Genomic DNA, 115343 nt, shown 5'->3' with positions numbered 1-115343 from the left:
CGACGCATTCTTAATTTCATCAAACCAAGAGGGCTCGTAGCTTTCCATATTTCACCAGTACATTCTCGCTTTAACATTGGCGTATCTTCCTTGATGTCACTTGGTTTCCCGCTACTACCAATTGCGAACCCATCCAAAGCGAATGTCGAAAAAGTACTACGCGAATATAAACCATACGTGCTTGAAACACATCCAAACCATTTTGTTCAATGGGCGTCCCTTGCTCGCGAAAAACCAGACGTATTCCAAAGTATCAAATTTTATCATTCTACTTTTGACGCAATCAATAAAGAAACAATGGCGGTTTTCCTTCGTACTTCTGAATATAAAAAACCAATTTTCTTACAAATTTATGGTCAAAGTGAATGTGGCCCAATGATTTTACGTGGTCATACATTGCAATCTATTGAAACGCTAAATGCCCGCGATATGGGAATTGGCGTACCTGGTTTAACAGAAGTTCGTATCGTCGATCAAGACGGAAACCCTGTCCCAGCTGGCGTTAGCGGCAACATCCAAATGCTCTCCAAAGGACGCGCTCTTACTTATTACAAAGAAGAAGCTCGTTTTGAAGAAAATGTATACGGACCTTGGTGGGACAGCGGCGACTACGGTATGAAAGATGAGCAAGGTCGCTTATTCTTGCAAGATCGCCAAGTTGATTTAGTTGAAACGATTGATAGCACACTTGCGATTGAAGATAAACTGCTTGATACGCTTACTTTCCTAGATGAAGTTGTTATCATCCGCGGCGAAAACGGTAGTCCGCAGCCAATTATCGCTGTTCATAATGACGGCGAAATGAACTGGGACGCATGGTGGAAAGCTGTTTCTGACTTACCACACATGAATGAGCCAATGGTAATGAAATACGACGAAATCCCTCGTACTGCGACAATGAAAGTACAACGTTTGCAGATGGAACGAGAATTGAAGAAATAACTTTTGAAAAAGGCAACTGCTTTGTTATGCAGTTGCCTTTTTGCTTTATTTTTTTCGTAGTGTGAGTAATGAGATTGCTGCAATAATTGCGCCAATCAGTGATGTTGCTAGCCATCCGCTATCACCAGTTCCAGGAAGTTTTTCGTTACTTAACTGCTGATTTCCGACACTTGGATCGCTATTACTCACCTGTTCATTTCCACCCGTTCCCGGGCCAGCCCCGCCTTGACTCGCATCCTTACTAAACTGCGCATATAAAGTAACATCATGCGCAGGCATTTTACTCAATGCAAAGTCCCATCGATTGCCTCCAGTTGGTGCATCATACCAACCTGTAAACGTATAACCAGCCTTTTTCGGCGTTGCTGGCTCTTGTATTAAGCCTTGGTATTCAACCATTTGCGTAGAAATCGTACTGTCCGCTTTCAATGTTGCTTTGTAGCTATTAATCTTGAATTGCGCATATAAAGTTAGATCATTCGCCGGCATTTTATCCGTTGCAAAGTCCCATTGATTGCCCCCATTTTCCGCGTCATACCAACCTGTAAACGTATATCCTTCTTTCGTCGGTGTTGCCGGTTCTGCTATAAGCGTCCCCGCTTCCACACGCATACTTGTTTCCACCCCATCAATATCAAAAATTGCCATAAAATGTTGCGTCAGCGGCTGTTCAACAGTTCCACTAAATGTATTCGTCGCATTCCCAACCGTATCCAACTCATTAAAATCATAACTCACCTTATCAATAAAACTCGGCAACGTCCAACTGATATTCGGATAATTAGTCACTCCATTATCGCTAATATTTTTTGGATCAATCGCTTGACCCGCAATGTTTTTAACCGTAATAGGAACCGTTAATGGCGTCTCAAAATCCAGCGCTTCATTCACAATTTGTTGATTTTCCATTTGAATAGCAGACAATTTTGTCAAACTGTTTAGGGGCTGAATATCACTAATTTTGTTTTGGCTAATATCTAGTAACACTAAATCCCCTAACCCCGCGAGCGCACTGACATCCGTGATTTGATTCCCCGCCAAAAATAGGCTTGCGAGACTCGTCAAATTAGAAAGTGGTGCAAGATTTCCAATTTGATTTCCAGTCAACTCGAGCCATGCTAATTTATTCAAATTCACAAGCGGACCAAGATCACTCACTTGATTATTCGCAACAGAAAAAGAGCTTAGATTCGTTACATAATTCATCCCAACTAATGAGTGAACACCTTTTGCTGTAACATCTAAGCTTGTTATCTTATCTAATTCCGTTTGCGTAACCGTATCCGCCGTGCTAGATTTCCCTAACGCGTTTTGAATCCCTTTCGCCAAAGCTTCATCAGGAAAAATCTGATCAATCGCAGCAGGTGGTGCCGCTGCCGCCTGTGCATCTATTTTAAAAAGTGCACTCGTCCCAACAATCAACAGTGATAAAATGACATACAAAAACAGCTTCCCCTTGTATTTCATCTCGCTCCTCCTGACAAAAAAAGTTTATTAATAGTTAATTCCCTTTTTTGGCTGGCGAAAAACTTGGGTGATTTTCCTTGCTTTACTCAGCGTCTTTAAGTTTAGATAAATCAGCAAGTAGCGGTTTTCCATCTGCACCCAAAAGCGGTGACATCCCACCCGCATAACCGACCAAATGGTATACATACTGTACGCCTGTTTCTTTATCAACCCAAATTTCCATGATATTGAGTTTTCCTTGTGTGTATATTTTTTCGAATCTTTCTTCCATTAGTTTTCGCCTCCTTATTTTGAGAATTACATGCTTTACCTAAATTTTGTTTTCAATCTAAATTAATTCAATTTCCGAATCAAAATATTGTTCGATAAAATGCACTTTCTCCCTAATTTCCTCTACGCTGAAATCCTCATTCGGAGGTGCGACTACCCATTTATCTTCCACATCATCATGCCGAGTAATCACCGCAATTAAATCACCCTCAAACGTTTCAATTGGCCCAGAAATTTCTCTCGATAAAATATAAACATCTTGCTCTTCCCCGTCACCACCCATGATGCCTTTCACAAATCCATAATTTAGCGGATAGACATTGCCGAATTTGTCGGTATAACCTATAGGGCGGTCTATAGTTACTTTTAGGGTTTGTTTTTTTGTTTTAGAAAGTTGGGTTTTATGGATTAATTGTTTACGTGAAACCATATGATTTTCTCCTTCCTAAGTTTTTTTATGCAAAACTTTAACTAACAATCTACGCTCGAAAAGAAGCTGCTATATAATCAATTATATCTACATTAAATTTCTTCGTCGGATAAATTAATTATGTACATACCTAAAATATTTAGAGAAAAAAGCTATTATTGAAAAGATTGTTCTGTTGTTAATTTTTTAGTTATTTCATTTATTAACATATAATCATTATAATGTTTTCAAATACTCTATTTCTTCATCAGACCATCTTTCCTTAAGTTGACTCTTCAATTCATCAGACCTTCTAAATATATCTAGCCACTCAGAACTTTGTCTTACACTATTAATATTCCACAAGTTTGTATTATCAATTTTTAATACTTTTTCTCTAAGAAGATAAGCATTTTTTTCCATATCCTCATCAATTATTTCATTTGCTTTCAGTTCATTCAAATTGTTTTTACTAAAAAAAGAGGTAACTCCAACTATGAAGTCTTCAAAAATGAACGTTTCTATTTCTTCATTAGATAATTCCAAAATGAACATACCACTTTTTTCTAAAGTATCTATGAACCAATCAAACTTTCCACCTATAGTTAACTTTTTCAAATTTTATTCACCACCAAATTTTATAATTGTTGCTTTATCTTTAGAAAAATCTATATAATCTTTTCCAACAATTTTTACTTTACCAGTGTCTCCTGATGAGAATCCATAATAGGAACCTTTGTGTATTCCTTCTCCAGGGTGGTAAAATACCATTACATCTCCTTCATTAGTAAATTTCCAACCATTACCTGCAGATCCATATGTTTCCTCTTTCCAGCCTTCTCCCAACATCTGTCTAACTTCTTTTTTTGTACTTCCATACAATCTTTCTGGATTTATTATAATATCCTCAAATGAGTTAGGCTTCCACTTAACATTTCCCGCACCATATTTTTCTTTAAAATAATTATTCCATTTCTCACCATTTACTGTTTGCTTCGTTTCGGGGGGATTTAATTTCTCTTTAATCACAGGCTTATTTCTTGCAGCTGCAATCCCAAACCCTAAACCTAATGCCATGTTTGTTAACCCAGCATCATCTGTCCAATCTTTCATGCTAGCTACATAAGCAGAAGACCTCAATACGGCGCCAGACAATCCAGAAACTTTTTGTCCATTTAAATAGTTGATACCATCTTTCCACGAATCATTCACTTTTCGCTCGAGTTCTTCTCCGGAAAGGTTTGTATAAAGAAGCGGGTCTAATTCTTGTCCATTTTTTTCTAAGAAATCTTGCAATTCCTTATTTTCTACCCGTTTTCCATCCCGCTCCAACAGCCACATCGTAACCGTTTCACCTTGATCATTGATATAAGTATAAGCCAAAACGGTGTAATCTTCAAAACCATCGGGAAATGGGTCTTTATCGTTTTCCTTCCGAGCTGTATCTAGTGCTTTTTTCATGAGTTGCAAGCTAGCTGTCGCACTTTTCGGCACGGAGTAACTACCTGTTTTCTCATTAAAAGTCACATGATGAAGCAACTCTTGCACCGCACGTCCAGTCGCTTGAATGAGTTCGGCTAATGCACTAAAAAACTGGTCATGACTTTGTTCGAAAGCCAAATATTTTTCTAGGATGTTCTCTTGTTCGATGGCTTTTAGCAATTGCGTGTGGACGCTTCTTGATTTTACTGCATAGACTTGTTGCATATCCGGCTTCGTATTGGTCGCGGTCAATTGCCGGTGCAAGTCTTCTTCTCTCCGCTGCAACTGGCTAACTTTCGCCATCGCTTCTTGTAAGATTTCTGCATCAATTCTGGCGGAAGGCGAGCTGTCTACTTGGCTTCCGAACTCGCGGATATACTGTGCCAGTCGCTCCTCGCTTTCATCCAGTGCTTCGATGATGCTCTGGCAAATACTTGTATACGTACTAGAAAAATACTGTTTGGATGTAGTGACAGCTTCCCCTTTTAAACTGCTATCTTGAGAATAGTTCGCCGCTGCTTCTTTGATTTTATTAATCATGGCTTTGGCTTCAGCGTTACTACTGCGCAAACCGTGAAGAAAATCGTTCAATTCCGCTATATCTATTCGGCTCACTTACTCCACTCCTTCTGCAAAGTGGCTTGTTTTGTTTCCAGCATGTGGAGCTGTGCCTTATTTTCTTGTAATTCTGTGTCTAAATCGGTTCTTTTATCTTGGAGGTCCTGTCTCCAAGCCTGCGATTCTTCATGTTGCTGCTCTTCTAAATAACGATGAAAACTGCTGGCTTCTTCTCCTTGCCAACCACCCCGCAAAAAGTCTATTAAAGCCAATTTTTCTTGTGTTAATTGGTTACTGTCCTCTTCTAGCCAATCTTGTTCATTTTGTTTTCTTCTCGTTTGGTCGACATTCGTTTCGGCCGTTAGCTTGGCTTGTTTGATTTGTTGAAGTTGTTGTTCTAGCTGGCTGTGTGCGCTATCCAATTAACGCACCTCCAACTGATTGATTTTTTGTCCCATCACTTGGTCTTGTTTAGCGTAGGCGATTCCCATTTTCTTTAATCGGTTCGCATCTTGTTTGATCACGTGTTGGAAACTTTCCACGACGTCCACCAACTCAATCAATGCCGACCGCAATTGATTAATGGAATTAGCTCTGGAATAAGCCATGTTCCCGTTCTTTAATGGCAAATAACTTCCGGTGCTTTTGCTTACCAATTTTGTTGCGTGTTGTTGCAAGGTTGCTTCATTGACTTTTATTTCTCTCATCCATATGCTTCCTCTCTATGTATAAATCCTTCTCCCTCATTATAGCACCGGTAGCGCGCTTCTTTTGTGAGCATTCTGTGAACCTATTCGTAAAAAATTAGCTTTAAATCGGTTTTTTAAGTGAATAATTTAACTTTTCATATTAGATGAATTTCATCTTACTTTTATTATGAATAAACGTACTTCTTTTCAAAACTATTTAATTTAACCAAAAAAATCGTGCCCGCCCTGATGAACTGACACGATTTTTTATATTTAACTCCAAAATGAATAAAGATTTTATTATTTGTTTTTTTCTCTTTTCTGATTCAGTAAATATTTCCCTACAACATTCAAAATGAAAAAAATGAGAAGAAAGGCTCTACCATCTTCTATGATTTTACCAATCGGGAGAAAATAAGATGCTATTAGCAAGAAAACAAACACCATACCAAAAACTAAAAATGTATCATCTACTATTTTTTTCATTATTCACCTCTTTTATCCATTTCCCATCTATTTTATTGAACATTTTTAATGACTATCCTTAAAGACCACTAACCTATCTTCGCCTCTTTGATAAACTGTCACAAAATAAAAATAACCATTAGTATAATTGCTTTGACTATCTTCCTCCAAAAAACTAACGTGATTGTGATAATGAGATTCCCATTCATCTGGAAAAGAAATATCTAACGGATTAAGACGATCGCGTTCTCGATTCACATATAATTCGGTTTGATTATTATTAATCATTTCGACTAAATTCTGTTCATTTTCAGGATTTTGTATCCTTTTAAAACCTGTATCAAATCCGTTCAAAAGAATGATACTTTCCTCCTCATCTAGCCATTTCAGTATAAATTCATCCATATTATGCCCCCCAAAGAAAATGTTCGTATTTTTAATATATATAAAAGAGAAGACAGAACCCCGCCTTCTCTTCTAATAATCACCTAATTTAAAATCTTATAACATCTCTTTAATCATTTTATAAAGCGCAAAGCCCATTTCCGTGTCATTTTTATGCACTTTTAAGGAAATTGGAGCGGAGAAAGAAGTGTTTTGCGTCACAACTGTGTTGCCGTCAACACCGATTTTTAAGTCAAAATCGCGGTCTAGAGTTCCAGCAGTCTCAATAGAAACATATTTTAGCGCCTTTTTCGGGAAGAATTTGTATTCTACTTTTTTCCCTGTAATACCTTGTGCGTCTACATTGAAAATCCCTTTAGTAGTGATAATTACTTCATCTCTTATAAACTTGAAGATTTGAATAATTTTTTCATCTTCTTCTAAAAATCTTTCAATTCCGTATGAAGATTCCGAAACAATAGCAGCTTTTCCCATCAATTTATCGAACATTTAAATCCATCCTTTTTTTGTTGTATATTCTTATTCGACAAAAATTCAAATTCCACTTCTATAGTTCAAAGATGAACATGTTTTATTATCAGACTTGGATTAATCCATTATGAATAAGTAAATTCATAATATCACACAGGATTGTTAGAGTATGTAGATATTATGTGAATAATAATACCAAAAACAACGAAAAAAATAGGCTACTAATTTCTTGTCTAAGAAAAAGTAACCTATTCCAATTTTTAAAATGCCTTGCTAATCACACTCAGACCGATAAATAAGAAAAGCACGGCCATAATCACGGAATTGTTTTGAATAAGCCATTTGCGTGTGCTATCCAATACGTTATTAAGTCGTTTTCCTGCTAATAAGAAAGCAATCGTCGGGATGTAAATCGAGCAACACGCGATAATTCCAAAAATAATCGTCGCTGTTGTTTCTTGGCCGCCGGATAAATTAAGCGCACCAACACTGACTCCCGCTGTAAGTGACAGCAACATATTTTTCGGGTTCACTGCCGAAAGCACAAACGCAAAAATCATCGCTCCGCCCGGTTTAATATTGCTCATTTTTTCAAACCATTTCGGTGTTGCGGCTGTTTCGCCATTTCTTGGTCGTTTTGTAAAATCGTGTGCGCCGAGTAAAATAAGTAACGCCCCCAGCACAATAAGTACCACTTTGACTAAGGTTGATTGATCTCCGGACGAACTGACCGCCGAACTCATTAAGAATAAACCAATAAAGAAAATAGCAATATTCCCGACAATCCAACCTACCGTATAAAAAATACTGTTAATCCGTGCCTTGTTACTAAGTAAAATCAAAATTAGACCTACAATTGGAAATGGGCTAATTAAAATCCCCACTGCCGGTGATAAAATAGCTGAAAAAGCTGATTCCACGTTGACTCCTCCTCTATCTATTTACTTCGAACGAGGACTTAATCCTCATTACACCATTCCATTTACCTATTTCCCCCTAATCCTCGCTAACAAACAATTCTTTTTTCCCAGGAGTTTTGGTTGGCTGTTTCCATTGACTAACCCGCTTATGTTTGCTATATTTTAACTATAAAGCGGAATGTTACCGACGCAAGCCGGGCATAACCAAATATTTTTCTAAGTACTATGTTTTTTTGCATGTATTTAGAAAAGTATTTGGTTTTTTTTATAGATACTTTAAAATGTAGAAAAGGAGTTTTTAACATGCATACAAATACAGGATTTCCAGCCGACTTTTTATGGGGTGGAGCTGCTGCTGCAAACCAATTCGAAGGCGCTTACAACGTTGATGGAAAAGGACTTTCCGTTCAAGATGTTACTCCAAAAGGCGGATTCGGTCACATTACTGACGGTCCAACATCAGATAACTTAAAATTAGAAGGAATCGACTTTTATCATCGCTACAAAGATGACGTGAAACTTTTTGCTGAAATGGGCTTCAAGGTTTTCCGTACTTCCATCGCTTGGTCCCGTATCTTCCCAAATGGTGACGAAACTGAGCCAAACGAAGCAGGACTACAATTTTACGATGATTTATTCGATGAACTTCTAGCACATAATATTGAACCACTTATTACTTTATCTCACTATGAAACACCACTTCACCTATCTAAAACTTACGACGGCTGGGTAAATAGAAAAATGATCGACTTCTATGAAAACTATGTCCGTACAGTATTTAATCGCTACAAAGGCAAAGTAAAATATTGGCTAACGTTCAATGAAATTAACTCAATTTTACATGCACCATTCATGAGTGGCGGTATTTCTACAAGCCCAGATAAATTATCTCAAAAAGACTTATACCAAGCTGTCCACCACGAACTTGTGGCGAGCGCACTGGCTACAAAAATCGGTCACGAAATCATGCCAGAAGCTCAAATCGGCTGCATGGTTTTAGCAATGCCAACGTATCCGCTAACTTCCAATCCAGACGATATTATCGCTGTTATGGAAGCTGAGCGCAAAAACTATTTCTTCTCCGATGTTCATGTCCGCGGAACTTATCCGGGCTACATGAAACGCTATTTCAGAGAAAATAATATTGAATTAGACGTAACAGAAGAAGACCTAGAAATCCTTAAAAACACAGTAGATTTCATTTCCTTCAGCTATTACATGAGCACAACCGAAACAGCTGACGAATCAAAACGCAAAGCTGGCGCAGGAAACATCCTAGGCGGCGTACAAAACCCTTACCTAGAAGCATCCGAATGGGGCTGGCAAATTGACCCTAAAGGCTTACGCGTTGTCCTAAACGAATTCTGGGATAGATACCAAAAACCACTTTTCATCGTAGAAAACGGTCTTGGCGCTATCGACCAACTAGAACAAGACGAAAACGGCAACTACACAGTAAATGATGACTACCGTATTAATTATTTGAGCGCCCATTTATCGCAAGTGAAAGAAGCGATTAAAGATGGCGTTGAGCTGATGGGTTACACTTCTTGGGGCTGTATCGACCTAGTTAGTGCATCCACTGCTGAAATGAAAAAACGTTATGGCTTTATTTATGTCGATCGCAACAACGACGGCACAGGTTCGCTAAATCGTTATAAGAAGAAAAGTTTTGATTGGTACAAGAACGTTATTGCGACCAATGGTGAAGATTTATAAAAATGAGAAAACCCAGGTTTGCCCTTTTAGGAGGGGGAACCTGGGTTTTTTAATTGCTTGATAACTGATTTGCAATCTTCCGACCGAGTAATCGCTGAGATAACCGATACTCCGTCCGCGCCTGCTGCGAGAACCTCGGCTGAATTGGTTTCATTAATCCCGCCAATTCCGACAATTGGTATTGTGATTCCAGCCCGGCGAATTTCTTCCAAAATTGCCGTTCCACTCACTGGCTCTGCATCCGCTTTTGATATCGTTGGAAAAATTGGTCCTACGCCGATGTAATCCACCGCGCCAAGTCGTTCAGCTTCTTTTGCTTCACTAACTGAATGAACGGAAAGTCCGATTTTCATTTTGCCGGAGCAACTCGCGATAACTTGGCGAATTGCTTCGTCGGTTTGCCCGACATGGATACCGTCCGCGCCGATTTCGAGGGCTAAGGCGACATCATCGTTAATAATGAAGGGAACTTGGTATTTTGCGCATAATTTTTGGCATTCTAGCGCCATTTCTTTTCTTTCGGAGGCAGTTTGGAGTGAGCCAGCTCCTTTTTCGCGATATTGGAAACACGTAATTCCGGCTTTTAGTGCTTCTTCTAACACGCTTGGTAACGTTCCGCGCACAATGTCTTGCGTTCCAGCGATAAAATATACAGCTAGTTCAGCTCTCATTTCCCATCCTCCATTCGGTATGCAAAATGGTTCGTCGGGCCATGACCGTGGCCAATGCCAAGCGGATATTTAATCGCGCTCGTGATGAATTCTTTCGCAACCACGACACTATCCAAAAGCGAATTTCCTTTCGCAAGCTCGGCCGCAATACATGCCGAAAAAGTACAACCAGTCCCGTGTGTATGCGGCGTATCAAAACGCTCGCTCGTAAGCCATTTCGCCGTTACCCCATCGAAATAGAAATCAGCTGCTTCTGTCATTTCGCTATGCCCACCTTTAATTACGACTGCTTTTACACCCATATCATAAATTTTCTTAGCTGCTCGTTCAATTTCAGCCTTCGTTGTGATTTTTTCTCCGAGAATTTCTTCGCCTTCTGGAATATTCGGCGTAATAATCGTACCAAGCGGTAAAAGTTCATCTTTCAAAACCTGTGTTGCTTCGTTTTCAAGCAAAGCCGTGCCGCCTTTCGCAATCATCACGGGATCAATGACGAGATTTGGGAAGTTATGCAAACGTATATCCCGCGCCACTTCCCAGATAATTTCTGCATCCGCCAGCATTCCAGTTTTCACGGCGCTCACTTGGAAATCCTCTGCAATCGCATCGCACTGTTCGCGAATCATTTCTACCGGGATTTTATGCACCGCTTTTACCCCTAGCGTGTTTTGCGCCGTAATTGCCGTGATGACGGACATTCCAAATGTTCTGCGCTCTTGGAATGTCTTGATATCCGCTTGTATCCCCGCACCGCCGCCTGAATCCGAACCAGCTATCGTTAACACTTGTGGGAAAGTCATTTGCGTTCACCACTTTCTTGGATTTTAGCTTTGGCACGAGTTTTCTCGACCGACCAACTAGCGAGAGCATCTAAAAACAGTGGTCTAAATGAACCGGGCAGTTTCCTTTCTAACTCCATTTCCGCATATTCAGAAGCCACTGCATAACTCGCGCACGCTTCAACACTAGCATGAAAAGCATCTTCCTGAACCGCGATAAAACTACCACAAACCGCACTCAGCAAACAACCAGAGCCCGTAATTCTTGGAAGCAACGCACTACCATTCGCCACTTTAGCAAAACGCGTTCCGTCCGAAATCACATCCACTTCGCCGCTAATAATAACAACCGTGCTCCATTCGTTCGCCACTTTTTCAGCAATAGTCAGCACATCCGCCGACCCAACGCCCGCATCCACGCCTTTCGCTTCCCAAGCTTCTCCAGCAATCGCCGCCAGTTCCCCCGCATTTCCACGAATCGCCGCAAACTGAATTTCTGCCAACAATTCTTGCACCACTTTACGACGATATGAAGTCGCACCAACACCGACCGGATCAAGCACAACCGGAGTTCCCGCAACATTTGCCGCACGCCCAGCAATTTTCATCGCTTCCACCAGCTCACCGTCCAGCGTACCGATATTAATCACAAGCACATCCGCCATTTTCGCCAGTTCGGCCATTTCTTCTTTCGCAGAGGCCATAATCGGTGATGCTCCAATCGCTAGCAACCCATTAGCGGAATCATTCGCAACCACGATATTCGTAATATTATGCACCAACGGCCCTTTTTCTTGCACCTTTTCCAACGTCATAAAATCAAACATAATTCACACTCCCACGCCAATTTTGTTTTTTATAAGCCATCTCAAAAAACGCCCATTCCATTTCCACACTAATTTGAAAAGCCTGTTTCATCAGGGCAAGTTCCCGCGCATCCGCCACGCTCGCCGCCTGTTCCACCAACCACTTCTGCTGCAACACCACTTTTTGATAATTTTCATCCACATAACTATCCAACAACTCTTGATAAAATGGCTCCGAACTCCGCGCCCCTTCGTACTTTTTCCCCATATCCGCATAAAGCGCATAACACGGCAAAAGCGCCGCAATCGTCACCCCAAAACTACCAAAATCCGCCATCCGATAAAGATGAGAAGTATAATTATAAGCAGTCGGCGCCGGTTTTCGCTCGGAAAAATCTCGCTCCGTTAGTCCAACCCGCGGATAAAACTGTTCGCGCATCAACAACTCCGACTGCCGAAGTCTCTCCTGTACTTGCCGCATCTCCCCAACAAGTTCCGCCGTCCCCGCCTGCGTCACACTTTTCTCAATCACCTTCTCAAAATGCGACAAATAATAATCATCCTGCAACAGATAAAAATGAAACGCCTCCTTCTCAAGCGTCCCATCCGCCAAACTCCTCACAAACGGATGCCGCAACGTTTCTTGCCATAAATCCCCAACTTCTTCCTGAAAACCGTGAACAAACACTCAAACTCCTCCTTTTGCACAATAAAAAAAGCGCCCACTGTCTCTTAGCATAAGCAAAGAAACAGCAGCCGCGATAAATTTTCCGGTCACTTTCACATTCACTTCCCTACGCTTGCACTAACAAACAGGTTCAAAGGGTCAGAAAGCATTACCTTCCAATCTCAGCCAGAATCGGCCCCCCCAGTTTTTCTTATTAAGTTGCGTTTATCATAACATAGAGTTTTAACGCTGTAAATCCCCAAAAGAAATGAGCTCAAACCCATTTTCACGAAGCCAATCCCGCACTCGAACGTCACAAATCGTCGCAAGTTCTCGGCACCGCATCAACGTGTAGGAGGAATTATCCAACACAAATTGATCCAAAAATCCAACATCAAAATGCATCTCTGCGATTTCGTTTGGTGCCAGTTTTAGTAATCCAAAATCATCATTAAGGAAGTTCTCAACCGAAACACCGCCATTTGTGTATGGAAGCGCGCCTGATTCCAGCAGTTTAGTGATTGGCAAATAACCTTCCTGATTTGGCCATTTTTTATCACCGCTGTATTTTAAAGTGGTGTGAATCCCGAACTCGCGCGCGATATCAAAGAAAGCTTGGTCAACCGTTTCATCACCGATTGAGTGGCAGTCGATGTGCTCTGGGTAGTGACCAGTTAGCGCTTTGAACCGTTCCATTTGAGCGATGGTTTCCGTGCGCACATCTTCGTATTGGAATTTCAGTTCTGGGTTAGACCGGTAGTATTTAGAACGATGGAATTCCCCGTTTTCGTCGACAAGTGACGGGATTTCCGCCGGGTCCGCGCACGGTTTTCCGAGTAGGAAGTTTGTGTGTTGACCGATGAATAGGTCTGGGTGATCTTTTGCGAGAGCGATTGCGTGCTCGGCAGTTTCCAGGTTCGGCATGAGTAAAGTGGATGTGGTGATGCCGGTTTTGTAGCTTTCGATGATGCCGTGGTTGATGGCTTTGGATAGACCAAAATCGTCTGCGTCGATGATTAGTTTTGGCATGGGGAACCTCCTTAATAGATATTACTGGTCAATTAATTTTGCATAATTTTGATACTCAACTTCACTTATGGAGTCTGAAATCCCTATAAACTTTTCTATATTTTGTATCCGATATGACGTATATGGATGTGTCGATGCCAAGAAAGCTAGCAAACCTTTCCTCACATCTCCATCCGCCTTTTCAAGCATATAAAAAAAACTCAAAAGTTCTTCACCGTAGCCAGCCTTTGCGGCGACTTCATCCGCTCTATATTCAAAATCACGGCTTCCTAAGTTTACAAAATAAAAGCCTAATTCATAATACTTTAAGTAGCTCCATCTTACAATTTTTGTAACAACACTTAATAAACTAGTAGAAATCGAGCTGTTTCCACTGAGCATCCCTTCCACGAAAGCAAATATGAAACCAAAGAAAAAGCTTATACCGTATAATGGTAATAATGCAATACTTAAAATTGTAAAGCTAGTATTAAGCAAAATAAAATTCAAGGTATCTCTATTCGCAAGATGTCCGTATTCATGTGCAATAACAGCCTTTAACTCGCCTATATTCAAAGAAACTAAAGCACCTTTAGTAATACCAATAGTCTTTTGTCCCAATGCATAAGCATTTATATCATTTTCTGCTATTACAAATATTTCAGCTTTTTTTACTTTCGGGTAGAAACTGCTAACTTTTTGAAATACCTCTTCGTTTATAGAATTTAAACCATTAACCTCGTTTAGAGTGGCTGGCTTCTTAAGACCAAGCCTAACTCTATTTCTCCAATCTCCAAATAGACCATAGTTCAAAACAAATACACCAACAAATAGAGTAGTAATGATCGTTATTGCTACTAGCAGTGGGATTGCTAATATTTTCTTAACAATCATTAGCGCAATAAGAACTGTTAGCGTCGTCCAAATGATATAGACGTAATTAAATTTACTTTTTCTGATTTCCATTTTCTCATTCCCTTTTTATAATATTTCTAGTCCTGCGTAACATAACTCCCTTCTATATATATTATAATGAATAAAACTTGTAACTTGGTGAACATTCAGTTACATTTACCTTTAAAAACGAGGATTAATATGTTAAGTAGATATCATTTTTAAAAATAGATGTTAAAAAACCCAATTTAACTGTTAACTGGATTTTAATTCTATAAAAAAGCCAGTAATTAAAATACTGGCTTGAAAAATCGTTTTTAATTCTATTTTACTGAATTTACAAGTTTACTGAATAAAAAATCCAAAACATCCACCGGTATCTCCGCAAACGCATCACCAACCGAAACCTCAAACGCACAAACATCCGCCGATTTCTCCTGCAAATACCCCGAAATCCCAACCCCAGTTTCATCCTGAACCTTCGTCAAAATCGCCCCAATTTCATCGGCCGACTTCTCAAAATAAACATGAAACATATTAGAAACCGGCACTTCCGGCACAGTCTTCACACCCGGGCAAGCATTAAACCGCTCCGCCAATCCTTGCGCCGCCTTAAAATATTCCGCCATCTTCCCAATCCGTTTTTCAAAATAATAATCTGCGGACAAAATATACGGATACAGACTAATCAAATCCCCGCCATACCGACGTTTCCAGATTTTCGCCTCTTGCACGAAATCATCATTTCCAGCCAAAATCGCCCCAGCAATTCCACCAATTCCTTTGTAAAACGACACATACACGCTATCAAACAGCGCACAAATTTCTTCCGCAGACTTCTGATAAAACGGCGTAATTTCCCATAACCGCGCCCCGTCCAGATGCAACGAAATACCCTGTTCACGGCAATACTCCGAAATCTCCTCAAGCTCTTCAAAAGAAGGCAACTGCCCACCAATTTCTCGTTGTGGAAGTTCGATAAGCACACTAGAAACTGGCTCGCGCAGGCTTTTAACATCGTCAATTGTCAAAAGTCGATTCGCCGTCCCAAGCAATATTGGCGTGATTTGTTGCAATTCTTTTAACCCATCCTGCTCATGAATCTCCAAATGCGAAAGCGGATGATATGCCACGCACCGATTCTCTTTCCGGTCAGCCCAAATCCTTAACGCGATTTGTTGAGCCATAGTACCACTTGGGAAAAATACCGCAGATTGTTTCCCGAGAATTTTCGCAATTTTTGTTTCAAAATTTTCAATAATTGCGCCATTTCCGTAAATATCACTTTCTAGGTTATCATCTATATTTTGAAGTGCTTCTGTAAGAACACCAATATTGCGCGGACCGTTTCCGCCTAGTTTATATGGTGTTTTTTGGTAGCTGGTTTTTAGTGTGTTTGTCATTTTGGTTCACTCCTTTTACGATATAATTGATTGGTTTTATTTCTAGGGTCTCATCGAATAAATTATCAATAATCTTCAGTTTTGGCGCTGTATTATAATCATATACCCGATAAATTTTATAAAGCTCACCTTTTATTCTCGCAACATTTAATTCATTATCTGATAAATAAAATGGAGCATCTCTATTCCCTGTCGTTGTTTTAACTTCGATATAAATCTCAATCACTTCATTTGGTGCATCTGGATTTATGTCATAGGAAATAATATCAAACCCATGCCCATCACCACTTTCAGCAACATGAGTAATTTTATCCGCATAGGATTTTGTAATAGGATTCTTTGTTAATCGCTCTCTTTCATAATTAATTACCAAATACTCCCCTTGCAATCCTTTTTCCGTATTTCTGATAGCTTCTTTCGCATAATCTTTTTTGGTGATGTAAGGTGCTTTTTCTTCCTTAACTACTGAATTTCTTGAATGCGTTTCTTCTTTACCTAAAACTAATTTGCGCTTTTTTTCTATTTCAACGATTTTCTCTGATTTTGTTTTTTCGCTTAATTCATTGAAAGTTCCATTATTAATTATGAAATCAATTGTAGCTTCTATACCTTTTTTGTCATCCAACATTAAATGACCTTTTAATTCTTTAAATACAGTAAGCATTTGCAGCAAATCTTGTGATAATAAATCATTATCAGTTTCTTCCAAATCCTTAATATCATAATATTTACTATAAATATTACAAGATTCATAACCTTTCACAAGATTAGTATAACGAGATTCCTCCCGGCCGAGGATAATTGGGTCAATTGTAAAACTATTTTCAGATTTTAACGTGGATAAATTTTCTTGCCAAAAACGAGCAATCTTCCCTAAAGATAATTTAGTATTTTTATAATTTTTATTTACATATGTATATCCTTGATTCAAAGATAAATAAACACCTTGGTAATCGTTTGTAAACAAATAAACTATATTAACTCCCTCTTGTACACTTGTGCTAATTTCTTTATCATGCACAGCTATCCAAGGTACATTTGCCCAACCGCCTGTACCAATGGATGCAGATATTTCGTAATCCTCTCCTAAAAAGGTGGTTTCAAAGGCTGCTTTAACACCTTGTTTAAATTTTTTTGCGACTTCATTCCCAGCCATTGGATAATTGGTTCTTTGCTCCCCATAGTTTTCCTGCATGTATTTTAATAATGCCACTAAGTTCATCACAAACATCCTTTTTATATAATGTATTTTCATCTTCTCGTATACATTATACCTAAGAATGTAGATTTGTTGTGAATTTAACTATAAAAAGTGCTTGTTCAACAAAAAAACTATCCTCTTGAGAAATCCTCAAAAGAATAGTCTTCATAAATAATATGCTAAAATAGGTGGTTACAACGGACTTCCGATTCCCGTTTCTTATAATTTAATTTTTCTTATAAGTTTCCTTAACCATAATGTTCTCTTTATCATCCACTTTTTTCAAAATCAAATTTTTACTTTCCAGTTCCATGGAAAGCACATAATCGCTTTCTTCCTTAGTATCTAAATGATATTCATTTCCTTTTGGTTCACTTTTCGTTATCTTGATATTATCCTTCGCTTTAACCATTTCAAGGACTTTTTGCACATTCTCTTTTTCACTTTCTGTCTCATAACTATACACTTTCTTACTAACTACTGGGCCATCATATTGATATTCATCGCCATCTTTTTGTTTTATTTTATAAGAATTAGTCATGGCAACTTCATCATCAATATACAATTCTTTTACGTTCCCGTCCGTATCAATTTCCAGATCAACACTAATCTTACCCGACTCATCCGTATCCTTGAAATTCACCCCATCACTAGCACCTACTCCAACCGATTCCAACTTCCACTTCCCAGTATACTTACTATCAACAACCTCTTTACCACAACCCACTAACAAAAGACAAATCCCTAAAAAAATAATACTTATTAACTTCTTGTTCATCTCGTTGCTCTCCTTTTTTGTATATAATTAACGGTTAATCCCGTTCCACCTCGATATTTCGTCTTCTATAACATCATATCCCAGTACATAAAAAATTCCAAACCTAAACCAATTTCCACTTCCAAAGTGGCAAATAATAATTTCACCTCCCCCATTTTTCCAGCTATAGTAAAGACAAATCAAAAGGAGGTCTTTACGTGACAGATAGCAACGAACTAACAACAGAACTCGATTCCATGGCGATCATCTTACACGCCGGGAATGCGAAAAGTTGTGCTTTTGAGGCACTGAAAGAAGTAAAACAGCAAAACAGCGACGCTTTCACGCAGAAAATTACTGAAGCGAAAGATGAGATTAAACTGGCGCACCGAGCGCACGCGGAACTTTTACGAAAACTATCTTCAGAGAACCGAATGAGAGAGGTGGATTTACTGCTTGTTCATGCGGAGGGTCACTTGTCTTCTACGGATATTGCCGTGGAAATGATTCGGGAACTGGGAGAAATTTATCAATGGAAATGGAGTTTATCTAATGAATAATAACTTTTTATGGGGAGGTGCAACGGCCTCTTATCAATGTGAAGGTGCTTGGAATGTGGATGGCAAGGCGGAATCGATGTGGGATTATTACTTGCATGAGGCTGGTCTTGAGAATGGCGATGTGGCAAGCGATCACTATCACCGCTATGAGGAAGACATTCGGATGATGAAAGAAGGCGGACAAAATTCGTATCGTTTTTCCTTATCTTGGCCGCGAATTATTAAAAATAGGCAAGGTGATATCAATTTAAAAGGAATCGAATTTTACCAAAACTTGCTAGATACGTGTAAAAAATATGATATTGAGCCATTTGCGACACTTTATCATTGGGATTTGCCGCAATATTGGGAAGAAACTGGTGGCTGGTTGGATCACGACGTTTGTGCTGCATTTGAGCATTATGCCAAGGTTTGTTATGACCATTTTGGCGATAAAATCACGAATTGGACCACTTTTAACGAACCAAAATGGTTTGTTGCTAACGGATATAAAATCGGCAACTACCCGCCCGGCTATCAAGATACACAAAAAACGATGATTGCCGCTTATAATGTGATGTACGCGAGTGCTTTAGGTGTGAGGGCTTTTAAAGAAGGCGGCTATCCTGGGCAAATTGGCATTGTTCACAGCTACACGCCAGTTAATGGTGTCGATGAAAGTATCGAAACAAAAATCGCAATGCGCTACGCTGATAACTATTGCAACAACTGGATTCTCGACACAGCCGCACTTGGCGAATTTCCAGTCGACCTCATTGCTGAACTAGCAAAATCGCACGATATCAGTTTTATGAAAACAGACGAACTACAAACAATTAAACAAAACACTGTCGACTTCATCGGCTTAAATTACTATTCGCGCACGCTTGTTAAACCATACACTGGTGGCGAAACCCAGCTACAATTTAACCACAGCGGTAAAAAAGGCGAAAGTAAAGTTCTTATCAAAAACTGGTTCGAACAAGTGAAAGATCCCGCCAACGAAACGACCGAATGGGACACAGAAATTTATCCAAAAGGCTTACAAGATGGCTTAATCGAGGCTTACGAACGCTATCAATTACCACTTTATGTGACGGAAAATGGCATTGGTGTTCGCGAAGACGTTTCGGTGCCACAAGTAGATGATGCCTACCGAATCGCCTTTATGAATGACCATATTAACGCTATTTTCAATGCAATCGATGCTGGTTGTGACGTTCGTGGCTACTACGCTTGGTCCCCGTTCGACCTTTATTCTTGGAAAAATGGTGTCGAAAAGCGTTACGGACTTGTTGCAGTTGATTTCGAAAACAACCAAATCAGAAAACCAAAAGCTTCCTATTACTGGTTCAAAGAAATGATTGAAAGTCAGGGAAAACTCATCAAACGAAGAGAATTTTAAAAAAAGGAGCAGGAAAATGAAAAATATCATGTTAGTTTGTAATGCTGGTATGTCTACAGGAATGCTTGCGAAAAAAATCGAAGCCGCTTCTGGCAACACATTAAACGTCACTGCTTATAGTGAATCCGAGTATACCGATTATTTGGACGGTGTCGACCTCGTTCTTATCGGCCCTCAAATCCGTTTCCTTATGCCACAAATTAAACAGGCCGTCAGCGTCCCAGTCCACGCCATTTCACCAGTAAAATACGGCATCATGGACGGAAAAGGGGTTTACGAAGACATCCAGAAATTAATAGGAGGATAAAAACATGCGATTTAATACCATTAGCGAAAAAATGGATCAATATATTTCCCCGCTGGCTAACAAACTTAGCCAGCAACGCCATTTGAAAGCAACCAGAGATGCCTTTATGTCCATGCTGCCAATTACCTTGTTTGGTTCAATTCCGATTATTTTGAAAGCGGCTCCAGTAACAGATGATACGAAAAACGGCTTCCTGCTTGGCTGGGCAAACTTTGCCGAAAAATATGATTTAATCCTAAACTGGATTAGCGGAATCACACTTGGCGCCATGTCGTTATATATTTGCGTCGGTATCACGTATTATTTATGCAAACACTACCACGAAGATTTCTTACGCCCACTCATGTTTTCTATAGCCGGTTTCTTTATGCTCGTACTTAATCCAATCAAAATGGGTTGGGACGGTAAAGAAGTTGACATTAGTTTCCTTGATGGACGCGGAATATTACTTTCGATATTCGTCGCCATCGTTACCGTAGAAGGTTATCATTGGATGCGCAAGAAAAACGTCGGCCGAATAACCATGCCCGATAGTGTCCCAGCCTCACTATCTGAGACATTCGCAGCCTTAGTTCCTGGTATTATTTTAATGACCTTTTTCTCGATTATCTTTATCATTTTCAACCTACTAGACACAACCGCCATCCAATTCTTATATGAAAAAATGGCGCCGAGTTTCAAAGCAGCCGATAGCTTACCATTCACGATTCTAAGTATTTTCCTAGTTCACCTATTCTGGTTCTTCGGTGTGCACGATGCCGCACTTGCCGGAATTCTAGGCCCAATTCGTGACGGAAACCTTTCAATCAACGCCGCTGAAAAAATGGCTGGTCAAGATTTGACGAATATTTTCACGACACCATTCTGGACGTATTTCGTTATCATTGGTGGTTCTGGTTCCGTTCTCGCACTTGCCTTTTTAATGATGCGATCCAAATCCAAACAACTAAGCACCGTCGGGAAAGTCGGCTTCTTACCTTCCATATTCGGAATTTCTGAACCGCTGATTTTCGGAACACCTCTAATGCTGAATCCGATTTTCTTCTTCCCGTTCATTTTCACATCCGTCTTCAATGGTGTCATCACCTATCTTTGTATGTATTTCGGGATTGTTGGAAAAACGTTCGCCGTCTTCTCCTGGCAAATGCCCGCGCCAATTGGAGCCTTCCTATCCACCATGGACTGGCGAGCCATCGTTCTCGTATTCATCCTGATTTTCTTAAATGGTCTGATGTACTACCCATTCCTAAAAGTTTATGAGAAAAATCTCGTTGCTTTAGAAAAAGAAGCCGAGGAAGAAAACATCGCTGCTAATTAATAGCCATTTAAATAGAGATTGGGACAAAAATACTCGTCTCTTTCTCTATTTGGTGTTGTATAATAACAATAGGTTAAGGGAGAATTAGGGGGGATATAATGACTATTTCAGAAAGGCAACGTTCATTGTTAGAAAAGCTTAACGACAGCCAAAAGACAGTAACAGCAAAAGCACTTTCAGAAATGTTAGGCGTTTCTTCCAAAACTGTGCGAAATGACATTATGCAAATTAACCAGTCATTTAGTTCCACGATTATTGCATCAAAAGCTGGAAAAGGCTATTTTCTAATGCCAAACGAGCAGCTTTCACAAATGAATCTAACCAAAAATAACGAAAATCTACATTTTGAATTATTACGCCATATTATCGAACAAGATCATACTAATTTCTATGATTTAGCGGATCAATTTTTTATTAGTGAATCGACGTTAGCTCGTATTATTAAAGAGCTTAACATCGTTATCGCTGAAAAAGATGAGTCGCTTTGTATTATTCGAAAAAACAACGAACTACTAACCGAGGGCGGTGAAGAAGAAAAACGACGCATCTTCAACCTGTTCCTCAATCAAGAAATCGAAAACCATCAATTAAGCCTTGATAAGTACGCCGATTATTTCGATTACTGCAATCTAAAACAACTTTCCGAGCTCATTATTGCCTACCACAAAAAGAACGAATTTTTCATGAATGATTTCTCGACGATTTCGTTCATTTTGCATATCGCCGTTTTAATTGAGCGGATTAGTATGGGCAGCTATATAGAGCGAACCGCTTTACTCGAGCAAGATAAAACTAGTCTTGAAATGGCAGAGCACCTAGCTGAAACATTAGAAAAAGAACTACAAATCAATATCCCAACCCAGGAACTAAGCTATATCGCCCGGCTATATTCCGGCAAACTAACGACAACTTCCACCATTGATGCAAAAGTTTTTGGCAGCGTTGTCACTCGGCTCCTTGAAGCAGTGGATCAAAACTTCCATATCGACTTTTCAGCTGACGAAAAAATAGCGACCTACCTAGTAGCCCACATATCAGCCCTTTACAAAAGAGCCAATCACAAACAATATTTAACCAATCCGCTCACCGAAGAATTAAAAAACAAGTTTCCATTTATATACAACGTCAGTGTTTATGCCTCTGCCTTTATCCAAAAAGAGCTCGCGATTACTTTCCCAGATGACGAAATCGCCTATATCGCGCTACATTTTTTGTCCGCTTCGGAAACGATTAATCACGGTAAAAAGCGAAAAATCCTCCTAGTTTCCCCGTACGGCGCAGGCAGCCAACGCTTAGTTCATAACCAACTAAAGAAAATACCAGATTTTTCGATTGATTTACTCGTTTCTCAGTCAATTTTCGACATCAAGCAATTCATCCTAGACAAAGAAATCCATTTAATTATCACCGCCGAACCATTAAACTTAACAACCGACATCCCGGTCTATCATTACGATTTACTTTTAACAGAAGCAGATTTACAGAAGATCAAGCACATTTTAGAAACTAAGCCCAAAGCCGATTCGATTTCCAGAAAATTTTTCAAAAAAGAACTGTTCTTTCCAAAACAAAACTTCAAATCAAAAGAAGAAACCATCACCTTTCTTTGCGAGCAATTAACTGCATTTGACTACTGCGACCCCGATTACGTAGCAAAAGTATTCGAGCGCGAACAATTATCGAGCACCTGTTACGGCAACTACTACGCCATCCCGCATGCCATCCAGCGAAGCGCGAAAAAAAATGCCGTCGCCGTATGCTCACTCGATAAACCAATTGACTGGAGTGGCAACCGCGTCAAACTCGTCCTTTTGCTCACCATGAAAGAAGAACGCGACAACTCTTTTGAAGAATTATTCGGCCAACTCGTCACTATTCTAAATGAACGCAGCTTCGTCAAAAAACTAGCCAAACAAGAAGATTTCCAACAATTTATCAAACTTTGCGAACAAAAAACCCTAGATTCCTGAAAATCTAGGGTTTTCTAATCCGATCAACACCAAAAACAACAATCGGCAAATAATTAAAAAAGAAACTAATCCGCTGACAAAATCCAATTTTATCCAAAACCGGCAAATCATTCACCGCCGGAATCCGCGCAAGCCCGTAAACACCTGCAGACAGCAAACTAACAATTAACAACACAAGATAAACATTGCTAAGCGCCTTCTCACCAGTTTTCCGATAAAGTATGACCAGAAACAACGGAAAAATCAAAAATCCTGCATAACCAAGCCCCGAGCCAATATTATGAACCCAAGTCGAAAACGTCCAACTCGCCTGCTCCGTATCAATACTAAACAATCCAGTAAAAATACAATCGCCAATCCCATACAAACCAATCGCAGAAGCAAGCAAAATCGCCAAAGTCCGCGAAGTTTTAACAACGCTCTGATAAATCGCCGGTAACGCAAGCACAAACAGCACCCCAGACACCACCGACCAAACCAAAAACGCCCCCCGAACCGGACTAGCCACATCCCCAAACACACTCATAACACGCGTCATTTGGTTTAATTCTGGGTAAAAGATTCCGAGTATGTAGGGTGTTAGGAAATCACTTAGGACAGCGAGTAGCAAGAAGTAAAAGCCGTGTTTTTTTAGAAAGACCATTTTCCACACTCCTAAAAATTAATTTTGTTTAGTCGGATGAAATAACCCATTCATCCGATTTACTTCACTTATGATAAGGCTCCCCCCGAACAATCCGAAATGCCCGGTAAACCTGCTCCACCAGCACCAACCTCATCAACTGGTGCGGCAACGTCAACCGTCCAAACGAAATCCGCTCATTACTCCGCTTCAACACCGCTTCACTAAGCCCCAGCGATCCACCAATCACAAACGTCACCTTACTTTTACCATACGTCGCCAACTTATCCAAATCCGCCGCAAATTCCTCACTCGACTTCATTTTCCCATCAATCGCCAGCGCTATCACATGGGCATCGTCCGGAATTTTCGCTAAAATCCGCACACCCTCTTTATCCTTCACTTGTTTCATTTCCGCGTCACTCAATACTTCTGGCGCTTTTTCATCCGGAACTTCAACAATTGTCACTTTCGCATAGGCGCTCAGTCGTTTTAAATATTCGGCTATTCCTTGTACTAAATATTTTTCTTTCAGTTTTCCCACCGTTACAATTTGGATATTCATTTGCGCCACCCTCATCTTTATTAATACTTTTATCATACCTCAAATGGCACTTACAACTCTACCAAAAATTATAATTCCAAACAAAAAACACTATTCCCGCGAAAGAATAGTGTTTTTAAATCATTTCATTTTATTAATTACTTGAATCAGCCAATCTTCTCGCTCCATTACTTCATTTTCATCAGCGCCAATCACGTCCAAATAATTTTCTGTGTTTGTAACGATAACGGGTGTAATGGTTTCATATCCCGCTTGCTTAATTTCCACTAAATCAAATGTCAACAGCAAATCTCCAGTCTTAACTTGATCGCCTTGTTTCACTTGAGGATGGAAATGAGTTCCGTTTAAATTAACCGTATCAATCCCTACGTGGATAAGCAATTCTACCCCTTCATCTGACCGCAAGCCAATCGCGTGTCCCGTTTTAAAGAAAGTAGCAATTTCTCCATTAAAGGGGGCGTGAATTTCTCCAACTGTTGGGTTCACAGCCATTCCTTTGCCCATAATTTCTTCTGCAAAGGTCGCATCTGGCACATCTTTTAAAGCAACTGTAGTTCCGATTACTGGGCTTAAAATGGTTGTGTGTTCAATAGAAGAAGCTTTATTTTGTTTCTTCGCTGTTCCTTTTGTATTTTTAGATGGTGCATCTTCAAATTTCATCAAGAATGTTAAAACGATTGTGATGGTGATTGTAAGTATCATCCCGATGATTAGATAAACAAATTTTGGTCCCATAAATACTGGTAAACTCATAATTCCTGGTAGAACAAATGCATTTCCTGTAACGCCAAAGCCTGTCACAAATGCACCACCGATACCTGACCCAATTAAAGCTGCGATAAATGGTTTTTTCAGTCTCAAGTTAACCCCGTACATTGCTGGCTCGGTAATTCCTAAAAATCCTGCAATTGTCGATGATCCCGCGATTGCTTTTAAATCTTTGTTTTTTGTTTTCAAAAATACGGCTAATGCTGCTGCCGCTTGGCCCATGTTTGCCATTAAGAAAACCGGTAATAAATAGTCATGTCCAAGTACAGCGATATTTTGAATCGCAATTGGCATTAAACCGTAGTGCATTCCGACAATAACTAGTAATGGTCTAGTTGCCCCGAGAAGTCCACCAGCTAAAATTCCACCGTGTGCAAATAACCACGTAACACCTTCTGCAAGCCAAATACCTAAATATGATCCAAGTGGTCCAATAACAATTAATTGAATTGGAATAATCAGCATTAATACAATAGTTGGTGTAAATACAATCCCCAAAGAATCCGGCATCCATCTATCTACCCAACGATAAAGATAACTTAAAATCCAAACGGCTAAAATAATCGGAATAACTGTGGAACTATAATTGATAAAAGGAACTGGGAGACCAAACAAATCTAAACCAGTTGGTCCACCATTCGCAATGGCTTTCGCTCCTTCCATAATAATTGGATACATCATTCCCCCAGCTACAGCGACAGCAATAAACTCATTCGTTTTAAAGATTCGAGCTGCTGAAACTGCTAAGAAAAACGGTAAGAAGTAAAATACACAATCTGATACAATTTGTAGCATCGTTACAACACTACTAGTTGGTTCGACCCAGCCAAGTACAGTAACTAATCCTAAAAGACCTTTTAACATCCCGGCCCCGGCAATCGCAGGAACTATTGGCGAGAATATCGTCGAAATTACTTCAAAGAAACGCCCAATGAGATTTCCTTTTTTCTTTTCATCAGTTATTTCTGTACTATCACCTTGTTTAAAATCGCCAAGTTTTATTAATTCCTTATAAACTTTAGAAACTTTATTACCAATCACTACTTGAAATTGTCCGCTTTGAATTTGAACATTAATAACTCCTGGTAATTCCTCAATTTTTTCTTTATCCGCTAAATCGATCTTTTTTAAATGAAATCTAAGTCTTGTGTAGCAATGCATGACATCGGTAATATTTTTTTCGCCACCAACAAGGGCAAGTATCTCTTTTGCTAATTCTTGATTATTCATGGTTTTCCTCCAGTTCATTTGTAATAAAAAAGACCCAAATAAAAGATACAACGACTTAAAATTAAGTGTCCTTATCTTTTATTTAGGTCACGCCTGCCGAACAGTAACGATCCTACAATAAATTATTTTGTTTTTTCTCTAGTAGTAACTCGGTGGATGTGCAGCGCAAGGTATAATACCTCATCATGATTGACTGTCCATCCCATTGTTTCTTCCAGTAATTTCTTCACTTTTAAGGCACATTCAAAAGCTTTTGGATATTTACTTTTTACTACATCATAAAGAATTGCTTCTTCCACTACATCTGATTCTTTTTTCATTTGTCGCAAAATGAAGTAACGCAAATGTGTAATTAAACGCGCATAATTTAATGAATCTTCATCTACTTGAATAAGGTAATGATAGTTAATAATATCTAAAATTTTCGCAACCAAAGTTGTCATTTCAAAAGCTTGTTCTACTTCTGCTGTGCCAAATCTAGCATTTACAAAATGCATCGCGATGGGAACAACTTCTTCTTTAGGCAATTCAATATTTGCGCTTTCTTTCATCCAAGCGATAACTGATTCGGCAAATGCTACTTCTTCCGGATACATATGGCGAATTTCCCATTTTAGCGGATAATCAATTTGAATTCCTTCTTTTACCCGAGTTATTGCGAAATTTATATGATCAGCAAGTGGAATAAGTAAATTATCCGTAATATGCGGGCCAAGTTCCTGCTTACCACTTTTCACCAAATGGCCGCACAGTTGAATAACCTCTAAAGGAACTTCGTCAAAAAAAGCATCCAATTTTCCTTCTGTCGCTTCATCATTCAACACAAATGTTTTTTCTACATTAGTTAAATCAACCGGGTCTCCTGGAAACTTTTGATAACCAATACCTTTTCCCATCAGAATTTTTTCTACTGTCGGATTTTCAATGACTAAAACAACATTATTATTAAAAACTTTTTTTATTATCATCTTTTATTCCTCTTCAATAGTTTAGTTTATATCTAGGAAAGTTAAGTTATGACAGGTTTTCTCCATTTGAAGTAATGACTTTTTGATACCAATAAAAACTTTGCTTTTTAATTCTGCGCATCTCTTTTAAATCAAAGTTTTCTCGGTCAATATATACAAGTCCATAGCGCTTATCCATGCCATTTCGACCACTGACAACATCCATAAAGCTCCACGAACAGTAACCAAGCACAGTTACACCATCATTAAACGCCAATTTCACTTGTTTTATGTGTTCTTTTAAATACATAATTCGGTAATCGTCATTTATTATATCTCCTGCTTCTAGTTTATCATATGCGCCCATTCCATTTTCTGTAATTATTAAAGGCAAGTGATATCGTTCATGCAATTCTCGTAACGTTAAACGTAAGCCAACCGGATCAATTTCCCAGCCCCAATCTGTCGACGTAAGTTGTTGATTTTTTATTACTTGGAAAACGCCAGCCTCGGCTTCTGGTAATAAAGACTCTTTTTGATAACCAATAGGAAATTCTTCTGTTGCCGGAAATGCCTTAACCGCCTCGGAAAAATAATAGTTCACACCAATCATCGTTGGCGGATTTTCTTTCATTAGTTGCATATCTCCCGCTTCTATTTCTGGCACAAAGTCCCGGTCAAGCAAATACTGCCAAAATGGGACACGGTACTCACCATTACAATGTAAATCCAGTAAGTAATTATGTTTAACGAGCATCGCATCTTGACTTGCAAGCACATCTTCTGGATTTGAACTCGCTGGGTGAATCATTGAAAATGAAACTGCTGGCCCGATTTTCCCTGTTATTCCGAGCTCGTGGAATGTTTTAATCGTTGCAGCTGTTGCAAGGCACATGTGATGGTTTGCCTGATATCCAAGTTTCAACTGTTCATGTTTCGTCTTCCCAGTAAGACCCAAACGACTTGGAATCCGCACTACATGATCCTGCTCATTGATCGTCAGCCAATATTTAACACGATCGCCGTATGTTTTAAATAAAAATTCTGCATACGCGCGGTAATCTTCCACACTGTTACGCGATACCCAACCACCATATTCTTCTACTAGCCCTTGCGGATAATCAAAGTGATAAATAGTCACAAGCGGTTCAATTCCATACTTACAAAGTTCATCAATTAAGTCGTTATAAAAATCGACCCCTTTTTGGTTAACGTTTCCCCGTCCAGTTGGAAAAATCCGCGTCCAAGCAATAGAGAAACGATACACTTTAAGGCCTAACTCTGCCATCAAGGCCACGTCTTCTTTCATTCGATGATAATGATCCACCGCAATCGTAAAATCAGTTATTTCCGGGTTTTTCACCATTACATCAATAACAGATAACCCTTTTCCATCTTCCTGCCAAGCACCTTCCACTTGAAAAGAAGACGTCGAAGCTCCCCACAAAAAATCATTTGGGAATGCTTTATTTTTTCTGAATTCCATATGTACATGCCTCCTAGTCTTTTTTTGCACAAAAAAATGACCCGAAACTAGACAAAAGCTCACGAGATTTCTCTCGATAAGTTTCTATCTTATTCCGGGTCATGCCTGATCGAATCAGTAACAATCCTTTAATTAACCATTATGATACAAGATAAAGCGCTTTCTGTCAATGATGATTTTTCTCAACCTGTTTAACTACTTTTTTATTTCATTAATTCGGAAAAGCGACTAAATCATTTTCCACCCCAAAAAAATTATTCCACAGGTTATCCCGTCCTTATACACAAGTTATCCCCAAAAACTATCCACATATCCACAGGTCGATTCTCTATTTTGTGTCCGAACATATATTCTCCACAATATATATGATACCCGATTTTCACTATCCACAGCTTATCCACAAGCAAAACTGTCATCTAAACAGCCTGAATCCAAATCCACCCAAACAATGAAACCCCTTCTCTTGCAATCATCCCCGCCATCCACATTCCCGCGTAAAGTTATTTTCCTTGTCACATATTCAACTTACAAAAACAGAAAATGTGGATAAATGGCTTTCTATCCACATTTTTCTTTTTTGACCTATATTTTCGCAAAAAATGCGTTTTTTTCAAAAATAAATCTGTGTTTATTGATTAAATTATCAAAATTGTTCTTTTCCACAAGATATTCACTGCTTACACACAGGTTATCCACAGAAGTTATCCACATATCCACAAACCGCTCCTATATTTAGTAGCAGAATCCTTGTTCTCTACCATATCTATATCCGAAAAAAATCACTATCCACAAGTTTTCCACAGAAAAAAAGCCACTCTCTTTTTTTAGAGAATGGCTTTTTATTATCATGTCGTTGTTTTTGCTGCTTCTAGTTTAATATCTGTGGATTGTTCTTTACCGTCGCGGTAGTATTTCACTTTGACTTTGTCGCCGATTTTCACATCATTACCATATAGGATTTTACGTAATGTCATCGAGTTTGTTACTTTTTGGCCGTCTAGTTCAACAATAACATCGTATTGTTTCAAGCCCGCTTTAGCTGCCGGGGAACCGGATACTACTTGTTGTACCATTGCGCCGTAATCTACGCTATCAGGTAATTTCAAGATGCTTTTTTGTTGTGTTTCTGGAATTGTATCTACATCACGTAAGGACACACCTAGAGAAGGACGTTCTACTTCGCCTTTTGTTTCTAGTTGTTCGATGATTGGCTCTACCGTATTACTTGGAATTGCAAAGCTAATACCTTCTACGTTTTCCATCGAAATTTTCATTGAATTGATACCGATTACTTGGCCTTCAATGTTAATTAAAGCTCCACCACTGTTACCTGGGTTAATCGCTGCATCTGTTTGGATAACATCTGCTTCCCAGTCTTCTGTTCCATCGCCATTTGTATCAACTGGTACGGCACGGTTTAAACCGGAAATAATACCTTGCGTTACAGAACCGGAAAATTCAGTTCCAAGTGGGCTACCAATTGCAATTGCTGGTTCGCCAAGTTTTAATGAATCAGAATCGCCGAATGCAGCTACTGTGCTGACATTTTTGTCGTCAATTTCAAGGACAGCTAAATCGTTCCATTCATCTGTTCCAAGTAATTTAGCTTCTGATTTTTTACCATTTGTAAATGTTACTTCTAATTTATTTGCATCAGCTACAACGTGATTGTTCGTTACGATGTATGCTTTACCGTTTGCTTTTTTATAAATGACACCGGATCCTGATGAAGCTTCTTGTTCAGAAGAAGTTGTTCCATCAAGCGAAGATGATGATTGGTAATTCAGTACGCTGACTACCGCATCTTGTACTTTATCCACTGCCTTAGTTACGTCTGAAGTTGTATCTACGGAAACTTTTTCTACTTTGGTAGCTTTATTGTTTGAATTGGAAGTTGTATCTGCATTGTCGCCATTATCCCATGCTACGAAGAAAATAATAAGTCCTCCAATGATAACACCAATAAGTGCTGTTAAAAAGTAGCCAATAAAGTGTTTGCCACGTTTTGGTGGTTCCCCGTTGCCGTTACCACTTCCGCCGCCGTTATTCACTCTATTAGGTGGGACTGCGCCGCCTCCAGTTGTACTTGTTCGTCTTGGTCCTGGAGCTGGTCTAGCAGGTTCTGGTTCTTTGTTACTTGCTTCTTCAAAAAATGCATTTGTAGAACTTGCCTCGGCTGCATCTTCTGTTGCTCCGGCAAATTTCTCGCCCTCTGGGGTCACGCCTTCTACAATAGGGGTTTCTTGGACTGGTTGCGAGTTCTCCGGTGTATGTAAAGTCTCCTCGACCTCTCTTTTTGGCGTGCTTTCGTTCTCGCTGTTTTCATTTAAATTCTTTTCTTTCTCGTCCATGTCTTCCTTCCTCTCTGCAAATTTCGCATTTATATACTTCCATAGTAAACGCCAAATATGAAAAAACGATGAAAAAGCTTTAAAAAAATGGTGAAACTTAAATCGTAAAGATAGATGTAGCGTTATCAGGGTCGGTATCAAAGATTTCTACTTTGCCGCCAACATCAATTCCTTCTGAAATAAGTGTTTGAGTTACGCTCATTCTCGCTAGTTCTTTCATATTATTGTCTTTACTAAGGTGGCCTAAATAAATTCGTTTCGTTTGGTCGGTAATTACTTCGCTCATTGCTATTGCTGCATCTTCATTGCTCACGTGTCCTTCATCGCCAAGAATTCTGCGCTTGACATTCCACGGATAGCGTCCCATTCGAAGCATTTCTACATCATGATTACTTTCAAAAAGATACGCATCAGCCCCCGCAATATGACCTTTCATCCGGTCGCTTACATATCCCGTGTCGGTTATCATTACAAATTTTTTATTCCCTTTATGAAATATGTAAAACATCGGCTCAATCGCATCATGAGATACACCAAAGGATTCTACTTGCATACTGCCGAAAGATTTTACTGTTTCCATATCAAATTGGAACTTTTGATCAGAAGAAACTTCGCCAATCATATTATCCATTGCTTTCCAAGTTTTAGCATTCGCGTAAATAGGAAGCTTGTATTTACGAGCAAGCACACCTAGCCCTTTAATATGATCTGAGTGTTCATGGGTAATTAAAATAGCGTCTAAATCATTCATATCACGGCCAACTTGCGCGAATAGCCCTTCCATTTTCTTACCGCTCAAGCCACAATCAATCAGAATTTTTTGGTCTCCTGTTTCGACCAGTGTGGCATTACCTGAACTTCCGCTGGCTAATATACTAAATCGGATTTGATCCGTGTCTTTTTCGGTTAAAATTTTATTTGCGAACATTTTTTTATCCCCCTAAAGGCTTATATATCTTTCATTGTAACGCTAATCCGGCAAAATTGCATGCCCCATCGTTTGAAAAAGCCAACCTAATTTTTCATGATAATTAGGTTGACTCTTCTTTTATTTCGCTTTTTGGCGACTTGATAATTCTGTGCCTGGTTCGGTTGTTGATTTATTTTCTGATTGGTTAATTACTTGTTCGTCTTTGGCATTAACGAGGACATAATTCGTTTCGCCGGAATGTTTTACTTCAAAGCACCAAACCGGGAAGTAAACATTTCCAGACGGCAGCTGTACGGTTGTGTAGTAGCCGAATGTTGCAGAAACCACGTCGCTATCTTGCTTCAACTCGCCGTGCTGATAAACCGCTTCTAATGCATCTGTTGCGGACATTAAATTGGTCTTATCTTTTAAATCATCTTGCTTAGACATCCACGTTTGCTCATAGGAAATTACGCGATCATCGCGGTCTAAATAGAAAGTGATCTGGCCCGCTTCATCAAAAAGGACCATATTATTATTGATTAATTGGTTAAAAGTCAGCGTCCGGGCATCTTTGTCATAATTCCAAAATTGATAGGACTCTCCGCGATAAACGCCAGACTCCATAAATTTTTGGAATTCCGGATTGTTGCCTTTTTTGCCAGCTTTTACTGGATTTTGTAAGACGGAATAAATTTGTTTGTTGTTGTCTTTCAGTGTAATTGCTTGTCCAGTCAGCTCACTAACATCTTTTGGTGTAAAAGCAGCTCGTTCTGTTGTAAAAATGGAGCCGCTCGTTGGTTTCGTTGATAAGTCAGGATGGGAAATATTATCTGCTTTTAAGCGTTCTTCTAGCGTTTCATTTCCTAGTGTATCCGGATCATCCGATAGTTGTTTATTGAAAAATATGACTGCTAAAAAGACATTTAAAATCAGGAGTGTCACAATAAAAATCATTTGAGTTTTACGCCAATCCATTTTTATTCACCCGCCTTTGCTGCATCTGCTTGGAAGATAAACCATTTGTCATGATACTTGTATAACCATGTTGGTTCTAAAGTGACAAGCCGGTTCATACCTGAAGATTCGCTTCTCGTCATATGGTACCCAGGAACGATATCTTCAACTTCTTCTGCATTTACATTAGGGTTTTGAGCAAGGGCACTATAAACAGAATAAGACGACTGCAGCGTTACTTCTTTTTTCTCTCCCGGAACATCTGTATCTAGTCGGAAGAACGGTCTCATGTATTTATAAACTGCTTCCAGCCCCTCTGTTACGGAAATATCAGCCATGCCATTTTCATTATAAACTTGTAAATTATCAATGAATAAACTGAAATTGGTTGTCGCGCTTTCGCCTGCATAACCCGTGAAATAATATGCCCCGTCGCCAGTCCAGCCAGCATGGTCATTCACAAAGTTAAAGCTGTCTTGAATTAGTCCCGCACGTTTCACACTGCTAAGATCTTCTGGATTTGTTCGCTCTTGTGACGGATTAACATATTCCAATACTTTATTATCTGTGTCCATTTCGATAACACTTGAACCATCCGTATACGTATTTCCTTCACTTTTCACTGTACCAGAATCTTGGAATAATGCGGACGTGAATAAATTAATTTCAAGTGAGTCAATAATATATTTTTTACGATCTAGTTTTGTTTTTTCCGTGCTTAAGAACAGATTGCGTTTGTTAGAAAGCAGCTTGTCGTTTTGCGTCAGCTTACCTTCATTCTTTTTAACAATTTTTTCGATTTTATCAATGTCTTTATTTTGCAATGAGCTTTGGTAAATGTTCTCTTGATCGTCATTTGCGAAATACACCGAATGTAGGCCAGTGTCTGTATTATTAATATCAAACACAATCCGGTTAAAGAAAGCAGATTCAAGCCCTTCTCCTTCTACTTGGAAAATTTGCGCGAAAATAGAGAACGGAATATCATTTGGGAAAATTATCTCGATAGTGCCATTTTTATGGATTAATTTCTCGTAATCTTCACTGCTTTTTTTGTTAGCTAAAACTACTTCTGAGAAACTGAATGCTTTTCCTTGAGCCATTAATTCGTTTAATAAGTCTGCGTCTAAACTTTGGTAATTATTGTCGTTTGAATTGACAGCTAATTTGTATGGTTTGAATACTTGTGAAGTCGTCATTGTTTTATCAATCGTTGTTTTTTCGATTTCTTTGACATTGATGGCTTCGTAGTCAGGTTGTCCCTTCCAAATAAAGTAGCTTAGGACGATGCTGAGTACGACTAAAATGGTTAGTACAAATGAGCGAAATCCTGTTTTTTTCATCATTCCCAATCATCCTCCGGTAAGTCACTATATGGCAGGGTGAATTTAATTATGGTTCCTTTGTTCTTATTGCGTTCGGCCCAAATTCGACCGCCATGTGCTTCGATAACTTCTCGAGCAATGGCAAGCCCTAACCCTGTTCCTCCCATTTCCCGCGAACGAGCTTTGTCTACGCGGAAGAATCGGTCGAATACATTTGCTAAATCTTCGTCTGGTACGCCTAAACCTTCATCGGCAATGCTGACTTCAATTTCATCTTCAAATTTTTTCAGATAGAACGAAATGCGGCCGCCATCTGGTGAATATTTATTGGCGTTAGAAATAATATTATCGAGCACTTGCATTACTTTATCTTCATCGATTTCGATAATGACTGGTTCTCTTGGAATATGACGTTTGAACATGATTGTTTCTTTTTTCATCATTTCAAAACGGTCAATAATATGGTTAAAGAAGTCCGTAAAGTTCACGAAACTTTTTTCTAGTTGTTCCCTACCGCCGTCCATTCTGGAAAGTTTAAGAAGGTCGTTAACAAGGCGAATCATTCGTTCGGTTTCGTTTTGCGTTACTTCAAGGAAGCGTGGGGCAATTTCTTTGTCTTCCCATGCGCCGTCGCTTAATGCTTCTAAATAACTGTGCATACTTGTAAGTGGCGTTCTTAATTCGTGCGATACGTTGGATACAAAGTCGCGGCGTTCTTGGTCGACTTTTTCTTGATCGGTAATATCGTGAAGTACCGCGATTACGCCATTATTAAAGCCTGTTTCTCTTTGAATAACGGAGAAATTGGCACGAAGAACATATGGTTTGTCAAAAGTACTGCGGTCCATCGTTAACGAACCATCCACTTCCATTAAATCTTCAAATTGGTATGTGTCTCCAATGTCTAAAACATCAATAATAGAACGACCATTAGCACTTTCATGTTTCACGCGGAGCATTTTTTCAGCTGGCGTATTAATAAGAATTACTTTACCGCGGCGGTCTGTTGCGATTACGCCATCAGTCATATACGCGAGTACCGAGGAAAGCTTGCGGCGTTCCCCTTCTGTCATCGCTTGGGCTTCTTGGACTCGTTTTGTTAACGTGTTGAAAGAATCCGCTAATTCACCAATCTCATCGACGCCGTATACTTTTACTTTGCGGCTATAATTCCCTCTTGCCATCGCATAGGCTTGGCGTTTCATTTCAACAATTGGCTTGGTGATGGTTCTTGATAGCAAGATTCCGAGTACCGCAGTAATAATCATCGCGATTAACGTACCGGTGATGAAAATATTGGTGATATCATCGACTTGTTTATAGACACTTTCAATATCGGCGACAAGATAAATAGCCCCTATCACTTTTCCTTTGTTTTTGATGGAGGATACGTTCACCCAGACACGGTTATTTTTATTCGATTCGTCTTTATAGATTTTGTCCTCAGAAGTTGTTCCAAGTGACAGCGTTCGTTTTACAAGGGGATCGTTGCTTTTTTGGCCAACAATACCTTGGTTATTTAAATTCGATGTGCCGAGAATTTTTCCTTTGTCATCCACTATTCTTACTTCGATTAAATTGCTACTTGCACGCGAAAAGTCGACTAAGAGTTCTCTAATATCATTTTGTAATTTCACTGAGTTATCACTGTTTTTAATGATTTCTTCTCTAGCGTTATAATCCAGCAAAGTAATACTATTTGTAATAGAATCTTGAAAGTTTTTCTCCAGTTGTCCTTCCAGCTCACGGACAAAATATGCGCCGATTACTTGCATTGCAACGATAATTAGTAGCAAATACATAATAACTAACTTAAATTGTACGGACTGAAAAAATCTCATTTTATGCATAAGTCGTTCTACTCCTATTCGGGGTAATATATTTAAATTAGTATACCATATGTTGCGGGGTAGACGTATTGTTTTTCCTATTAATTGGGTCGATTTGTTTATAAAAATAACGAGGAACTATGCGGATATACCCAAAAAAAGTGGTCAACCAAGTTTTTTCAGTTTGGCGACCACTTCTCATTATTTATTCTTGTTCTGGATTGCGTAAATAATAGCCGACTCCGCGTCTTGTTACTAACCACGCTGGGTGACTTGGGTTATCTTCAATTTTTTCACGTAAACGACGAACGGTAACGTCAACTGTACGAACGTCTCCGAAGTAATCATAGCCCCAAACTGTTTGAAGTAAATGTTCACGTGTCATTACTTGTCCCATATGTTTTGCTAAATAGTGCAGTAATTCGAATTCACGATGCGTAAGTTCGATTGTTTCTCCACGTTTAGAAGCAACATATGCGTCTGGATGGATGATTAACGAGCCAATTTCTAGTTCGCTGTTTTCTTCTTCCTCGGCTGCGCTTGAGCTTACTTGGCTGTGACGGCGCAAGTTGGCTTTCACACGAGCAATTAATTCGCGGTTACTAAATGGTTTCGTTACATAATCATCGGCACCAAGTTCTAGTCCGATAACCTTATCAATTTCGGAATCTTTCGCTGTTACCATAATTATTGGCATATCATATTTTTTACGAACTTCACGACATACCTCGATACCATCACGACCTGGAAGCATAATATCGAGTAAAATCAAATCTGGCTGAACTTCTTCTACAAGTTCTAACGCTTCATCGCCATCATAGGCGCAGTATACATCAAAGCCTTCTTTATTTAGATTAAACTTAACTATATCCGCAATCGGTTTTTCGTCATCTACTACAAGAATTTTCTTTTCTGCCATTTTTTTACAGTCCTCTCATTCCTGGATTTCGCCGGCTTTAACCGGGACAGATATTTTTTATTTAATGCGTAAAAATCTCACTAAACACTTTAAATTCTGGCCTGCCTTCATAAAACAACATGCTAAGAATAGACTTACTAATCAATTATAACACATACAAGTAATTATCTGAATTATTACAAGCGATTTCCTTTTAAAATTGGATATCCGCTTACTTTTGAGCCACTTTATCAAACAAATGTAGTTTGGCAATCCGCGAAACTGCTTCTTCCAAACGATCTTCATCCATTAAAAGGCCAACCCGCACATATCCTTCGCCAAACTCACCGAAGCCACTGCCATCCGCAACCGCGACACTCACCTTTTCTAAAAGATAATCCGCAAATTCACTACTGGTAAAATCTTCCGGCACCGGCATCCAAGCAAAAAACGAGCCCGCTGGAGCAACTGCTTTCCAGCCAATCTCATTACAAGCGGAAATAAACGCATTTCTACGGCTTTCATAGCGTGCAGTCAATTCTCTTACACACGTCTGATCCCCTGTTATCGCCTCAATCGCAGCATCTTGAATTCCTGGAAAGAGACTAACATACATATGGTCTTGAATCAGATTGATTGCCTCAATGACTTCACTATTTCCGACTGCAAAACCAACGCGCCAGCCCGCCATATTATACGTTTTTGAAAGTGTATATAGTTCAATCCCAACTTCTTTCGCGCCGTTCGTTTCTAAAAAACTAATTGGCTTCTCGCCGTCAAACCCGATTCCTCCGTAAGCAAAATCATGCGCAACAACGATATTATGCTCCTTGGCAAAAGCAACTGTTTCTTCAAAGAAATCGGCCGTTGCAACTGCGCCAGTTGGATTATTAGGATAATTTAAATACATTAATTCGGCTTTTTTAGCTATATCTTCTGGAATTTTAGTGAAATCCGGTAAAAAATTATTTGCGGCAATTAGCGGCATTTTTTCAAATTGAACTTCGCCTAGAACTACGCCGGACAAATAATCGGGATAACCTGGGTCCGGTAGAAGCATGACATCGCCCGGGTCCATTAAACACATCGGTAGCTCTACTAAGCCAGTTTTTGTGCCGAATAAAATCGCGACTTCTGTATTTGGATCAATTGTTACATTATATTCACGCGCATAAAAATCAGCGGCGGCTTGTTTTAGCTCATGCTTTCCGCGAAACAAAGAATATTTGTGGTTAAGTGGTTTTTCTGAAGCTGTTTTCATCGCTTCCACAATGTGTTTGGGTGTTGGCTGGTCTGGATTTCCTTGACCTAAGTTAATAACATCATGACCTTCTGCCACCTTTTTTCCAACTTTTTCTACAAGGCTAGAAAAAAACTGATCTGGTAAATTTTGCAAGCGTTTGGAAATTTTCATATGACACCCGTCCTTTTTAAGTTTCATTGATTAAAATAGTAAAGTTTTCTGAAGTATTTGTCCAGTACGATTTTTTTAAAACTTAAAAAAGCATTGACAAATTAAGCTAATATGCGTATATTTTTAACTAACAGGTTTTTCTAAAATATTTTCTCTTATCGAGAGCGGCAGAGGGACTGGCCCGATGAAGCCCGGCAACCTAACTTTATTTAAGCGTAAAGTGAAGGTGCTAATTCCAGCAAAATGGTGTATTCCGTTTTGGTAGATAAGAGGAGCTGGATATGTTCGACTTTCCACTTCTCTATTCTAAAATAGAGAAGTTTTTTTATTGTTTTCATGAATAAATCTGGATAATCACACAACATACTAGGGAGGAAAAAAGATGAGAAAATTAACAAAAGGGTTAGGAATTTTACTTGCATCAAGCCTTGTTTTAGGATTAGCAGCGTGCGGAGGCGGTAGTGATGATAAAGCCTTGAGCACAGAAAAAATCACAATCGGAACAACAGCAGGACCTCACCAACAAATCGCTGAGGAAGTTCAAAAATTAGCGAAAAAAGACGGTCTTGAAATCAAAATCAAAACATTTGATGACTATAATACACCAAATACAGCTTTAAACGATGGTGATTTGGATGCGAATAACTACCAAACAATCCCATTTTTAGAGCAACAAAAGAAAGATAAAGGCTACAAATTAGATGTTGCTTTTAAAACAGTAGCATTCCCAATGGGTATTTACTCCAACGATATTAAAGACTTAAAAAATCTTAAAAAAGGCGACAAAATTGCCGTTCCAAACGATCCAAGTAACGAATACCGTGGTTTAAAACTATTTGAAGATGCTGGCATTATTAAATTAAAAGATGGCGTGGAAGAAAAAGCAACGAAAAAAGACATTGCTGAAAACCCACTTGACCTTGAAATCGTTGAACTAGAAGCTTCTCAAATCCCTGCACAATTAGATGAAGTTGCAGCCGCAGCTATCAATACTAACTTTGCAATGGGCGCTGGACTTTCTATTAATAAAGATGCCATTTACCACGAACCTACAAAAGACAATCCATATCCAAACGTTTTTGTCGTTCGTAGTGCCAACAAAGACGATGAAGTCGTAAAAACATTAGAAAAATATTACCATTCAGATGAAGTAAAAGCATTTATTGAAAAAGAATTTAATGGGTCTGTAGTACCTGCATTCTAGGGAGTTGTTTTATTTTGATCGAATTACATCAAGTTTCAAAATCATTTAATGTAAATGGAAAAACCGTAGAAGCCGTCAAAAATGTTTCTATTACAGTCGAAAAAGGAGAAATTTTCGGTGTCGTTGGTTACAGTGGCGCCGGGAAAAGTACCCTTGTTCGTTGCATCAACTTGCTTGAACGTCCAGATGCTGGCCAAGTTGTGATTGATGGGAAGAACTTATCTACCCTATCAAGCAAAGAACTTCGTGTCGCACGCCGGAAAATTGGTATGATTTTCCAAGGATATAACTTACTAAAAACCGCAACTGTCTATGATAACATTGCCAAACCATTAAAATTAGAAGGCGTTCCAAAAGACGAAATCGAAACACGTGTGAATAAATACTTGTCGATCGTTGGCCTAGAGGATAAACGAAACAACTATCCAAGCCAACTTTCTGGCGGTCAAAAACAACGTGTTGCGATTGCTCGTGCTCTTGCGCATGAACCAGAAATTCTGCTGAGCGATGAAGCAACAAGCGCCTTGGACCCTGAAACAACAGAAGCAATTTTGCAACTGTTACTTAAAATTAATGCGGAACTCGGCATTACGATTTTCTTAATTACACATGAACTTGATGTCATTCAACGTATTTGTGACCGGGTCGCTGTAATGGAAAATGGACATTTAGTGGAGCAAGGTACTGTTCTTGATATTTTCACGAAAGCGAAACACGCGACAACCAAGCGTTTTGTTGGATCGGAAGCTAGTTTCGATATCCCACAAGATTTGCTTGAAAAATACATCGCAACTGGTAAATTGGTCTCCCTTCATTTTATTGGAGACGAAGCGGATGAACCTGCACTTGCTCTTGTATCGCGCAAATTCGACGTTTTGCCAAGCATTTTAGCTGGCGGAATTGATCATTTGAAAAACGGAACACTTGGAAAACTGCTTGTTCATTTAAAAGGTGACGAAGCGGAATATAGTAAAGCAATTGCTTATTTGAAAGAATCTGGGGTCGTTGTTGAGGAGGTCGAGTTACTATGAGTTTGTTTTTTGAAGAATGGGGACCGATACTTTGGCAAGGATTTCTAGAAACACTGACGATGACTGGAATTACACTTGTGATTTCACTCGCGATTGGTTTGCCACTTGGCGTATTTTTAACATTAACGCGTAAAGGTGGTCAATCGGAAAATCGGATTGCATATAGTATTTTAAACTGGGTCATTAATATTTTACGTTCGTTGCCGTTTATCATTTTGTTATTCTTAATGATTCCGGTAACACGTTTTGTTGTTGGGACTACTATTGGGATTCAAGGTGTTATCATGCCGCTTGTTGTATTTACGGCACCTTACATCGCCCGTTTAATGGAGTCCGCCCTGTTGGAAGTTGACCGCGGAGTTGTTGAAGCCTACCAAGCAATGGGAATTTCTACACCAAAAATCATTTGGAGTGTCGTTATTCGCGAAGCTCGGTCTGGTATCGTTCTTGGTTTAACTATTGCTACAATCGGGCTAATCGGCGCAACTGCGATGGCTGGACTTGTTGGTGCTGGCGGACTCGGTACAATTGCTTACCAATATGGTTTCCAACGTTTTGAGCCGACTGTAATGTATACAACCATCATCATTTTAATTATCATGGTTCAAGCACTACAATCATTCGGAAACTTCTTATCTAGACGTCTAAAAAAAGATTAATTCACTACTTAGAGCTTGGTGCGCAGTGTTCCAGTATGGACTCGTCACCAAGCTTGTGTTATTTTTAAAAGAAAAAGGGAGCGAAGAACATGTGGAAGTTGGCATTATGTCAAACCGATGTAGCTTTTAAATATCCAGACGCAAACTATGCGCGGATTGAAAAAGCTATAGTCGAAGCTGCAAAAAATGGGGCCGATATCGCAGTTTTACCAGAAATGTGGAATACGGGTTATGCTTTAAATGAATTAGCTGGAGTTGCTGATTTAAATGGGGAAAGAACAAAAGAATTTTTAGCTAACCTTTCTGAAAAACACCAAATCGCTATTATCGGTGGCTCGGTTTCTGTCTCAGAAGGAAACAAATTTTCAAATACAATGTACGCTTTTGATAAGTATGGTGGACTACTTTCTTCATATAAAAAGGTTCACTTATTTCAGCTTATGAATGAGCATTTATATTTAGAAGCCGGAAATGATAAAAATTTATTTCGCTTAGATGGCGTTTCTTGCGCCGGTTTCATCTGTTACGATATTAGATTCCCAGAATGGATCCGCAAGCATACTTCAGAAGGCTCAGAAGTCATCTTTGTTTCTGCACAATGGCCAGCCGAGCGTGTTACTCAGTGGGAACAACTTCTCATTGCGCGCGCGATTGAAAACCAAGCTTTCGTCGTTGCTGTCAATCGAGTTGGCGATGATCCGAATAATCATTTTAACGGTCATTCACTTGTAATCGATCCACTTGGAAACATTGTCGCTCATGGCGGTGAAGCAGAAGGAAATATTTACGCGGAAATCGACTTGAATCTTGTTGCAGAAACGCGAGGAATTATCCCTGTGTTCACCGACAGACGCCCAGAACTTTACTAAATACGAAAAGAGACAAAATACTATTTTTGTCTCTTTTCTCATTAAATGTACATATTATCTACAAAAAATCGGCAATTTGGTCTAATTTAGGTGAATTTATTTTTGTTAATTTTGATATTATGTATTATAGTTAACGAAACAAGTAAAGGAGCTGCTAATTATGGATGCACTATTTAATTATAAAGAGTTTGTGCGACTTTCTCACGAAGGCAATATTAAATACGAAAAGTTAAAAATTCCAAAACATACAGAATTAGTGGATACCTCGACACAACGAAATAATCATGTCTATTTAATTGTTGAAGGCTTCGTTTCTATTTCGATGAATCCGCAATTAAATACTATTTATACAGTCTTAGGCAAAGGTTCTTTTGTCAATTACTACAGTCTATTCCAAGGAAACGTAGACGACTTTCTGTTTACAACCATCTCACCATGTACTATTTACAAATATTCTTTCAAAGATTTAGAGTATTTCCTTTCCATGTTCCCAGAGAATTTCGGTTTTCAGTTTTTCATTATGCGCGACTTGGCTCGACATGCGTTCTTCAAAAGCCTTTTCGCGGAGACCAGTTCTTCCGACAAATTGGAGCTCTCCTTTGCTAATGTCGCTAAGTTACACGGAACCCCCTATGAAAAAGATAGTGTTATCCTCCCAAGAGAAATGCGAACCAGCACCATCGCAGCCTACAGCAACCTATCAAAAAGCAGTTTTTACAAGCAATTGGCACTTTTGAAAGAACAAGGAAAGATTTGGAAAAAGGATAAAGAATGGGTTGTTAAGAGTAAGGAATTGTATGATTATGTGAAAGATAGACAATTTGTTGATTAAAAAATGCCACCCTGTTTTGAATTGTAATCAGGAATTAGCTGTTTAGTTTTTATTTTATATTTATAGAGGAGTAAAAAACGTTGTATAAGCTAGGAGACATTGAAGTTAATGTAGAAAAATATAGAGCGGAATTTGCCAAAAAACACTATTTACCTTTTATGAAGGAACTAATGAATATGTCGGGGTGCACGCTATTAGAGGCACGCGACTTTATTGACAAAGTAATAGCTGAGGAACAAATCGAAGTTAATTCTATGTCAAAAGAAATACAAGATTACTGCTTGGTTGAACTTCAAGAGGATGAATAGTATTCGTGACCGTGTTTATAATATAGTACGCCCCAAAAGTTAGATTTTGGAGCGCACTATATTTTTTTATTTCTTTTTCAAACCAAAATTCGGCGGATAGTTTTTATTCGGATCAATATTATCAGCATTTTTATATCGTTCATCAAGGTTGATATCTTTCCCCGTAATCCATGCGTATAAATTACAAATAACAACAGGTAGCGCACCTAAAAATATACTAGGTGACACAAGGCACGCGACAAACACACCAACTAGCGCTCCACCACGCAAGCCTTCATGCATTACGCCGCCCCACAAATCGCTTAGCATCACGCCTACAACAATTCCCGCATATATGTTCAGTATGATGCCAACCGCAGGAATGATGAAAAAACCTTTTGTATCCATTTTATCCTTCTTAAAAACAAAATAAAAAGTGCATGATAATACCACCATAATACTCGTAGCAATGGAAAAACATAAAAATAAATAATTACTATCAAGTAAAGTAATAGAAGCAATCCACACAAAAAATATCGCTGAAATTGCTATTAGACATGGTATCAAATGAAAATAAATACTATACTCTAATCCATATTTCCAAGGTTTTTTCGCGCGGAAGATGTACTCGATTCTTAGTAACATCCATACGCAAATTGTAAGGAAGACAGCGATTCTTATATTATTAATCAACTCGACTGATTCTGGAATGGTTATCTTATCTGGGTTGGGGATTGTATAAGTTAACAGCGTAAAAACCGCCGCCACAACAATCATTCCAAATACAAGCCACTTAAACCCTTTCATCGGGAATAAAAATGTCCGCTGATTTTTTTCATCTGTAGTAAAATTTCCGTTAATAGTTAACACTTCCGTTCTGTGGTTTTCGAAGGGGTTTTTCGTTTTAATTATATTTCTTTATGATGGTAATGTAAAATTGGTGTTAGAGCAACAAAATACTTTTTTCTGATGCAATGATTTTTTTGCTATGAAGAATTATTTGTTGTGCGATCCGTGGAATGCTAATCATAGCGAGGATAACTATGCTTCTATACTTGATTATTCCTAAAATTATTAGAATAACAATCTGCTAATTTCTCACACTCATATTATAGTTTTAATTTAAAAGCACCTTTATTAAACTAACTATAATAACAATAAATTAAATGATGATAATATTTTTTATTTATACAAAAAGTATTTTCTATTTTAACTTCCTTTTTAAATCCCATTATTAGCAATAATAAACGTAATACAAATTCCCTGTTCAAACATTCTGTCACAATAGTAGATTCTTTACGTTTCTGTAAAATATTAAATATTTTTTTGTAATTCATTATTAATGGAAATATTTTCTTTACATAAAATTCAACTTCTATATAACTTTCAAATTGATGATATTTTATTGATGCATAACATTTATTCGAAGAAGTATTAAAATTTTTATTTTTATTACGATAATCTTTTTTTATTGCACTTGCTACTAAGAAATCATTCATTTTACTTCATCTCCATTATTATTTGCTAAAAAACAATTTCTACCTAAATGCAATCCAATATTCATACCTGGAAAGAAAATAGAAGAAATCATTAAGATGATTCCAAATATATTGAATTCAATGAGTTGTCGCCTACTGTTAAAATCATGAATTAATAAAAAACTGACTAAAGAAACTGTTAATGTTAAAATCATTACTAATATATAGTTAGAAAATAACGAACTAAGAATAATCGATACAAAATACACCATAAGATATCTCCAAATCGTTTCTTCATATATAGCAGTTACTAAATTACTCCACGTGATTCTCAAGAAATTCCTTTCTTTAATAACAAAATTCTTAAAAAAAATCTTACTAAAAACTATCATTATATACTGAGATGTAATTATTCCAAATATGAAATAGATAATAAACTCATACTTAAATATACTAGACCACTGTATTTGAGGCATATAGTATAAAATTAATAAAACAAATAAAATATCAGCTATTCTATATTTTCTAATGGAATATAAAAATATAGCTAAAATTGTTATAAAAACTACTATTATACTCATAGAATCACCAATTATTGTAAATTTTTCCATTCTTCTCTATTTATATCAAAAAAACTTATTCCAACATTGCTTCCATTTATATTTTTAATATGTTTTATGTGACCACAATAATTAATTTTGAATGCTTTCATACAATTTAACATTGAAATATTATTATCATAAATTTGGATTACAATCTTAGAAGCAACATGTTCAAGAAATAAATACTCAATTAAATTCATTATTACTAAATTATTATCCTTTCTATATTTTTCATCTAAATATATTATTGGATAAGCTATATTATTTATTGGACTTTTTTTAAAGTTAAAAAAAGAGATCCCTATATTAACAGTATCCTTTTTCAATACATATACTTCATCATAATTAATTAAAGGTAAATCAGATATATAATTTCTATATGTGTCAGCTTCTAAGCAATATAAAACAAACTCTTTTTCTGAAACGTTTTTTGGTTTTTCTATTAAATATCCCATGTTATTACTGTTTCTCCATTTGAATAAATTTGTTGAATCTCGTATTAATTTTACTTTGTTCTCGGACTTTACACTCTTCATTTTTTTCAAGCGATATAAGAGGACAGTTGTCCAATATACAATTAACTAGATATGGACACTCGTCACATTCGTTTGGTATTACTAAAGAATGCCAATCACTAATGGTCTTTTCGTTCTCTTTTAAATTTCCTTCTAAATCAATCTTTCCAACAAAATTAACTTTAGACATTCCTTTTGAATTGATAACAGCTTTACCTGTAAAATGATGACATTTATAAACTTTCAAATCTGGAGTTATAGAAAATCCTTGCTGTCTAATTGCATAACATGTTCGTTCTGAAAAAGACCGATTCATGAAAGAATTTGTATTATCGATTAAAATCTCATCATCACTTAATAGCTCATTCTTAATAGCATTGATTTTTTCCCCCCCCCAATCTTTAATAGGGTATTGAAAATAAGAAAATCTTCTATCATTTTCAAAATGAATCTTAAACTCTTCAAAAAAACTTTTATGCACATTATTTCTATATACATTATTTCGAATACCTATTCGAAAGAAAGCCTTGCTTGGATTATAACTAATTTGCTTCAAATTATTAATAATTCGCTCATAAGAGCCTTTTCCATTTTTTAATTTTCGAAGAGAATCATGATCCTCTTTGTTACCATCTATAGTTACTTGAAAGAATTTAATTCCTGAATTAACTAATTGAAAAAAGAGTTTTTCAGTTAAATTGAATCCATTACTTGTTAGATTCCCCATGTAACTAACTCCAGCCTCTTTACATATTTTACTAATCTGGTTTGATAGATTAAGCAATCTCTTTGATACAATTAAAGGTTCTCCACCAAACCAACTTATTGACAAATTTTTATAGTTTTTTATATTCCGTTTTATGAAAAGTAAAAAACTATGTTCAAACTCATCATCAATATATTGAATTTCATAATCCTGATAACAATATGAACAGGTAAAGTTACAATTAGTAGTTACTAAAACAGTAATTCTTAATTCTTGGGAAAATACAAATTTATTTAATCTATACTGAAATTTTCTAGCATCATCTAAATCTTCCAAAATCAACATGTCATTGTCGAATAAAAGATTAAACTGTTTCGAATTTATTTGGGCCTCATTTTCGATAATGTTATTAAAATCTTCATTATTAATAGACTGTATATTATCAGAAATTGAGTTATAAATAATTATTCTACTCTCTTCTTCTTTATAAAAATTATATTTAGATAACATAATCATTCAACTCCTTAAAATCAAATAAAATTCATTTACTGATATATCATTTTTAACTGTCAAAAAATCATCTGCTAATTGAATGTTAAATTCTTTTTCCACCATGGTTATTAGTTGAATTATACTAAGTGAATCTAAACATAAATCCTTTATAATCATCTCTTCTCCTGTTTTAATTTTAACAATTGTCAATTCCTGAATAATTTTATAAAATTTTTTCTTTGTAAACAGAATCATTTAAGAAATACCTTCTTCCCTTGATACGATAGAGAAAGCTCCTTTACGAACTTGATTTTCTTTGGTAGTTCCGATTCATTCAGAACTACTTTTATCTGCTTAATGGTTTCTTCTTCAGTTAAATTAGATATAATTTCTACTCCTAAAGAGTGCCCTTGCAAACTTTTAAATCTATATACATTAACATCATCGATTCCTTTAATATTTAAAATTTTTTCTTTTATGGCATTTAAATAAATCTTTTTTCCAGATGACTTAATCATATTATCCATTCTATCAATTACAAAAAGATAATTGTCTTTTATATAGCCAATATCGCCTGTTCCTACCCAAGCTTTTTTATTATAAGAATAAAATTGAATTTCACCATAAGATTGATTATTATTGGTTTTAACTATTCTTACATCTTTTTCTGATGTTATCTTTCCTGTCGATCCCATAGGTAATTCCAATATGTTTCCCATGGCTAAGATTCTACCAGCTTCAGTAAGACTATAACCAATAATAATTTCTGATTCACTATAGTGCAGTGAAATTTTTTTTATTATTTCGAAATCAATTGGTTCCCCACCCAATAAAATTGCTTTCGTGTTTTTAAAAAAAAACGGAGATTTTTTATGTATAATTGAAAATAAACTAGGTGTCATTAATGAAAAATCAAAAGATAATTTATCATAATCAGATAAATAGTCCAATCCATTAGTATAAAATATTGTTCCAGAGTGCATAAGAGTTGGCAATATTTGAAAAAACATTGCAGCTATGGAAGAAAATGGAAAAAGTACTAGTTCATTTATCCCAATCCTAACATTAGAGATGTTTGCTAAATAAAGACAATTTTCAACAACAGCTTCATTACTATACATAACAAGCTTGGGTTCACCCGTTGAGCCTGATGTAAAGAGACCAAATAAATCTTCATTATCTTTCTGTAACTCTTTCGAAATAACTTCCCAATTATTAATTTGTACATTAGAGTTTACTAATACTGGCTTCTTTTCGCATAATATAGCTGCGAAGAACTTCACAATTGCTTTGATAGGACTATTCTCAGTAATTACAATATAATTTTTTTTATAAACTTTAAATTTTTCTGACTGCAGCCTAATATTCTTCTTGAGTGAATCATAATTAATCTTTTCATTACCAAAAACTATAGCTATATCTCCTTTTGTGGAGTTTTCAAAAATAAAGTCATAAAAGTTCATATTAATTATCTCCTTTTAAAAAGTATCAAAACTACCAACTGCTTTTTCTTTTTTTAGTGCGTGATTAAAGAAAATGAGCCCTACAATAAGCCAAATTGCATTAGTAAATAGATTTATGCCTAAGAGACTTAGATCAACATTTCCAGAAACATACAATTTGCTAGTAAAGTCCACTCCAGAAGTAAATGGTATAATATAAATAATTTTCGGTAGACCTACAATCAATGTATTGGAAAAAATTATTAATGCCCCAGCAAACAAGTTAACAAAATTCCCTAAATTCTTCTCCTTAACCGCAAAACCACCGAATACCAATCCCATTCCAAACATTCCTACAACAGATGGTAAGAGTATAATAACCGACAGAAATATGAAAGGTACTTGCGACCAATTTATTTTGTCCGCGCATATAGAAATGATTACAACAACAAAAAGAATTAAAATCGTTTCTAAAATACTGACTAAAAGTAGCAAAAATGACTGTACAGAATATGGTAATATACTTTGAACTTTTGGTTCTAATAAGCCAACTTTAGCATCTGTACTAATCCAATTAGATGTATATGATAATGCCATGTCTGAAAATGCCCAAAACATATAGCCAATTAACAAAAGAATAGGTCCTTGAGCTACAGAAGCATTATAAAACTTAGTTATTGCACTGCTATCATTTAGCATTAATATTGCAAGATATACTCCAGTAAACATGATTACTTCTGATACTAGATTTTTCTTGTACTTAAATAGAATAAGAATATTTGCTTTAAGTGTACCTATACAAGCGTTAAGATAATCCATTACACTAACATCCTTCCCAATAAATCTCCCCGTTTTTTTCAAAGATTATTCTCTCTATATGCGGTATGTCCAAAAATCTTTTATCGTGAGAAATTAAGATAATTTTCATTCCATTTTCTAGTCTTAAACTTTTTAGAATTTCGACAAATGCATAAAAACTCTCTTCATCTAGTCCATTTGTAGGTTCATCCAACAATAATAGCTTACAATCTGAACATAAAGCTGATAATATGAAAACTTTCTTTTTTTGACCTGTAGATAACTTTTCTGCTGGCATTTCTAAAATATCTGTACAATTTAATTTTTCGCAATACTCAGGAAGTTTTTCTAATACATGTTTTTTACTAGTACCTTTTAGTGAAGTTAAATATTCAATATTTTGTCTGCAATTCAGTTTGTAAAACATACCTCGCTCTGCATTTGATAAATAATACGCATTTCGCTTTGTCCATTTTAAAAATCTTACTTGATCAGAAAATTGAATTTCTCCTTCATCAGGTAAAATAATTCCTGCTATAATTTTTAAAAGTGTTGATTTTCCTGAACCGTTCTTTCCTGTAACTAAAGTTATTTTAGAATTAAAATTAACACTAATGTTCAAATTATTGATTACAGTTTTGGTATCATATTTTTTTTTTAAATTAATTATATTTAAACTTATATCATTCAAAATCTCGTTCATCCCCTTCTATGAAAAAAAGCTAATCAACTCATTTACTAATTTACTATCATTTTCACCGTTCTCAAAGACTGGAATTCCAAATCTTTTTTCAAATTTTTCTATTATTATTGACATCTCATAAACAGAGAGTCTCTTTTCATGATATTCGCCAGTATTTTTATCAATGCACATTGATAAAGGAAATACTACTAGGCACAAAACTTTTGATTCATATTGATTTTCTAAAGTTTTTATTGTCCTCTCAATATAAGTTTCGCTATCAAAGCAATTGACACACAAAATATGTACATCTGGCTTTGCACTAAGCATCAAATTTGATTGAACTAATGGAAAGCTATTTATATTTCCAAAGCTATACGGAATTGAATTTGATTGTACACCAATCATGATTAAGTCGTTATACCTAGAAAAATCATTTATAATAGAGTTTAAAAATAATATTTTTTTTGATATCTCACCTAAATTATCACTGCCTAGTCCATCAGGATGAACATAATCGCATCCGAGTAGTTCCCCGTTTGGTTCAGTACTAATATGGGACACCTTAATACCAAGTTCTCTCAATTCTCTTCTTAAATTTAACTGAAGAGTAAATTTACCTTGTTTAGAGGATGTCCCGGCTATACAAACAACTGGTTTTGAAATGTGCCACATCTCTCCATTTGTTTCATCGTATTCTCCTAAATCAAGATAAGGTGTATAAAGGTATAATCCTTTTTCTAAAAAAGCTTGCTTAAAATCAATAATATTTTCATTATCATAAACAACAAGATTTTTATTATGCTCTAAACATTTTTTTGCGATAGAAACAAAATAATTAAAATTCATTTTCTCACTAAGTTCTCGAATATTACCTAAAATAAAGGTATCGAAATCTTCATTCCAATCAAGTAATTCAATATCCTCAATCTTCCAATTTATCTGTCGATTTTCTTTAGAACTAACTTTTGTAGTAACTTTTTTACTGATTCTTACATCTAAAACATTGCTAATAATAAACTGAGATAAATCAGAGTTTTCGATTAGGTTTTTATTTTCTTTATTAAATGGGAATACCACTACTTTACTAAATTGCTCAATCTTCTTCTTTCTATTTTTGACTTCTGATTTTTCATTCCTACTTTGTTTTATGATACTATCTTTACAATTTCGATTTAATGCATACAAAACTTTACTTAATGAGTATTGATTATTAGAACAATCATGAATTATTTTTAAGACGAAAGGTAATATAAAACTGTTTCCACTCACCATTTTTTTTTCGTTATTTATCCAATTGATAACTAATACTCCACCATAGGCAAGTATATTTATTGGTGAATTTTCAATGTAAATAATATCTTTAACTCTTTTTACACTTGATGAACTAGAAATCCCTAATACTGAATCAAATGCAGCAGGATAAGTAAGTTGCATATCATTACTAAAAGCAGCAATGAGTAAAATTCCTTTTTTCGAAATAGCTTTACAAAGTTTTTCTAATTCATGCGAATGAGTTTCAAATCCAAAACTCATACTAATAACATCAACATCTAAATTAGCTTGAATAAATTCAAGTGCATTTATCACATCATGAATTTCAGGACTTCTTTCAAATATTTTTATTGAATAAATCATACTACTTGGAATTAACTGTTTATATAAAGAAATAATTCCCGTACCATGTCCTATTCGATCAATACCATCTTTGTGATTATAATTAATAATTTCGATTCCATGATCCTCAACATTTGGCTTATAACCCGTATCTAACACCGCAATTTTCATAATTTCACCTTTTTCTAGAAGAAAATGAGACATATAGCATGTCTCATTCATATGTCTCATTTCCTCAATTATCTACACACAACGTTATTTGTTTCTCCAAAATAAAACTTAACTAATTCTTTTTCTTTATTATTAGGTTTTTTTAGAATAGTCATTGTTATCACTCCTTTCATCATTAATACGTTTCTGCTTCACTAGTCGGTAACTTTTCGCATCATTGAAGGAGAATCACTTCTTACATCTAAATCTTTATTAAAGATAATCTCAAGTAGCTTTTTCATGATAAAACCTCCTTACATTTATTTAAAAGCATGTAATCAAATTCATAAAATTTTTTCACATGCGATTTAACTTTGATTAAATCTGAATTAGATTTCGAAAAGTATGTTTTAGCTAAAAGCAATTTAATGATTTCATTTTCTTGACTGAGTGCTTCTAGGACCGAATAAATATTCTTTAAAATGCTCTTATTATTGTCTATAAGTATTTCATTTTCTATAATTTCTACCAATACTTCCCTTGAAGTAAAAGCACCACCTGAGTAAAAATCTACTGCTGTAGTTAAGCTTATATTTTCTATGATTAAATTATTAATATATCGAAAATAGACCTCTTGGACATCTGAAAAATCCAAAATTTCAATAGTGCTTTTTACTTTCTTTCGTTTCTTTAACCTAATATCTAAAAGTATAGATTTATCTAAATCAAGCGCTTTCAATTCAGATAGTTGCAAAACTGTTTCACCTTCAGCTTTAAAGTTGCTGTCAATTAAAGTAATTTGACTCTTGTTCTTTTCAATAATTAGGTAATGATTTTGGTCTCCATGCATTTGATATGCTTTACTATAATCCAAATTTCTTGTTTCTGTCATAAGACAATATTTTTTATCTGCATAACTATGCAGATTATCTAAAAACGCACCAAAATTAATTTCTGTCACCTCACAAGAATTTTCAAGAAATTTTTGCGTTTGCTCCCATAAATTACCTACTAATGAAAATGAAGTATAATTGATAACTATATTCAATAATTCTCTTTGTTTTAAAATTTCGCTTTCCTCTATACCTAGTATTTTTGATATTGAGTTACTAAAACAATGAAAATAGTTACTTTTTGTATATATGCTTTTTCTATCAGCCATTTTGAATGAGCCCTTTTTTAATCAACTCATTCAAGTCAGCTACTGTATCAATATTTATTAATTCGTTATCTGGAATAATAATATTAAAAGTAGTTTCAATATCAATCAAAACTTCCATAAATTTAACAGAATCAAAATCTAATTTGATATTTAAATCGTCAGAACTTATAAACATTCCATTATCTCTTAAAATTTCTTGTAATTCACTATTCATTTCCATACCTTCTTCCTAAAAAGTTGAATTATTTAACAAATAAATCTGTTAATATTGATTTTTCTAACAATTTTAAACATTTTTTCATATTTCAAAAAAACTTATATTCTTTTTATCAAAAATTAATCTTTGTGATTATTTGAACAAATGATAACATACTAATTCTTAATTGTAAAGTGAATTCACTGAAATCTGAAAATAAAACTGTGTCAAATACTTTTTAGTCATAGATTTTTAGTTAGTTTTGGATATTGTGATTTTTTTCTTCATTCAACCAACATTATTTGTAAAAAACCAATAATTGCTTGTTTAAAGAACTATTCACTAATTCTGCTTAAATTGATGATGACTGATAAAAATATTAGTTTACGATTGTTCCCTCTCAAAACATATAAATCTTATCTTTCTTAACAATTAATTATACATAATTATTACCATTCCTTTCCGCGTGTTAATTAAAAATTGGTAAGATAGTTTTTCAACTTTTTATTATCCACTTTCTCTATGGATGTTATACAAGTTGCATCATAACAAACTGAACACATGAATTCTGAATCTATTGTAACCTCTTCTATCTTCCCTTTAAAAATTTTTTTATCCTCTCTATAAATATTTAAAACGCTATCTTCTTCTTTTATATAAAAACTATTCAAAGGAAAAGCTAACCCGAGACCTAAATATTTAATATAACTTTCTTTTAAGCTCCATAAATTATAAAAAGCTTGCCTTCTATATTTAGATGGCAATTTATTCAAATAAGCTATTTCGTTCTTATGAAAAACTTGAATTAATTTTTCATTGCTATTTCCTATTTTTTCAATATCAAGCCCTACAACCTGATTACTTACAGCACAAGCTACATAACTTCCTGAATGTGAAATATTAAAATGTATATCACTAATGTTATTTAAATATGGTTTTCCATATGTCGTTAAGATTATTTGGACATCAGTTTCTTGCAAAAAGAAATCTTTACTCAGAGAATAACGTAACAATATTTCTGCTAATAAAGATCTTACCTTGTCATCCTCTGATCTAAAAGTTTGAATTTTTTCTTTTCTTTCTTCTGATATAATTTCCCTAAAATCAGCCAATAAATCACTATAACTGGTTGGAATAATATTTGTATAATAAATATTTAGCAAGCTAATTCCCTTCCCTAACTATTTAATAGTTTATCTTTTGTTATTAATTTACTTCGTTTACAACGATACTCCTTCTTAATTCATTATAAACAAAAAAGCAGAGCATCAGACAATTTACAGCTGATATTTTGGCCCTTAATTTGGCACAATTCTATAAATATGATACTAGGCAATCTTACAACCACATCACCTTATTATCAAGTATGCCTTATAAAACTAAAAAGAGAAGACAAAAAAATTGCCTTCTTTTTTAGAAGATTAACTCTTAAGCCCTCCATCACAGAGGGCTTCCTTCACAACTCATACAAAACCACTTCACCAGCAGCAAGTGATTTCTGCACGTCAATAATTCTTTGGTTGCTGGAACCGCGGAATGCTAGGTTTGGGTCGAATAGTTTTTGTTCGAAGCGTCCGTCTACTAGGACATCTATTAAGGATAGAAGTTCTAGTTTGTCGGCGGTTTCTTGCATCATTTCGTCCCAAGTGTAGCCAGTCCAGGACCAAATGTCTTTTGTTTCGCCGTATGTCGCGCGGATTCGTTTTACGACGGATAGGCATGTGGCGGTGTTTAAAAATGGTTCTCCGCCAAGTAACGTTAGGCCTTGGACGCTTTCATGGCCGATGTCTTTTAGGATATCGTCTTCTAGTTCTTTTGTGTAAGGTTTGCCGTATTTAAATGATTGCGCGGCTTTGTTGTAGCAGCCTTCGCAGTGGAAAGGACATCCGGATACATATAAACTGCACCGGACTCCCTCCCCGTCGACAAAATTGAATGCTTTATAGTCGGCGATATACCCTCTGGATAATTCATTCGACTTCCATTCACACGGTTTTGGATTATTCACCTAAGTTCTCCATATGTTTCACGCGATTGCTAATTTCTACGTGACGTCCATGAACCATTGGGCGTTTCATTGGGTTACCTAAGTAGCCACAAGTACGTTTTACAACATCTGCTTTTTCAGGGTCTGTATTGCCACAGCTTGGGCATTTGAAACCTTCTTCTGTTGGGACAAATTCGCCTTCAAAATCACATTCGTAACATTTATCGATTGGTGTATTTGTACCAAGATAAGCTACGCGATCATAAGAATAATCCCATACAGCCTCAAGAGCTTTCGTATTGTGAACCATTTTTGGATACTCACAGTAGTGAATGAATCCGCCAGAGCAAAATTCTGGATATTCTTTTTCAAAATCAATTTTTTCAAATGGCGTAATTTTTTTGCGAACATCGTAGTGGAAAGAGTTTTGGTAGTAATCTTTATCCGTGATGTCTTTAATTACACCATATTTTTCTTTGTCTAAACGGTTGAAACGGTCTGTTAGGCTTTCGCTTGGTGTCGAGTAAACGCTGAACCAGTAGCCATATTCATCTTTCCAGTTGTCGGCATAGCCTTTTAATTCTTTCAAAATATCAAGCGTGAAGTTTTTCGCTTCTGTATCGCCTTCCCATTCGCCGCCGTAAAATACTGTTGCAGCTTCATAAAGACCGATATAGCCGATAGAAATAGTGGAGCGTTCTTTATTAAATAGTTGGTCAACATTTTCGCCGTCTTGTAGTCGTTTGCCAAATGCTCCGTATTTATATAAAATTGGCGCATTTTCTGGACGTGCTTGGCGTACACGATTTAAACGGAAAAGTAGTGCATCTTTGACTGTTTTCATGCGTTCGTGGAAAATTTCCCAGAAACGGTCTTTGTCGCCGCCACTTTGAATAGCGATACGTGGAATGTTAAGCGTTACAACACCAAGGTTGTTTCTTCCCGCGTTCACGTGTTCCCCGTTTTCGTTTTCCCAAGCTGGCAAGAAAGAACGACAACCCATTGGTACTTTGAAATCGCCTGTTAAGCGCACAAGTGAATCGTAGTTTAGCACATCTGGATACATCCGTTTTGAGGAGCATTCCAGCGCTAATTGTTTGATATCATAGTTAGGATCTGCTGCGTTTAAATTAGTTCCGCGGCGAATCGAAAATACTAATTTCGGGAAAATGGCTGTGTGTTTATCTTTACCAACGCCGCCAATCCGTACTTTTAGAATAGCTTTTTGAATTTCGCGGGCGAACCAATCTTCACCAAGACCAAAGCCTAGTGTTACGAACGGTGTTTGGCCGTTACTTGTATATAATGTGTTGATTTCGTATTCTAAACTTTGCATGGCATCGTAAATGTCTTTACGTGTCTTCTCCTCCGCATAGCCTTCTTGTTTTTCGGGTACGACCCATTCCGTCGCATCTTTTTTATGTTTTTCGAAGTTCAAACGTGCGTAAACGGATAAAACTTCATCAATTCGGTCTACGGAACAGCCGCCGTACTGAGAACTAGCTACGTTTGCGATTATTTGAGCAATTTGGGCTGTAGCTGTTTGGATTGATTTCGGACTTTCTACGTTGGCATTACCAATCGTAAATCCTTTTTTAAGCATTCCCTCAATGTCAATTAAACAACAGTTTGTCATCGCGTGGTATGGGCTGTAGTCTAAATCGTGAAAATGGATTTCTCCTTTTAAATGGGCGTTGGATACGTGTTTTGGCAGCATGTATTTTAATGCGTAACTTTTGGCTACGGCCCCTGCTGTTAAATCGCGTTGTGTGTTGAAAACAGTTGCGTCTTTATTGGCATTTTCGTTGACTACTGTTTTGTCTTTTTGTAGTAATTTTTCTACGCTTTTGTGCATGTCTGTGATGTTTTCACGCTCATGGTCACGGTCGTGTCGGTACTCTATGTAAGCCCTCGCTACATCAGGATACGTCGATTTCATTAAAGTATTTTCGACGCAATGCTGGATTTCATCGATGGTCATATCTGTTTTGTTAGGTAATTCACTTACAACCTCAAGCAAAATCTCTTCTAAGAAAGTTTCGTCCTCTAAACTAATTGCTTTCATAGATGCTTCGACAGCATTACGGATTTTAATTAAATCAAAGTTTGCTTTACGGCCATCCCTTTTTATTACCTTTTGTTCATTAAGTTGTTCCACGTACATGATAATCCCCCACTAACTATATATTGTGTCTGCTTTAATAATATAACACAAGATAAAGCTTTTTTGTAATGATATCTGAGGATTTTTTGGAATTGGGACTAAAGAATTAATTGGCATGAAAAATCCTTCACATAAAAGGTCTTTTGTCCCTTTACTTCTTTTTATTTTTTTGGTAGTTATGCACTTTGCCCAACGGATGAATTTTTTCTTTGTGCAAATTGCCATAGTTTTTGTAAAGCGTTTTCATATACAATGAACACAAGTTAAAAAATAGAAAGAGGCGAAGTAAGTTGGCACAATTATCACTAGAACATATTTATAAAATATATGATAACAAAGTAACTGCAGTTTCTGACTTTAATTTAGAAATCGATGACAAAGAATTCATCGTTTTCGTAGGACCATCTGGTTGTGGTAAATCTACTACATTACGTATGATCGCTGGACTAGAAGAAATTTCTAAAGGCGAATTATCGATTGATGGCAAAGTAATGAATAATGTTGCACCGAAAGACCGCGACATCGCAATGGTTTTCCAAAACTACGCATTATACCCACATATGACTGTATATGATAATATGGCATTTGGTTTAAAACTTCGTAAAATGCCGAAAGACGAAATCAAAAAACGTGTGGAGCACGCAGCTGATATTCTTGGCTTAACAGAATACTTAAAACGTAAACCAAGTGCACTTTCCGGTGGTCAACGTCAACGTGTTGCTTTAGGCCGTGCGATTGTTCGTGACGCTAAAGTCTTCCTTATGGATGAACCACTTTCCAACTTAGATGCGAAATTACGTGTGCAAATGCGTGCGGAAATTACAAAACTTCACCAACAATTAGATACAACAATGATTTACGTTACCCATGACCAAACAGAAGCAATGACAATGGCGACTCGTATCGTTATCATGAAAGACGGTGTTATCCAACAAGTTGGTACGCCAAAACAAGTGTATGATCACCCTGTGAACATGTTCGTAGCCGGCTTTATTGGTAGCCCCGCAATGAACTTCTTCAAAGGTCGTTTAGATGGCGCTAACTTTATCGGTGATGACTTCACAATCGCTGTTCCAGAAGGCAAATTGAAACTTCTTAAAGACAGAGGATTCGACGGCAAAGATATCGTTTTCGGTATTCGTCCAGAAGATATCCATGATGAACCAATCGTTATCGAAGCAAACCCAGGTTATACGTTCAAAGCGACTACAATCGTTGCCGAACTTACTGGTGCTGAATTCATGCTTCACAGCCGTGTTGGTACACATGAATTCGTAGCTCGTGTTGATGCTCGCTCCGAACACCAACCAAACGAAGTACTGACTTTAGCATTTGAAATGTCTAAATCTCACTTCTTTGATCCAGAAACAGAAGATAACTTAACTGATTAATATACTTTCGAAAAACCCGCCGAATGTGGTGGGTTTTTTTCTGCGTAGCTAAAAATCATTGCATCATTCCCGATTCACACATGGTATACTTAGCTTATTAACTAAAAAGGATGATTTTATTTGACTGAAAAATATTTAATTTGTTCCGATATTGATGGCACGTTACTACGCCAAGATCAAACTGTATCCGAAAAAACGCGCGATTTAATTCAAACTTTAGAAAAAGATGGCCATATTTTCTCTATTTCTACAGGGCGAATGTATCCTTCTGCTCGTGAAGTTGGTTTTAAGGTCAGCAACTCTGGCCATGTTATCGCATCTAACGGTTCTTATGCGGCTATTCGCGATGAACAATTGCTTAAAACCACTTTAGAAACCCAAGCAATCCGCTCTACTTACGAAATTATGAGCGACTTTGATTTGCCACTATTTTTCTTCTCCACTAACGCTCTTTTCTATACAAAAGAACCACCTGCTTTCTTCCGTGAACTTGCGGATAAAAGTCGTTTAGACACGGGCCACAAGAGTTTTTCACTTGTTTCTATTAATGATAAAGGCGTTTTTGATGAAAATATGCACCAATTTTTAAATGCGATTGTTGTTGCTGAAAATGAGGCGTCCAAACTAACCGAAGTTCGCGCAGCTCTTAATGAAGCAAATGGCATTAGAGTGCTCTCTTCTCACCATGATAATTTAGAAATACTTCCCGCTAATTCTGATAAAAAAACTGCTGTTGAAGCGCTTGGGAAGCATTATAATATTCCACGCGAAAGAATTATTACATTTGGTGATGGCGAAAATGACATTGGCATGCTACAATATGCTGGAACTGGTGTTGCAATGGCGAATGCAAGTGATAACGTCAAAGCAGTAGCTAGTCATCTTACTGACACGAATGAAGCAGATGGGGTTTACAAATTTCTAAAAGAATTCATTTCATAAGAGAAGGGGAAAAGGGATGAAAAAAGGGATTTTAAACATATTGTTGGTTTTTGCTTTAATTACGGGAATTTCGGTACCTGGTTCTATCCAAGCCGAAGCAGCTGCTCCAACAATAAAAGTACATTTCATTGATGTTGGCCAGGGGGACGCCATTTACATCAAAGCACCTAGTGGGGAAGATATCCTCATAGATGCCGGCAACAAAGGAAAAGGAAAAATTGTCGTTAACTATTTAAAGAAATTAAAAGTAAAAGATATTGATATCATGATTGCCTCCCATTCAGACGCTGACAACATTGGCGGCTTACCGGAAGTCATGAATAGTATCAAAGTAAAAAGCCTTTATGCTCCAAATTCGACTAACACAACAGCCGCATACAAAGATTTTGTGAATACGGCGAAAAAGAAAAAACTAGCTATAAAAACCGCCAAAGCTGGTGTAAAACTCCCCGTCAAAGGAGTAAATGCCCAGTTTGTAGGTCCTGTTAAAACATATGGCAAAACAGATCGAAATAATTGGAGCGCTGTTCTCCACGTTGCATATAAGAAAAACACCTTCCTTTTCACAGGAGATGCACAAACAAAAGCAGAGAATGATATGATTAAAGCGAAAAAAACATTACGAGCTGACGTGCTAAAAGTAAGTACACAAGGTTCAAAAACTGCAACTAGCAAAGCTTTCGTTAATGTCGTAAAACCAAAATACGCCATTATAAGCGTCGGTAAAAATGGCTACGGTCACCCCACTTCCCAGACTGTCAGCACGCTAACCCAAGCAAAAGCAAAAGTTTATCGAACGGATCGTAATAAAACAATTGTTATCACAGGTAACGGTAGCACGTATTCAATCGGAAAATAATTTCGATGTCCAAATTCAAAAGGCTCATAATAAAGAGAAAACTTTATTATGAGCCTTTTTTCAATAATGAGTAGTGCTTAACCTTTTTTGAGCAATAAATAGGCTAAATGTGGCAAAATTATTGCGGTTACATTGGCTTAAAACGGGTATTTTCATAAAAAAGAGATTCTTTAGTAGTCTGTTTTTAGTACTTTATTGCACTTTTACGGTGATACAATAAAGTCATGTGAGCACTACTGAATCTGAAGGAGACGAAGCGAAAAAATGGCCTATCCATTTAATCACAAAGAGTTTGTTGCAATGATGGATCAATACAATTTAAAATCCAACAGCATCACGATTCCTGAGCATACCATTTTAAATGATTTAGTAACGGACAATCAGGATTGTGTGTATTTACTAAAATCCGGTTTATTAGCTGGATACATTGATTTCGATAATGATAAAATTTATTCTATATTCTCAGCTAATTTTTTCATGGGGTACTATACCATTTTCGAAAACACACCACTTTTACTTACTTATCAAACGTTAACAGAATGTGAAGTCATCATATATAAAAAGAAAGATATTGAATATTCATTATCTCTTTTCCCTGAAAATTTTGGTTTTCAATATACTATTATGAGAGCCATTGCGAAACATGGTTATTACAAATCACTTATACAATATCGCGATAAAAAAGATCAATTAGCTTTTGTTTTTGAAATGCTTGTCAAAATTCTTGATATTGATGTAGAAAACGGTGTAGCTGCATTACCGAAAGCAATTAGCACGACTGTTATTAAAAATTACTGTACCCTTTCCAAAGCATTCTTCTATTCTCAACTTAAAGAATTAAAAGAAGCGGGTATTATTTCAAAAGTAAAATTACAATGGCGCGTTAATATGGACGCTCTATTAGAAAAAAATAATGCAGTAGATTAACAAAAAGGATGCAGCTTAATGAGCTACATCCTTTTTTTATTTAATAGCTAAAGCGAAAATGCTAACTTCTTGCTCTTTTCCACCATAACTAGCTTGTTTTGTTTCTTCTTTCTTGTAACCAAGGTGTTCAAAAAATCCACGACCTTTTTCATTCTCCGCTAAAACGCCTAACGCTAAAGAATCTGCCCCGCCGTCACTAGCCCACTCTTTGATGGTTTGGTGAAGCACTTTCCCAAGACCATTATGACGAGCATCTGGCGTTAAAAGGAGCAAGCCGATAAACCAGCGACCTTTTCTCGGGTAATCAGAAACGATATCTACTAAGCCGATTGGTTTTTCATTTTCATCCAATACTGCTAGCACGAATTTATCGAATCGTGTTTTCCCGTTTGGAATTTCAGTGATAATTTTTAATGCATCATTTTTCGATGCGGGCTTATCTTGTTCAATTAAATAATAATCTTCTGATGCCGCGCAAACAGCCTCTGCAAGTTCTACATCTTTTTCATTTAAAAATTTCACATGATAATTACGTTTCATTATTTCACTCTTTTCTTTATCAAGTTTCCATGTCAATCATGCCATAAATTCCTTGTCGTTTCAATAGATAGCCGCAAATCCATCCGAATTTATGCTATACTAGAATGAGTTTATGATGGAAAAGGAGCTAGTATATTGTATAAATTAATTGCGATTGATATTGATGGAACACTACTAACAGATGATCATAAGGTTACAGATGAAGTAAAAGAAGCCATTCGTCAAGCTAAATTAAAAGGTGTAAAAGTGGTTCTTTGTACTGGACGCCCGCTTGTTGGCGTAGAAAATTATTTAACAGAACTTGATTTACGTGAAGAAGGCGATTACGTTATTAGTTTTAACGGCGCACTCGTTCAAGATACTTTTACAAAAGAAGTTATTTCTCACTTAACGCTTGGTATCGAAGACTTAAAAGATATTTATCAAGTGAGCTTAGATAGTAATTTACACATGCATTTCTTTGATGATAAAGCACTTTACACGCCAAACCGTGAAATCGGCAAATATACAATTGTCGAAGCATATCTTACTGGCAGCCAATTGATTTATAAAGAAATTGAAAACGTGCCGGAAGATTTTATTATGTCGAAAGCAATGTTTATCGAAGAAGCACCAGAACTAGAAGCTGGTATTGCGAAAATGCCGGAATCATTCCGCGAAAAATATCATTTAGTTCGCAGCACCCCTTTCTACTTAGAAATTCTGAATCGTGATGCGAGTAAAGGTAATGCGGTAAAAGAACTTTCCGAAAAACTTGGCATTAAGCAAAGTGAAGTTATCTGTATTGGCGACCAAGAAAATGACGTTACGATGCTTGAATTTGCTGGACTTGGTATTGCGATGGGCAATGCTCCGGAAAGAATTAAGCAACTTTCTGATTATACGACTGCTTCGAACAATGACAGTGGTGTCGCAAAAGCGATTCAAAAATTCGTGCTGGATAAATAAAACAAAAACGCAGATTCCTTTTCGAATCTGCGTTTTTTAACTATCTTTTTAAAAGAATATACTTTAAAATATATTAGTAGAGTTTTTTTAATAAAAATCGCTTTAATGGAGGTTATATTAAATGGAACATCAAAAACGTTCACCATTCCCGAAAGACTTCTTATGGGGTTCTGCATCTGCAGCTTATCAAATCGAAGGAGCATGGGACGCAGACGGCAAAGGTAAATCAGTTTGGGACGAATATGTCCGCATTCCTGGAACTACTTTCAAAGGTACTAATGGCGATGTCGCTGTTGACCATTATCACCGTTATAAAGAGGACGTAAAACTAATGGCTGACGCTGGCCTAAAAGCTTACCGTTTCTCTATTGCTTGGACTCGTATTTTCCCAAATGGTAAAGGCGAAGTAAATGAAGCTGGATTGAAATTTTATGATAACTTAATTGATGAGTTGCTTAAATATGATATCGAACCGCTTGTAACGCTTTATCACTGGGATATTCCGCAAGCATTATTTGATGAATACGGCGGTTGGGAATCTCGCCAAGTTATTGAAGATTTCACAAATTATTCCACAACGCTTTTCAAACGTTACGGCGACCGCGTTAAATATTGGGTTTCCTTGAACGAGCAAAATATCTTTGTTGGTATGGGTTATGGTCAAGCGCTTCATCCACCAAAAGTTAGCGATCCAAAAAGAATGTACGCAGTAAACCATATTGCGAACTTAGCTAATGCAAGTGTTATCAAAGCTTTCCACGAAATCGTTCCTGATGGAAAAATTGGACCAAGTTTTGCTTACACACCACATTACCCAATCGACACAGATCCTAAAAACGTTCAAGCTGCGGATGATGCAGAAGAATTAAATAGTTATTTCTGGATGGATATGTATGCTTTTGGTCGTTATCCGAAAGCTGTTTGGAAATATTTAGAAGAAAACGATATTGCGCCAGTTATTGAAGATGGCGATATGGAACTACTTGCGTCTGCAAAACCAGATTTCATGGGCGTGAACTACTATCAATCCGCAACTGTTGCTTACAACCCGCTTGATGGCGTTGGTCAAAACAACGAAATGAACTTCACTGGTAAAAAAGGCAGCACAAAAGAAACTGGTATCCCTGGCGTTTACAAAAAAGTCGTTAATCCTTTTGTAAAAACAACGAACTGGGACTGGACAATCGACCCTAAAGGCTTACAAATTGCGCTTCGTCGTATTAACAGCCGCTATGCTTTACCAATTTTAATTACTGAAAATGGTTTAGGTGAATTTGATAAATTAGTAGATGGCGAAGTAAACGATGACTACCGTATTGACTATCTGAGCGCGCACGCAACTGCTATTCGCGATGCAATCAGTGACGGGGTTGATATGTTAGGATATTGTACTTGGAGCTTCACAGACCTTCTAAGCTGGTTAAACGGCTACCAAAAACGTTACGGTTTCGTTTATGTTGATCGTGATGTGGAAGATGATGCGCCAATGACGCGTATTCCGAAGAAAAGTTATTATTGGTATAAACAAGTGATTGAGACTAATGGAGCAGACTTATAAAATATGGCTGAATATCAAAGTCAGCTAGCTAGAATCCAAGCAAAAATCACTACTTTAAAAGAAAAAGATGTTGATTTGAATTTATTTGGTTCAGAAAGCCATGCCTATAAACTCAATCCGCCTTTGTCTAATCAAACTATTACTGCATTTGAAAATGAGCATCAAATAACTTTACCACAAGGTTATCGCGCATTTTTGGAGCAAATCGGTAATGGTGGAATGGGCCCTTACTATGGTTTAGAAACACTCGCGGACGGGCTTTGTTCTTCTCTTGATTACAAGGCTGAAAAGTATGGTGTGCAAACGCTGAGCAAGCCTTTTCCCCATACAGATGACTGGAATGCGCCTGGTTATAAAGAAGGAATGTCCGATGAAGCTTATGATGCTTGGCAAGAACTGTGCTTTTCTGATAAAGAAGTATTTGGTCTTCTGCGCATTGCTAATTTTGGTTGTGGTGTCTCGATTAACCTTGTTGTAAATGGCCCTTCTTATGGAGAAATTTGGGTGGATGACAGAAATAATGATAATGGCGTCTATCCTGATTTTTACTTTGGGAATGAAGAACGTTTAAACTTTCTTGAATGGTATGAGTTATGGTTAGATAAATCTATTGAAGCAAGTGAATAAAGAAAAAACCGCTAAAAAAAAGTACATACTCTTTTTTAGCGGTTTTTTATGCATTGTTCAAATATGATTGCTTTTTATTGTTTAACAATTGACATGCTATACTCCATTTATATTATAGAAAAGGAGTAGATGACATGAAAAAATTTATTCTAGCAAGTATTGCATGCACGACCTTGATTTGTTTTAGCCCTTTAGCTGAGCAAGTCGAAGTAAATGCTGCTACATCAGACATTACAACTGCCCCAGAAAAAAGTTTACAAGAAGCTCCTCCAGCCACGGTTGATCAAATTTTTCCAGATGATGCTCTAGCTTTTAAAGTAGCACAGGAACTAGGTGTTTCCGAGGATACGGTCGTCACCCAAGAACAGCTAGATACTATTACAACAATGGTATATGTGGCGTTCGGTGTGGAAGATTTAACAGGGATGGAATATTTACACAACTTAAAATTAGTAGATTTAAGCCAAAACAACATTAGTAACTTAGAGAATCTCGCTAATTTAACAGAATTAGAAGTTGTATCACTTAACGAGAATCAAATTACAGATATTGCTCCGCTAATGAACTTACCTAAGTTAAATAACTTAGAACTAGGTGTTAACCAAATCTCCACCTTACCATCCTTCGAAAATTTAACTAATTTAAAAATATTAAATCTAAGTAGCAATCAACTAAACGATATTTCGGCGCTAAAAGATACTCCCCAATTAACCAATTTATCTATCTCAGCAAATAAAGTATCAGACATCAGTGTCCTTTCAGCACTTGATAATCTCAAAGTTTTTTATGCCGAAAGCAATCAACTGACTTCTATTGAGTCATTAAGAAATAAAACAAAACTTGAATACTTTGATGCTAATTTTAATCAAATTAAAGATGTTACACCTCTCAGTACCATTCCAACCATTAAGTCCATACAAATAGAAGAAAATCAGATTAGTGATTTCAGCTCATTGGCAAGTCACGACTTAGATTTATTTGACGCTACTGGACAAAATATATACCTTCCAGATATTGCACTAGGTGATTCCACTAATATTGTAATTAAAGATAACCTTGGAGTAACATTACATGATTGGGTTTGGTACACTCCAGGAACTTACCAAAATGATACACTTACTTGGGAAAATGCAGGCGATAATTCTGCTTACTTTTTAAATAATCAATATCCAACTTTCCCTTCTGTCACAGTCACTGTCTATCAAACAGTTACTCCTTAAATAATAACAGCCTAGTTCTATAAAAGAACTAGGCTTTTTTACTTTCTTCTTCCCGTTTCAACAGCGAATTTGCCATCATTTGGAAGCAGAGAATTAAAATCATAAATACGACTAATGGTGGTAAAATTATCCAGAATTGATGATTGGCGAAAACGAATTTGGCGTTGGCGATTAGGCCAGATAATTCAGGGATAACGGGGTTAAGCATACCGTCATCGGCCCCCATGATTGCCCCACCGATAAAAATGCCAAAGATAGCCAAATGCACGAACATCTGCAAAGTTTGAATGAGTTGCTCAATCCAAATCAAAATTAATTTGGACCAGATTTGTGGGTTGATATGTTTGGTTAAAATCCAGCGAGCATTTCCGCCAAACACGAGCGCGCTCAGGACGAATTCTTTTTTCAATACTTGGGAAATTTCACTGCTAATTCGGTTGGTTGTAATTGGCAACACGATGACTACCATGATTAAAATTTGGAAGGTTATGCGTGTCAATAGGCTTGTTTCGAAAATGCCGGAATAGTTGATGAATTCGTTGACCATGATAATAAATACGAGTAGTGACAGTGGCAGATAATGCATCCCGTCCGCTATGCTTTGAACGAAATTGCGGGTTCGCGGCTTGCTGAAAAACGCGAGCGGTACTGCCAAAATGTAGCCGATTATGACTCGTAGCGTTGCGATAATGACCGCGATAAGAAGCGTGTACTTGATGCCGACTAGTAATTGGTCGAGAATGGAGTTGCCGGCTTGGTCAGTGCCTAGCCAGACTTGCGAATTGGGTTTGAATGGCGCCATATCGGTTACTCGTCCGGTTGAATCGCTGATGAATTTGAGCGAGTTGATTTTGTCTCCCATGAATCCATAAATAAGGCTTGCGATTAGTAAGCTACTAAGTGTGATCAGCGGAATGCTGAAAGATGGACGTTTTAGGAGCTGCCCGGTCGTTACTACAAAGTTTCGCCATTTGCTTTTAAGGTTTACTTTTCCCGCAAAGGTCTTCTGGAAGCTGTTCCAATGTAGCGGGATTCGGGTAACGTTTGCGCTCTCGGTGTTTTTTCCGCGGCTAATCCATAGGTCTATTAGTGCGTAAAAGAAATAAAACGGGGTGAAAACGAGCGCTAATACTAGGAAAATATTTAATGGGCTAAATCCTGCTAGCAAATAGTAGAGCACGCCTTCAATGCCAAACAAAAATTCTACAACGAGGTAGGCGCTTAGAATAAACCAAACGATGGTTTTTGATTGGTAAAATAAACTTTGCATCATGTTTGGTGTGGCGTGGCGCAGTATAATCGCTCCGTCAGTTAAGCCTTTGCCGCGCGCTAATTGGATGTAGTCAGCTTGCCATTCATTTTTCATGAGGAGCATCATCATTTTGTAAAAGAGCACGGTTGGGATGATTGATAAGCAGACGACTGGTGCGGCATATATTTGCTCGCCGTTTAAGCTGTAAAAATTCAAGGTGAATACGCCGGTTTGTTGATATATGTAGACGACGGCCATTTGAATAAGGAAGATAAAGGAAAAGTCCGGGAATGCTTGAAGTATCGATAAAAATCCGTCTAACCCGCGGCGCAACCATTTTGGCCCACGGAATGTTGCTAAGACTAAAAGGTAGGCGACGATTAGCGAAATAAGTAAGCTCGCTACGATAATTTTCATTGAATAGAAATATGGTCCTGCGATAAAATCTGCTAATGACACGTGGAAAACTTCGGCGGCTCCTTGGTAGCTTATTTCCCATTTTGTTGGATGTAAAATAGCAGAGAAAATAGACTTGAGGGCCTCGAAATACGTGCTGGATGACCATGATGTCACTTTGCTAAATATCGCGGGAACACAGCTGATTAAAATAATTCCTAAAATCCCTAAAAAATAATGTAGAAAAATTTTGACAATTCTTTTCATATGTATTATTTCTCGCTCTCTCTTATTTATGAATCTAGGACACACCTCTAATGAGATATGCCCGAGATTCTAGTTATTTTAAGTCTAAATGACCGATTTCATTTAATTTTTTTAATGAAAATTCGCCGTTTTGGTATTCTACAATGCTAATGCTCGTGTTCAAGATTTTTGGTGCTGCTTTGCGGTGTTCTTCAATGGTTCCGCCTTGTAGCAAGTATAATAATAGCGTTAGTGACATTCCGTGAGAAACGACCAATATGTTTCCGCTTGGATTTTCAGCGATGATTTTGTCAACGCCTTGAAGTAGTCGTTCTGCAAGCTCATAGTAAGTCTCGCCGCCATTCACTTCCGCTTTGTAGGTTTCTGGGCTATGAAGGATTTTCGCGCGTTCCTCCGGGTGTTTTTCGTCAATTTCCATTACTGTAACGCCTTCCCACGTTCCAAAACCCATTTCTTTTAGTTCTTCAAGAGGTTGAATTTCGATTTCGCGGTCGCCGAGAATGTAAGCCGCAGTATCTTGCGTGCGTTTGCTTGTACTCGTATAAACGGCATCAATTTGTGTATCTTTCAAGACTTCACCGACTGCTTTAGCGCCGTCAATACCTTCTGCAACTAGCGGGGAATCGCCCCAACCTTGCATTTGTCCAGTCATGTTCCATTCTGTTTTACCATGTCTCACAAAATAAATCGTACGTAAACCTTCTGCCAAAATTCTGCCTCCTAATTACACATTCTTCTAAAATTGTATCATGAATGAGCATATTTTCAAGGCTTTCTTATTTATTTGTCGGTATCAAGTGGTTTTAAATGTGCCAAAATATCGTCGCGACGTTCTTCCAAATGTGGCGGTAAATCTACATATGTGCCGTGTTCTTTCGTGAAATCGGTTTGGAAACCTGGTTCGTCGGTTGCAAGTTCAATTAGGATGCCATTGCTTTCGCGGAAATAAAGGGAATGGAAATAAAAACGATCCACGTAGCCAGAATTTTTATAGCCAAGATCTTGAATCATCTCTGTCCAACCAATCAAATCGCCATCTGTTGGTACACGAAATGCCACGTGGTGAATTCCGCCAGCACCTAGGTTTCCTTGTTCCAAATCAGGTCGCGACTCCACATGTACTTCGCCGCCAAGCCCGACATCGCCAGTTTTAAAAACGGTTAACAATTTATCGTCTTCCTCGTATGCGCCAATGCGTTCGAAGCCTAAAACTTTTGTTAAAAGGCGGTCGGTTTTCTCTTTTTTGAAAACAGAGAAGCGCACTGGACCAAGTCCGCGAATCGCGTATTCTGCTGGGACTGGGCTATCCTCCCAAGGGGAAACCTCGGTTGTTTGCGTGCTTGTTTCATCGGAAATCAAACTGACCGGCAAGCCATCAGCATCTTTTAGGCGAATTATTTTGCGTCCGAATTGGTCGATTGGCTTGCTGTGGAAAATGCGATGCTCATCGAGTCTTTTATCCCAATAACGCAAAGCTTCATCATTCGGCACGCGTAAACTAAGCTGCGAAATCGCATTGCGTGATGGATGATTTTTAGCCATGTTCGGCACTTCAAAGAAAGTTAGCGCTGTCCCCGGGGAGCCAATTTCATCGCCGTAATATAAATGGTACGTATATGGATCGTCTTGGTTGACCGATTTCTTCACTAGTCGTAATCCCATTATTTTTGTATAAAAGTCAAAGTTTGCTCGTGCATTCGCTGTAAAAATAGATACGTGATGAATTCCCGTTAATTTCATAAATAATCACTCTCCTAATTTTTTTAATAGCTTGAGTAGTTCTTTTTGTTCGTCTCTCGTTAATTTATCAAATTGCGCCTGTTGAAAAGCTTCTTGTTTTGGCACGTTTTCGCGGTAACACGCTTGGCCTTTTTCTGTTAAAGTAATATGTTTTTCGCGTCCCGTCTTCGTCCGCGTAATATAACCTAATTGCTCTAATTTTGCGAGGAGTTGGGTAACATTTCCCTTCGTTACAACTAATTTTTCGGCAAGTTGCTGCTGCGTAATCTCGTTGTCCAAACCAATCTGAGCAATACAGTCAAACTGCGCCGTTGAAATCCCTACAGCTCGTAAATTCTGGTTGGTTAGCTTCATATTTCGATTATAAAAACGACTAAACCGAAACCAAAGCAAAACCCCTAGCCGTTCTTCTTTTCTCACCATGCTCTTCCCCTCCTCTTGATATTATTAGTTTAGTCCTAAACTAAATGAAATGCAAGAAAAAAGTCTAGCACCTGTTTACAAACAAATACTAGACTTTTAGTTAATTGCGTATTTTATAAAGAGAAACAATCCCTGTACCGAAAAGAAGTATTCCCATGAAAATAGCTAGAGAATTTTGGCTATCACCTGTTTTTGGCAATGAAATATTGACATTATTCGTAGCCTGAGCCTGTCCACCAGCATTTTTGGTAGTATCACTTGGCGTCTCTTTGTCAGGATCATCAGGCGGATTTTCCGAGTGCTCATTCAAGCTAAACTGAGCATATAAAGTAAGATCGTTGGCCGGCATTTTGTCAGTGGAAAAATTCCATTCAGTTCCACCAGTTTTAGCGTCGTACCACCCTGTGAATGTGTAGCCTTCTTTTTCCGGCGCTGTCGGTTCAGTTAATAACGTATAGGCACCTACCGTCTCTTTAGTTACTACTCCATCAACGTCAAAACTCACCGTATACATCTCTAAAGGTTGTTTTACTACACCACTAAAAGTTTCTGTGGCACTACCAATCGTTACCTCTTGCGAAAAAGTATAACTCACTTCACTAACATAATTAGCTAGATTCCAAGTAACGTTAGTATTATCATATGTTCCATTGTCGCTTATTGCCAGTGGTGCAACAATTTCTTGCTTATTATTTTTCACATTGTTCGGAATAACGATATTGCTTTGATATGGCAGTGGCTTATTAGTTATTTGTTGACCGGATAAATACATACGTGTCAAATTCGTTAAATTCGCTATCGGTGTTAGATCACTTATTTGATTATTATGCAAACCAACATAGTCTAAATTAGTCAAATTAGCAATTGGACTTATATCGCTTATTTGATTATTGTCTATACCAAGACCGTCTAAATTCGTTAAGTTTGTCAGTGCGCCTATATCAACTATTTGGTTATGATCCAAACTCAAGCTAGTTAGATTAGTTAAATTGGCAACTGCACTGATATCACTTATTTGATTATCTGTAAACCATACCATGTTTAGCTTACTTAGAGCTGATACAGCGCTTATATCACTTATTTGATTATAAGCTAAGTTTAACTCAACTAAATTTGTTAAATTCCTCAAAGTACTTATATCTGTTATCTTATTATCGTGCAAGTCTAAATCTGTTAAATTCGTTAAGTTTTCCAAAACACTTGTATCAACTATATTGTTAGCGTACATTTCTAAGTCTGTTAATTTCGTTAAATCTTTTAAATCACTGACATCACTTACTTCAGTATTACTTATATTTAGTTCTGTTAAATTTGTCAGATACTGAATTCCCTCAATGGATTCTATTGGTAAATAAGTTCGCAATTGAGTCAAAGCATCTAATTCGCTCTGGGAAACAAGATCTGTAACACTTGCTTTCCCAAGTTTAGTCTCCATTGTTAAAGCCATTTGAGGGTCAGGAAACACTTCATTAATCGGTGTCGGTTGTGCAAGACTCGCTGCTTTGGCATCAATTTCCGGACTCATTCCTAGCCACATGCTAATTCCCAAAGTCATAGTTAATGTTATTCCGACTCGAACTAGTAAAGTTTTTATCTTCATTGTAGTCTCCTATCTGTTAATTAATTTATACCTTTTTCGCATCTCAAACTAATATTAACATAGGGAAAATTGATTTTTTTGTTCCAGAAAAGACTTTTTTGCGTGTTATCGCCTTTAAAAGTGTCGATTTTTTGTCATTTTAGCTTTTTTATAAAAACTCTACGGCAATTCGTTTATACACATCCACCATTTCTAAATAATTCTCCACAGAAACATTTTCATTTACTTGATGAGGCGTCTCGTTTCCGGGGCCAAAAATAATTACTGGAAATGTTTTCTTCGCTTTGGTGAATTCTGCTGCATCCGTTGTTCCAGAAATACCAAGTAAAGGGATTTCTTCTTTGATAATGTCACTAGCTACACGTTTAGCAATATTAACTAGCTCTGAATTTTTATCGCTAAATACTGGTTGTTTGTCATAATCAAATAGCAACTCTAATTTCACATTTTCCTGTTTATTTAACTCATTAATAATCTTCACTAGCACTTGTTTCACTGTTTCATTACCCATTTCTGGAATCGAGCGAATATTCCCTTGAAGTTGCGCTTTTTCAGGGATACTATTTACTTGATTTCCACCATCAATCACAGTGACGTTATGAATAAAATCGCCTAATATTTCGTTTGTCGCATCGACTGATTTCGCAAATTTTTCTACTTCATTATAAAATAGCAGCAAATTATCAATCGCATTCACACCATATTCCGGCATCGAACTATGGGCATTTTTCCCAGTAGATTTAACGGTATAATTAATCGATCCTTTATGGGCGTAAACAATCTGATGCCCGCTTGGTTCACCAATAATCAATCCATCTAAATCATCCGCATACCCTTTTTGCGTTAGTTGTTCTGCACCAAGTTCACCGACTTCTTCACCAACTGTTGCTAATAATCTAATTTTTCCGTTTAACTTTTGCTTCTCTTCTTGAAGTTCAATCATCGCAATAACCATCGCTGCTAAACCTGATTTCATATCAGTGGCGCCACGTCCGTATATTTTCCCGTCATGCTCCGTCGCTTCAAAAGGTGGGAACTTCCACTTGGACTCATCTCCGGCATCAACCACATCCATATGCCCTGAAAAAGCCAAAATCCGCCCGTCGCTAGAACCAATTTCACTAACCAAACTGGCTCTGTCCACATCATACTGCACCTTTTCAGATTCAATCCCATATTCACTTAACAACTTCTGTAAATAGTTCGCAACCTGCTCTTCATGTCCATTAGTCGAATTAATATTTACCATGTCTTTTAAAATTTGAAGCTTTTTTTGTCGGTCCATATTTCACGCCCTCTTTCTATGAATTCCATCCTATGTTTTCCCTTTATATAAAAAGGCAAACTAATATCTTCTTCTGCTCACAATAAAAAAATGGCTCAGCTCGGGGCTAAACCATTTTTTAAAATTTATTTTGTTTGGCGTTTTTGGCGGAATACAACTAAGCCGATGCCGATAAGAACTGCTCCAGCAAAAATTGGAATCATCGTGTTTTCATCTCCAGTTGTTGGAAGTGAGGTATTGTCGCCTGAACTGTTTGGGTTAGTCGTACCATTATCATTTCCAGTTGGATTAGTGTTCGGATCATTATTTTTCGTAAATTGGGCGTATAATGTTAAATTTTCAGCCGGCATTTTACCAGTAGCAAAATCCCATTTATTCCCACCAGTTTTTGCGTCATACCATCCTGTGAATGTGTAACCTTCTTTTGTTGGAGTAGTTGGTTCTTGTAGTAAAGCTTGCTAATTCACTGTTTGACTCGTTGTTTTTCCATCAATATCGAAATTTGCTGTATAGCTGTTTATCGTGAAATGCGCGTATAGTGTCATATTCTCAGCTGGCATTTTGTCTGCTGCGAAATCCCACTCATTCCCGCCAGTTTTCGCATCGTACCAACCGTCAAAAGTATAACCTTGTTCTGTTGGCGCGACGGGCTCTGTTATTAAAGTATTCACTGCTGTATTTTCCGTTGTTATCGCCCCGTTAATATCAAAAGTAGTCACATACGCTTCTGTAATCGGCTGAACTACCGTCCCCGCAAAAGCAACCTTTCCTTTAGCGCCAAGTGTAACTGTTTGATTAAAATCATAACTTACTTCGCCAGTATAACTATCTAGATTCCAAGTAATATTCGGGCTAGCGAATGTTCCGTTATTACTAATCGTCGTTGGCGGCACTACTTCCCCAAATACATTTTTCAAAATATCAGGTGCAACTAAATTAGATTGGTATAGGACTGGAGCAACTGTTATTTGTTGTTTATCAATTTTCAATGTGGTTAGTTCCATCATATTACTTAATGGGCTTGCATCACTTATTTGATTTTCCCGTAAATCTAAATAATTTAAGTTCGTTAGCTTAGCAAGAGGCGTCACATCTTTTATTTGGTTAATAGATAATTGTAAGAATGTTAACTGTGTCAATCCTGAAAGTGACGTCACATCACTAATTTTATTTTCACCTAAATATAAAGACTCTAAATTAGTAAGATGTGCAAGCGGTACAAGATTAGTAATCTGATTGTCGGTCAAACCTAACATGTTCAAATTAGTTAAATATTGTATTCCTTCTATTGAACTTATTCCCTTGCCGTCTGCTTCAAGTTTAGTTATCTGATTCAACTCTGTTTGCGTAACTTCATCAGCGACACTAGTTTTTCCAAGTTCCGCCTTCACCTCGTCCGCTAATGCTGGATCCGTGAAGATTTTGTTAATTGGCGTCGGCTCAGCAATACTCTCTGCCTGAACTTCCAATCCCTGACTCATATTGATCCATAAGCTAATACCCAAGATAGCTGTGACTACAAACATAATGCGTAGTAATGAAGATTTTCTTCTTTTCATTTTATCGTCTCCTTAAATTTGGCTAAGTGGACTATTCACTTTTAACCACACCTTAAATTTATGCTATCTGGGTTGAATTGGCGTGAAAAATATTACTAGTCTTTGTTGAATAATTAGAATTATAACAGAATACGCTCTCCCTTTTTTCTCGCACCAGACCCATCTTAGCCGAATGTGTGACAATAAGTTGAACTTTCTTTTTTATATTTTGAGGAAATTGTTTCTTATGGGAATTTGTAAAAAACAGCCCTGTCGTCGTGTTTGGATATTATCAGACTTGTATATTGAATTGTACTCACGATTGATAAATCGTTATAATAACTGTGATAAAAAATAGAAAACTAGAGTGCGTATGTTGCAGCAAAAATTTATCACAAGGAGACAAGAAATGAATATAGCACAATTTGATAAATTCAGCCAAGCTTGTTCTAAGGAATTAGCAACTGCAATTGGTACAATATTAGAAAACGCAAAAAATAAAGAGGATTGCTTGATTGGTTTTATCACAACCGATGATTTCTATGGTTGTCATTTAACATGGGATGACAGTGGGAATGTAAACGAGTACTTTAATTGGAAGAATGGACTTAGGCCAAATTTTCTATAACAACCTCTTGTAGATGTAGTGGAAGAATGCGAGGATATTGATTTTTGTCGCCCATCTACTGAAAAGTGGGAGTTTGCAAAAACATTGCTTTATGTATTGAAAAAAAATATCAAGGAAATACCCGATGAATTATTTAAAAAAAATGGTTTTAGAAGAGAAGATATTCTTTTCTTTTCAACAATGAGCGCAGGTGATTACACTAGTGAAATGATTGACACATCTGTTAAAACATTCAACACTATAGAAACGCTTGAAAAATATGGCATTGTATAATGAAGACAAATTAAAAGCGCTCAAACTATAATAGTTTGAGCGCTTTTTTGTGTTTGGAATTAGAGACTTAGCTTCGAACTATAATAAAACCTCACCCTTTTTTGGCACTGCCACTAAAAAATGAGAATAAGATAAAAACACCTTCGTTGGATTCATGTAAAATGAAACTAACGGAGGTGTTTCTATGAGTACGAGAGTTATGTATCCAGCAGAAATAAAAGAAAAAGCGATCAAGGTTCGGTGTACACATCTTATGAATATTATCAGTTCTGTCAAAAGAAAAACGTTATCCGCAGTATGTCCCGAAAAGGGACACCCACAGACAACGCTCCCATAGAATGTTTCCATTCCTCGCTAAAGTGCGAAACATTCTACCATAAAACAACGTATAAATACGCTAAATCTATTGTAATCCAAATCGTAAAAGATTACATTAAATATTATAACGAAAAACGAATTCAACAAAAATTAGGCTACCAATCTCCTATTAATTTCAGGAAACAAGCAGCCTAATTTAAAGGGTTTTTATTCCATTCTCATTTTTTCATGTCAGTGCATTTTCTTAGTAAGTTTTTTTTGAATTTCTTTGAACATTAGATATCCATCTGTTTGTAAATAAGGAATCGGAAGTAGTGAATTTAATCCAATAAAGAGGCTGAATATTTTTATGAAAATAAAATCATATCCTATAAAAATGCCCATAATCAAATTAACTACTGCAGGCATTAATAAAACAAGCGATTGTTTGGGCAACCCCCAGCTTTCGTCATCCTCAAATGTCACAGAACAATTAATAATGATTGGAGAAATAGATACATTTTTTATTTTAAGAAAGAAAAAATTACCTAAAACAACCTTATCTATCCTTCCCTTAAAAAGAAGGACAAAGAAAATGTGGACTAGTTCATGCAAAACTAAGACTATAAACCAACTTTTATAAATTTCTAAAATCATTCTTCTTATCCCAGTAGCTCATTAATAGTAATGTTAGCATAAACATGATAGCTGAAACACCTATTGTTGGAAGAATCATAAGCATACCTATACTATCTCCAATAATAACTCGACTTACTAACAAGCATGCAGGTATACTCAATAAAAAATCTAGTATCATTATTACATAAATAAGCCGTTTATTCTTTCTGGGTTCAAAATTCAAATTAGACATATCGTTTAAAAAGCCATTAATTAAACTAAACGATTTTCTTCCAAAAATAAAAATCAACACAGATACTATAAGAGAAAAAATAACTGATATAAGAAGTATTTTTGCTAAGTTTTGTTTATAAAAAGCTACTTGTGAAACACTATCCACATAATTTGATGCATATTGGTAGCTTGGTCCATGAACTTTTAAATAGTTTAAAAGTTCATGCTGATTTTTATTAGCTAGTTGAATAGAAATAATAGAAAAGTTAGGGTTATCATAATTTTCTTTTTCAAGTTTTAACAATATATTATTTAATTTTTCAGAAGCCTTATTCTCTACCCCCACTGTTCCATACTTGTTCACTTGTTTCGAATAAGAAATTGCCGCTACCGGCGAGTTAACTATACCGACTATTTCATACAACTCATTTTCAAATTCTACTTTATTGCCTATAGCTGATTCTTCACTGATATCATTAGGGGAAAAATTTTTCAGTTGCGAAAAAGATAACGCGATTTCTTTAGCATCGTCTTTTGGAAAACGCCCTTTAGTTAAGTGCGTCTTTGTAACAGGAAAAGCATTTACATAGTTTGGCGAGTCTGTAATTATCTCCGGAAGAGCTAAAACTTCAAACTTGGAATTATCCAAAACAAATTCATTTATATAACTTTCATCTACAACATAAATTTGTTTGACATAGTCTTTGTTCTGTAATTCAATCAACTCATTTGTAGTAAGATGATTAGGTTCCTGAAATTCATCTTCAATTTCGCTTTCAGTCATTTCAATATCAAAATATCTAGAGTAATTCTCTGCAATATCCATCAACTCAAAATTATAATCACTAGTTAAGTTCTTTTCTATTGGAACTGAGCGTAAAATAATAGTGGAGGTAATATTGGTTAATAAGATAGTTAGTACTACAATAAATGCAAACATCAAGAAGTTAAATTTTGAACTAAGTAAATATTTTAAAATTCTTCCATTTGAAACTACTCTTTTACTTTTAACTTGAATCTCGTTCTGCTCTATTTCAATATTAGAAGATACTTCTATCCTATCTTTATCTACAAAAATAGTTTTATCAAAAAAATGCTCCAATCGAATATCATGACTAACTAAGTAAATGATTTTTGTTTTTGCTAATTCACTTAAAATATTAGCAAGTATCTCCGAGGACTTGTTATCTAGATTATTTGTAGGTTCATCTAGAATAATTATAGGAGAGTCCAAAGCTAATGTTCTCACTAATTCTACTTTGACAAATTCTCCACCACTTAATAATTGGATATCTCTCTCTAAGTAATAGTTATCTACAGAAAACAACTCGCAATACTTTTGAATTAAGTTCGGATTAGTTTTTGGGAAGTGTAAATATTTCTCTACACTTGTTTTATATTTCCAATTTTTTTGCGCAAAATAAGCTACATCATTTACTTTACTTGGGTTACTTTTTAACTCATTTTCAATAAAGGTTGTTTTTCCACTTCCGTTACTACCTGTAATTGTGTAAATACCTGGCTTAGTGATAGAAAAAATGCTAAATTTATTTATTTTACTCATATAATCGCCTTTCTAATGTTATTTTTTATTATCAATGGTATGACGATGTAGGCGAAAAAGAAAAATATCATTACTACACCTATTATGGAGGTAATAAGCAGCGAATGAATAATACTCCACATAATTAAAAGAAAAATAACGGTACTAATAACCGAGAAGATTTTAAAGTTTGTAAGGAGATACGTTTTTTTTCTGAATTGAAGTAACTCTTTTTCATTATAGCCATAATAAGCCAATGTACTATAACTATTTTTATAATTAACCTCATACATAATTAGTAAAATCAATAGTACTAAGAGTAGTAAGCATATAAGAAGTGCTACTTTTTTTATCAGCATAACTGCATTACTGTACTGATTAACCTCAGCGTTTAATAACTCCGGTTCATATCCTTTAATAAATATTTTTTTAGCATATAGTTTATTTTCTGCTAAGAAATCATAAAATGATTCTTGATCTTTTAATTGCACATATGCTTCTGTAATTAAAACATCTTGTTGATTTACTTTTTTCAAAATTTGCGCATAAACACTAGGATTAAATTCTATCTCTACCTGATTTGATTGCAAAGTATCACTATACTGAAGTACAAATCCTAGCTGCTTAATTTTAGCTTTTTCAATTTCTGTTAAAGTTAAACTTTGTGGCACACGGAAAGATGGACTGTCACTATTTTTATAGTAATTTTCGTCATTACTAATGAATTCTGTCTCTGCATTCAACTTTAAAGCTTCACGTAAAGTTTCCATCATTGCAGCTTTAATATTGATAAATTCTTTTGTTTTCGGATCATATAATTCTAAATATATTAACGCTTGATAAGTATCTTTTTTCAAATTAATCGCTTCTTCATAATACTCGTCTTCATTAATGCGTGTTTCTTCTGTGAAGAACTTAGCTTTATTAAATTTAGTTGCTGATTGTATAAGCATCGTATTAATGGCTTCATTATTGTCATAAGAAGAAGCATTAGTGCTATAAAGTGTAGCGAGTTGATATACACCTTTTTCGTTAGAAGGACTTGTTTCTTCGGCATTTGTTTTCAGTAAAATCACTAAAAAAATAGCGAAAATCATCATACAAATTAAATAGAAGATATATAAGAAACATGTCCTTCTAGGTTTAATTTTGATAATACGCTCTTTTGAGCTTTCTTTATTAAAACTGAAATTATCTGCTTCATAACTTTGATTCTTCATTATTTCTATTTTTTTATCATATTCGGTAAAACGATCATCATGCGTAATTAATAGTATTATTTTAGATTTTGCCGCTTGATAAATAATTTGTTTTGCTTTCTCAAATACATCAATATCTAAGTCATTTGATGGTTCGTCTAATATCAATACTTCTTGATTTGACAAAATAGCTCTTAGAAGGTTAACTAATCTTTTTTCTCCCCCACTGAGATATTTACTTTTTTTAGTTATTAAATAGTCTAATTGATGTTCTTCCAGAAAATTAATAACCGTTTTTTCTGCGATTTCGTTCATAGTAATATTGGTTAAAACCGTTTCATACTCCAATATTTGATTATCATCTTGCTTCATCATGCAACTAATACTTCTGTTAGCTTGAAGTATTTTCTTAGCTAATGTTGTTTTCCCTACTCCATTTGCCCCAATAATTATATATAATCCGTTTTTAGTTATATTCACATTGATATATCCTTTTATTTTCTAGATGAATGAAGAGCCTTGTTGTTATTGTTAAATTACGAATAAATCTACAATAAGTTGTGATTTTACATTTTTATTATTTTTCTTTTCTAATTTATATGAAAATTTATCTTTTCCGCCTGCATAGTGACCATAAAATTCCCCGTAGTATGTATTATTTCTTGATGTATATCCATCTTTATACATTAATACATACCTATCATTATTTTTTTTGCTGTATATACTATACTTCGTTTTAACAGTTCCAGAAGTTTGGTTCACACCATACTTCACACTACCCTTTGTCCAATGCTTCTTTGTTTCTATTGCACAAACAGTTTGATTTTTTTGAAATCCAGTTTTCCACTGAGAACTAGAATCCACTCCTCGAACATTATATCTATTCTGAGTGATGTTTACTGATAAACTGATTACAGAAACTAATAAGCCTGCTATAGCAATAACAATTGCCCATGTGACACGTGTTTTTTTCATGTTGTTTCCTCCCTCTAGTCCGCTCTCCATTCATCTAAAAAATTGTATCATAACAATTTGTGAAAATCAACACAAAAGAGCAATTAGACCTAATTATTTTAGAATTTTCTATCTAATTATTAATATTTTTAAATTTAATACATACTAAAAGATAAATACTTCGCTTTTACATTCATAAAAAAACAGCCCCGCCAAAGCGGGACTGCACTCTACCTATTAATCTAAATCTTCACCATTTGTTTCAATTACTTTTTTATACCAGAAGAAAGAATCTTTGCGGGAGCGTTCTAATGTTCCTTTGCCCCAGTCGTCTTGGTCTACGTAGATGAAGCCGTAGCGTTTGGACATTTCGCTTGTGGAGGCACTTACTAGGTCGATAGGTCCCCAGCTTGTGTAACCAATTAAATCTACGCCATCAGCAATTGCTTCTTTCATTTGTTCGATGTGTTTGCGCAAGTAGTCAATACGGTAATCGTCATGGATTTTGCCGTCTTCTTCTACTGTATCATAAGCGCCTAAGCCATTTTCCACGATGAAAAGTGGTAATTCGTAGCGGCTATATAAGTCGTTTAGTGTCCAGCGTAAGCCTTTCGGGTCAATTTGCCAACCCCAATCGGAGGACTCCAAGTATTCGTTTTTCACGCCACCCATTAAGTTTCCGGCAGAGCGGTCGCCTTCTGGGCTAGCTGTTGCGGATAGGGACATGTAGTAGCTGAATGAAATGAAATCAACTGTGTGTGCTTTTAAGATTTCGTCGTCGCCAACTTCTTTTACGATGTGAATGTCGTTCTCTTGGAAGAAACGGTTCATGAAGCTTGGATATTCACCGCGAGCATGAACGTCTGTGAAAAATAGATTTTGTTGGTTTTCGTATTGTGCTTTTAGGATGTCATCTGGATTGTTAGTCGCAGGATATGTCGCCATACGAGCTAACATACAGCCAACTTGTGAGCCTGGAATAATTTCATGCGCCAATTTTGTTGCAAGCGCGCTAGCTACGAATTGATGATGTCCTGCTTGGTAAGAAAGTTCAAGCGGGTTTTTCGCGTCTTCTAAAAGTACGCCACCACCAGTGTATGCGCTAAGTGAAATAACATTGATTTCGTTAAAAGTTAGCCAATATTTCACTTTGTTTTTATAACGTTTGAAAACTGTTTCTGCGTAATTCGTGAAAAATCCGATAACGCGACGATCAGCCCAACCATTATATTTTAAAGTAAGATTTAGTGGCGTTTCATAGTGAGAAAGTGTCACAAGCGGCTCGATGTCATATTTTAATAATTCATCAAACACTTTATCATAAAATTCAAGGCCTTTTTCATTCGGCTCTTTGTCATCACCGTTCGGGAAAATACGGGCCCAGTTTAGTGATAGGCGGAAAGTTTTAAAGCCCATTTCGGCAAATAATGCGATGTCTTCTTTATAGTGGTGATAAAAATCAACGCCATCACGTTTAGGGAATCTTCCTTCTACTTTCCCTGCGATAATTGCTTCGATTTCTGCTTTAGATACGTCTAGTTCAAGGTCTCTCGTGCGTTCTTCTTTCGGAATGAATTTGACCATATCTGCTGTGGAAAGGCCTTTACCATCTACATCGTAAGCGCCTTCAACTTGGTTCGCAGCAGTTGCTCCACCCCATAAAAATCCTTTTGGAAATTGTTTTTTCACTTCAGTCATTTCGTTCGCCCCTTCCGGCTAATTTCTTCTACTTTTCCAGTCTACTTTGTGTAATGCATTACAGGTCAAGTAGAAACTTTATTTAATAATAAAAGGGCTTCGGGAACATCGGCCAGGTCCCAAACTGGGATAACAAATGGTGGTGCGACAAGGGGCAGACGCTCATCTTGCAGGCAGACTTCTGGATTTTGCAGCCAAATTGCGTGGAGTCCTGCACGATTTGCGCCAATAATATCACTTTCAAATGTGTTTCCGACCATTACTGCTTCTGTTTTATCAATTTGAAGTTCGTTTAGTGTGAAATCAAAAATTGTTTTGTCTGGCTTTTCCATTTTCCCTGGTTGGAGTTCGGAATTAGAAGCGTAAATGAAGTCAAAATAATCGATGATGCCGAAATTGGTTAAAACTCGTTTAATTACTTCTGTGTCACTTGTTGCTGTGTTGCTAAGAATTGCTTGTTTGAATCCGAGTTGTTTTACTTTTTCAAGCGTTTCTTTGGCGTCTTTCCGCAGCACTACTTCTGGGTAGGTATCAAGAGGGTGATGGTCGTATCTTGTGTTTGGCACGGTGTTTAATGTTTCGCCCATATCCCAAATAACATGTGTAATCAAATCACTTCACTCCTTTTTATATGAGTATAACAAAAAAAGCCAAGTGTACGCGAACGGCACACTTGGCTTTGTAAGATTAAATATTTGTGATTTCGTCAGTTACTTCAGCTGTTTCCTTGATAACTTCGGATTTCAGTTTGCGGTAACGACCAATACCTGTACCAGCTGGAACAAGTTTACCTAGGATAACATTTTCTTTAAGTCCTAGAAGTTCGTCACGTTTACCTTTGATTGCAGCATCTGTCAAGACACGAGTTGTTTCTTGGAATGATGCAGCAGACAAGAAGGAATCAGTTTCAAGGGAAGCTTTTGTAATCCCTAGAAGAACTGGACGACCTGTTGCTGGTTGGCTACCACTTAAGATAGCTTCACGGTTGGCTTCTGTAAACGTATGAATATCCATTAATGTACCTGGTAAGATGTTTGTATCACCAGTATCCATTACGCGGATTTTACGTAACATTTGACGAACCATTACTTCAACGTGTTTATCGCCAATTTCTACCCCTTGCATACGGTAAACTTTTTGTACTTCTGCAAGTAGATATTCTTGAACGGATAATACGTCACGAACACGAATCAAGGCTTTAGGATCCACAGAACCTTCAGTTAGAGCTTCCCCACGTTCTACGATAGTTCCTTCTTCTACACGCAAGCGAGCAGTGTAAGGAATGTTGTAAGAACGGCGGTCATCTGTACCTTGGATAGTGATTTCTTGTTGACGATCACGACCTTCTTCGATAGAAACAACTTCACCGCCAACTTCAGTGATGATAGCTTGCCCTTTCGGATTACGTGCTTCAAAGATTTCTTGAATACGTGGAAGACCTTGCGTGATATCGTCTCCGGCAACCCCACCTGTATGGAAAGTACGCATAGTAAGCTGAGTTCCTGGTTCCCCGATAGATTGGGCAGCGATGATACCAACTGCTTCTCCAACTTCGACTTCTGTACCAGTTGCCAAGTTTTTACCATAACATTTTTTACATACGCCGTGTTTAGTATTACATGTGAATGCAGAACGAATAGTTACTTCTTCAATTCCAGCGTCAACGATTTGAGTTGCAATTGCTTCTGTAATTAAGTCATTTTCACGTGCAATAACTTCTTTTGTTTCTGGGTGACGAATTGTTTTACGAGAATAACGACCTTCCAGACGTTCTTCAAGTGGTTCGATGATCTCAGTACCTTCACGAATAGCCTTAATTGTAAGACCGCGGTCAGTGCCACAATCGTCTTCACGAATGATAACATCTTGAGCCACGTCAACAAGACGACGAGTAAGGTAACCGGAATCGGCTGTTTTAAGGGCTGTATCGGTAAGACCTTTACGCGCACCATGGGTAGAAATGAAGTACTCTAAGACCGTTAAACCTTCACGGAAGTTAGATGTAATCGGCAATTCTACGATACGTCCTGATGGGTCAGCCATCAGTCCACGCATACCAGCAAGCTGTGTAAAGTTGGAAATGTTACCACGAGCTCCGGAATCTTGCATCATGAAGATTGGGTTTAAGCGATCCAAACTCAAGATCAGTTTTCCTTGGATTTCATCTTTGGCAGCATTCCATACAGCGATAACGCGTTCGTATCTTTCATCATCTGTAATCAGACCACGACGGAATGATTTAGTGATTTTTTCAACTGTATCATGTGCTTTTTCAAGAATTTCATGTTTTTCTTCAAGTGTTAAGATATCCGCAATACCTACTGTCATGCCGGCCTTAGTCGAGATTTTGAAACCAAGATCTTTCATACGGTCAAGCATTTTTGAAGTTTCGGTAATATGGAATTTCTTGAAGACTTCCGCGATAATGTTACCGAGGATTTTCTTCTTGAATGGATCAATTAGTTCCTGTGCAGCAATATGCGCGCGAACATCAGTTGTTGTATCAACGAAATATTTAGCTGGTGTTTCGATTTCTAAGTTGAATTTCGTTGGTTCATTAATATAAGGGAACGATTTTGGTAAGATTGTGTTGAAAATCAATTTACCAACAGTCGTAATTAATAATTGGTTGCGTTGTTCATCAGTGAAACGTTCATTTGGAATCGAACCAGCAAATACAGCAATACGAGAGTGTAAGTGTACATAGCCATTTTGATACGCAAGTTGTGCTTCATTGATATCTTTGAAGATAGTACCTTCGCCGACAGCTTTTTCACGTTCTAAAGTAAGGTAGTAGTTACCTAGCACCATATCTTGGGAAGGTGTTACAACTGGTTTACCATCTTTAGGGTTCAAAATGTTTTGAGCTGCAAGCATTAAAATACGTGCTTCTGCTTGTGCTTCTGCGGATAAAGGAACGTGAACCGCCATTTGGTCACCATCAAAGTCAGCGTTGTAAGCTGTACATACAAGAGGGTGAAGACGGATTGCGCGACCTTCAACTAGAGTTGGTTCAAATGCTTGAATACCAAGTCTGTGAAGCGTAGGCGCCCGGTTAAGTAATACCGGATGTTCACGAATAACTTCTTCTAATACGTCCCAGATTTCTGGAGCCATACGTTCGATTTTACGTTTAGCACTCTTAATGTTGTGTGCTAAGCCGCGTCCAACTAATTCTTTCATAACAAATGGTTTGAATAATTCAAGCGCCATTTCTTTTGGAAGACCACATTGGTACATTTTTAAGTTAGGTCCAACTACGATAACGGAACGACCAGAATAATCGACACGTTTACCTAGTAAGTTTTGACGGAAACGACCTTGTTTCCCTTTAAGCATATGAGAAAGGGATTTAAGCGGACGGTTACCTGGACCTGTTACTGGACGACCACGACGACCGTTATCGATTAGAGCATCGACAGCTTCTTGTAGCATCCGTTTTTCATTTTGCACGATAATGTTTGGTGCACCTAAATCAAGTAGGCGTTTCAAACGGTTGTTCCGGTTGATTACCCGACGATATAAGTCATTCAAATCACTTGTTGCAAAACGGCCACCTTCAAGTTGTACCATTGGACGAATTTCTGGTGGGATAACTGGTAGCACGTCAAGTACCATCCAGCTTGGGTTGTTGCCGGAATTACGGAAAGCTTCCATAACTTCCAAACGACGAATCGCACGAGTACGACGTTGACCTTGTGCAGATTTTAGTTCTTCTTTTAAGTCATTTGTTTCTTTTTCTAAGTCGATATCGGCTAAGATTTTTTTGATAGCTTCTGCGCCCATACCAGCTGAGAAACCTTTACCATATTTTTCGCGATAAACGCGGTATTCACGTTCAGATAAAAGTTGTTTCTTTTCAAGTGGAGTATCGCCTGGTTCTGTAACCACGTAGGATGCAAAGTAGATAATTTCTTCTAATGCACGTGGGGACATATCCATAACAAGACCCATACGGCTTGGAATTCCTTTGAAGTACCAGATGTGAGAAACAGGCGCTGCGAGTTCAATATGGCCCATACGTTCACGACGGACTTTTGATTTCGTTACTTCTACTCCACAACGGTCACAAACTACGCCTTTATAGCGAACACGTTTGTATTTACCACAAGAACATTCCCAGTCTTTCATTGGTCCAAAAATTCTTTCACAGAATAAGCCGTCACGTTCAGGTTTAAGCGTTCTGTAGTTGATGGTTTCAGGTTTTTTTACTTCACCATGAGACCATGAACGAATTTTATCTGGAGATGCCAGACCGATTTTCATATACTCAAAATTATTAACATCTAACAAGTGCCCAACCTCCTAAATTAGTTTGGAGCATTCGCTTTTAGGAAGTGCTTAGGATTTCCCGCACACTCCCTCGACTTTCAGGTAAAGTCTTAGCGATCGCTTAATTTTATATTTTGCAAAAAACAAATCATTGTTTCTTATTGTTTTGGAGTCTCAATTATCGAACCGAATTACTCAGTCTTTTCAGCGGCTGCATTTTCCGGTTGTACGATATTGAAGGCATCATTTTGATTAGTAAAGTCGTCATCATCCATGTCACGCATCTCGATTTCTTCTTCGTCTGCGGAAAGCATTTTAACGTCCATTCCAAGACTTTGAAGCTCTTTGATGAGTACTTTGAAGGATTCTGGCACACCAGGTTCTGGAACGCTTTCGCCTTTAACAATCGCTTCGTAAGTTTTCACACGACCAACCACGTCATCGGATTTAATCGTTAGGATTTCTTGAAGTGTATAAGCGGCACCGTATGCTTCCAGTGCCCATACTTCCATTTCCCCAAAACGTTGTCCACCAAATTGTGCTTTACCACCAAGAGGTTGTTGCGTTACTAGAGAGTAAGGTCCAGTTGAACGCGCATGAAGTTTATCATCAACCATGTGGGCAAGTTTGATCATGTACATTACACCTACAGAGATACGGTTATCGAATGCTTCACCAGAACGTCCGTCATAAAGAATTGTTTTCGCATCGCGGGCCATACCGGCTTCTTCCACTGTGCTCCAAACATCTTCTTCATTCGCACCATCAAATACTGGTGTTGCAACGTGAATTCCTAAAGCACGAGCAGCCATACCTAAGTGTAGCTCAAGTACTTGTCCGATATTCATACGAGATGGTACCCCTAGTGGGTTAAGCATGATATCAACAGGTGTTCCGTCTGGCATAAATGGCATATCTTCTTCAGGTAAAATACGGGAGATAACCCCTTTGTTACCGTGACGTCCGGCCATTTTATCGCCTTCGTGGATTTTACGTTTTTGTACAATATAAACACGTACTAATTGGTTTACACCAGGTGGTAGTTCGTCGCCTGCTTCACGTGTAAAGATCTTCACGTCAAGCACGATTCCGCCGCCGCCATGAGGTACACGTAATGAAGTATCACGAACTTCACGTGCTTTTTCACCAAAGATAGCGTGTAATAAACGTTCTTCTGCAGTTAATTCAGTAACTCCTTTTGGTGTTACTTTACCAACTAGAAGGTCGTTGTCTTTTACTTCAGCACCGACACGGATAATTCCACGTTCGTCAAGATCACGTAAAGCGTCTTCCCCAACATTTGGAATATCACGGGTCATTTCTTCAGGTCCGAGTTTTGTATCACGAGCTTCTGATTCAAATTCTTCAATATGAATCGAAGTATAAACGTCATCTTTTACAAGACGTTCACTCATGATGATCGCATCCTCGTAGTTATAACCATCCCAAGTCATGAACGCAACTAGTACGTTACGACCAAGAGCAAGTTCACCGGAATCCATAGATGGACCGTTACCAAGGATTTCTCCTTTAACAACGCGGTCTCCTTCTGCTACGTTTGGACGTTGGTTATAACAAGTACCTTGGTTAGAACGAACAAATTTACGTAAAGTATATTTATCAATTCCGCCAGTTACTTCTTTGCCATCCACTAGAGATACACGACGAACCCAGATTTCGCGAGCTTCAACGTGTTCTACAATACCGTCATGTTTGGCAGTTACAGCAGCACCAGAGTCTTTTGCAGATACGTGTTCCATACCTGTTCCAACAAATGGAGCTTCAGGGTGCATAAGAGGAACTGCTTGACGTTGCATGTTCGCTCCCATTAGCGCACGGTTACTATCATCGTTTTCAAGGAACGGAATACATGCTGTCGCAACAGATACAACCTGTTTAGGTGATACATCCATGTAGTCAATACGTTCTTTTTCTACCGCTAAGTTTTCTGAACGGAAACGAGCCATAACTTCTTCTTCTGTGAAAGTACCTTGTTCGTCTAATTTCGAGTTCGCTTGCGCTACTACGTAATTATCCTCTTCATCCGCAGTTAGATAATCAATCTTATCTGTAACACGGTTTGTTTCAGGATCTACGCGGCGGTAAGGCGTTTCGATAAAGCCGAATTTATTTACTTTTGCGAAAGAAGAAAGGGAGTTAATCAAACCAATGTTTGGTCCCTCTGGCGTTTCAATCGGACACATACGGCCATAGTGAGAGTAATGCACGTCACGTACTTCATAACCAGCACGTTCACGCGTCAAACCACCAGGTCCAAGCGCTGAAAGACGACGTTTATGCGTAAGTTCGCCAAGTGGATTTGTTTGATCCATGAACTGAGATAACTGCGAGCTACCAAAGAATTCTTTGATAGATGCAACTACTGGGCGAATATTAATCAATTGTTGTGGTGTAATTGTAGTCATATCTTGAATAGACATACGCTCACGAACTACACGTTCCATACGGGATAAACCGATACGGAATTGGTTTTGTAAAAGTTCACCAACAGAACGAAGACGACGATTACCTAGATGATCGATGTCATCTGTATCGCCAACACCATGTAGCAAGTTAAAGAAGTAGCTAATGGATGAAATAATATCAGAAGGCGTGATGTGTTTTACATTTTCTTCGATATACGCGTTACCAATGATATTGATTTCTTTTTCGTCATCATTTGGTGCGTAGATTTTAATAGATTGAACGAGTACGCTATCTTCCATAACTCCATCAGTTGGACGAAGTGTACGGAAACCTACACCGTTTTCTAAATTAGGAATAATTTGATCTAAATTACGACGATCCAAAATGTCACCTTTAGAAGCAATAATTTCACCAGTTTCTGGATCCACTAAAGTTTCTGCTAATGTTTGGTTGAATAGACGGTTTTTTAGATGTAATTTTTTGTTGATTTTATAACGTCCAACGCTTGCAAGATCATAGCGTTTTGGATCAAAGAAACGAGAAACTAGTAAGCTTCTAGCGTTATCAACTGTTGGGGGTTCACCCGGACGTAATCTTTCATAAATTTCTAAAAGTGCTTTTTCAGCATTGTCAGTATTGTCTTTTTCAAGCGTGTTGCGCAAGTAGTCATTGTCCCCGATTAAATCAATAATTTCTTGATCGGAACCAAAGCCAAGTGCACGAAGTAAAACAGTTACTGGTAATTTACGTGTACGGTCAATACGAACGTGTACAACGTCTTTAGCATCTGTTTCATACTCAAGCCAAGCCCCACGGTTAGGGATGACAGTAGAACCAAAGCCTTTTTTACCATTTTTGTCTAGTTTTCCATTGAAGTAAACCCCTGGAGAACGAACTAATTGGGAAACGATAACACGTTCTGCCCCATTAATAATGAACGTACCCATTTCAGTCATTAGTGGGAAATCACCCATAAATACTTCTTGGTCTTTTACTTCGCCGGTTTCTTTGTTGATTAGGCGCAACTTCACGCGCAGTGGAGCCGCATAGTTTGCATCACGGTTCTTAGATTCTTCTACCGAATATTTCGGCTCTCCAAGATCGTAATCAATGAATTCTAAAGATAAATTACCCGCAAAATCCTCAATTGGCGAAATATCGCGGAACATCTCACGTAGCCCTTCATCTAAGAACCATTGGTAAGAAGCTGTTTGAATCTCAATTAAGTTTGGTAATTCAAGTACTTCACTGATTCGCGCAAAACTTCTACGCGTACGATGCCGTCCATATTTTACATCATGTCCTGAATGTCCTGACAAACTATTCACCCCTCAAATTAATTAAAAAATTTATAAGCACACCGACTTCACTTTTAGGCACAAAAACAGTGGAACCCCCCGCACCCGATGTTTAAGTTAAATCGTTCAAAAGCAAGTACTTCCATACTCCTTCATCAGCCTTAAACATCGTTCATCAAAAGTTTCCTGCTACCTCGTGTACATCTGATTCGCATAGTCGCAATCAGATAAAACCTAGTTGGAAATCAAGTGGAACTTCAAAAAGAAAAAATTGCTGCTTTAGACAAAAAGAAAGCGGATTTCATCATATATTTCTGAAAACCACGTCCATGTTTATTTATAGCACCAAAAACCGCGCAAACGCTTCATTTTTCATCATATTTTGAAATAAAATGCAGCGCAAAAAAACGGTATAGATTCTTTTGGCATTATACTATAATACAACATCTCTATGCCTATGTCAAATATTTTTCTAGAAAAAGAAGAAGCGGCATGTTATAATATTTGCCGCTTCTTTTTGCTTATGCTTTAAAATTGTACAAAGGTTTGATTATCTCTTGAATTTCCATTGTATCTCCTACATCAGCAAGCAGTTGTTTGGCTGATTTGTAAGCTTTTGGCGCTTCATCGATTGTTTTTTTCGAAACCGAAGTAGTCCAAACATCTTTCATTGCCGCCTGATAACTTTCCAAACTGATTTGCGCTTTTGCTTTGGAGCGACTTAGCATTCTCCCTGCCCCGTGTGGCGCCGAGTAATTCCAATCAGCATTCCCTTTACCAGTCGCAAGAATACTACCATCACGCATATTAAGTGGAACGATGATTTGTTCTCCAAGCTGAGCAGATGTCGCCCCTTTTCTCAGCATGTTGTTTTCGATATCGATGTAATTATGCACACAATCAAACGCAGAAACAACTGCTTTATCCCATTTCATTGCTTTTAAAATGATTTGCGCCATAACATAGCGATTGCGTGCTGCAAATTTTTGCGCAATCTCCATGTCGTTTAAATAATGTTTTAAATCCAGGCCAGTCACGTAAGATAAATCATAATCCAATTTTACTTGTTCGCGCTCTTCGTTCAATTGATTAGCCATTTCTATATCGCCATGCTTTTTCGCATCCGTTGCACCAAGTTTTAACTCCTTACGCAAGCCATCTAATTTTTTATAAGCGACTTCTTGGTGATACTCCGCGATTTCTTTACCAAGTACTCGACTCCCGCTATGGATTACAAGATAAATCCCATCCGAACCTTGGTTTATCTCAATAAAATGATTTCCGCCACCAAGCGTCCCAACACTTCTCGCGGCCCATCCATAGTTAATCGGCGCAATCACACCATCTAAGTCAAAATCATCAACAGGCTTATCATGCGTCTTACTCCCCGATGGCACTCGTTCGCGAATGACTTTATCAAGTTTATCAAAATCCATTTTCAATTTACCAGGTTTCAATTTCACTACGTACAATCCGCAGCCAATGTCTACTCCAACTAGATTCGGTACAATTTTATCTTGAATCGTCATCGTCGTCCCAATTACACAACCTTTACCGCCGTGCGTGTCTGGCATTATCCGAATCTTACTGTCTTTCGTAAACGGCTGATTGCATAATGTAATAATTTGTCCAATCGTATTATCATCTACGTTGTCCGTAAAAACCGTCGCTTCGTTATATTGTCCTTTTAATGTTAGCATTTCTATTCCTCATTTTCTGTTTAATAGAGAAATGGAAACCCATTCCTCTTCCTAGCTAGTTAAATTACTCAGTTCTCCTTCAATCATTTGACTCACTTCTTTCCCGTTTATTTTTTGGTATAAAAAAAGCCCCTCAATCAAGAAAGATTGAAGGACATGATTTTTAACGAATGATACCTTGAAAAGACGCGGGTTTGATATGCGTGAGCGTTAAAGAACTACCTATTATCTTCAGTCTTGATTGGTTGTTTTTTTCTAGTTTTTTGCTCAGTTTAAGCATATCCCTCAGTCCTTTCTTAGTAAAATGTATTTCTATATTAACACGATTCCACGCTTCATACAACTTAGTTTTTAACACTTCTGAAAATGAAATAGCCCTTATCTTTCGCGACTGTTTCCACATTACCAAAAACTTCTTCCATTTTCTTTTCAGCGGACGGACCACCTTGTTTCTTTTGAATAACGATCCATAGTTCTCCGTTTTCTTGCAAGTGATCGAATGCGCCTTCTAAAATCGCATGAACAACCTTCTTACCTGCACGAATCGGCGGATTACTAATAATCGCTTGGTAGTCAGTAGCAGTCACGTTGTCATAAACAGAGCTTTCATATATATGCGTATTCGAAATTTTATTTAATTCCGCATTTTCTTTCGCAAGTTCTAGTGCGCGTAAATTCACATCCACCATTTCAACTTGGCTATCCGGAAATTCTTTTGCCACAGTCAAGCCCATCGGACCATAACCACAACCTACATCCAAAATTTTCCCCGTCTTCACTTCTAGCTCAAAAGATTCAATTAACAATTTCGAGCCGAAATCCACCGTGTTTTTAGAAAATACGCCATTATCACTTGTAAAATTCATATTAAAACCTTTTAACATCACTTGCCAGGTTTTACGGTTATGTTTAATCGTTTCATCATTTGTGTAGTAATGATTATTAGTCACGAACCGCACCTTCCTTTCATATCTCTAGCTATTTTAGCATAAAACGTCCTCCTAAAGTAGCTCTAATACAGATAAAAAAGGATAAAAAAACAGACCCTTAATAATTAAGAGTCTGCTTCCACTAGAATTAAGATTCTTTCTTTTTAAATCCTTGCGCTTCGAATTGTTCAACTGTTTGTTTTAGACTAACTTTTTTAGGATCTGTTGTTCCGCCAAGTAGCGAACTAACAGAAGCTTTATCTGCTTTATATAAATCAATAGACATAGTTAGTTCAAGCGCTTCATCCGTGAATTTCGTTTCAAGTGAAGCACCTTTACTGTCTTTATATCCGGAGTACTGAGATGCAACTTGTTCTTCTAATTGCTTCTTCATAGCATCGTCCAATTTAACGCCAGCTTCTAAGCCAAGTGCAGCAAATGGGTAAATCATTTTTTGGTCTACTTTTCTTAGATTATCGCCAACGTGAGCAAATGTCGCTTCCAACTTAGCGCCACCTATATCCGCCACGTATGTTACTGTTTCCATTTTTTCTTCTTTCTTCTCACTTGTCTTTTTGCTTGAGTCACTTCCACAAGCAGTTACAAGTAAAGCTAACACTAAAATACTGATAATACTTAAAAACTTTTTCATCTGATTGTCGTTCTCCCTTTTTGTTTAGTTTTTTAGTTGATATTTGTTTAATAAGCTAGATGAATCCATTTTCAAATCCACATATGCTGCAACGCCTTCACTGTACCAGTTTGTTTCTAAACCTTCTTCTCCATTTAAATAACTAACTAAGTACTCATCCCAGTCAGCAAAATGAAGTGCCGCAGCGTCCCATAATTCTCCTAGGAAACCCCACGCTTGTTCTTCACTGATCAAATCTAAAGAAAAACAAACACGTACAATATAACCTAAACGATCCACATCGAACGCGCCATATGTTTTAACTTTATTAGCAGCCGCTACGAGAGCAGTCGCATCATGCCCCTTTTTGTTAGAAGCCTTAGTGACGATACGGGCAACTTTATTGGTTGTATGTGCCGCAACCATACCTGAATAATTATTTGCTTCAATCCAGTTAGTAATGACTTCAACCGCAGAATAGCTATCATTAATCCCAAACATCGGCAGCCAATATTTCATGACTTTAGCTCCTTGCTTCTTCGGATAATACAGTTTTAGCATTTTATTTGAGCCTGTTAATCTAGTTTCCACATTATGCTTACATTCTGTAGTGAAAGCTCCGATACATAGTAAACGCTCTTTATCTGCTGGAAATGTATTAAATTGTTGATATTCTTCTGGTATAACGACTTTTTTTCGACCAAACATTTATTTTTACCACCTTTTTAGTAATATATCATGCTTTTTAATTCTACAACTTGTAGTTTTAAAAGTCAACCGCACAAATAAAAAAACCTCCCTCAAAAAACGAGAGAAGTCTATTTGCTTCGTTCAATTGTAATACCTTTTTTCTTTTCTAGCGTAAAAATTTCTGCTTGGAACGCACTAAAGAACACGCCAACAGTACACAACACAATAAGAAGAATAGAAAAAATCGTATTACCCTTTTTTATTCCAGATCGATAATTCGCAATAAAACTAAGTCTTTCTTTTAACGCTTTCGTATTTTCGTGCAATGAGACAGCCACATACGACTCTTTGTAGTTTCCGGATTTAGCAAGCGACGAAAGTAACGTATCACCATAACCAATATATTTACTTTTCGGCAAAGCAGCCAAAACCGCCTCATCACATGCTAACTCGCGATCCTTTTGAATCCGTTTGTTCATTAGATACATCAACGGATTAAACCAATACACACAAGTGAAAAATTGTACGCCCCAAAGATAATACATGTCTTTACGCTTACAATGAACCAACTCATGCCTAAAAATATAATACAATTCCGCTTCCGAAAACGTTTTATCTGGTATAACTATTACATTTTTCATCAATCCCAAGAAAATTGGCGACGAAACAAGCGGATTTATCATTAATTCAACTGGTCTTTTAATGCCAAGTTCATCAATAATCCCAGCTAATAAATCAAGTTGTACCAAATCATCTACTTTTCGCGCACCCGAAAAAACATATTTTTTAAAATTTCGATACGAGGCTACTCGGTAAATAAAAAGAACCAAGAATCCCAATAGCCAAACCAACCACAAATAATCCAATACTGTCATCCAAAAGGTTATTTTGAAATCGCGCTGTAAAACGACTCCATTTTGATCCATCACAATAGAAGTAACACCATCAAATCCCGTTTTATCCCTCCACATAAACTCACTATCTTTTGCGGCCCTGTAGAAAAAGAACGAAAAAGGAACCGTTAAAAAGAAGAAAACGGTTAACCATGAATAATAAATTTTTGTCTTATTTAAATAACGAGTGAATATTTTTCCAAATATCCAGACAAGCGGTATTAACACAATCGACGTCAACGCCATCGATAAGATTATCTTAAGTAGTTCATTCATCCGATGATTTCGCTCTTTTCCAAAATTGTTGTAAGTCTTCTAGTTCGTCCGGAGAAATTAAATCATTTTGTACTAAATTGGTAATTAGACCTTTGACGTCGCCTTCATAAATATCTTCTACAAAAGTTTCCGTCTGTTGTTCTAAATACTCATTTTCGCTCACAAGTGCATAATATTCATTTTTGCGGCCAATTTTCTTAACGCGAAGTAGGTTTTTCTCCACTAATCTAGTTAAAAATGTAAGAATTGTATTTTTCTTCCATGAAAATTCTCTTTCACTTAGTTTCTCGGCAACATCTGCGTACTGAACCGCTCTTCCATATTCCCAAATGATTTTCATAACTTCTAGTTCAGATTTTGATATAGCTTTAATCGACATATTTAAACCTCCAGGAAACTAATTCACTTACTAATACTAGCATGTAATAGCAATAAAAAAAAGCCTTCTGAAAGACTAATCATACTCTTTTGTATTCGTTTTTACATTTTAATAAAAAAAGACCTTAGATAACTAGTATCTAAGGTCTTTAAGTTAATTACTTAACTTCTACGTTAGCGCCAACTTCTTCAAGTTTAGCTTTGATTTCTTCAGCTTCGTCTTTAGCAACGCCTTCTTTAAGAGCTTTAGGAGCGTTGTCAACTAATTCTTTAGCTTCTTTTAAGCCAAGACCAGTGATTTCACGAACCACTTTGATTACTTTGATTTTAGAATCTCCAGCAGAAGCTAGTTCTACAGTGAATTCAGTTTGCTCAGCAGCACCGCCACCAGCAGCAGCTACAGCTACAGGAGCAGCAGCAGTTACGCCAAATTCTTCTTCGATTGCTTTTACTAAATCGTTAAGTTCTAATACAGATGCTTCTTTTACGGAAGCAATGATTTCTTCAATGTTTAAAGCCATTTTGAAATTCCTCCAATAATATAATTTTTTCGGATTTAACCGAGATTTGTTTGTAGGGTTTCCCCTGGGTAGAACAGATTATGCTTCTTGTCCTTCTTTTTGGTCAGCAACAGCTTTAGTAGCGATAGCAAGACCGCGAACTGGAGCTTGAAGTACGTTGCAAAGCATAGATAGCAATCCTTCGCGTGATGGAAGTGTTGCAAGTGCTTTAATTTCTTCAAGAGAAGCAACTTTACCTTCAATAACACCGGCTTTGATTTCTAGTGCTTCATGATCTTTAGCGAAATCGTTAAGGATTTTCGCAGGCGCAACTACGTCTTCATTACTGAATGCGATTGCGTTAGGACCAGTTAGAGCTCCTTCTAAACCTTCATAACCGTTAGCTTCAACAGCACGGCGAGTTAGTGAGTTTTTGTAAACTTTAAACTCAATACCAGCATCACGCAATTGTTTACGTAATTCAGTGATTTCGCCAACGTTTAAGCCGCGGTAATCAACAATTACTGTAGACGCACTAGCTGATAATTTTGTTTTAATTTCTTCTACTGCACTTTGTTTAGCTTCAAGAACTTTACTCATTTTTCCACCTCCGTCCAACAATTAAATCTAATTAAACAGACACAAGTTCCGTTTGATCAGCAACAAAAAACCTCTGACACCGTAGACGTCAGAGGTTTTTGTAAAATGCACGCGGACGCACACTTCAAAAGAAATCCCTCGGGTGGCAAAATTTAAGCGGTAAACGCACCAACTGTCTACGGTAAGGATATTTGATTGTTTCAACTAGCCTATCTTATCAAAATAGAAGAGACTGGTCAAGTTAAATTTTATAAGCTAGCTGGGTCAACTTGGATTCCAGGTCCGAAAGTAGTAGTTACAGAAAGATTTTTCACGTAAGTACCTTTCGCAGCAGCAGGTTTTGCTTTTTGTAGAACGTCATTCACAGTACGGAAGTTTTCTACTAGTTTAGCAGCATCAAAAGATACTTTACCGATTGCAGCGTGGACATTACCAGCTTTATCAACACGGTATTCTACTTTACCAGCTTTAATTTCGTTAACTGCTTTAGTTACGTCCATAGTTACTGTACCAGTTTTAGGGTTTGGCATTAAACCTTTTGGTCCAAGGACACGGCCTAATTTACCAACTTCCCCCATCATGTCAGGTGTAGCAACGATAACGTCAAAGTCAAACCAACCTTGGTTGATTTTTTCAACGAATTCAGATTCACCAACGTAATCAGCTCCAGCAGCCTCAGCTTCTTTAGCTTTTTCACCTTTTGCGAATACTAATACGCGTTGAGTTTTACCAGTACCGTTTGGTAATACAACAGCACCACGGATTTGTTGGTCCGCTTTTTTAGGGTCAACGCCAAGACGGAATGCTACTTCAACAGTTGCATCGAATTTAGCGAAGTCAATTTTTTTAGCAAGTTCAACTGCTTCTTCTGCAGTGTAAACTTTATTTGCATCAATTTGTTTTAAAGCATCTTGATACTTTTTGCCTTTTTTAGCCATTTCTTTTCCTCCTTAATTGTCAAATTGTGAAACACACGATTAATCTTGGATAGTGATACCCATAGAACGTGCAGTACCTTCAACCATTAGCATTGCAGATTCAACATTTGCAGCGTTAAGGTCTGGCATTTTTGTTTCAGCAATTTCCTGTACTTGAGCGCGAGTTACAGATGCAACTTTTGTTTTGTTTGGTTCACCGGATCCTTTTTCCACTTTAGCTGCTTTTTTAAGTAATACAGCTGCTGGTGGAGTTTTAGTGATGAACGTAAACGAACGGTCTTCAAATACAGTGATCACAACAGGAATAATAAGACCAGCTTGATCGGCTGTGCGAGCATTAAACTCTTTACAGAATCCCATGATGTTTACGCCAGCTTGACCTAATGCAGGTCCAACTGGAGGTGCAGGATTTGCTTTACCTGCTGGAATTTGAAGTTTAACTTCTTTAATCACTTTTTTTGCCACGAGACATACCTCCTTAAGTCCGTGATGTGGTTGACTGGGGCTGATATTTCCCCTCCCACGTTAAAACATACGTCAAAAACGTACTTATATATGATACCATTTTAAATGTTTAGTTGCAAGATTTTTTATGAATTTACTTTAAACTGCATGGTTTCTTTATCGAAATAAACATTTTTATTTTTGCGCCATAAGTTCAAATAGGCCGTGTAGCCCAGTGCTGCCTTATCGACCCACGCTGGATTTACCGTTTTTAGTAATTGTAATGTTTTTTCAAAAGCGATTTTCCGGGTATCTGCTTCTAAAATGTTATCGTCTCGTTCGATATCTTCTTTGCGATGGCGCAGTTCAAATTCCATGCCCATGTACCAGCAAATATGCAGAAAAACTTCATATTTAAACTCTTCTAAATCCGTGGTGTTAAACTCGCTATTACGGTTGCCGCGTTCATAACCATAGAGCATGTAGCCATTTCGTTCACTATAATCCATACAAAGTTCGCCGAAACCTGGACCATCACCTAGAAATAAAGGGAAATCTAGCTCTAAAAAATCCGCTTCCCGTTTAAACTCCAAATAAATCTGTTTTGCTTTGTCCATTTTGTCGCCTCCCTAACAAAACAACCTCCACAAATAAATGTAGAGGTTGCAAGTTTTAAAGTTTTTCGATTTGGTTGAAATCAACTTCGACTGGCGTTTCACGTCCGAACATGTTAACCATGACTTTCGCTTTACCTTTGTCGTTGTCCATTTCGTCCACTTTACCAGAGAAGTCAGCGAATGGTCCTTCTTTGACCATAACTGTTTCGCCGATTTCAAAGTCAGCTTCTGCACGTTTTTCAACCATGCCCATGCTTTTAAGAATACGGTCTGCTTCTTCTGGAAGTAATGGTGTTGGTTTTGAGCCTGAACCAGCTGAACCAACGAAACCTGTAACACCTGGAGTATTACGAACTACGTACCAAGAATCGTCTGTCATAACGATTTCTACTAATACATAACCAGGGAAAACTTTACGTTTGATTGTTTTCGTTTTACCATTTTTTACTTCTGTTTCTTCTTCTTCCGGTACGATTACGCGGAAGATTTTATCTGACATGCCCATTGATTCTACACGTTTTTCTAAGTTTGCTTTGACTTTATTTTCATAACCGGAGTAAGTATGAACTACATACCAATTTTTTTCCATTGTTTAGTTGGCAGCATCCTATTTTGCCGCCATCCTCCTTTTAGTATAATCCAAAATAAAAAACCCGAAAGTTGTACGGGTTTTGTCTCAAGTAATAGTATATCATTATCTTTGTAAAATTCCTAGCACTACACGATAAGTTTAATAATTTGTTCGATACCGAAATCAATTAACATAAAGAATAGAGCAAATAAAACTACTGTAATAACTACTGTTACTGTGTATGTTAAAAGTTCTTTTCTAGTTGGCCACGTAACTTTGTGCATTTCGGACGAAACATTCCGAAAGAATCTTGCTATTGCAGACATACCAAAACCTCCATATCGTCTATTTTGTTTCTCGATGTAATGTATGTTTATTGCAGTGTCGGCAGAATTTCTTCACTTCTAAGCGAGTTTCTTTCTGCGTCCCGCTAACATTGACCGTATAGTTTCTTGAACCACACTCAGAACAAGCGAGGGATGTTTTCTTCTTCATAAATTATCTCAACTCCGCAATCATTAAATATGCCATGCCAAAAAATAGGCACATTTCATCCATATAAATATAACATTTGGCTCTTAGCTAGTCAATTGTTTTTTCATTCTAGCTGTTTCATCATTTTCTTTTTGACGCGTTGCAGAGCATTGTCGATTGCTTTCTCTTTTTTATTGAAGAAAACCGCCATTTCTTGATAGCTCTTGCCTTCTAAATATTGTTTTAATACTTCTTTTTCAAATTCGCTTGTGACTTGTTCTAGTTGGCGTGCTACATGCGTTAAATCCTCGTTTTTGATTAAAAAGTCTTCTGGTGTTTCGGCGGCTTTTTCGGAAATAACATCCAGTAAAGTCCAGTCCACATCATCTTCGGCCATTGGCGTATCGAGTGAAACAGAATTATTAAGTGGAATATTCTTCTGTCTAGATGCCCGCTTAACTGCCGAAAGAAGCTGCCTATTAATACACATTTCTGCAAAAGATCGAAAAGAAGCTTCTTTGGTTTTGTCATAATCACGAATCGCTTTGAAAAGACCAATCATCGCTTCTTGGATTAAATCATCCCGCTCAGCACCTTGCAGAAAATACTGGGTTGATTTCCAGTAAATAACTGACTGATACTTACTGAAAAAATATTCTAGCGCTTCTGTATCACCGCTTCTCGCTAGTTCGAGCATCGTCATTTCTTCCTGATTCACTGAATTATCCACTGGGCTAATCGGCTCCTTTACGACAGGATTTCTTCCATGGTTGCTCCATTATACATAGTTAGAAACTTACCGTCAATCCCTTACTCCTCGCCTCTTCTCCACTTTTCAAGCTGTGAAATAACATCAGAATCTAGATTAAGGTTTGATTTTGGCATTTCTTCCTGAATTCGCTTGATTTTCTGACCGATTTGTTTGCTCATTTCCTGAATTTCAAAAAGTAGTTCACGGGAAGAAATCCGTAACGCTCCTTGTCCAAAAATAGCCCACTGTTCTGTATAATCAGATGTTGCTACCATAATTTGCGTCCGCACATTTTTCCATTCAATTGCTTTTTGTTCAATGTATTCATCCGCCGTTTCGTCCTCATGTGTAAAAACTACTTCGACTTGATATTTCTTGCTTTTCCGCTTCACACCTCGGACAAACTGTGCATCAAAAACGACCACAACCCGGTATCCCGTATAACTTTGATACTCCGCCATCCATTCAACCAGCTTATCTCTCGCCGCTTCCAAATCACGATCTTTCAAATAACTTAATTCCGGCCAAGCCCCAATCACATTATACCCGTCAACAAGCAGAATTTGTTCCATCTTTATTTCTCCAGAGGGAAACGTTTCCGATAAACTTCATAAAGTAACAAACTCGCTGCAACAGAAGCATTAAGTGATGTAACTTTTCCACGCATTGGTAAATGAACAAGAAAATCGCATTTTTCGCGAACTAAACGGCTCATTCCGAAACCTTCACTACCAATAACAATTGCAAGCGGCATATCCACGTCCATCGTCCGGTAATCGCTGCTCCCCTTCGCATCAGTACCGAAAATCCAAAGTCCACGCTTTTGCAATTCTTCCATTGTCCGCACCATATTCGTGACACGAACTACTGGAACATACTCCATCGCGCCAGTACTAGCTTTTGCTACGGTTTGCGTTAATCCCACTGAGCGGCGTTTCGGAATAATAATCCCGTGTGCGCCAACAGAATCCGCCGTACGCATAATCGACCCTAAGTTATGCGGATCTTCTAGTTCATCTAAAATAATGAAAAATGGCATTTCATCTTTCGCTTCAGCTGCTGCGAATAAATCATCGAGTTCCGCATATTGATACGCCGCAACCTGTGCTGCAACACCTTGATGCGCGCCGCTTACTACTTTTTCGATTTTTTGTTTTGGTACAAATTGAACCTGGATTTTACGTTCTTTCGCCAAAGCTAACACTTGTTTCAAAACACCTTTTTGCGAACCTTCTTGTACGTATATTTTATGGATATCTCGATCAGATCTTAACACTTCAAGGACAGGGTTTCTCCCGCCAATCCACTCTTGCTCATTTTCTTGTTCCATTAGTTGTTTTCCACTCCTTTTTCTACTATTTCAAGCGCCTTTTCCATCCATTCTTGAAGTCTATCCATCTCACCTGCTAAATAAAGATAGCCGAGAACCGCTTCAAAAGAAGTAGACATGCTGTATGTTCCTGGATCCGTGTTTTTAGGCACTGTATACGACTTGGCATTTCGCCCGCGTTTAGCAATTCGGTCTTCTTCCTCTGTCAAAAAGCCTTCCGCAATCATAGCTTTTAGCGCCACCGCTTGCCCTTTTGCAGAAACAAATTTTGTCGCCGTTTTATGCAATTGGTTCGGTTTGGTTTTCCCTGCTGCAAGTAAATATTCGCGGATAAATTTTTCGTACACCGCATCACCCATGTAAGCAAGCGCGAGACCATTCAATTGTTTGTATTCTTTCACTTCTGCCATGATTTACCCCCGTCTAAACCGCGTGCCTTGCGCAGTGTCTTCCAAAATAATATTTTTTTCTTTCAAAATGTCTCGAATTTCATCAGCTCGTGCAAAATTGCGTTCATTTCGCGCTTGCAGACGTTCTTCAATTAGCGCCTCTACTTCGCTATCATCCAACGAATCCGTTTGCGTATTTTCTAATTTCAAGCCTAATACTTCCGCGAATAAACGCATCATACTTAAAAATTCTCGCAACACATTAACAGAAACCGTTTCTTTTGCCAGATAAATATTAGCACGTTTCGCAAGTTCGTGGAAAGTTGTAATGGCATTCGCTGTATTGAAATCATCATCCATATCATCTTCAAAAGCTTGTTTTAATTCAGTCAGTTGCTCTAACCACTCGTCCTCATGCGTTTCTTCCACATATTCACCGTCATCCGTTTGAATACGGTGGTCAATGTTTTGATACGCAATCATTAACCGCTCCAGCCCATTTTTCGCATCCTCCAAAATCGCATCATTCAGCGTAATCGGCTTCCGATAATGCACCGATAACATGAAGAACCGAATCACATTTGGATCATTGTCTTTTAGCACATCATGCAGCGTAATAAAATTCCCGAGCGATTTGGACATTTTTTCCCCATCAATATTTAAAAAGGCATTATGCATCCAGTAGTTCGCGAATGTTTTCCCTGTTGCCGCTTCGGATTGAGCAATCTCATCCTCATGGTGAGGGAATACTAAATCTTGCCCGCCCGCATGAATATCAATCGTCTCACCGAGATATTTTTTCGCCAGCGCCGAGCATTCAATATGCCAACCCGGACGACCATTCCCAAATGGACTTTCCCAAAAAATCTCGCCCGGCTTTGCAGCTTTCCAAAGGGTGAAATCAAGTTCATCTTGCTTACGCTCATTATATTCAACCCGAGCCCCGTGCTGTAGTTCCGATAATGCTTGTCCAGATAGTTTGCCGTAATCTTTGAATTCCTTCGTCCGGAAATATACATCACCAGCCGACTCGTAAGCATAACCTTTTTCGATTAGCGTACTGATCATTTGAATAATTTCGTCCATATTTTCTGTCACACGCGGATTCACAGTCGCTTTCGCCACATTCAGCTGATCCACATCATCAAAATAAGCACCAATAAAGCGGTCCGCTACTTCCGGAACAGTCAATTTCAGTTCATTAGCCGCACGAATCAATTTATCATCCACGTCAGTAAAATTAGACACGAATTTCACATCGTAGCCACGGTACGTAAAATAACGTCGAACCGTATCGAAAACGATGATTGGTCGCGCATTTCCGATATGAATATAATTGTAAACAGTTGGTCCACAAACATACATTTTCACTTCGCCATCTTTGAGCGGTTTAAAAGGCTCTTTCTCTCGTTTTAACGTATTAAAAATTTGTATCGACAATCAGATCTACTCCTTTTCCTTTAAAAGTTTTTCTACTATATTTTCTAATTCCGCAATTCGTAATGTTAATTCATCCATTTTAGGAACCGCATGCCCTACCGTACGCCCATTCAACCGAACAACCTTCGCCGGAATCCCGACAACCGTTGCACCAGGTGGCACGTCTTTTAAAACAACAGCTCCCGCACCAATACGCGCGCCTGCTCCAATTTCTACCGGCCCAAGTACTTTTGCCCCCGCCGAAACGAGCGCCCCGTCACCGACAGTTGGATGGCGTTTCCCGCAGTCTTTCCCAGTCCCACCGAGCGTAACCCCGTGGAATATCGTTACATCTTCACCAATTTCTGCAGTTTCTCCAATAACAATCCCTGCACCATGATCAATAAAAAGCCTTCTACCAATAGTTGCGCCTGGATGAATCTCTATATTAGTCCAGAAACGAGCGGTCTGCGCTAATACTTTTCCCAACAAAACCATTTTATGACGATAAAAAAAGTTCGCCACACGATGCCACCAAAGTGCATGCAATCCTGGATTCGTTAAAAAAGCATCAAAAAAACTCTTCGTCGCAGGGTCATTCTTTATAATTGTTGTAATATCTTCTTTTAAGCGAGTTGGCATTTTGTTGCCTCCTTATTCAAGTTTGTACATTTTTTATTGGAACCTAAACCAACAAAAAAAGCCCCTCCGATACAGAGACGCTTTGCGCGGTTCCACTCTGACTTGAGCATTGCTAATTATAGCAGACACTCCAACTCTAGGGGTGGGGTTAACGACCCACATTTCGTCTGATGATACTAAATTTCCCATCAGAATTCAGGGAGGCATTTCAGGAGTGTTCAGCTAAGTCGCTTCCAGCCGCGGCGACTCTCTCTTCAAGCTTAGAATTCCGTACTTCTTCCCATCAGCACTTTTTCCGTATATTTAGTTCTATTATAACAGCAATAAAATTCCTTGCAACTGAAATATATCAAAATAAAAAAGTGCCCCGCAAATAGCCGAGACACTTCCCTTTAAAATTAATTATTTTTCAACCATGTATCCAAACGATTAAGCACTTTTTCAAGGCCAAGAACCTCAATTGCAAGCGGTAATTCCGGACCATGCATTTCACCAGTTGTCACAATACGAATTGGCATAAACAAACCTTTTCCTTTTACGCCAGTTTCTTTTTGGACACGCTTGATTGCCGCTTTAACTTCCGCAGCTTCAAGAACTTCCAGTGCTTCTAACTCTTTTTTGAAAGCCGAAATAACGGTTGGCACTGTTTCTTCAGCCAGAACTGCTGTTTCTTCTTCATCAAAAGTAATCGACTCCGCATCCGCAAAGAACATTTCTGAAAGTAGCACAATTTCAGCACCATAACTCATTTGTTCATGATAAAGTGAAACTAATTTGTGCACCCAGTCAAGTTCTGCTTGATCTAGCTCTGCAGAAACAACGCCCGCTTTTTGTAAATGAGGTAAAGAAAGCTCTACGACATCATTTAGCGGTAATTTTTTCACGTATTGGTTATTCACCCAAGTCAATTTAACATTATCGAATAATGCTGGTGATTTAGATAAACGCTTCGGATCAAACATCTTAATGAACTCTTCTTTAGAGAAAATTTCTTCTTCCCCTTCAGGAGACCAACCAAGCATAGCGATAAAGTTAAATAACGCTTCTGGTAAATATCCTAAGTCACGATATTGTTCGATAAATTGAATAATCGAGCCATCACGTTTACTTAATTTACGTCTACTTTCATTGACAATCAGCGTCATATGACCGAAAATTGGTGGTTCCCAGCCAAAAGCATTGTAAATCATAATTTGTTTCGGTGTATTCGAAATGTGGTCATCCCCGCGAAGAACATGCGAGATTTCCATCAAATGGTCATCCACTGCTACAGCAAAGTTATACGTCGGAATTCCGTCTTTTTTCGCAATAACAAAATCACCAATACCATTTGACTCAAAAGAAACATCATCTTTTACCATATCGTTAAAAGTAATTGTTTCATTCGCTGGTACTTTGAAACGAATGCTCGGTTTAAAGCCTTGCGCTTCTTTTTCAACTTGTTGTTCTTTTGTTAAATGACGACATTTCCCGCTATAACGTGGCATTTCGCCATTTGCTTTTTGTTTTTCACGTTCTGCATCTAATTCTTCTTCTGTACAATAACATTTATATGCCAAATCTTTGTCCAAAAGTTCTTGAATTAGCGGCTCATAAATAGATTGACGTTCGGATTGACGGTAAGGTCCGTATTTCCCAGGAACATCAACACCTTCATCCCAGTCCATACCAAGCCATTTCAAGTTTGTCATTTGACTTTCTTCACCATCAGCTATGTTACGCTTAGCATCCGTGTCTTCAATTCTAATGATAAAATCTCCATCATTATGTCTTGCAAATAAATAGTTAAATAAGGCAGTACGCGCATTCCCAATATGCAAAAATCCAGTTGGACTTGGCGCATAACGCACACGTACTCGTTTTGTTTCACTCACAATTATTCACTCCTTCAATTATTTTTCAAGTAAGACAACCGCAAGACTCGCGATTCCCTCTTCTCTACCAGTAAATCCTAATTTCTCTGTTGTCGTTGCTTTTACATTCACTTGCGTCGGATCCGCATGTAGCAACTCCGCAATTCTCAGCTTCATTTGGGTTACATATGGCGCCATTTTAGGTTTTTCAGCAATAATAGTAGCGTCTAAATTCCCAAGACGAAAACCATCCGCCTCTACTTTCTGCCAAATCTCAGTAAGTAACTCCGCTGAGTCCGCGTCTTTAAAAGTCATATCTGTATCCGGGAAAAAATGACCAATATCTCCGGCCCCAATTGCCCCAATAATAGCATCAGTTATAGCATGAAGTAGCACATCTGCATCGCTATGGCCAAGCAAACCTTTTTCATAAGGAATTTTAACCCCGCCGATAATCAGCTCTCGGTCATAGGCAAGTTTATGTACATCATAACCTTGGCCAATTCTAATCATTTACTTTCCCTCCAAGTTCTCCTAAAATCGCCTTTGCAAGCGGCATATCTTCAGGAGTTGTCAGCTTAATATTATAATAGCTTCCTTGGACAATAGCAACCGGACAAGGGATTCGCTCCACCAAACTAGCTTCATCCGTCCCTAAAAATTGTTCTTTTCGAGCAAGCTGATGTGCTTCCTGTAAAATGTGCAGTTCAAAAGCTTGCGGTGTTTGAATTTGCCAAAGATTTTCTCGGTCAACTGTTTCTTGAACGACGTCATTCACAACTCGTTTAACCGTATCTTTCACTTTCACTGCACAAATTGCGGCTTTATTTTGCTTCACGCCAGCTAGCAATCGATCAATGATATCAACAGTAACAAACGGTCTTGCCCCATCATGCACCAACACGACACTCTCTATTCCACAACGTTCCAGCCCCGCCGCTACACTATATTGGCGCTCACTTCCGCCTTTCACAATCTCAATTCGCTGCTCAGCAACATGTAGCTGACTCATTAATTTCTTTACATGCTTTCTTTCCTCTTCTTGACACACAACAATCACTTTAGAACAACGATTATCCGCTAAAAAAGGACGCAGGGCATGAATAAAAATCGGTTCACCAACTAGATCTAGCCACATTTTATTCTTCTGGGCATTCATACGCTTCCCTTGACCTGCCGCTAAAAAAACCAACTCATAATTCATGCTTATTTCCCCCTTCTAATCAGGATGGTTTAGCAAAAATCATTCTTCCCGCTGATGTTTGAAGTACACTCGTTACTTCAACTTGGATTGTTTCATTAATAAATTTACGACCATCTTCCACAACAATCATCGTTCCATCGTCTAAATATGCAACGCCTTGATTGTGCTCCTTACCATCTTTCACCATAAGAACAGTCATTTTCTCTCCTGGTAAAACAACAGGCTTCACAGCATTGGCCAAATCATTAATATTTAAAACTGGTACATTCTGGAACTCACATACTTTGTTTAAATTATAATCATTTGTTACAACAATCCCGCCCATTACTTTAGCAAGTTTAACAAGTTTACTATCAACTTCTGGCGTATCTTCAAAATCACCTTCATACATTTCCACTTGAATAGCGTCTTCTTTTTGGATGCGATTCAAAATATCTAATCCACGACGCCCTCTTGTTCGTTTAAGTGTATCCGATGAATCCGCAATATGCTGCAGTTCAGCTAATACAAACAATGGAATAACAACCGTTCCATCTAAAAATCCAGTAGTTAAAATATCTGCAATACGACCATCGATAATAACACTCGTATCCAAAATTTTGTATGTTTTCTTAGATTTTTCTTCCGATTGCTCTTCTTCCGGTGTTTTTTTCTTAGCATTTCTGTTATTGACAAAATTTCCAAATTCATTGCGACGACTGATTCCAATACGGAACCCTAAATAACCTAGCACTAACGTTAAAATAACTGGTACTACAGAATTTAAAAGCGGAATATTCGTTTGACTTAGCGCATTGCTCGCGAAAAATGCAATTACTAATCCTACAAATAAACCAAGTCCCCCATAAACAAGAGTTGCAATAGCAATTTTAGCTAACTTTTCCTCTAACCAATTAAGTGCGGCTTCTACATATTTCACCGCCCAAAAAGTAATAAGATAAAATATAAGTGCACCAATCAGAGCATCAGTATAAGGATTATTAATTAGCAAAATGTGTCCTATTCCAAGCTTCACCCAAAGTGTTGGCAGCGAAAAGACTCCCGTTGTCCCACCTAGAATTAAAAAACACACTCGAATTACCCATGTAAGCATTTAGTTTCCTCCTTTCTCATTTTTCATTTATATATAATCGGGCTATTACCAATATACATATAGCACTATTTTACACTATTAAAAGACTATACCGCAAATAGTACTCACGGAATCCCGCAAGTATTTATTTTCAGTTCGGTAAAGCTTTCTTCAAAGCCTCTCCAATTGTTTCTACACCAACTACTTGTACATCTTTTGGTATTTTCCAAGTTCCCTCGTTATTTTTAGGAATAAAAATTCGTTTAAAGCCAAGTTTTGCTGCTTCTTGCACGCGTTGCTCAATTCTTGCCACACGTCGAATTTCCCCAGTAAGTCCGAGTTCTCCAATAAAACAATCCGTGCTTTTCGTTGGTTTGTCACGATAACTAGATGCCACACTCACTGCAACAGCCAAATCCACTGCTGGCTCATCTAACTTCACTCCACCAGCCGCTTTTAAATAAGCATCTTGATTTTGTAGCATCAATCCGACTCGTTTTTCTAAAACAGCCATAATTAGCGATACTTTATTATAGTCGATTCCAGTCGCCATTCGTTTTGCATTCCCAAACATTGTCGGTGAAACTAGCGCCTGAATTTCCACAAGAACCGGACGCGTCCCTTCCATCGATGCTACGACTGTTGAACCTGATGCACCTTCAAGACGTTCTTCCAAGAAAACTTCGGATGGATTGGCAACTTCGACAAGCCCAACATCCCGCATTTCAAAAATACCCATTTCGTTCGTTGAGCCAAAACGGTTTTTCACTGCACGCAAAATCCGGTAAGCATGGTGACGTTCTCCTTCAAAATAAAGCACAGTATCTACCATATGTTCAAGTAGACGCGGCCCCGCAATCGCCCCTTCTTTTGTTACGTGCCCTACAATAAAGATAGCAATATTTTGCATTTTAGCAATTCGCATCAATGCTGCTGTACATTCCCTAACTTGCGAAACGCTCCCCGCCGCACTCGTAACATCCGGATGATAAACTGTCTGGATTGAGTCAATTACAACAAAATCAGGCTTCACAAAATCAATTGTTTCCTGAACAGCTTCTAAATTCGTTTCTGCATAAACGTATAAATTATCCCCAGAAACTTGCAATCGTTCTGCACGAAGTTTCGTTTGCTTAATAGATTCTTCCCCAGAAATATATAGTACTTTTTTATTTGTAAGTGTAAGTTGCGCCGATACTTGTAATAATAAAGTAGACTTCCCGATACCAGGGTCTCCTCCAACGAGTACCATAGATCCCGGAACTACACCGCCACCTAAAACTCGATTTAATTCTGGCATATTTGTTTCAACACGTTTTTCTACTTCACTTGCTATTTGTGTAATCTGAGTCGCTTTCGAAGGCTCTCCTGTATGATTAAAAGCTGAGCGCGATTTCTTCGATGGTTCTAATGCTTCCACCATCTGATTCCACTCATTACAATTCGGACATTTCCCCATCCATTTTGCCGATTCATACCCACATGCCTGACACACAAATTTGGTCGTCCTTTTTGCTTTAGCCATTTTTTACATCCCTCCATACATATGCTTCATTTTACCACAGATCATCTGTTCGCGTTAACCCTTTTCGCCAAATTCGTGTTTTCAGCCAAAATCCCACATTTTACACAAAAAACCTTCCTTAAAATTCAATTAAGGAAGGCTCTTCACTTATTTTGCTTTTACTTTTTTAGCAGCTGTTTTCTTTTTAGGAGCAGCTTTTTTTCTAACTTCTAATTTACCATCTTTGACACCAATTTCAATATAATCGCCTACTTTAATATTGCCACGAAGCAATTCCTCAGAAAGCATATCTTCTACTTCTTTTTGAATAGCTCGTTTCAAAGGACGCGCTCCGTATTCTGGATCGTAGCCGTCTTTAGCGATTTTAGCTTTCGCGCCTTCTGTCAATTTCACATGAATATCACGTTCAGCCAAGCGCTTCGTTAATTGCGCAGTTAACAGCGTAACAATTTGTTTCAATTCTTTTTCTTGTAGCGAATGGAACACAATTGTTTCGTCAATCCGGTTAATAAATTCTGGACGGAAAGCCTGTTTTAAGTCTTGTAAAACGCGGTGCTCCATTGCTTTATGATCTTTAATCGGATCCACCACATTAAAGCCCATTGATTTATCTTGTTTCATTTCTTGAGCCCCAATATTGGAAGTCATGATAATTACCGTATTTCTAAAATCAACAACACGACCTTTAGAATCAGTCAAACGCCCATCATCTAAAACCTGTAGTAACATATTAAATACATCCGGATGCGCTTTTTCAATTTCATCCAAAAGGACTACTGAATAAGGTTTTTGACGAACTTTTTCCGTCAGTTGCCCACCTTCTTCATACCCCACATAACCAGGAGGAGCCCCAACTAAACGAGCAGTCGAGAATTTCTCCATGTACTCGGACATATCTATACGAATCATCGAATCTTCATCACCAAACATCGACTCAGCAAGTGCACGTGCAAGTTCCGTTTTACCAACCCCAGTAGGTCCAAGGAAAATAAAGGACCCAATCGGACGTTTCGGATCTTTAAGACCAGCACGAGCTCGACGTACAGCTAACGAAACAGCCTTAACCGCTGCATCTTGCCCAATCACACGTTCATGTAAAAGTTTTTCCATATTTAAAAGTTTATTCGTCTCTGTTTCCGCCAGTTTCGCAACTGGAATCCCAGTCCAACTAGCAACAACTTCAGCAACAATATCTTCCGTTACTTCACTATGGTCCAAACCTTGTTTTTCTTGCCAATTCGCTTTCGTTTCTTCTAAAGATTTTTTAAGTTTTTGTTCTTTATCACGTAATGACGCTGCTTTTTCAAATTCTTGCCCTTGAACAGCCGCATCTTTTTCTTTTTTCAAATCAGATAAATTGTTTTCCATTTCTTTTACATTTTTCGGTGTTGTAAAAGATTTCAAACGTACTTTAGAACCAGCTTCGTCAATAACATCAATCGCTTTATCAGGTAAGAAACGGTCTGAAATATAACGATCAGATAATCGCACAGCTGCTTCAAGCGCCTCATCTGTAATTGCAACGCGGTGATGCGCTTCATAGCGATCACGCAAACCATGTAAAATTTGAACAGACTCTTCAACAGACGGTTCATCTACTTTAATCGGTTGGAAACGTCTTTCAAGCGCAGCATCTTTTTCGATGTATTTACGATACTCGTCCAGCGTCGTTGCACCAATACATTGCAACTCTCCACGAGCTAGCGGTGGCTTCAAGATATTCGATGCATCAATCGCACCTTCCGCTCCACCAGCGCCAATTAACGTATGCAACTCATCAATAAATAGAATAACATTACCAGCTTGGCGAATTTCATCCATTACTTTTTTCAAACGGTCTTCAAATTCACCACGATATTTTGTACCTGCGACAACAGTCCCCATATCCAGTGTCATTACACGTTTTCCTCGTAAAGTCTCAGGCACTTCATTACGAACAATTTGTTGCGCCAAGCCTTCTGCAATCGCCGTTTTACCAACACCAGGTTCCCCAATAAGTACAGGGTTGTTTTTCGTCCGGCGACTAAGCACCTCAATCACACGTTGGATTTCTTTAGAACGGCCAATAACCGGATCCAAATTATCTTCCCGAGCAATAACCGTTAAATCACGAGCTAAACTATCTAACGTCGGTGTAGCTTGCGTATTTGTTTGGCGACCAGCACCCGTAGCTTCTCCGCCACCAAGAAGCTGTAAAACTTGCTGACGCGCCTTGTTTAAACTAATGCCAAGATTACTTAAAACTCGCGCTGCAACTCCTTCACCTTCGCGAATAAGCCCAAGTAAAATATGTTCCGTCCCAACGTAAGTATGCCCTAATTTACGAGCCTCATCCATCGAAAGTTCAATTACTTTTTTCGCGCGAGGTGTATATTGAATCGTTGTCACAGCTTTTTCACCATGACCAATTAGTCCCTCTACCTCTTGCTGCACTTTTTCCGAACTAATCCCAAGTTCATAAAGAGCTTTCGCCGCAATCCCTTCGCCTTCTCGTACAAGACCTAATAAAATATGTTCTGTTCCTAAATTACTATGATTCAAACGCATCGCCTCTTCTTGTGACAACGCGAGTACTTTCTGAGCTCTTTGCGTAAAACGTCCAAACATCATTGTTGTTTCCTCCTTATCGTAAGCCTCATCATTTATCGCCCAAAATCTCGCGAATCACTTTGGCCCGTATTACTTTCTCTTCTAATTCATCCATATCTCGCCCTGCTTCTCTTCTCAAAAAAGCTGGTTGCGAAAATAGTACCAATTCATTCATTTTTTGGCGAGAAATATGCTCGAAAAACCCTAATTCCACACCAAGCCGTATATCCGATATAGCATCCGCCGCTTCTTTCATAGAAATAATTCGGCAATTCATCAATAATCCATATGACCTAAAAACTCTATCTTCCAGTGCAATATGAAATTTTTGCTTCAAAGTAGTTCTAGCCACACGCTCTTGCATAATAATTTGTTCCATGACTTGCGTTAAATCTTCCACAATTTCCGTCTCCGTTTTACCTAAAGTCACTTGATTCGAGACCTGAAAAATACTACTTGCGGGCATGCTACCTTCCCCGTATATACCTCTTACCACAAAACCTAGGCTCCTAATCGCCTCAATCACACTTTTAATTCTTTTCGTTGTCACAAGCCCTGGCAAATGCACCATCACAGACGCCCTCATACCAGTCCCAATATTCGTCACACAACTCGTCAAATATCCAAACTGCCTATCAAAAGCATAAGTCAATTTCTCTTCCACATAACCATCAATTTGCAGCGCCGCCTCTAAAGCATCAAACAACCGCAATCCCGGCGTCATACACTGTATCCGCAAATGATCTTCCTCATTCAACATAATACTAACATTCTCTTCCTCATTTAAAAGAACCGCACCAAACTCACTCTTATTCATCATATAAGGACTAATCAAATGCTTCTCCACCAAAAGCGCTTTTTCCAATAGAGAAATCTGATTCATTTTAAATAAAGTAAAATTATCATCAAAAACTTCTGCTATACTATCTACAATTTCTTCCTTCTGCTCATAAATTGGAAACCGTTCATCCTTCAAATTTCTAGCAAGCCTAATTCGCGAACTCAGGACAACATCATCGTCATCACCAGCATTCTCTAACCAAGAACTAAGCCGAGGTTCAAATACCTTCATTTAACCTCACCCCCAGCTTTCAAAGCCCTAATTTGATCACGAATAACCGCCGCCTCTTCAAATTCCTCATTTTTAACTAGTTGACCTAACTGTTCCTGCAAACGACTGATTTCATTTTGAACACCTTCCGCTCGCTCAACCTCAGCAGGCACTTTACCAACATGTTTTGTATAACCATTCTGAACTCGTCCGATAATCGGCACCAACTGCTCTTCAAAAGCCGAATAACACTCCGAACACCCCACTCGATTCGTTTGTAAAAACTCTTCAAAACTAAGCTGACAATTCCCACAAACAACCTTTTTCTGCGCATTTTCTTCTTTTTGCAATAACGTCAAAAAATCAAGCGCAACCTCACTAAAAGTATCCATCGCTTTAACTAAATCTTTTTCCGAAGAAAGAGCTTCATTAGCTGCACAATTCTCACATAGATACAACGACTCTACTTTCCCAGCCTCATTTAATTGCTGCAAAGCAATAACCGCCTTATTTTTCCCACATCTTTGACAAATCATCGTCATCACACCTTAATCATATTTCAAAGCAACCAACATCGCCTCTAAAATTCTACTTCTCAAAATATCCCTATCAGGTAAAGGTAAAATCAAAACTTCACGGTCTAATGCTGCAACCATTAGTCTTGCTTCTTTCTTCGTTATAACTTCCTCTTCAAGCAATCTCAAAATGACATCCTCAGAAAATGATTGAGAGACCTTTTTATCATGAACCATTGATATAATAGCTTCTAATAATTGAAGCTTATCATTCATTTTCACTTTAATAATCCGAATATATCCGCCACCACCACGTTTACTTTCAACGATGTAGCCACGTTCCATTGTAAACCTAGTATTTATTACATAGTTAATTTGCGAAGGCACACATTCAAACTTGTCCGCAATTTCACTTCTTTTAATTTCAACTGCTTCACTAGACTCCAAGACTTGCTTCAAATAAGCTTCTATAATATCAGAAATATTTTTCATTATAAGGAATCTCCTTTCTATTTTTTACAAATCACTGACTTTGACTATTTTTGACTTTAATTATACTAGATATCCCTACCTATTAGCAATTTATTTATCTTTTTTACAAACAAAAAAAGCCCTAAATAATTAGGACTTTTTCAAATTGCCCGGCAGCGACCTACTCTCGCAGGGGGAAGCCCCCAACTACCATTGGCGCGGAGAAGCTTAACTACCGTG

113 protein-coding genes, 1 rRNA gene, 2 pseudogenes, 2 riboswitches and 2 other annotated features (1 of these 120 running past the window's edge) are annotated in these 115343 nt (G+C 37.5%); of the genes and pseudogenes, 24 read left to right on the top strand and 92 right to left on the bottom strand.

The window, feature by feature from the left end; genetic code table 11:
* On the top strand, positions 1-942 hold the 3' portion of the coding sequence (locus HCJ55_RS10670; RefSeq protein WP_008946751.1) for a class I adenylate-forming enzyme family protein. 585 nt of this gene lie to the left of the window's left edge; the window shows 942 of its 1527 coding nt (coding positions 586-1527); its start codon lies off the left edge, out of view; its stop codon occupies positions 940-942.
* A 45-nt stretch (positions 943-987) separates the two neighbouring features.
* Here HCJ55_RS10670 and HCJ55_RS10665 read toward each other — a convergent pair whose 3' ends face one another.
* The 11 genes from HCJ55_RS10665 to HCJ55_RS10615 all read right to left on the bottom strand — a co-directional run bounded on the left by HCJ55_RS10665 (position 988) and on the right by HCJ55_RS10615 (position 8078).
* Entirely contained in the window at positions 988-2409 is a 1422-nt protein-coding gene (locus HCJ55_RS10665) for an InlB B-repeat-containing protein (protein WP_185518111.1), read from the bottom strand.
* A gap of 82 nt (positions 2410-2491) precedes the next feature.
* Complete coding sequence (locus tag HCJ55_RS10660; RefSeq protein ID WP_008946748.1) at positions 2492-2680, bottom strand: DUF6440 family protein; 189 nt, start codon at positions 2678-2680, stop codon at positions 2492-2494.
* A gap of 57 nt (positions 2681-2737) precedes the next feature.
* Complete coding sequence (locus tag HCJ55_RS10655; RefSeq protein WP_185503018.1) at positions 2738-3109, bottom strand: inorganic diphosphatase; 372 nt, start codon at positions 3107-3109, stop codon at positions 2738-2740.
* Positions 3110-3325: 216 nt separating this feature from the next.
* Positions 3326-3706 carry a hypothetical protein gene (locus HCJ55_RS10650; protein ID WP_185503017.1) on the bottom strand — a complete coding sequence of 127 codons (381 nt, stop codon included), beginning with the start codon at positions 3704-3706 and terminating at the stop codon, positions 3326-3328.
* A 3-nt stretch (positions 3707-3709) separates the two neighbouring features.
* On the bottom strand, positions 3710-5185 hold the full coding sequence (locus HCJ55_RS10645) for an LXG domain-containing protein (RefSeq protein ID WP_185503016.1): 1476 nt from the start codon (positions 5183-5185) through the stop codon (positions 3710-3712).
* Positions 5182-5550, bottom strand: coding sequence for a ribonuclease P (locus HCJ55_RS10640; protein WP_185503015.1), 369 nt, complete (start codon positions 5548-5550; stop codon positions 5182-5184). The genes HCJ55_RS10645 and HCJ55_RS10640 overlap by 4 nt, the downstream gene beginning before the upstream one ends.
* Positions 5551-5835: a DUF3130 domain-containing protein gene (locus HCJ55_RS10635; protein WP_185518109.1), complete on the bottom strand. Its 285-nt coding sequence runs from the start codon at positions 5833-5835 to the stop codon at positions 5551-5553. It lies immediately after the preceding gene.
* A 282-nt stretch (positions 5836-6117) separates the two neighbouring features.
* A complete protein-coding gene (locus tag HCJ55_RS10630; RefSeq protein ID WP_008946745.1) occupies positions 6118-6303 on the bottom strand; it encodes a hypothetical protein in 186 nt (61 codons plus the stop codon).
* Between the two features lie 45 nt (positions 6304-6348).
* Positions 6349-6687 (bottom strand): hypothetical protein, encoded by a 339-nt coding sequence (locus HCJ55_RS10625; protein ID WP_185518107.1) that lies wholly within the window; start codon positions 6685-6687, stop codon positions 6349-6351.
* 96 nt (positions 6688-6783) lie between these two features.
* Entirely contained in the window at positions 6784-7176 is a 393-nt protein-coding gene (locus HCJ55_RS10620) for a PH domain-containing protein (protein WP_008946743.1), read from the bottom strand.
* Between the two features lie 242 nt (positions 7177-7418).
* A complete protein-coding gene (locus tag HCJ55_RS10615) occupies positions 7419-8078 on the bottom strand; it encodes a GAP family protein (protein WP_008946742.1) in 660 nt (219 codons plus the stop codon).
* Between the two features lie 303 nt (positions 8079-8381).
* On the opposite strand from HCJ55_RS10615, the gene HCJ55_RS10610 reads away from it, so the two are divergent.
* On the top strand, positions 8382-9797 hold the full coding sequence (locus HCJ55_RS10610) for a glycoside hydrolase family 1 protein (RefSeq protein WP_185503012.1): 1416 nt from the start codon (positions 8382-8384) through the stop codon (positions 9795-9797).
* 26 nt (positions 9798-9823) lie between these two features.
* Here HCJ55_RS10610 and thiE read toward each other — a convergent pair whose 3' ends face one another.
* The 9 genes from thiE to HCJ55_RS10565 all read right to left on the bottom strand — a co-directional run bounded on the left by thiE (position 9824) and on the right by HCJ55_RS10565 (position 18004).
* Positions 9824-10468 (bottom strand): thiamine phosphate synthase, encoded by a 645-nt coding sequence (thiE, locus tag HCJ55_RS10605; RefSeq protein WP_185518105.1) that lies wholly within the window; start codon positions 10466-10468, stop codon positions 9824-9826.
* Complete coding sequence (gene thiD, locus HCJ55_RS10600) at positions 10465-11268, bottom strand: bifunctional hydroxymethylpyrimidine kinase/phosphomethylpyrimidine kinase (protein WP_185518103.1); 804 nt, start codon at positions 11266-11268, stop codon at positions 10465-10467. Before thiD ends, thiE begins: the two co-directional genes overlap by 4 nt.
* Positions 11265-12074 (bottom strand): hydroxyethylthiazole kinase, encoded by an 810-nt coding sequence (gene thiM / locus HCJ55_RS10595; protein ID WP_185518101.1) that lies wholly within the window; start codon positions 12072-12074, stop codon positions 11265-11267. The genes thiD and thiM overlap by 4 nt, the downstream gene beginning before the upstream one ends.
* Complete coding sequence (tenA, locus tag HCJ55_RS10590; RefSeq protein WP_185518099.1) at positions 12067-12741, bottom strand: thiaminase II; 675 nt, start codon at positions 12739-12741, stop codon at positions 12067-12069. The genes thiM and tenA overlap by 8 nt, the downstream gene beginning before the upstream one ends.
* An 86-nt stretch (positions 12742-12827) precedes the next feature.
* A riboswitch (TPP riboswitch) is annotated at positions 12828-12933 on the bottom strand.
* Positions 12934-12963: 30 nt separating this feature from the next.
* Complete coding sequence (locus tag HCJ55_RS10585; protein ID WP_185518097.1) at positions 12964-13749, bottom strand: ChbG/HpnK family deacetylase; 786 nt, start codon at positions 13747-13749, stop codon at positions 12964-12966.
* Between the two features lie 21 nt (positions 13750-13770).
* Complete coding sequence (locus HCJ55_RS10580; RefSeq protein WP_008946734.1) at positions 13771-14694, bottom strand: M48 family metalloprotease; 924 nt, start codon at positions 14692-14694, stop codon at positions 13771-13773.
* A gap of 251 nt (positions 14695-14945) precedes the next feature.
* Positions 14946-16025, bottom strand: a complete 1080-nt coding sequence (locus HCJ55_RS10575) for a threonine aldolase family protein (RefSeq protein WP_185518095.1) — start codon at positions 16023-16025, stop codon at positions 14946-14948.
* Positions 15982-17247: an MrcB family domain-containing protein gene (locus HCJ55_RS10570; protein ID WP_185518093.1), complete on the bottom strand. Its 1266-nt coding sequence runs from the start codon at positions 17245-17247 to the stop codon at positions 15982-15984. The genes HCJ55_RS10575 and HCJ55_RS10570 overlap by 44 nt, the downstream gene beginning before the upstream one ends.
* Before the next feature lie 205 nt (positions 17248-17452).
* Positions 17453-18004, bottom strand: coding sequence for a hypothetical protein (locus HCJ55_RS10565; RefSeq protein WP_185518091.1), 552 nt, complete (start codon positions 18002-18004; stop codon positions 17453-17455).
* Between the two features lie 197 nt (positions 18005-18201).
* On the opposite strand from HCJ55_RS10565, the gene HCJ55_RS10560 reads away from it, so the two are divergent.
* The 5 genes from HCJ55_RS10560 (at position 18202) to HCJ55_RS10540 (ending at position 23522) form a co-directional block, all read left to right on the top strand.
* On the top strand, positions 18202-18543 hold the full coding sequence (locus HCJ55_RS10560; protein ID WP_185518089.1) for a PTS sugar transporter subunit IIA: 342 nt from the start codon (positions 18202-18204) through the stop codon (positions 18541-18543).
* Positions 18536-19927 carry a glycoside hydrolase family 1 protein gene (locus tag HCJ55_RS10555; protein ID WP_185518087.1) on the top strand — a complete coding sequence of 464 codons (1392 nt, stop codon included), beginning with the start codon at positions 18536-18538 and terminating at the stop codon, positions 19925-19927. Before HCJ55_RS10560 ends, HCJ55_RS10555 begins: the two co-directional genes overlap by 8 nt.
* 16 nt (positions 19928-19943) lie before the next feature.
* Positions 19944-20234, top strand: a complete 291-nt coding sequence (locus HCJ55_RS10550) for a PTS sugar transporter subunit IIB (RefSeq protein WP_003722919.1) — start codon at positions 19944-19946, stop codon at positions 20232-20234.
* Between the two features lie 4 nt (positions 20235-20238).
* On the top strand, positions 20239-21552 hold the full coding sequence (locus tag HCJ55_RS10545; RefSeq protein WP_003722918.1) for a PTS sugar transporter subunit IIC: 1314 nt from the start codon (positions 20239-20241) through the stop codon (positions 21550-21552).
* A gap of 98 nt (positions 21553-21650) precedes the next feature.
* Entirely contained in the window at positions 21651-23522 is a 1872-nt protein-coding gene (locus HCJ55_RS10540; protein WP_185502997.1) for a BglG family transcription antiterminator, read from the top strand.
* Between the two features lie 4 nt (positions 23523-23526).
* Here HCJ55_RS10540 and HCJ55_RS10535 read toward each other — a convergent pair whose 3' ends face one another.
* The 12 genes from HCJ55_RS10535 to HCJ55_RS10480 all read right to left on the bottom strand — a co-directional run bounded on the left by HCJ55_RS10535 (position 23527) and on the right by HCJ55_RS10480 (position 38824).
* Positions 23527-24165, bottom strand: a complete 639-nt coding sequence (locus HCJ55_RS10535) for a DUF998 domain-containing protein (RefSeq protein WP_185502996.1) — start codon at positions 24163-24165, stop codon at positions 23527-23529.
* Between the two features lie 64 nt (positions 24166-24229).
* Complete coding sequence (rlmH, locus tag HCJ55_RS10530) at positions 24230-24709, bottom strand: 23S rRNA (pseudouridine(1915)-N(3))-methyltransferase RlmH (RefSeq protein WP_008946708.1); 480 nt, start codon at positions 24707-24709, stop codon at positions 24230-24232.
* Positions 24710-24829: 120 nt separating this feature from the next.
* Positions 24830-26707 (bottom strand): beta-glucoside-specific PTS transporter subunit IIABC, encoded by a 1878-nt coding sequence (locus tag HCJ55_RS10525; RefSeq protein ID WP_185502995.1) that lies wholly within the window; start codon positions 26705-26707, stop codon positions 24830-24832.
* Positions 26708-26829: 122 nt separating this feature from the next.
* A complete protein-coding gene (gene licT / locus HCJ55_RS10520) occupies positions 26830-27675 on the bottom strand; it encodes a BglG family transcription antiterminator LicT (RefSeq protein ID WP_031671577.1) in 846 nt (281 codons plus the stop codon).
* Between the two features lie 46 nt (positions 27676-27721).
* Positions 27722-29140 (bottom strand): glycoside hydrolase family 1 protein, encoded by a 1419-nt coding sequence (locus HCJ55_RS10515; RefSeq protein WP_185502994.1) that lies wholly within the window; start codon positions 29138-29140, stop codon positions 27722-27724.
* A gap of 845 nt (positions 29141-29985) precedes the next feature.
* On the bottom strand, positions 29986-31491 hold the full coding sequence (gene htrA, locus HCJ55_RS10510) for a serine protease HtrA (protein ID WP_185502993.1): 1506 nt from the start codon (positions 31489-31491) through the stop codon (positions 29986-29988).
* A 97-nt stretch (positions 31492-31588) separates the two neighbouring features.
* A complete protein-coding gene (locus HCJ55_RS10505; RefSeq protein WP_185390517.1) occupies positions 31589-32419 on the bottom strand; it encodes an MBL fold metallo-hydrolase in 831 nt (276 codons plus the stop codon).
* 120 nt (positions 32420-32539) lie between these two features.
* Positions 32540-33379, bottom strand: a complete 840-nt coding sequence (locus HCJ55_RS10500; RefSeq protein WP_008946702.1) for a two-component system regulatory protein YycI — start codon at positions 33377-33379, stop codon at positions 32540-32542.
* Between the two features lie 2 nt (positions 33380-33381).
* Positions 33382-34704 (bottom strand): two-component system activity regulator YycH, encoded by a 1323-nt coding sequence (gene yycH / locus HCJ55_RS10495; RefSeq protein ID WP_185502992.1) that lies wholly within the window; start codon positions 34702-34704, stop codon positions 33382-33384.
* Complete coding sequence (gene walK, locus HCJ55_RS10490; protein ID WP_008946700.1) at positions 34701-36533, bottom strand: cell wall metabolism sensor histidine kinase WalK; 1833 nt, start codon at positions 36531-36533, stop codon at positions 34701-34703. The genes yycH and walK overlap by 4 nt, the downstream gene beginning before the upstream one ends.
* A 184-nt stretch (positions 36534-36717) precedes the next feature.
* Positions 36718-37431: a response regulator YycF gene (gene yycF / locus HCJ55_RS10485; RefSeq protein ID WP_003729146.1), complete on the bottom strand. Its 714-nt coding sequence runs from the start codon at positions 37429-37431 to the stop codon at positions 36718-36720.
* Between the two features lie 211 nt (positions 37432-37642).
* Positions 37643-38824: a pyridoxal phosphate-dependent aminotransferase gene (locus HCJ55_RS10480; RefSeq protein ID WP_185518084.1), complete on the bottom strand. Its 1182-nt coding sequence runs from the start codon at positions 38822-38824 to the stop codon at positions 37643-37645.
* 152 nt (positions 38825-38976) lie between these two features.
* Positions 38977-39096: riboswitch (SAM riboswitch) on the top strand.
* 110 nt (positions 39097-39206) lie between these two features.
* Here HCJ55_RS10480 and HCJ55_RS10475 point away from each other — a divergent pair.
* The 6 genes from HCJ55_RS10475 (at position 39207) to HCJ55_RS10450 (ending at position 43727) form a co-directional block, all read left to right on the top strand.
* The gene (locus HCJ55_RS10475; protein WP_003735433.1) at positions 39207-40028 is read left to right on the top strand and encodes a MetQ/NlpA family ABC transporter substrate-binding protein; all 822 of its coding nucleotides are present in this window, start codon (positions 39207-39209) and stop codon (positions 40026-40028) included.
* 14 nt (positions 40029-40042) lie between these two features.
* Positions 40043-41059: a methionine ABC transporter ATP-binding protein gene (locus HCJ55_RS10470; protein WP_185518082.1), complete on the top strand. Its 1017-nt coding sequence runs from the start codon at positions 40043-40045 to the stop codon at positions 41057-41059.
* Positions 41056-41718, top strand: coding sequence for a methionine ABC transporter permease (locus tag HCJ55_RS10465; RefSeq protein ID WP_185518080.1), 663 nt, complete (start codon positions 41056-41058; stop codon positions 41716-41718). Before HCJ55_RS10470 ends, HCJ55_RS10465 begins: the two co-directional genes overlap by 4 nt.
* Positions 41719-41807: 89 nt before the next feature.
* Positions 41808-42587: a carbon-nitrogen family hydrolase gene (locus tag HCJ55_RS10460; RefSeq protein ID WP_185502989.1), complete on the top strand. Its 780-nt coding sequence runs from the start codon at positions 41808-41810 to the stop codon at positions 42585-42587.
* Between the two features lie 160 nt (positions 42588-42747).
* A complete protein-coding gene (locus tag HCJ55_RS10455) occupies positions 42748-43419 on the top strand; it encodes a Crp/Fnr family transcriptional regulator (protein WP_185502988.1) in 672 nt (223 codons plus the stop codon).
* An 80-nt stretch (positions 43420-43499) separates the two neighbouring features.
* Entirely contained in the window at positions 43500-43727 is a 228-nt protein-coding gene (locus tag HCJ55_RS10450) for a hypothetical protein (protein WP_185502987.1), read from the top strand.
* Positions 43728-43793: 66 nt separating this feature from the next.
* Here the strand turns inward: HCJ55_RS10450 and HCJ55_RS13940 are convergent, their stop codons facing one another.
* The 14 genes from HCJ55_RS13940 to nrdD form a co-directional block, all read right to left on the bottom strand.
* Positions 43794-44513: a hypothetical protein gene (locus HCJ55_RS13940; RefSeq protein ID WP_228467753.1), complete on the bottom strand. Its 720-nt coding sequence runs from the start codon at positions 44511-44513 to the stop codon at positions 43794-43796.
* Positions 44514-44848: 335 nt separating this feature from the next.
* Complete coding sequence (locus HCJ55_RS10440) at positions 44849-45205, bottom strand: hypothetical protein (RefSeq protein WP_185518077.1); 357 nt, start codon at positions 45203-45205, stop codon at positions 44849-44851.
* 571 nt (positions 45206-45776) lie between these two features.
* The gene (locus HCJ55_RS10435; RefSeq protein WP_185518075.1) at positions 45777-46241 is read right to left on the bottom strand and encodes a GNAT family protein; all 465 of its coding nucleotides are present in this window, start codon (positions 46239-46241) and stop codon (positions 45777-45779) included.
* 4 nt (positions 46242-46245) lie between these two features.
* Entirely contained in the window at positions 46246-47517 is a 1272-nt protein-coding gene (locus HCJ55_RS10430; protein ID WP_185518073.1) for a radical SAM protein, read from the bottom strand.
* Between the two features lie 6 nt (positions 47518-47523).
* The gene (locus HCJ55_RS10425) at positions 47524-47754 is read right to left on the bottom strand and encodes a phosphopantetheine-binding protein (RefSeq protein WP_185518071.1); all 231 of its coding nucleotides are present in this window, start codon (positions 47752-47754) and stop codon (positions 47524-47526) included.
* Entirely contained in the window at positions 47751-48962 is a 1212-nt protein-coding gene (locus tag HCJ55_RS10420) for an AMP-binding protein (RefSeq protein ID WP_185518069.1), read from the bottom strand. The genes HCJ55_RS10425 and HCJ55_RS10420 overlap by 4 nt, the downstream gene beginning before the upstream one ends.
* A 15-nt stretch (positions 48963-48977) precedes the next feature.
* On the bottom strand, positions 48978-49760 hold the full coding sequence (locus HCJ55_RS10415; RefSeq protein WP_185518067.1) for an ABC transporter: 783 nt from the start codon (positions 49758-49760) through the stop codon (positions 48978-48980).
* Between the two features lie 4 nt (positions 49761-49764).
* A complete protein-coding gene (locus HCJ55_RS10410) occupies positions 49765-50430 on the bottom strand; it encodes an ATP-binding cassette domain-containing protein (RefSeq protein ID WP_185518065.1) in 666 nt (221 codons plus the stop codon).
* Between the two features lie 18 nt (positions 50431-50448).
* Complete coding sequence (locus HCJ55_RS10405) at positions 50449-52209, bottom strand: DUF1611 domain-containing protein (protein WP_185518063.1); 1761 nt, start codon at positions 52207-52209, stop codon at positions 50449-50451.
* Positions 52210-52486: 277 nt separating this feature from the next.
* The gene (locus HCJ55_RS10400; RefSeq protein ID WP_185518061.1) at positions 52487-53350 is read right to left on the bottom strand and encodes a hypothetical protein; all 864 of its coding nucleotides are present in this window, start codon (positions 53348-53350) and stop codon (positions 52487-52489) included.
* Positions 53343-53564, bottom strand: a complete 222-nt coding sequence (locus tag HCJ55_RS10395; RefSeq protein ID WP_185518059.1) for an acyl carrier protein — start codon at positions 53562-53564, stop codon at positions 53343-53345. Before HCJ55_RS10395 ends, HCJ55_RS10400 begins: the two co-directional genes overlap by 8 nt.
* Before the next feature lie 455 nt (positions 53565-54019).
* Complete coding sequence (locus HCJ55_RS10390; RefSeq protein WP_185518057.1) at positions 54020-54709, bottom strand: 4'-phosphopantetheinyl transferase family protein; 690 nt, start codon at positions 54707-54709, stop codon at positions 54020-54022.
* Between the two features lie 293 nt (positions 54710-55002).
* Positions 55003-55554: an anaerobic ribonucleoside-triphosphate reductase activating protein gene (nrdG, locus tag HCJ55_RS10385; RefSeq protein ID WP_003722900.1), complete on the bottom strand. Its 552-nt coding sequence runs from the start codon at positions 55552-55554 to the stop codon at positions 55003-55005.
* Positions 55547-57697 carry an anaerobic ribonucleoside-triphosphate reductase gene (gene nrdD / locus HCJ55_RS10380; protein WP_185502983.1) on the bottom strand — a complete coding sequence of 717 codons (2151 nt, stop codon included), beginning with the start codon at positions 57695-57697 and terminating at the stop codon, positions 55547-55549. Before nrdD ends, nrdG begins: the two co-directional genes overlap by 8 nt.
* Positions 57698-57987: 290 nt before the next feature.
* On the opposite strand from nrdD, the gene HCJ55_RS10375 reads away from it, so the two are divergent.
* The 4 genes from HCJ55_RS10375 to HCJ55_RS10360 all read left to right on the top strand — a co-directional run bounded on the left by HCJ55_RS10375 (position 57988) and on the right by HCJ55_RS10360 (position 61816).
* Positions 57988-59088 carry an oligosaccharide ABC transporter ATP-binding protein MsmX gene (locus HCJ55_RS10375; protein ID WP_185502982.1) on the top strand — a complete coding sequence of 367 codons (1101 nt, stop codon included), beginning with the start codon at positions 57988-57990 and terminating at the stop codon, positions 59086-59088.
* Between the two features lie 120 nt (positions 59089-59208).
* Positions 59209-60030 (top strand): Cof-type HAD-IIB family hydrolase, encoded by an 822-nt coding sequence (locus tag HCJ55_RS10370; RefSeq protein ID WP_008946685.1) that lies wholly within the window; start codon positions 59209-59211, stop codon positions 60028-60030.
* Between the two features lie 16 nt (positions 60031-60046).
* Positions 60047-60889, top strand: coding sequence for a ComEC/Rec2 family competence protein (locus HCJ55_RS10365; protein ID WP_185506588.1), 843 nt, complete (start codon positions 60047-60049; stop codon positions 60887-60889).
* Positions 60890-61153: 264 nt separating this feature from the next.
* Positions 61154-61816, top strand: a complete 663-nt coding sequence (locus HCJ55_RS10360) for a Crp/Fnr family transcriptional regulator (protein WP_008946683.1) — start codon at positions 61154-61156, stop codon at positions 61814-61816.
* Positions 61817-61852: 36 nt separating this feature from the next.
* Here the strand turns inward: HCJ55_RS10360 and HCJ55_RS10355 are convergent, their stop codons facing one another.
* On the bottom strand, positions 61853-62356 hold the full coding sequence (locus HCJ55_RS10355; RefSeq protein WP_185502979.1) for a GNAT family N-acetyltransferase: 504 nt from the start codon (positions 62354-62356) through the stop codon (positions 61853-61855).
* Between the two features lie 135 nt (positions 62357-62491).
* Here HCJ55_RS10355 and yidA point away from each other — a divergent pair, with 135 nt between their 5' ends.
* The 4 genes from yidA to HCJ55_RS10335 all read left to right on the top strand — a co-directional run bounded on the left by yidA (position 62492) and on the right by HCJ55_RS10335 (position 66709).
* The gene (yidA, locus tag HCJ55_RS10350) at positions 62492-63304 is read left to right on the top strand and encodes a sugar-phosphatase (RefSeq protein ID WP_185502978.1); all 813 of its coding nucleotides are present in this window, start codon (positions 62492-62494) and stop codon (positions 63302-63304) included.
* Positions 63305-63425: 121 nt separating this feature from the next.
* Positions 63426-64862 carry a glycoside hydrolase family 1 protein gene (locus HCJ55_RS10345; RefSeq protein ID WP_069891947.1) on the top strand — a complete coding sequence of 479 codons (1437 nt, stop codon included), beginning with the start codon at positions 63426-63428 and terminating at the stop codon, positions 64860-64862.
* Positions 64863-64865: 3 nt separating this feature from the next.
* Positions 64866-65489, top strand: coding sequence for an SMI1/KNR4 family protein (locus tag HCJ55_RS10340; protein WP_185518055.1), 624 nt, complete (start codon positions 64866-64868; stop codon positions 65487-65489).
* A 134-nt stretch (positions 65490-65623) separates the two neighbouring features.
* The gene (locus tag HCJ55_RS10335) at positions 65624-66709 is read left to right on the top strand and encodes a leucine-rich repeat domain-containing protein (protein WP_185518053.1); all 1086 of its coding nucleotides are present in this window, start codon (positions 65624-65626) and stop codon (positions 66707-66709) included.
* Positions 66710-66737: 28 nt separating this feature from the next.
* On the opposite strand, the gene HCJ55_RS10330 is transcribed toward HCJ55_RS10335, so the two are convergent.
* The 7 genes and pseudogenes from HCJ55_RS10330 to HCJ55_RS10300 form a co-directional block, all read right to left on the bottom strand.
* Positions 66738-68624: an ABC transporter permease subunit gene (locus HCJ55_RS10330; protein WP_185518051.1), complete on the bottom strand. Its 1887-nt coding sequence runs from the start codon at positions 68622-68624 to the stop codon at positions 66738-66740.
* Between the two features lie 73 nt (positions 68625-68697).
* Positions 68698-69333, bottom strand: coding sequence for a histidine phosphatase family protein (locus tag HCJ55_RS10325; protein WP_185518050.1), 636 nt, complete (start codon positions 69331-69333; stop codon positions 68698-68700).
* Positions 69334-69404: 71 nt separating this feature from the next.
* Positions 69405-70364, bottom strand: a complete 960-nt coding sequence (locus tag HCJ55_RS10320) for a ring-cleaving dioxygenase (RefSeq protein WP_185518048.1) — start codon at positions 70362-70364, stop codon at positions 69405-69407.
* Between the two features lie 6 nt (positions 70365-70370).
* Entirely contained in the window at positions 70371-70787 is a 417-nt protein-coding gene (locus HCJ55_RS10315; RefSeq protein ID WP_008946675.1) for a MarR family winged helix-turn-helix transcriptional regulator, read from the bottom strand.
* Positions 70788-70887: 100 nt separating this feature from the next.
* A complete protein-coding gene (locus HCJ55_RS10310) occupies positions 70888-72387 on the bottom strand; it encodes a leucine-rich repeat domain-containing protein (RefSeq protein WP_185518046.1) in 1500 nt (499 codons plus the stop codon).
* A 148-nt stretch (positions 72388-72535) separates the two neighbouring features.
* Positions 72536-73672, bottom strand: coding sequence for an ArgE/DapE family deacylase (locus HCJ55_RS10305; protein ID WP_185518044.1), 1137 nt, complete (start codon positions 73670-73672; stop codon positions 72536-72538).
* Between the two features lie 125 nt (positions 73673-73797).
* Positions 73798-75231 (bottom strand): annotated as a pseudogene (locus HCJ55_RS10300) (InlB B-repeat-containing protein).
* A gap of 388 nt (positions 75232-75619) precedes the next feature.
* On the opposite strand from HCJ55_RS10300, the gene HCJ55_RS13890 reads away from it, so the two are divergent.
* The 3 genes and pseudogenes from HCJ55_RS13890 to HCJ55_RS10290 all read left to right on the top strand — a co-directional run.
* The gene (locus HCJ55_RS13890; RefSeq protein ID WP_221644143.1) at positions 75620-75838 is read left to right on the top strand and encodes a hypothetical protein; all 219 of its coding nucleotides are present in this window, start codon (positions 75620-75622) and stop codon (positions 75836-75838) included.
* Between the two features lie 18 nt (positions 75839-75856).
* On the top strand, positions 75857-76111 hold the full coding sequence (locus HCJ55_RS13885) for a hypothetical protein (RefSeq protein WP_221644142.1): 255 nt from the start codon (positions 75857-75859) through the stop codon (positions 76109-76111).
* Between the two features lie 225 nt (positions 76112-76336).
* A pseudogene (locus tag HCJ55_RS10290) lies at positions 76337-76624 on the top strand (transposase); the annotation flags it as partial.
* Between the two features lie 36 nt (positions 76625-76660).
* Here HCJ55_RS10290 and HCJ55_RS10285 read toward each other — a convergent pair.
* The 38 genes from HCJ55_RS10285 to rrf form a co-directional block, all read right to left on the bottom strand.
* On the bottom strand, positions 76661-77065 hold the full coding sequence (locus tag HCJ55_RS10285) for a hypothetical protein (RefSeq protein ID WP_185518042.1): 405 nt from the start codon (positions 77063-77065) through the stop codon (positions 76661-76663).
* Complete coding sequence (locus tag HCJ55_RS10280) at positions 77046-78824, bottom strand: ATP-binding cassette domain-containing protein (RefSeq protein ID WP_185518040.1); 1779 nt, start codon at positions 78822-78824, stop codon at positions 77046-77048. The genes HCJ55_RS10285 and HCJ55_RS10280 overlap by 20 nt, the downstream gene beginning before the upstream one ends.
* A complete protein-coding gene (locus tag HCJ55_RS10275; RefSeq protein WP_185518038.1) occupies positions 78821-80482 on the bottom strand; it encodes an ATP-binding cassette domain-containing protein in 1662 nt (553 codons plus the stop codon). The genes HCJ55_RS10280 and HCJ55_RS10275 overlap by 4 nt, the downstream gene beginning before the upstream one ends.
* 51 nt (positions 80483-80533) lie before the next feature.
* Positions 80534-80977, bottom strand: coding sequence for a hypothetical protein (locus tag HCJ55_RS10270; RefSeq protein WP_003728067.1), 444 nt, complete (start codon positions 80975-80977; stop codon positions 80534-80536).
* A gap of 216 nt (positions 80978-81193) precedes the next feature.
* Positions 81194-82654: a glycoside hydrolase family 1 protein gene (locus tag HCJ55_RS10265; protein WP_039387205.1), complete on the bottom strand. Its 1461-nt coding sequence runs from the start codon at positions 82652-82654 to the stop codon at positions 81194-81196.
* 65 nt (positions 82655-82719) lie between these two features.
* Positions 82720-83265, bottom strand: a complete 546-nt coding sequence (locus HCJ55_RS10260) for an HAD family hydrolase (protein ID WP_185518036.1) — start codon at positions 83263-83265, stop codon at positions 82720-82722.
* A 76-nt stretch (positions 83266-83341) separates the two neighbouring features.
* Positions 83342-86947 carry a DNA-directed RNA polymerase subunit beta' gene (gene rpoC, locus HCJ55_RS10255; RefSeq protein WP_003732839.1) on the bottom strand — a complete coding sequence of 1202 codons (3606 nt, stop codon included), beginning with the start codon at positions 86945-86947 and terminating at the stop codon, positions 83342-83344.
* 170 nt (positions 86948-87117) lie between these two features.
* On the bottom strand, positions 87118-90672 hold the full coding sequence (gene rpoB, locus HCJ55_RS10250) for a DNA-directed RNA polymerase subunit beta (RefSeq protein ID WP_003729181.1): 3555 nt from the start codon (positions 90670-90672) through the stop codon (positions 87118-87120).
* 500 nt (positions 90673-91172) lie between these two features.
* Positions 91173-92351: an RtcB family protein gene (locus HCJ55_RS10245; protein ID WP_185518034.1), complete on the bottom strand. Its 1179-nt coding sequence runs from the start codon at positions 92349-92351 to the stop codon at positions 91173-91175.
* Between the two features lie 344 nt (positions 92352-92695).
* Positions 92696-93301, bottom strand: coding sequence for a class I SAM-dependent methyltransferase (locus HCJ55_RS10240; protein WP_185502966.1), 606 nt, complete (start codon positions 93299-93301; stop codon positions 92696-92698).
* A gap of 127 nt (positions 93302-93428) precedes the next feature.
* Positions 93429-93932 (bottom strand): DUF1307 domain-containing protein, encoded by a 504-nt coding sequence (locus tag HCJ55_RS10235; protein WP_185502965.1) that lies wholly within the window; start codon positions 93930-93932, stop codon positions 93429-93431.
* A 24-nt stretch (positions 93933-93956) separates the two neighbouring features.
* The gene (locus tag HCJ55_RS10230; protein ID WP_185518031.1) at positions 93957-94619 is read right to left on the bottom strand and encodes a DUF1266 domain-containing protein; all 663 of its coding nucleotides are present in this window, start codon (positions 94617-94619) and stop codon (positions 93957-93959) included.
* A 110-nt stretch (positions 94620-94729) separates the two neighbouring features.
* Complete coding sequence (locus HCJ55_RS10225; RefSeq protein WP_185518029.1) at positions 94730-95770, bottom strand: M56 family metallopeptidase; 1041 nt, start codon at positions 95768-95770, stop codon at positions 94730-94732.
* On the bottom strand, positions 95763-96149 hold the full coding sequence (locus tag HCJ55_RS10220; RefSeq protein WP_185481553.1) for a BlaI/MecI/CopY family transcriptional regulator: 387 nt from the start codon (positions 96147-96149) through the stop codon (positions 95763-95765). The genes HCJ55_RS10225 and HCJ55_RS10220 overlap by 8 nt, the downstream gene beginning before the upstream one ends.
* 157 nt (positions 96150-96306) lie before the next feature.
* Entirely contained in the window at positions 96307-96669 is a 363-nt protein-coding gene (rplL, locus tag HCJ55_RS10215; RefSeq protein ID WP_003729189.1) for a 50S ribosomal protein L7/L12, read from the bottom strand.
* Positions 96670-96747: 78 nt separating this feature from the next.
* Positions 96748-97248 (bottom strand): 50S ribosomal protein L10, encoded by a 501-nt coding sequence (gene rplJ, locus HCJ55_RS10210; protein ID WP_003723030.1) that lies wholly within the window; start codon positions 97246-97248, stop codon positions 96748-96750.
* A gap of 55 nt (positions 97249-97303) precedes the next feature.
* Positions 97304-97448: a sequence feature (ribosomal protein L10 leader region), on the bottom strand.
* Positions 97449-97496: 48 nt separating this feature from the next.
* Entirely contained in the window at positions 97497-98186 is a 690-nt protein-coding gene (rplA, locus tag HCJ55_RS10205) for a 50S ribosomal protein L1 (RefSeq protein ID WP_003718337.1), read from the bottom strand.
* Between the two features lie 39 nt (positions 98187-98225).
* Entirely contained in the window at positions 98226-98651 is a 426-nt protein-coding gene (rplK, locus tag HCJ55_RS10200; protein WP_003718336.1) for a 50S ribosomal protein L11, read from the bottom strand.
* A gap of 125 nt (positions 98652-98776) precedes the next feature.
* Positions 98777-99247, bottom strand: a complete 471-nt coding sequence (locus tag HCJ55_RS10195; protein ID WP_008946655.1) for an Imm63 family immunity protein — start codon at positions 99245-99247, stop codon at positions 98777-98779.
* 55 nt (positions 99248-99302) lie between these two features.
* Positions 99303-99836: a transcription termination/antitermination protein NusG gene (gene nusG, locus HCJ55_RS10190; protein WP_003726896.1), complete on the bottom strand. Its 534-nt coding sequence runs from the start codon at positions 99834-99836 to the stop codon at positions 99303-99305.
* 128 nt (positions 99837-99964) lie between these two features.
* Positions 99965-100144 (bottom strand): preprotein translocase subunit SecE, encoded by a 180-nt coding sequence (secE, locus tag HCJ55_RS10185; protein ID WP_003726895.1) that lies wholly within the window; start codon positions 100142-100144, stop codon positions 99965-99967.
* A gap of 19 nt (positions 100145-100163) precedes the next feature.
* On the bottom strand, positions 100164-100313 hold the full coding sequence (gene rpmG / locus HCJ55_RS10180; RefSeq protein ID WP_003728079.1) for a 50S ribosomal protein L33: 150 nt from the start codon (positions 100311-100313) through the stop codon (positions 100164-100166).
* A 103-nt stretch (positions 100314-100416) separates the two neighbouring features.
* Positions 100417-101022: an RNA polymerase factor sigma-70 gene (locus HCJ55_RS10175; protein WP_008946654.1), complete on the bottom strand. Its 606-nt coding sequence runs from the start codon at positions 101020-101022 to the stop codon at positions 100417-100419.
* A gap of 80 nt (positions 101023-101102) precedes the next feature.
* The gene (locus tag HCJ55_RS10170; protein ID WP_008946653.1) at positions 101103-101615 is read right to left on the bottom strand and encodes an NYN domain-containing protein; all 513 of its coding nucleotides are present in this window, start codon (positions 101613-101615) and stop codon (positions 101103-101105) included.
* A 2-nt stretch (positions 101616-101617) separates the two neighbouring features.
* The gene (gene rlmB / locus HCJ55_RS10165) at positions 101618-102373 is read right to left on the bottom strand and encodes a 23S rRNA (guanosine(2251)-2'-O)-methyltransferase RlmB (protein ID WP_008946652.1); all 756 of its coding nucleotides are present in this window, start codon (positions 102371-102373) and stop codon (positions 101618-101620) included.
* The gene (locus tag HCJ55_RS10160; RefSeq protein WP_069001297.1) at positions 102373-102783 is read right to left on the bottom strand and encodes a Mini-ribonuclease 3; all 411 of its coding nucleotides are present in this window, start codon (positions 102781-102783) and stop codon (positions 102373-102375) included. Before HCJ55_RS10160 ends, rlmB begins: the two co-directional genes overlap by 1 nt.
* A gap of 3 nt (positions 102784-102786) precedes the next feature.
* Positions 102787-104202 (bottom strand): cysteine--tRNA ligase, encoded by a 1416-nt coding sequence (gene cysS / locus HCJ55_RS10155; RefSeq protein WP_185502961.1) that lies wholly within the window; start codon positions 104200-104202, stop codon positions 102787-102789.
* 6 nt (positions 104203-104208) lie between these two features.
* The gene (epsC, locus tag HCJ55_RS10150) at positions 104209-104823 is read right to left on the bottom strand and encodes a serine O-acetyltransferase EpsC (protein ID WP_185504574.1); all 615 of its coding nucleotides are present in this window, start codon (positions 104821-104823) and stop codon (positions 104209-104211) included.
* A gap of 70 nt (positions 104824-104893) precedes the next feature.
* Positions 104894-105119: a binding site (T-box leader), on the bottom strand.
* Between the two features lie 102 nt (positions 105120-105221).
* On the bottom strand, positions 105222-106697 hold the full coding sequence (gltX, locus tag HCJ55_RS10145) for a glutamate--tRNA ligase (protein WP_185518027.1): 1476 nt from the start codon (positions 106695-106697) through the stop codon (positions 105222-105224).
* 18 nt (positions 106698-106715) lie between these two features.
* A complete protein-coding gene (ispF, locus tag HCJ55_RS10140) occupies positions 106716-107189 on the bottom strand; it encodes a 2-C-methyl-D-erythritol 2,4-cyclodiphosphate synthase (protein WP_185504575.1) in 474 nt (157 codons plus the stop codon).
* Complete coding sequence (gene ispD / locus HCJ55_RS10135) at positions 107182-107880, bottom strand: 2-C-methyl-D-erythritol 4-phosphate cytidylyltransferase (RefSeq protein WP_185518025.1); 699 nt, start codon at positions 107878-107880, stop codon at positions 107182-107184. The genes ispF and ispD overlap by 8 nt, the downstream gene beginning before the upstream one ends.
* Before the next feature lie 19 nt (positions 107881-107899).
* Positions 107900-108973, bottom strand: a complete 1074-nt coding sequence (locus HCJ55_RS10130) for a PIN/TRAM domain-containing protein (RefSeq protein WP_008946643.1) — start codon at positions 108971-108973, stop codon at positions 107900-107902.
* A gap of 130 nt (positions 108974-109103) precedes the next feature.
* Positions 109104-110477, bottom strand: coding sequence for a DNA repair protein RadA (gene radA / locus HCJ55_RS10125; protein WP_185518023.1), 1374 nt, complete (start codon positions 110475-110477; stop codon positions 109104-109106).
* A gap of 147 nt (positions 110478-110624) precedes the next feature.
* Positions 110625-113087: an ATP-dependent Clp protease ATP-binding subunit gene (locus tag HCJ55_RS10120; protein WP_185502956.1), complete on the bottom strand. Its 2463-nt coding sequence runs from the start codon at positions 113085-113087 to the stop codon at positions 110625-110627.
* 28 nt (positions 113088-113115) lie between these two features.
* Positions 113116-114138: a protein arginine kinase gene (locus tag HCJ55_RS10115; protein WP_185506572.1), complete on the bottom strand. Its 1023-nt coding sequence runs from the start codon at positions 114136-114138 to the stop codon at positions 113116-113118.
* Positions 114135-114653: a UvrB/UvrC motif-containing protein gene (locus HCJ55_RS10110; protein WP_185518021.1), complete on the bottom strand. Its 519-nt coding sequence runs from the start codon at positions 114651-114653 to the stop codon at positions 114135-114137. Before HCJ55_RS10110 ends, HCJ55_RS10115 begins: the two co-directional genes overlap by 4 nt.
* A 12-nt stretch (positions 114654-114665) precedes the next feature.
* The gene (locus HCJ55_RS10105; protein WP_003723894.1) at positions 114666-115124 is read right to left on the bottom strand and encodes a CtsR family transcriptional regulator; all 459 of its coding nucleotides are present in this window, start codon (positions 115122-115124) and stop codon (positions 114666-114668) included.
* A gap of 147 nt (positions 115125-115271) precedes the next feature.
* Positions 115272-115343, bottom strand: a 5S ribosomal RNA gene (gene rrf, locus HCJ55_RS14050); the annotation flags it as partial.

Source organism: Listeria marthii (assembly GCF_014227425.1).
Lineage (GTDB): Bacteria > Bacillota > Bacilli > Lactobacillales > Listeriaceae > Listeria > Listeria marthii.
The sequence above is the reverse complement of the archived record's forward strand: the minus strand, read 5'-3'. Positions and strand labels throughout refer to the sequence as shown.

Excerpts from the sequence above, each read along its gene's own strand:
- HCJ55_RS10655 (WP_185503018.1), bottom strand. The coding sequence starts at position 3,109 with ATGGTTTCACGTAAACAATTAATCCATAAAACCCAACTTTCTAAAACA.
- HCJ55_RS10440 (WP_185518077.1), bottom strand. The coding sequence starts at position 45,205 with ATGAATGATTTCTTAGTAGCAAGTGCAATAAAAAAAGATTATCGTAAT.
- yycF (WP_003729146.1), bottom strand. The coding sequence starts at position 37,431 with ATGGCAGAAAAGAAAATTCTTGTAGTAGATGACGAAAAACCGATTGCG.
- HCJ55_RS10225 (WP_185518029.1), bottom strand. The coding sequence starts at position 95,770 with ATGAATGAACTACTTAAGATAATCTTATCGATGGCGTTGACGTCGATT.
- HCJ55_RS10415 (WP_185518067.1), bottom strand. The coding sequence starts at position 49,760 with ATGGATTATCTTAACGCTTGTATAGGTACACTTAAAGCAAATATTCTT.
- licT (WP_031671577.1), bottom strand. The coding sequence starts at position 27,675 with ATGATAATAAAAAAAGTTTTTAATAATAATGTTGTTTTAGTCATTGAA.
- HCJ55_RS10195 (WP_008946655.1), bottom strand. The coding sequence starts at position 99,247 with ATGGACAAAGCAAAACAGATTTATTTGGAGTTTAAACGGGAAGCGGAT.
- nrdD (WP_185502983.1), bottom strand. The coding sequence starts at position 57,697 with ATGTACGTGGAACAACTTAATGAACAAAAGGTAATAAAAAGGGATGGC.
- HCJ55_RS10505 (WP_185390517.1), bottom strand. The coding sequence starts at position 32,419 with ATGTTCGCAAATAAAATTTTAACCGAAAAAGACACGGATCAAATCCGA.
- HCJ55_RS10120 (WP_185502956.1), bottom strand. The coding sequence starts at position 113,087 with ATGATGTTTGGACGTTTTACGCAAAGAGCTCAGAAAGTACTCGCGTTG.
- HCJ55_RS10430 (WP_185518073.1), bottom strand. The coding sequence starts at position 47,517 with ATGTTATCTAAATATAATTTTTATAAAGAAGAAGAGAGTAGAATAATT.
- HCJ55_RS10435 (WP_185518075.1), bottom strand. The coding sequence starts at position 46,241 with ATGGGATATTTAATAGAAAAACCAAAAAACGTTTCAGAAAAAGAGTTT.
- HCJ55_RS10160 (WP_069001297.1), bottom strand. The coding sequence starts at position 102,783 with ATGGCAGAAGTGAAAGAATACAAACAATTGAATGGTCTCGCGCTTGCT.
- htrA (WP_185502993.1), bottom strand. The coding sequence starts at position 31,491 with ATGGACGAGAAAGAAAAGAATTTAAATGAAAACAGCGAGAACGAAAGC.
- HCJ55_RS10500 (WP_008946702.1), bottom strand. The coding sequence starts at position 33,379 with ATGGATTGGCGTAAAACTCAAATGATTTTTATTGTGACACTCCTGATT.
- thiE (WP_185518105.1), bottom strand. The coding sequence starts at position 10,468 with ATGAGAGCTGAACTAGCTGTATATTTTATCGCTGGAACGCAAGACATT.
- HCJ55_RS10220 (WP_185481553.1), bottom strand. The coding sequence starts at position 96,149 with ATGTCGATTAAAGCTATATCAAAATCTGAACTAGAAGTTATGAAAATC.
- HCJ55_RS10545 (WP_003722918.1), top strand. The coding sequence starts at position 20,239 with ATGCGATTTAATACCATTAGCGAAAAAATGGATCAATATATTTCCCCG.
- rplJ (WP_003723030.1), bottom strand. The coding sequence starts at position 97,248 with ATGAGTAAAGTTCTTGAAGCTAAACAAAGTGCAGTAGAAGAAATTAAA.
- HCJ55_RS10315 (WP_008946675.1), bottom strand. The coding sequence starts at position 70,787 with ATGGTGAGAAAAGAAGAACGGCTAGGGGTTTTGCTTTGGTTTCGGTTT.
- thiD (WP_185518103.1), bottom strand. The coding sequence starts at position 11,268 with ATGACTTTCCCACAAGTGTTAACGATAGCTGGTTCGGATTCAGGCGGC.
- HCJ55_RS10360 (WP_008946683.1), top strand. The coding sequence starts at position 61,154 with ATGGCCTATCCATTTAATCACAAAGAGTTTGTTGCAATGATGGATCAA.
- HCJ55_RS10340 (WP_185518055.1), top strand. The coding sequence starts at position 64,866 with ATGGCTGAATATCAAAGTCAGCTAGCTAGAATCCAAGCAAAAATCACT.
- HCJ55_RS10610 (WP_185503012.1), top strand. The coding sequence starts at position 8,382 with ATGCATACAAATACAGGATTTCCAGCCGACTTTTTATGGGGTGGAGCT.
- HCJ55_RS10480 (WP_185518084.1), bottom strand. The coding sequence starts at position 38,824 with ATGAAAATTTCCAAACGCTTGCAAAATTTACCAGATCAGTTTTTTTCT.
- nusG (WP_003726896.1), bottom strand. The coding sequence starts at position 99,836 with ATGGAAAAAAATTGGTATGTAGTTCATACTTACTCCGGTTATGAAAAT.
- HCJ55_RS10230 (WP_185518031.1), bottom strand. The coding sequence starts at position 94,619 with ATGTTTGGTCGAAAAAAAGTCGTTATACCAGAAGAATATCAACAATTT.
- HCJ55_RS10465 (WP_185518080.1), top strand. The coding sequence starts at position 41,056 with ATGAGTTTGTTTTTTGAAGAATGGGGACCGATACTTTGGCAAGGATTT.
- HCJ55_RS10525 (WP_185502995.1), bottom strand. The coding sequence starts at position 26,707 with ATGAATAATCAAGAATTAGCAAAAGAGATACTTGCCCTTGTTGGTGGC.
- ispD (WP_185518025.1), bottom strand. The coding sequence starts at position 107,880 with ATGAATTATGAGTTGGTTTTTTTAGCGGCAGGTCAAGGGAAGCGTATG.
- HCJ55_RS10170 (WP_008946653.1), bottom strand. The coding sequence starts at position 101,615 with ATGGAACAAATTCTGCTTGTTGACGGGTATAATGTGATTGGGGCTTGG.
- HCJ55_RS10280 (WP_185518040.1), bottom strand. The coding sequence starts at position 78,824 with ATGAGTAAAATAAATAAATTTAGCATTTTTTCTATCACTAAGCCAGGT.
- HCJ55_RS10585 (WP_185518097.1), bottom strand. The coding sequence starts at position 13,749 with ATGCCAAAACTAATCATCGACGCAGACGATTTTGGTCTATCCAAAGCC.
- rpmG (WP_003728079.1), bottom strand. The coding sequence starts at position 100,313 with ATGAAGAAGAAAACATCCCTCGCTTGTTCTGAGTGTGGTTCAAGAAAC.
- HCJ55_RS10110 (WP_185518021.1), bottom strand. The coding sequence starts at position 114,653 with ATGATTTGTCAAAGATGTGGGAAAAATAAGGCGGTTATTGCTTTGCAG.
- HCJ55_RS10115 (WP_185506572.1), bottom strand. The coding sequence starts at position 114,138 with ATGAAGGTATTTGAACCTCGGCTTAGTTCTTGGTTAGAGAATGCTGGT.
- HCJ55_RS10550 (WP_003722919.1), top strand. The coding sequence starts at position 19,944 with ATGAAAAATATCATGTTAGTTTGTAATGCTGGTATGTCTACAGGAATG.
- HCJ55_RS10330 (WP_185518051.1), bottom strand. The coding sequence starts at position 68,624 with ATGAAAAGAATTGTCAAAATTTTTCTACATTATTTTTTAGGGATTTTA.
- rplL (WP_003729189.1), bottom strand. The coding sequence starts at position 96,669 with ATGGCTTTAAACATTGAAGAAATCATTGCTTCCGTAAAAGAAGCATCT.
- HCJ55_RS10565 (WP_185518091.1), bottom strand. The coding sequence starts at position 18,004 with ATGAACAAGAAGTTAATAAGTATTATTTTTTTAGGGATTTGTCTTTTG.
- HCJ55_RS10355 (WP_185502979.1), bottom strand. The coding sequence starts at position 62,356 with ATGAAACGTAATTATCATGTGAAATTTTTAAATGAAAAAGATGTAGAA.
- HCJ55_RS10420 (WP_185518069.1), bottom strand. The coding sequence starts at position 48,962 with ATGAACTTTTATGACTTTATTTTTGAAAACTCCACAAAAGGAGATATA.
- radA (WP_185518023.1), bottom strand. The coding sequence starts at position 110,477 with ATGGCTAAAGCAAAAAGGACGACCAAATTTGTGTGTCAGGCATGTGGG.
- HCJ55_RS10455 (WP_185502988.1), top strand. The coding sequence starts at position 42,748 with ATGGATGCACTATTTAATTATAAAGAGTTTGTGCGACTTTCTCACGAA.
- secE (WP_003726895.1), bottom strand. The coding sequence starts at position 100,144 with ATGTCTGCAATAGCAAGATTCTTTCGGAATGTTTCGTCCGAAATGCAC.
- HCJ55_RS10285 (WP_185518042.1), bottom strand. The coding sequence starts at position 77,065 with ATGATTTTAGAAATTTATAAAAGTTGGTTTATAGTCTTAGTTTTGCAT.
- HCJ55_RS10365 (WP_185506588.1), top strand. The coding sequence starts at position 60,047 with ATGAAAAAAGGGATTTTAAACATATTGTTGGTTTTTGCTTTAATTACG.
- HCJ55_RS10460 (WP_185502989.1), top strand. The coding sequence starts at position 41,808 with ATGTGGAAGTTGGCATTATGTCAAACCGATGTAGCTTTTAAATATCCA.
- ispF (WP_185504575.1), bottom strand. The coding sequence starts at position 107,189 with ATGATTAGAATTGGCCAAGGTTATGATGTACATAAACTTGCCTATGAC.
- HCJ55_RS10245 (WP_185518034.1), bottom strand. The coding sequence starts at position 92,351 with ATGCTAACATTAAAAGGACAATATAACGAAGCGACGGTTTTTACGGAC.
- HCJ55_RS10570 (WP_185518093.1), bottom strand. The coding sequence starts at position 17,247 with ATGAACTTAGTGGCATTATTAAAATACATGCAGGAAAACTATGGGGAG.
- HCJ55_RS10235 (WP_185502965.1), bottom strand. The coding sequence starts at position 93,932 with ATGAAAAAGTTTTTAAGTATTATCAGTATTTTAGTGTTAGCTTTACTT.
- HCJ55_RS13890 (WP_221644143.1), top strand. The coding sequence starts at position 75,620 with ATGAATATAGCACAATTTGATAAATTCAGCCAAGCTTGTTCTAAGGAA.
- yycH (WP_185502992.1), bottom strand. The coding sequence starts at position 34,704 with ATGATGAAAAAAACAGGATTTCGCTCATTTGTACTAACCATTTTAGTC.
- HCJ55_RS10265 (WP_039387205.1), bottom strand. The coding sequence starts at position 82,654 with ATGACTGAAGTGAAAAAACAATTTCCAAAAGGATTTTTATGGGGTGGA.
- HCJ55_RS10475 (WP_003735433.1), top strand. The coding sequence starts at position 39,207 with ATGAGAAAATTAACAAAAGGGTTAGGAATTTTACTTGCATCAAGCCTT.
- HCJ55_RS10515 (WP_185502994.1), bottom strand. The coding sequence starts at position 29,140 with ATGGAATTCAGAAAAAATAAAGCATTCCCAAATGATTTTTTGTGGGGA.
- HCJ55_RS10580 (WP_008946734.1), bottom strand. The coding sequence starts at position 14,694 with ATGGAAATCAGAAAAAGTAAATTTAATTACGTCTATATCATTTGGACG.
- thiM (WP_185518101.1), bottom strand. The coding sequence starts at position 12,074 with ATGTTTGATTTTATGACGTTGGAAAAGGTGCAAGAAAAAGGGCCGTTG.
- HCJ55_RS10345 (WP_069891947.1), top strand. The coding sequence starts at position 63,426 with ATGGAACATCAAAAACGTTCACCATTCCCGAAAGACTTCTTATGGGGT.
- HCJ55_RS10540 (WP_185502997.1), top strand. The coding sequence starts at position 21,651 with ATGACTATTTCAGAAAGGCAACGTTCATTGTTAGAAAAGCTTAACGAC.
- HCJ55_RS10625 (WP_185518107.1), bottom strand. The coding sequence starts at position 6,687 with ATGGATGAATTTATACTGAAATGGCTAGATGAGGAGGAAAGTATCATT.
- HCJ55_RS10305 (WP_185518044.1), bottom strand. The coding sequence starts at position 73,672 with ATGGACCGACAAAAAAAGCTTCAAATTTTAAAAGACATGGTAAATATT.
- HCJ55_RS10425 (WP_185518071.1), bottom strand. The coding sequence starts at position 47,754 with ATGATTCTGTTTACAAAGAAAAAATTTTATAAAATTATTCAGGAATTG.
- HCJ55_RS10575 (WP_185518095.1), bottom strand. The coding sequence starts at position 16,025 with ATGACAAACACACTAAAAACCAGCTACCAAAAAACACCATATAAACTA.
- HCJ55_RS10400 (WP_185518061.1), bottom strand. The coding sequence starts at position 53,350 with ATGGCTGATAGAAAAAGCATATATACAAAAAGTAACTATTTTCATTGT.
- rlmH (WP_008946708.1), bottom strand. The coding sequence starts at position 24,709 with ATGAATATCCAAATTGTAACGGTGGGAAAACTGAAAGAAAAATATTTA.
- HCJ55_RS10635 (WP_185518109.1), bottom strand. The coding sequence starts at position 5,835 with ATGAGAGAAATAAAAGTCAATGAAGCAACCTTGCAACAACACGCAACA.
- HCJ55_RS10310 (WP_185518046.1), bottom strand. The coding sequence starts at position 72,387 with ATGAAGATAAAAACTTTACTAGTTCGAGTCGGAATAACATTAACTATG.
- epsC (WP_185504574.1), bottom strand. The coding sequence starts at position 104,823 with ATGCCAACTCGCTTAAAAGAAGATATTACAACAATTATAAAGAATGAC.
- HCJ55_RS10665 (WP_185518111.1), bottom strand. The coding sequence starts at position 2,409 with ATGAAATACAAGGGGAAGCTGTTTTTGTATGTCATTTTATCACTGTTG.
- HCJ55_RS10130 (WP_008946643.1), bottom strand. The coding sequence starts at position 108,973 with ATGCTTACATGGGTAATTCGAGTGTGTTTTTTAATTCTAGGTGGGACA.
- HCJ55_RS10105 (WP_003723894.1), bottom strand. The coding sequence starts at position 115,124 with ATGAAAAATATTTCTGATATTATAGAAGCTTATTTGAAGCAAGTCTTG.
- HCJ55_RS10620 (WP_008946743.1), bottom strand. The coding sequence starts at position 7,176 with ATGTTCGATAAATTGATGGGAAAAGCTGCTATTGTTTCGGAATCTTCA.
- rplA (WP_003718337.1), bottom strand. The coding sequence starts at position 98,186 with ATGGCTAAAAAAGGCAAAAAGTATCAAGATGCTTTAAAACAAATTGAT.
- HCJ55_RS10535 (WP_185502996.1), bottom strand. The coding sequence starts at position 24,165 with ATGGTCTTTCTAAAAAAACACGGCTTTTACTTCTTGCTACTCGCTGTC.
- walK (WP_008946700.1), bottom strand. The coding sequence starts at position 36,533 with ATGCATAAAATGAGATTTTTTCAGTCCGTACAATTTAAGTTAGTTATT.
- HCJ55_RS13940 (WP_228467753.1), bottom strand. The coding sequence starts at position 44,513 with ATGAAAGGGTTTAAGTGGCTTGTATTTGGAATGATTGTTGTGGCGGCG.
- HCJ55_RS10405 (WP_185518063.1), bottom strand. The coding sequence starts at position 52,209 with ATGAAAATTGCGGTGTTAGATACGGGTTATAAGCCAAATGTTGAGGAT.
- HCJ55_RS10395 (WP_185518059.1), bottom strand. The coding sequence starts at position 53,564 with ATGAATAGTGAATTACAAGAAATTTTAAGAGATAATGGAATGTTTATA.
- HCJ55_RS10555 (WP_185518087.1), top strand. The coding sequence starts at position 18,536 with ATGAATAATAACTTTTTATGGGGAGGTGCAACGGCCTCTTATCAATGT.
- HCJ55_RS10270 (WP_003728067.1), bottom strand. The coding sequence starts at position 80,977 with ATGAAAAAAACACGTGTCACATGGGCAATTGTTATTGCTATAGCAGGC.
- HCJ55_RS10320 (WP_185518048.1), bottom strand. The coding sequence starts at position 70,364 with ATGAAATTAACGGGAATTCATCACGTATCTATTTTTACAGCGAATGCA.
- rlmB (WP_008946652.1), bottom strand. The coding sequence starts at position 102,373 with ATGGAACAAGAAAATGAGCAAGAGTGGATTGGCGGGAGAAACCCTGTC.
- HCJ55_RS10335 (WP_185518053.1), top strand. The coding sequence starts at position 65,624 with ATGAAAAAATTTATTCTAGCAAGTATTGCATGCACGACCTTGATTTGT.
- HCJ55_RS10660 (WP_008946748.1), bottom strand. The coding sequence starts at position 2,680 with ATGGAAGAAAGATTCGAAAAAATATACACACAAGGAAAACTCAATATC.
- HCJ55_RS10630 (WP_008946745.1), bottom strand. The coding sequence starts at position 6,303 with ATGAAAAAAATAGTAGATGATACATTTTTAGTTTTTGGTATGGTGTTT.